Below are 115,343 nucleotides of genomic sequence, written 5' to 3' on the forward strand. Positions count from 1 at the left end.
GGTATCGGCGCAGTGGACGAGCCGGACGTCGTGCCAGGCGTCGTCGGTGATCGCGGGCGGCGCACCGACGGAGGCCTCCTCGTCCCACTGGTCGTCGATCCGCAAGCGGTCGGCGCCGTCGACGAGGAAGATCCCGTTGTGCGGGTAGATCGCGTTGTCCTGCGAGAGGTGCGCGTAGTAGTACTCCGTGTCCGACTGGTGCCCGAACACGAGGATTATGTCGCGGTTGTTGACCGACGGGGGAGCGTCGAGCCGGACCTCCGCCTCGATCTGGACCGTGCCGACCGGGTCGCCCGAGGCGAGCAGTGCGTACTCGAACGGCCGGCGGATGCCGTCGTCCGGGTTGGTTCCCGGCTCGGTCATCGTGATCATGTCGCCGGGGAAGTCCCAGCTCTCCGGGGTCCGCGGCGCCCAGTTCTCCTCGGCCATGAGGTCGGTGCGCTCGGTGTCGAACGAGCACTCCGGCGCTGACGGCGGGTCGACGGGCTGGACCCCGTAGGCCGCATACTGCGCCGCCATCTGCTCGGGCGTCGGCACGGTGTCGAGGATGACGACGTCGTCCATGCGGCCGTCGAAGGCGTTTCGCTCCCGGTCGTTCTGCGGGAAGCTCCCGCCGATCTTGATGCCCGCGGGGTTCGTGTCCGAGGTCGTCCCCTCGCCCCACGTGTTGTCCGCCGTGTACTCGCCCTCGAGCTCCTCGCCGTTCATGTAGAGCCGCATCTCGCCGGCCTCGTAGTCGAAGGTCGCGGCGAGGTGCACCCACTCGTTGCGGGCGAGGATCTCGTCCCACGGCATCGTGGCCGCGTACGTCCACGACCCTTCGCCGTCGACCCGGCGGCCGAGCGCGACTAGCCGTAGCTCGCCGTCGACCTCGATGACCTCGAGCAGGGCACGGACGCCGTGCCCGTCGGAGTCGCCCGAGAGGACGCCGGCGAGACCGATGGCGTTGAACACGTCGTCCGGGTCGGTGGACTCCGAGTTCGGCACCGGGTGGTCGCCCGTCGGCTTGAACCAGCCCATGATCGAGATCTGTCCGGCGTCGGCAAGGGCGCCCAGGGACTCGACGCCCTCGGGGTCGTAGATGCCGGCCTTCCAGTCGTCGTTCGACGCCTCCTCCGGGCTCAGCTGCTGGGTCTGGAGCGCGCGGCCGGCGCCGGGATAGGCCTCGTCGGCGACGCGCATGAGCTCACCGCCGTTGACGAGCTCGATGTCGGTGCCAGAGCGGCCGAGGTCGTCCTCCCACGCCGGGGCGTCGGCCACCGGGTGGTCGAACGTGTAGTGGCTGACGACGTTGCGGGCGAGCTCGGGCAGGACGGTCGTGTCCGGCACCTCGTGCGCGCCGGTCACGCGCCACACCCGGCCGTCGGCCTTCGAGATCAGGTAGAGCTCCCCGGAGGCGTCCGACCCGAAGCGGAGGTCGACCCGCGAGTCCCCGACGAGCTCGGCAAACGTGGTCTCGACGCCCTCGTGGACGACCCGCAGCTCCTCGATCGGCGTGAGGTCCTCGGGGTCGCCGTCGTTGCGCTGCATCGCGGCGGCGTCCGTGGACAGGATCCAGCCGCGGACGAGGTCGGTGAAGAGGTACCGGCCCTGCAGCTCCGGGATCTCACCCCGGTAGACGAACCCGCCGTTGACCGCCACACCGGCGTCGCCGGTCTGGCCCGGGTCGCGGTTGTGGTCGTACGCGGCCACCGGGTAGGTGTAGCCGGCGTCGTCCTCGGGCAGGGGATAGATCTGCCGCTCGTGGGCGAGGAACGGCCCCTCCCGCTCGGACCAGCCGAAGTTGTCGCCCGCCTCGACCTCGTATATCGACTCGACCTGCCACTCGCCGATGTGACCGAGGTAGAGCGCGTGCTCGCCGCCGGTGTCCCAGCTGATGCGGTGGGGATCGCGCATCCCGATGGCGTAGGTCTCACCGAGCGCACCCTCGACGTCGACGAACGGGTTGTCGGCGGGGATGCCGTACTCGCCGTTCGCGCTGTCGTCGCCGAGCGGGTCGATCCGCATGATCGTGCCGTGCGGGGTGGCGAGGTCCTGCGGGTTGCCGTTGTCGACCCCGTTCCCGCCGTCGCCGACGAGGATGTAGAGCATCCCGTAGTCGGCGTCGCCCTCGGTCACCGTGGGGTTGAAGGCGATCTGCTGGACGGTGTGCACGCGCCCGGCGAACGGGACGCGCATGATCTCGCGGCTCGTGCCCGAGAACGTCTCGGCCGCGGGGTCGTCGGCGGTCCACTCGGTGATGACGCTGTGGAACGCCGTGCCCTCGAACTCCGGGAAGTCCGGCTCGTCCTCCGTCAGGGCGGTGCCACCCTCGGTGTGCACGGTGTAGAAGATGCCGTTCTCGGCGAAGTCCGGGTGGAACTCCGCGAAGCCGAATCCCGTGCCGAGGCCGGCGTGGTTGTGGAAGTTGTCGGCGAACTGGTCGCGGACGTTGAGGTAGTCGACGTAGTCGCCGGACTCCCGGTCGACCATGAACAGGCTCTCGTTCATGTCGACGACCATGAGACGCCCTGAGTCGTCGGGCGCCTCGTCGAGGTGGGTGATCCGGTTGTGCCGGACCAGGCGCTCGTCGGTGGGCTCCGGGGTGGGGGAGGACTCGGGGAGCTGCACGAGCTCCTCGACCTCGATCGCGAGGCTCGACAGGGTCGGGTCGGGCAGCGGGTTGAGCAGGGGGTCCCCGACGGGGTCGTCCGCCTGGGCGGCCGGTGCGACGACGAGGGTCGCGCACATCGCGGCTCCGGCGGCGACGGTCACCGCCGTTCGTCGTCGTCGTCGGGCACGGGGTGTCTGTCGCCGGTCGGAGAACTGCCGTATGGACGTCATCGTCACGCTCCTTCATCGGAAAGCGTTTTCCTGGCAATTCACAACGGTAGGACCAGCCCATGGACCTGATCAATCGTCCTCACGGATGAGATTCGGACGGCGGGGGCGCGTCGTGCGCGACCGGATGCCGGCGGGTGCGATGTCCGGGGGAGCCGGTCACGGATGCGGGGGTCGGAACGACGGGGACACGTCGTGCGCGACGCCGACGGGCGGGACATCCGCGGGGGAGTCGCCGGTGTCGGGGCCGGTCCGTACCGTGCCGAGCGGACGCGCGCCGACCGGGTGCGCGCGATGAAGGGGGATCGTCATGGTCGACGTCGTGCTGTTCCATCACGTGCAGGGGCTGACCGAGGGGGTGCGGGCGCTGGCCGAACTGCTGAGTGCCGGCGGAAGGCACTCCGTGGTGACTCCCGACCTGTTCGACGGACGGACGTTCGGCAGCATCGAGGAAGGGTTCGCCGCCTTCACCGAGATCGGCGAGGACGTGGTCCTGCAGCGGGCGGCACGCGCCGTGGACGAGGTGGAGCGCCCCGTGTACGCGGGGATCTCGCTCGGGGTCATGGTGGCTCAGCGACTGCTCCAGCAGCGCGGAGACGCCCGCGGCGCGCTGTTTCTCGAGGGCGCGATGCCGGTCTCCGGCGAGTGGGCCGACGGGCCGTGGCCGGCCGGCGTTCCCGCCCAGATCCACGGCATGGACGACGACGAGTTCTTCGCCCATGAGGGCGACATCGACGCGGCACGGGAGATCGTCGCCGCCGTCGGGCCCGGGCGCGGTGAGCTCTGGACCTATCCGGGCAGTGCCCATCTGTTCACCGACTCGTCGGTGCCGCAGCATGATCCGGGGGCGACGGCGATCGTCGTCGAGCGCGCGGTCGCTTTCCTCGACGGGCTCCAGCAAGCTGCGTAGCGTCGGAGCAGATCCGGTGTCGCGATGGGGCGCGGCCGGTCTCGCACCCGGACGCATTCGGTCGGGACGCGTCGCTCCCCGAGAACGGTCCGGGATCTTTGTCGGTGGGTTATGTTGCGTCTGTCACTGTCCTGATCACGTCCGAAGCCGCACGATCGCGGCCTCGGGCGCCATACGTGCGAGGAGGCACGCATGTCCGACAGCCCCGATGGACGCCCGACAGGCAGCACGCCGGCACCGTCCCGCGACGCGTCCGACAGCGGGGCGGTCCTCGGGCGGCTGATGCGCCCTCTCAACACCCTGGTCGAGCGCTACGTACCCTCGGCCCGCTGTTCGCGATCGTCCTGACGTTCGTCGTCGTCATCCTGGCTCTGATCCTCACGGACGCCGGGCCGAGGACGATCGTCGTCGAGTGGGGGAACGGGCTCTCCGGCCTGCTCGCGTTCATGACGCAGATGGCGCTCATCCTGCTGCTGGGCTACATCCTGGCGAGCACGCGCCCCGTCATGCGCCTTCTCCGCGCCCTGGCACGCGTGCCGAGGAGCCCGATCCAGGCTTATCTGTTCGTCTTCCTGGTGGCGGCGATCGCCTCGCTCATCACCTGGGGCCTCGGTCTGGTCGCCGGCGCGCTGCTCGCCCGCCAGGTCGCCTACGAGTTCCGGAGCCGGGACGTGCCCGTGCACTTCCCGATGCTCGTAGCCGCTGCCTTCTCCGGTTTCGTGGTGTGGCACATGGGGTACTCGGCGTCCGGCCCGCTCCTCGCGGCCACGCCCGACTCGTTCGTGGTCGACCAGCTCGGTGAGCCCCTCCCGATCTCCGAGACGATCTTCAGCTCGTGGAACGTGATCGGAGCGGTGGCGACGATCGCCCTCGTTGCGCTCGGCCTGTTCCTCGTGGCGCCGAGGCGGGGGAGCGCGATCAAGGTGCTCGAGATCGACGCCCGCGAGAAGGACGTGGAGATCGACGACGCGGTCGAGACCCCCGCCGACCGCGCCGACGCCTCCCGTATCCCCACGCTGCTCGTCGGCCTCATGCTCGTGGCGTACCTCGTCCTGCACTTCATCGACGGCGGCAGCCTGACGCTCGACATCGTCAACTGGAGCTTCCTCGCGCTCATCATGTTGCTCGTCCGCAACCCGTTCGAGCTCGTCACGCTGACGAAGCGAGCCGCCGCGAACGTCGGCGAGATCCTGCTCCAGTTCCCCCTCTACGCAGGAATCATGGGGATGATGGCCGGAACGGGGCTCATCGCCGTCTTCTCGGACGCGCTCGTCTCGATCTCCAACGAGTACACCTTCGGGCTGTTCGCCCTCCTCTCCGCCGGACTGGTCAACTTCTTCGTCCCGTCGGGCGGCGGGCAGTTCGCCGTGCAGGCACCCATCATCCTCGAGGCGGCGCGCGACCTCGGCGTCGATCCCTCGATCGCCATCATGGCCGTGGCCTACGGCGACCAGTGGACGAGCATGATCCAGCCGTTCTGGGCGCTCCCGCTGCTGGCGATCGCCGGCCTGAAGATGCGCGACATCCTCGGGTACACGACGAGCACGCTCATCATGTCCGGGATCGTGTTCGCAGCGACCCTGCTCGTGGCCAGCCTGATCTGAGAGGGATGCGGCCGGGGAGCGGCGTCGGCGCTGCCCCTCGTGCGTCAAGGTCGGTCGCTGGTCGTGGATCCGGCGGTCGCACCGGTGGGCGGCGGCACCGCGTCGTCGTCGATCGTGTCCGCGAGGCGCCCGAGCAGGGTTGTCAGCCGGTCGACGTCCGCGGTCGACCAGCCGGCGAGGAGTCGCGCGGCGACGTCCCCGACCTCGTCCTCGTAGTCGTCGAGCAGGACGCGCCCCTCCGCGGTGATGCTCACCGCGACGGCACGTCGGTCCTCCGGGTCCGGCGTGCGTGCGACGAGGTCGCGCCGCGTGAGCCTGCCGATCTGCACCGTCATCGTCGAGCGGTCGACCTCCTGCCAGGCGGCGAGCTCGCTCATCCGCACCGGCCCGGTGTCGGCGATGCGGCGGAGCAGCCAGCCGTCGACGGGGGAGAGGTCGGGTGCGTCCCGGCGTCGCCGGTCGCGATCCATCCAGCGTTGGATGGAGCTGAACGCGCGGTACATCGTGCGGCCCAGCGCGAGGGCCTGGGTGGGGTTGGTCGGGTTCACGGTTGCTCCGGGTCGACATCGACTAGTTTGATTGGTACACTCAAACTATCATGGCAGCAGTCCGGCGAGAAGGGGAGAGCGAATTGACCGACACGACGCCGACAACCAATCCTGCGACCGAGGGGCCCGTGCTCGACCGGGTCGTCATCGGGCACTACGACAGCTACGTCGGCGCCGAGCGGGCGGTCGACCTGCTCGCCGACAAGGATGTCGACGTCGCGACCGTCAGCATCGTCGGGCACGACCTCAAGTCGGTCGAGCTCGTCACCGGCAACATGAGGTTCGGCAAGGCGGCCCTGTACGGACTCGGCGGGGGCGCCTGGCTGGGCCTGCTCGTCGGGCTTCTGCTCGGCATCTTCCTGCCGTCGCCCGTCTGGGCGGAGGTCGTGCTCGGATCGGTCGTCTTCGCCGCCGTGTGGGGGCTGATCTTCGGGCTCGCCGGCTACGGACTCGTCGGCCGTCGCCGCAGCTTCCGGTCGACCAGCGGCACGCGGGCCTCGGTGTACACGGTCGAGGTGCCGGCCGACATCGCCCGGCAGGCGACCCAGGTGCTCGACGCCGGACGATGAGCCGATCACCGGCCGGTCCGTGGCTGCGATCCCGGGTCTGGCCCGAGGTCGCGGCCACGGTCGTGTCCGGGGGTGGCGACGGCTGGCGGGCGGGGATGTCGTGCCACTCCCGCACGAGGCAGTTCCGCCGCTGCGGTGCCGAGGCGTGGGGAGGGGGATGTTGCGTGGGGCGACCGACGGGACGAACGACCGTCCGACGCCCCTCCGGGCTGTCGCGCGAGGGGACCGTCTCGCTCGACAGAATGACATAATGTGCATTATCGGATCGTAAGGAACGGGAGTTGCATCTGATGCGACTACTCCCGTGCGGCGACGTGCTGGGTGTCCGTGCAGGTCAACTCCATATTGCAGGCACCGGTCCTCGGAATGTGGTGGGCCGGCCTTGCGGCGTTCGGGCTCGTGGGCGTAGGTTCCATGCATTAGATGCAGGATTCCACGGGATCTGGGGGCGTCGTGAAGGGTGTTCCGGGCTTCGTCCCACGGGTGCTCCGCGACGGCGAGGTAGCGCTGTTCCGCGCGGAGGACCGCGTGTTCGACGCGATGCTCGAGGGCTGGAAGGCGCAGATGCTGGCCCGCGGGCTGGCCACGCAGACCATCGAGGGCCGCTGCCGCGTGCTGCGCCGGTTCCAGGAGTACTCCGGGATGTACCCGTGGACCTGGCAGCCCGTTGACCTGGACGACTACATGGCCGAGCGCCGCTCCGGCGAGAAGCCAATCAGCCTGACGACGCTACGGTCGGACAGCAACGCGATCGCGATGTTCTGCGCCTACACGACGGCACCGACTTACGGCTGGCGCGAGTTCTGCGAGCAGACCTTCGGCGAGATACCCGCGCAGATCGCCTTCGACTGGAACACCCCCCGTCACACCGCCGATGACGCAGTGCCCACGCAACGGCGCGCATTCAAGCAGGCGGAGCTCCAGATGCTCTTCGACCACATGGACGACCTCGTCGACCGCGAGCATGCCGTCGGCAGCAAGCGTTGGCTGCCGGTGCTGCGCGACTCCGTCGCGTTCAAGGTCTGCTACGCCTACGGGCTTCGTCGCCGCGAGGTCACGATGCTCGACCTGCACGACTTCGGCCCGAACCCGCACGTGCCTGCCTACGGTGAGTACGGCGCGGTGATGATCCGGTGGGCCAAAGGGACCGCTGGATCTGGGCCTCGCCGCCGCACCGTCCTCACGGTTCCCGAGTTCGAGTGGGTCGTCGGCCTCCTGCGGTTCTGGGTCGACGACGGCGTCCGCGACCGGTTCCCCACCGCCGACCGTTCGGCCGCGCTGTGGCCCAGCGAACGAGCCGACCGGATCACGCTGGGCAGCCTTGGGGACTCCTTCGCCGCTGCGCGCGACGCGGTCGGCCTGCCCAAGGAGCTCGGCCTGCATTGCCTACGCCACTCCTACATCACCCACCTGATCGAGGCCGGCTACGACCCGGCGTTCGTGCAGACCCAGGCCGGCCACGCCTACGCCTCGGTCACCAGCATCTACACCTCCGTCGGTGACGACTTCAAGCAGAAGACGATCCAGAAGATGATCGCCCGCCGCATCGCACGCCCGAAGGAGGCCAACCCCGATGGCTGAGCAACGCCGCATCGGCTACAAGTGGAACCTGCGCACCGTCATGGCGCAGCGGAACCTGTGGAAGAGCACCGAGCTCATGCCGCTGCTGAAGTCGCGGGGCATCAACCTCTCCGAGAGCCAGGTCTACCGACTCGTCACCGGCACACCCGAGCGCATCCCGGCACGCACGTTCGCCGCTCTGTGCGACATCCTCGACTGCGAGCCCAACGACCTGTTCGAGCCCTACGTCGAGATGCGCGCAGCGAGCACAGCGGACGCGCCCAAGCGGCCCGAGGACCTCGGCCTGAGACCAGGGGACCCGATCGCGCGGCGCGTGCGGATCATCAGGGACGACGAGAATGGCTAGGCCGCGACCGCCAAGCGATCCAACCCGATGGCCACTCCCCTGCGCCCGCTGCGGTGAGCACCACCAGATCGCGGCCCACTGGCCCGACGGCAGCGTGTGCCGCTACTGCTACCAACAGGCCAAGCGAACCCGTGGCACCTGCTCCTGCGGCCACGACGGCGTCCTGCCCGGCCGCATCGACGGCCAGCCAGCCTGCAGACGATGCACCGGCGTCACGCTCAACATCGACTGCACCACCTGCGGCGCCGAGGACGAGCTCTACCGCGGCACCCAGTGCTGGACGTGCGAACTCGCAGTGCTCGTCGATCAGCTGCTCATCAATCCCACCACGGGCGTGATGGCCGCCGAACTGGGCCCAGTAGCCCGAGCACTGAAATCGATGAAGAGATCCAACAGCGGAGTGACCTGGATCAGACAGCCCCACGTCACCACCTTCCTCAAAGATCTCGCGGCGGCGCCGACGATCACCCACGACCAACTCGACGACCTGCCAGGATCGGACCGCACCCGCACCTACATCCGCGGCCTGCTGGTCGAGCACGACGCCCTGCCCCGACGCGACGAGCTCGCCGTCCGCTACCATCACTGGTCCACCGGCGCCCTCGAGCGTCTCAGCAGCGACGAGCACCACGACATCGTGCGCCTCTATATCCGCTGGCACATCCAGCGACGCATGAACCAGATGGAGACGGTGCCGCGAGGCACGTTCCTGAGATCGAAGCAGACCGTCACCGTGACGATCGACTTCCTCAACTGGCTCCACGACCACGGACTCACGCTCGACCAGCTACGGCAGGAACACCTCGACGCCTGGCTGTCCGACGGACCGAGCACCCGACGGTTCGTTGATCGCTTCATCCCTTGGGCCATCAAGAGCCGGCTCGTCGACTCCGACCTCACCCTCGCCCGCCATCGCCGCGGCACCAGCCCGAAGCTGTCCAAGCCCGAGCAGGATGCCGCCGTCGACCGCGTGGTCCACACCGACGAGCTCACAGTGCGTGACCGGGCCGCCGCGATCTTGGTCCTCGTCTTCGGACAGCACATCGAAGACGTCGTCGAACTGACCTGGGACGACGTCGCCGTGACCAACGACCTCGTCACCATCACGCTCGGAACGACCGAGTTCGCCCTCCCCTCCCCCTTAGACCAGCCCATACGCCAGCTCGCCGCCGCGCCCGGCAACTACCTCACCGCCGCCCACCCCAACAGCACCTGGGTTTTCCGCGGCAACTCCCCCGGCCAGCACATCCACGGATCGAGCCTGCGCAACAGGCTCAAGACAATCTTCAGCACCCGCGCGGCCCGGCTCGGCACCCTCCATGAGCTGACCAAACTCGCACCCGTCCCGATCATCGCCGACGCGCTCGGCTACCACCCGACCACCATCGAGCGCCACGCCATCGGCTCCGCCAGTGTGTATGCCCAGTACGTCGCTGCCAAGCGAGAGCACTCATGAGGATTCGAGCGAGCCAGGAGATGAAGTGTCAGCTATGGCGTCTATCGTCGGACCATGCTTCGTCGACTAGACCTGAACAAGCCTTGGCGGTCGTTGGAGCCTGGATTCTGGCCCGATGAGCTTCCCGCGGGCCGCCGAACGATCGTGTACGGCCACAACGGCAGCGGCAAGTCGACATTCGCTGAGCTTCTCCTGAGTCTGGCCGACTCTGACGACGCTAAGGGCGTGGTCTGGGAGGACGACCAGAAGCGCCGCACCAGTATCAGCGCCGACGGTGTGAATTCGAAGGCGCCTATAGCCGTATTCACGCGGAAGTGGGTCGAGGCAAATCTGTCAGAGTTCCTCGATGGCGCTAGCGCTGCGGCAATCGTGACTCTGGGCAAGGAAGCGATCGACGCCAAGGAGGAGCAAAATCGGCTCGTTGAAGAGCTCGGCAATCTGCAGAATCAGGCGGAGCAAGCGGACGAGCAGCAGAAACTCGCTGACGACAAGCTCAAAGCCTTAGCCCGTGACGTCCAGGACAGGATCGTGTCTGAACTCCAAGAGTTCGACTACAAGCACTTTACAAAGAGCCGCTACTCTGTAACCAAAGTCCAGGATGACTTGCGCAAGTACACGGGAGAAATCCCAGATAGTAACGCACACGCCGAGGCTCTGAAGCGGCTAGGCGAACAGGCCCAGTTACCGGCGCCAGCGATTGTAGCGGCACCCGCGGACGTCGCCGACCAGCTGGTGGCTCTGAACGAGCTGCTCTCCGAGACACCGACCCGAGTCGCGATCAGGGAACTAGAAAGCAACCCGGCAGCTCAGACTTGGGTCGAGGAGGGCCTTGCACTACACGAGGGCCTCGACCACTGCTTCTTCTGTGCCGGGGAGATCAGCAGAGATCGACGTGACCAGCTGGCACTTCATTTCGATGAGAGCTGGCTCCAGATTCGAAGCCGGTCGAAGACCCTACTGGCGGCTGTCGCGATCGAGAATCAGGCGCTCATTGACTGGCAAACCACTCTGCCGGCCCCCACGAACTTGGCGAGCGAACTGCGGTCGGTCTATGAAGAAGCATTTGAGCGAATCAACGCCGCCGTCGACGAGCGCATTAAGACGCTCAAGTCAATTGAAAGAACACTCAACGAAAAAATTGCCGACCCCAGCGCTACACCTGACGCCCCAGAGTGGTCGATGCTTAGCACGACTCCATCCATCTCAGGGCTGGTGCAGGCGATCACACAGCACAACGAACAGGTCCGACGACACGAGCAAATCACCGCTGAGCGTACGCAGACGGTCCTCGACCACCTGGTCGGATCGCAGAGCGAGCCCTTCCGGGGCCTCGAGCAACAGGCGAAGGACCTGGCAACCGCCAGCAGCCGTGCCAAGGCCGCCGTGAAGCTTGCGGAACACCAGCTCGCCGATGTGCGTCGGAAGCAGTTCACCAACAATGAGAAGGCCGACGCTCTCACCCGTGATCTTGCCCGCGTCTACGGCAAGGGCCACCTCAGAGTCGCAGTCACGTCAGACGGCAAGTCATACGCCTGTCGTCGTGGCGACGAACCTGGTAAGCACCTCAGTCACGGCGAGAGGACGACCTTGTCGTTGCTGTACTTCCTGCACAAGCTCGAGGATGAGCAGGTCGCCAACAGTGACAGGTCGCAGAGAATTGTGGTGATTGATGATCCGTCCAGCTCGCTCGACAGGGAGGCCCTCTTCGCGACCCACCAACTGCTCTTCGACACGCTCGATAACTTCGGTCAGTACGTCATACTTACCCACGACTTCAATCTCTTGCAACTGTTCATTAAATCTCACAAGACCGCTTGGTTTAAATCGCGTAGCCGTGTTAATGCTGCCGATGCCGACGAGATCCGATTCCCCAAGGTGTCTTTCCTTGAGATGTACGCAGCATCGGTAACCGGCGCGCGTCAATCCCGTGTCGGTAGTCTCCCTTACGCTCTGCTTAAGAACACGTCAGAGTACGCCTATCTATTCTCAACGCTCATGGCCGGGATCGCGGACTCTGCGAATCATGAACGACTCTTCCTTCTTCCGAATGCTGCTCGTCGATTGCTTGAGATCTTCGCGAGTTACAAGGCGCCCCACAGAACCAACTTCCTTCAACAACTCGAAGTCCTGGTAGAGTCTCAGGAAGATGAGCCCTATCGCGATGTTTATCATTTCTGCAATCGCTTCTCGCACGGCGAGGGAAGCGAGAGCATCGACGTACTCGACGCTCGCGCCGTTCATGGACAGATACGTAGGTGCCTTGAGTTCCTGCGCGCCGTCGACAGCGAGCACTTCGATCGGATGTGTACAGCAACGGGCGTTGCCCCTGAGTCGCTCCCCTGAGGTTCCGACCAGGGCAACCAACCCACGGACAAGATGGCGATACGTAAGCCGCCCAGAGTTCAAGTACCTCGCTTACCTCGCTGGAGCCTTCCGCTGTTGATCCGCTCCGGAGGACCTGCTCGCGAACTCCCGCTCCTACCAGTTAACGGGAGTTGCATTTAATGTGAGTACTTGATGACCTTCCAGCGGGAGCTCAGCGCAAACTTGCCACGGCGAAAACAGCATACCGTTGCAATCTCGGCGAATTATTGGGTGATCGATCGCTATCCTAGAGCGATGGGTGAGCATACAGAGGACGAGCTGGACCAGCTCGAGGCCGAGGAGCCGGAGCTGCCTGAGTGGAGGCAGCTTGAGCTCGCGGCCTCGGCCTCCTTGAACGTCGCCTTGACGATACTGACTCGCCCGCACGTCAGCGAAGCAGTCCTGCGCCGTCTGGCTGAGGCGCGGCCTGACTTCGGCCCGTCGATCGCAACCAAGCGGAACGCACCCGTCGAACTCATCGAGGCCCTGCCGGTCAACACGCTCTACGCAGGCACGCTCGAGCCCTACATGTGGCGCATCGGCGCCGACATCGACCTGTGGCGCACGGTTCGCAGGGTGCAGGACACCAGCCCCATGCTGGGAGGGCCACCCATCGGCGAGTTCACACGCGCCTACCGCATCGCCCACGAGCACGACGCCGACGCGCACCGCCAGGCCACCGCACGCTGGCGTGCCTTGCGCCAGGAAGACCGCGACCGGCAGCAGCTGGTCGACGAGGTACGCGATCCAACGACGACCCTCGGACGCCTGGTCGAGATCGCCCGCGACCAGTCCGTCTTCGTCGCGAGCGCGGTGCTCCAGCTCGAGCCGCCACCGCCCGAGGTGATCAGCGCACTTATCGAGACCCATCCCGACCTCGCCGAGGAGATGGATCGGTTCACGAATCGCAGCGCCGAACCGCCGGACTAATCACAATCTTGCATGCGACCACGTCCGCTCGCGCGATGATGTCGGCCCCGCTGACTGCTACTCCCGGCTCTCGAACTCCCGCTGCTACCAGTTGGGGCTGTGTGGCGAGCGTAGCCTCACGGGGCGTTTGTCGGGTCTGTCGGATCTGACGTGGCGGACGGTCCTGACGGAACGTCTGTGGTCGACGGACGTCGGTCCACGACGACGACCAGCTCGTTGCCCTCGGGGTCGGCGACGTGCCATCCGCTGTCGGTAGCCTCCAGCAGCGTCCCGCCGGCCGCGAGCATCCGGTCGAGTCGCGACCGCGCGGCGCCGGCCGACATGGCGAGCTCGACGTGGATGCGGTTGCGCTGGTCCCGGCGCCGCGTCTCCGAGACATCGATCTGCTGGAAGGCCAGCACGGGACCGAGACGGCGCGGATCGACGATGTCATCGATCCCGTCGCGCGGGTCGGGTTCGTAGCCGAGGGCGACGAGCCAGAACTGCTTGACGGTCGCGATGTCGGCGGCGTCGAGGAAGAGCTGCGTACAGCGCGGAAGCCGTGGGTCTGCGCGTGCTCCACAGCGTCGTGCGACGGTCTGGATCCGTTCGGCGACGAGGGTGAAGTCGAGGTCGAGGCCGTGCGCGTCCGGCTCCCACCGGTCCTTGCCGCTGTCGAGGACGACCAGGCCCTGACGTAGGTCGATGAGCAGCGGGAAGCCGGCGTCGTGGGCGATCTGGGCCGCAGCGACGGCGAGCTCGCGCTGCTGCCCGGACGACGTGCTGCGGTAGCACGCCATCGCGCCGAACACCTGGTGCCAGTCGGACGCCTGAGGGCTGTCGGTCAGCGGTGATCCGGGCACGAGGTCGACCTCGTTGCCGTCCCGGTCCGCGTGCCGGACGCCGAACGGGCCCGTCGGCTCGCCGAGCGCCGCGCGATCGACCTCGAGGGCCGGTCGGACGACGTCGACGTGGACGCGGTTCCGCAGCGGACGGTCGTCGGTCGACCGCCGGATGCGAATGGTCGGGTCGCGTCGCAACGGGTCCAGCAGCACCTCTCCCCCGCCCTGCGCGTAGCCGAGCGCCCGCTGCCAGAACGCTGTCAGGTCTGACGGTCGGTGCGACGCAAGCACGACAGACATCGGCGCCAGGACGTCCGGGCGCGCGGCAAGCCCGGCGTCCCGTGCGGCCGCCGAGACCGTCGACGCCCGGGAGATATCGGGGAGCCGGACGCGCAGTCCGGTCGGCCGGATGTCGACGGCGATCGTCGATGAGATCTCGAGGAGACGGGCGGCGAACGCGGCGCCCTCGACCAGCGACGGCGCGTCGAACCACGTGGCCGGCTCGTCGTCGAGAAGGCACCAGTCCATGTCCTGAGATGACATGCGAGCGACCGTAGCGGATGCTCCTGCCCGGACATGACGAGCGCTCCCCCACCCGGGAGGGGTGAAGGAGCGCTCGGCGTGGTCCGGAGCGAGCTCCGGTCACTGGTGGGGCGGACGTCCGCTCACTCGCGAGGCTGGCTCACGGGTGAGCGGACGCCGCGTCCGGTTCGTCAGCGGCGCACACCGAGGGTGTCGCTGCCGTCGCCGTTCCAGTCGCCGACGAAGACCTCGTCGCCGGAGCGGCCGTAGCGGACCTCCTGGTCGGCCCAGCCACCGGTGAGGGTGTTGGACATCAGGTAGAGGTTGCCGCGACGCGAGGCGAACGTGTCGTTGCCGTCGCCGTCCCAGTCACCGACCAGGACCTGGTCGTTGCCGCGACCGTAGGTGAACTCCGCGTCCGCCCAGCCCGTGGTGAGCGAGTTGGACACGAAGTACCTCGCGCCACGGCGCACGGCGAACGTGTCGGTGCCGTCGCCGTCGTAGTCGCCCACGAGGACCTGGTCGTTCGCACGGCCGTAGTCGAGCTCGGCGTCAGCCCACCCGCCGGTCAGCGAGTTGGTGAGGAAGTAGCTGTTGCCGCGGCGGACGGCGAAGGAGTCCACGCCATCCCCGTCCCAGTCACCGACCAGCACGGTGTCGCTCGCGCGGCCGTAGCTCAGCTCGATGTCCGCGTTGCCCCCATAGAGGCTGTTGGACAGGAAGTAGGCGTTCCCGCGACGAACGGCGAGCGTGTCGCTGCCGTTGCCGTCCCAGTCGCCCACGAGGACCTCGTCGCCCGGACGACCGAAGGAGAACTCGTGGTCGGCCCAGATGTCCCAGCCGTCGTTGAGATAGAACCCACGACCCGCAGTCGGCGGAACCGGCTCCGGCTCGGGCTCCGGCTCGGGCTCGCCGGCCTCCTGGCCGGTGAGGTACTCGAAGCCGGTGGTCACGAAGTCCTCGCCGTCGGCGGCCAGGTCGTACTCGAGCACGTAGTACGCGACCGGGGCGTGCTGCTGCGCGGACGCGATGATGCCCGGCAGGTCCACCTCACCCTCACCGAGGTTGGTGAAGGTCGGACGCTCGTCGCCACCCAGACCGGTGGCGTCCTTGATGTGCAGGAGCTCGATGCGGTCGCCGTACTGCTCGATGAGAGCAGGGACGTCGATCCCCGCGTGAGCGGCCCAGGCCACGTCCAGCTCGAAGGTCACGAGGTCGGGGTCGGTCTCGGCCACGAGGATCTCCCAGGCCGACATCTCCACGCCGTCGTGCTCGTAGACGGTGGTGAACTCGCCGTCGTGGTTGTGCCCGAAGAACTTCCCGACACCCGCGTCCACCGAGCGCTGACCGAGGCGGTTCATCGCCTCCGCGGTGGCGATGGTGTCCTCGTAGCTGTCGATGCCCGGGGCGGCGAAGCCACCCGAGCCGACGTACTCCTGGCCCACGGTGGTCACGTAGTCGAGGGTCTCGTCGAAGGTCTCCTCGTCGGTGTTGTAGTGCGACGACGGCACCCGCAGGCCCAGCTCGTCGGTCATGGCGCGGAACTCCTCGGCGCTGTAGTCACCGAACGTCCCGCCGAAGGGCTCGATGTTCTCGAACCCGATCGATGCAAGGCGGCCGAGGACGGGCTCGAGGCCCGCGTCGCTCACCCACGGGATGAGGGAGAACATCTGGATCGAGACGTCCTCGACCGGGATGAGCTCCGGCTCCGGCTCCACCGGAGGCTCGGGCTCGCCTGCCTCCTGGCCGGTGAGGTACTCGAAGCCGGTGGTCACGAAGCTCTCGCCGTCGGCGGCCCGGTCGTACTCGAGCACGTAGTACGCGACCGGAGCGTGCTCCTGTGCCGATACCAGGATCTCTTGGAGCGGGACCTCGCCCTCGCCAAGGTTGGTGAAGACCGGACGGCCCTCCCCGGCGATGTTGGTGGCGTCCTTGATGTGCAGGAGCTCGATGCGGTCGCCGTGCTCCTCGATGAGCGCCGGGACGTCGACGCCGGCGTGCGCGGCCCAGGCCACGTCCAGCTCGAAGGTGACGAGGTCGGGGTTGGTCTCCTCGACGAGGATCTCCCAGGCGGACATCATCTCGCCCTCGTGCTCGTACTGGGTCGTGAACTCGCCGTCGTGGTTGTGCCCGAAGAACTTCCCGATCCCGGCGTCCACGGACTGCTGGCCGAGGCGGTTCATCGTCTCGGCCGTGGCCAGCGTGTTCTCGTAGCTGTCGATGCCCGGGGCGGCGAAGCCACCCGAGCCGACGTACTCCTGACCCAGGGTCTCGACGAACTCCAGGGTCTCACCGAACGTGTCCTCGGCGTTGTTGTAGTGCGACGAGGGCACCCGCAGGCCGAGCCCGTCGGTCATGGCACGGAACTCCTCGGCCGTGTAGCCGTTGAAGTTCCCGCCGAAGGGCTCGATGTTCTCGAAGCCGATCTCTGCGAGACGGCCGAGCACCGGCTCCAGGCCGACCTCGCTCACCCAGGGTGTCAGGGAGAACATCTGGATCGACACGTCCTCCACGGGGACGTGGATCTGTTCTGCCTGCGCCGGCTCCTCCGCCGGCTCGGCATCGCCCGGTGATGCGGCGGCGACGCCGATCCCCATCGGTAGCACGAGCGCGCCTGCGAGCGCTGCGCCCGCCGCTCTCGGCAGCCAACGGCTGCCTGGTCCTCGTCTGGTCACGATTCCTCCTTGAACTCGCACACCTGGTGCGTCGCGCGTGTCGACGCATGTTCCCGAGGGCGGCGGCCACTCCGCCTCACTGCCCTCGGCTGGTCCGCGGTACACCGTTGATGCCGGCTCCCCCTCGGGTTCGGTTCGCCGGTCCACCGTGGATTCACCCATCCAATCACCGACGGACCCAAAGGCGAAGGGGTTTCGATCAACCAAAAAAGAAGTGGTGAGCCAGATCTCTGTCGACGCCTCACACGCGAGGCATCGGCCATCGACCGTCGCTGCGGTACGCGATCTCCGCCAGACCGGACCGCGCTTGCTCGCCGTCGCTCGGACGGGGTTCGCCCACGGTGCCGGGGCCGTCGTCGTCGTTCTCCGCGATGCGCACGTTGCGGAACGAGACGTCGTCGCCGTCGCCGTGGTTCTGCAGCCCGATGTAGCCCGAGCTGAGGTCACGTGCCGGGTCGGTCGACTCGAACGAGTTGACGAGGACGTCGTTGAGGTAGACCTCGATGATCGGGTCGTCCACGACGATCTCGACCGCGTTCCACTCCCCCGGCGGGTTGAGCGCCTCGTCCCGGGTCTCCTCGTCGGCACCCTGGAACGTGTAGATGGCACCGGTGGTGCGGTCGCGCTCGTCGGTCGCGTCGATCTGGATCTCGTAGCCCTCGTTCACCGCGATCCACGGGTCGTCGGCCGGGTCCGGGAACCCGACGAACACGCCGGAGTTGTCGTCGCCCGCCATCATCCAGTCGAGCCGGAGGCTGTAGGACTCGAACTCCTCGGGGAACCACAGGAGACCCATCCCGCCGGTGGTGAGGGCGGTGCAGTCCTCCTGGAGCTCGACGCTGCCCGGGCCGGCCTGGTTCCAGGCGTCGAGGCTGGCCTGTGTGCCGTCGAACAGGGCCGTGTAGCCCTCCTCGACCTCGCCCGGCTCGCACACCGCGGGAGCCGGGGAGGCCGGCTCGCTCGACTCGTGATCCGGGTCCGTGCATGCGGCGCTGGATGCCAAGAGCACCACCAGAGCTCCGGCACGGGCAGTGTGGCCGGCCCGACGCCCGGGACGGCCGCCCGTCGATCGACCGTTCACGAGTCCCCCTCCGTAGCCGCGTCCATACAATCACCGCGCGGACGGGAGCGACAGGCGTTCCACCCGAACGACAAGGAACGGGTGCGCAGCGTGGTCGGGGCTCGGCCACCGACCGAGCCCCGACACCCGTGGCACGGCCACGACGACGAGGAGCGCTCCCCCACCCGTGACGGGTGGAGGAGCGCTCGATGTGTGCCGGAGTGGGCTCCGGTCACTGGTGAGGTGGGCGTCCGCTCACCCGCGAGTCTGGCTCACGGGTGAGCGGACGTGTCCTCCCTGTCGTCAGCGGCGGATGCCGAGGGTGTCCTCGCCGTCGCCGTTCCAGTCACCGACGAACACCTCGTCACCGGACCGGCCGTAGCGGACCTCGAGGTCCGCCCAACCACCGGTCAGGGTGTTGGACATCAGGTACAGGTTCCCGCGACGCGAGGCGAACGTGTCCGCCCCGTTGCCGTCCCAGTCACCCACGAGCACCTGGTCGTTCCCCCGACCGTAGGTGAACTCCGCGTCCGCCCAGCCACTGGCCAGGCTGTTGGACACGAAGTACCGGGCCCCACGACGCACCGCGAACGTGTCCGTCCCGTCGCCGTCGTAGTCACCGACGAGGACCTGGTCGTTCGCACGGCCGTAGTCCAGCTCGGTCTCCGCATCCCCACCGGTGTGGCGGTTGGTGAGGAAGTAGCTGTTCCCGCGTCGGACGGCGAAGGAGTCCACGCCGTCGCCGTTCCAGTCACCCACGAGCACGGTGTCGCCGGAGCGGCCGAAGGTCAGCTCGATGTCCGCGTTGCCCCCGTAGAGGGAGTTGGACAGGAAGTAGGCGTTCCCGCGACGAACGGCGAGCGTGTCGCTGCCGTTGCCGTCCCAGTCGCCCACGAGGACCTGGTCGCCGGGGCGGCCGAAGCTGAACTCGTGGTCGGCCCAGATGTCCCAGCCGTCGTTGAGGTAGAACCCACGACCCGGCGTCGGCGGGACCGGCTCCGGCTCGGGCTCCGGCGTGGTGCTGTCGTCGAAGGTGTGGCTCCACTCGGTGGTGGCATCCTCGGCCAGCTCGTACCCGTCGGCGGCGCGCGCCGTGACGGTCACGGTGCCCTCGCCGGGGTGCGTGCCCGCCTCGACGACCTCGTCGCCGACCAGATACTCCACGCCCTCGACCTCGGGAACCGTGAAGGTGTCCGCCTCGGTCCCGTCCTCGTCCGTGAACGTCACGTCCTCGGGAGTGACCACAGCCGGCGGCTCGGGGTCGTCCCCGACCACGGTGAAGTGGTCGAAGGTGACCGTGGTCGGCTCGGCCTGCTGCGCACCGAGCGCGTAGATGCCCGGGCCGGCGTCGCCGACCTGGTCGTTGGTCACCGCGCTGGGCAGGTCGGTCCAGTTCTCGCCGTCCGTCGAGTAGGCACCCGTGAAGGTGTCGCCGTCCCGGGTGAGGCGGACGTGGTACTGGTCTGCCAGCGGCAGGTCGGTGAGGTCGTCCTGCGGGTTCTGCACCTCACCGCCGACCTCGCTGCGGAGCTCGACCCGCAGCGGGGTGTCGCTGCCGTTGGTGGCGTAGACGGGGTCGATCTTGACGTAGTTGTCCTCGTCCCCGTAGACGATGATCCCGCCCTGCTGGTAGGCGCTGGCGAGATCCGCGCTGAACGTCGTCTCGACCGTCCACTGGTCACCCGTCACGACCCGCGACCGCAGGATGTTCGGCACCGGCGAGTTGTCGGTCCCGTAGAAGTCCGTGTCGGTCGTGGTGACGTTGTAGCCGCCGTCGGAGACCTGGGCGGTCTCCGGGTCGTAGTCGATGATCTCCCAGCGGCAGGTGTCGACGGCCGTGCCGTCGAACTCGTCGTCGGCCGAGATCTCGGCGTCCGGGTCCTCGCAGACCGGCGGCTCTGGGTCGGGCTCCTCGCCGCCGGAGGCGGTGAAGTGGAGCTGGTCGACGTCGACGCCACCGGTGGAGGTGACGTAGACGGTGCCGGACCCCTCGGGGATCGTCTCGAGAGTCGTGGCGATCTCCTGCCAGCCCTCGCCGGAGACGGCGATCTCGGCGAACGGCTCCGCCTCGACGTCGTCCCAGCGCAGCGAGAGGGTGCCCTCGCCGGACGCCGTCGTCGTGACGGTGTCGATGGCCGCGCCCGTCGCCGCGTGCGTGAACGCGATCGGCGTGAAGGCGATGTGGTCGCCCTCGTCGAGCGAGGTGATGTAGGCACCCGCCCCGGCGGCGGAGTCGTTGACCCGCTCGGTGCCGGACTGGGCGTCGAACCACTCGGCCTGCTGGACCTCGGGCTTGACGATGAGCGTCGCCTCGCCGGTCGTCGACGGGACGTCACCCTGGGGGTTGTCCGTGTAGGTGGCGACGAGGGTGCCGTAGATCTTCTCGCCCTCGCCGTGCTCGACCGCACTCTCGTTGGTCTCGATCGTGAAGTCGCACCCGCGGCCGCTGACCTCGGGGTGGGCGTGCTCGTTGTGGCCCAGACCGAAGGTCCAGTTCACCCGGTTGCAGTCGATGTTCTCGCCGTCCTCGACGTCCGTCACCGTGACGTTCATCGGGATGTCGTCGCCCCAGTCGAAGATCGCGCCGTCCGGCACGCTGAGGTCGAGCTCGGGCTGCGTGTTGCCGACCGTGATGACGGTGTTGGCGAGACCCACCTTGCCCTCGGCGTCGGTCACGCGCAGGGTGACGTGGTACTGGCCGAGCTCCTCGAAGGTGTGCGTGACCTGGGCGCCCTGCGCGTCGGACTCACCGTCGCCGTCGAAGTCCCAGTCGTACGTGAGGTCGGTGCCCTCGGGGTCGCGGGAGCGCGAACCGTCGAAGCTGACCTCGAGCGGCGCCTCGCTGCTCGCGGCGGGCTCGGCGTCGATGTACGCCTGCGGCGTCTTGTTGTCGGGCGCGTAGTCCACGCGGTACAGGCCCGCGTCGGGGTTCTGACGGAAGAAGCCGTCACCGTAGTCGAGGACGTAGAGCGAGCCGTCGGGCCCGAACTCCATGTCCATCACGTTGTCCCAGATGGGCTGGTTGGCGGTCTCGAGGTGAGCGTTCGGCAGGAAGTCCGTGATGCCCGTGACCGAGCCGTTCGAGCCCAGCTCGTCGACCTCGAAGGCGACGACGTAGTCCTGCGAAAACTCCGCCATGAGCGGCATGCCGTCCCAGATCTCCGGGAACGGGGACTGGTCCGCGATCGACTCGTCGTAGCGGTAGACCGGGCCACCCATGGGGGCCTGGCCGCCGCCGCCGAGCGTGACGAGAGCGTCCCACTCCGCGGGCTGGTCGCCCGGGTTGTCGCCGTACCAGATCTGCGGCTCGGTCACCGGCGGGAGCTGGTCGAGGCCGGTGTTCCAGGTGGAGTTGTTGACCGGACCCTCGGCGCAGTTGAAGAACTCGCCGGGGGCCGACGCGTCGAAGTCCCACTCGTTGTAGGCGCCGCCGTCGTTCGGGCCGTGGCAGTAGGGCCAGCCGCCGTTGACCGGCTCGGAGGTCATCTGCCACTCGACGAAGCCCATCGGGCCACGCTCCGCGTTGGACGCACCCGCGTCGGGGCCGTAGTCGGCCCAGATGAGGGTGTCGGTCTCCTGGTCGTAGTCGATCCGGAACGGGTTGCGCAGACCCATCGCGTAGATCTCCTCGCGCACGAGGTCCGGGTCGTACTCGTCGGAGTCGAAGAGGTTGCCCGCGGGGATCTCGTACGTGGTGCCCGGTCCGGGCTCCGCGCCGTCGGCGATCTCCTCGAGCGGGTCGATCCGGAGGATCGCGCCGCGCAGGTCGTTCGTGTTGCCGGCGCCGCGACGCGAGTCGAGGCCCGGGTTCATGCCCGGGGCGTTGTTGTTCGGCGCGTAGCCGTCCGCCCCCGGGGTGCTGGCCGGGGTGTTGTCACCCGTGGAGAGGAAGAGGTTCCCCTCCTCGTCCCAGGCCATGTCGGCGCCCACGTGGCAGCACTGACCGCGCTGGGCCTCGACCCGGATGATCTCCTCCTCGGAGTCCAGGTCGAGCGTGCCGGTCTCCGGGTCGAACTCGAACCGGGACAGCACGTTGTAGCCGAGCCACTCGTCCCAGTCATCGAGGGCGTCGGTGCCCTCGACCTGCTCGGGCGCGCTGCCCTGCGGCGTGGTCTCGGGGTACGGGATGCCCGACGGCGAGACGCCGTCCATCACCCGCGGCGCGTAGACCATGTAGACGAGGTGGTTCTCCTCGAAGTTCGGGTCGAGCGAGATGCCCTGGAGCCCGTCCTCGGAGTTGATGTAGACGTCGAGCTCGGCGATCTGCTGCGTCGATCCCGTGTCCGGGTCCGTCAGCCGCACCACGCCGTCGCGTGCGGTGTGCAGGACCCGCGAGTCCGGCAGGACGGCGAGGTCGATCGGCTCGCCCGTGTCCTTCGAGAGCAGCACGCGCTCGTAGTCGTTCCAGTCGACATCCATCTCCTGGTCCGGCGCCGGCGCCGGCACCGATGGATCGTCGTCCGCCGGTGGATGATCCGGATGAGCGCTGGCCGCACTGAGCGTCAGCGGCGCCACGAGGACGCCGGCGAGCAGGGCGCCCGCTGCTCGGGGCAGCCAACGGCCGCCGGTTGATCGTCTGGTCACGATTTCCCCTCCGATATCGCACACCTGACACGTCGCCTCGGTGCGACGCGCGAACCCGGTGGCGACGGCTGCCTCGCCGTGCGCCGCCCGGGCTCCGCGGCCGACCGGGGACCTGGTCCCCGTCCGGGCGGGGTCGCCCGTCGTCCGCGGATAAGGGCAGTAGACCAGGGCGTGAGGCCGAGCACAAGGGGTTTCGATCAACTAAAAAATAAGTCGGGCGTCGGTGCAGGCAGGACCGGCTACCCCGCCGCGCGGTCGGCACGGGGGCTCGTCAGCCCGGGACGCTACGACTGAGCCCGCCGTACATCAGGTCCTGGAACTTGATGACAGTGGGAGACGCCGCAATCGTGCAGGTTCCGTCTCCGGCCCGGGCGCCCTGGCGGCTCGCCCGCGCGCCTCGGGGCCCGGGTGCCCCGGCGGCTTGCCCGCCCGCCCCGGCGCCTCGCTCACGCGCCGACGTACTCGGCGAGGTGTTCCCCCGTCACGGTCGACCGGCCGGCCACGAGCTCGGCCGGCGTCCCCTCGAAGACGACGCGTCCGCCGTCGTGCCCGGCCCCCGGGCCGAGGTCGATGATCCAGTCGGCGTGCGCCATCACGGCCTGGTGGTGCTCGATGACGATGACCGACCGGCCCGAGTCCACGAGCGCGTCGAGCATGTCGAGCATCTGCTCGACGTCGGCGAGGTGGAGGCCGGTCGTCGGCTCGTCGAGGATGTAGACGTCCCCGGCCTCCCCCATCTGGACCGCGAGCTTGAGGCGCTGCCGCTCGCCGCCCGACAACGTCGACAGCGGCTGCCCGAGCGTGAGGTAGCCGAGTCCGACCTTGACGAGCCGGTCGAGGATCTTCGCCGCGGCCGGCACCTTGGCCTCGCCGGACGAGACGAGCTCGAGGGCGCCCGTGACCGGGAGCTCGAGGACGTCGGCGATCGAGTGCCCGCCGAGGGTGTGCTCGAGGACCTCGGGCCGGTAGCGGCGACCGCCGCACTCCTCGCAGACGGTCGACACGGTGTCCATGAAGCCGAGCTCGGTGAAGATGAGTCCCGCGCCGTTGCAGGCGGGGCACGCGCCCTCCGAGTTGGCGCTGAACAGGGCCGGCTTGACCCCGTTCGCCTTGGCGAACGCCTTCCGCAGCGGCTCGAGCGCCCCGGTGAAGGTGGCCGGGTTCGAGCGGCGTGAGCCCCGGATGGGGCTCTGGTCCACGGCGACGACGCCGTCGCGCCCGGTCAGCGCGCCGTGGATGAGCGAGCTCTTGCCCGAGCCGGCGACCCCGGTCACGGCCACGAGCACGCCGCGCGGCACGTCGACGTCGACCGAGCGCAGGTTGTGCGTGTCCGCGCCGCGGATCTCGAGGACCCCGGTGGGCTCCCGGACGGCGTCATTGAGCCGGGCGCGGTCGTCGAGGTGCCGGCCGGTCAGCGTCCCGGACGACCGGAGCTCCTCCACCGTGCCCTCGAAGACCACCTCTCCCCCGGCGGATCCCGCACGCGGGCCGATGTCGACGACGTGGTCGGCCACGGCGATGGTCTCCGGCTTGTGCTCGACGACGAGGACCGTGTTGCCCTTGTCCCGCAGCCGTCCGAGGAGGTCGTTCATCTGCCGGATGTCGTGCGGGTGCAGCCCGATCGTCGGCTCGTCGAACACGTAGGTGGCGTCGGTGAGCGCTGAGCCCAGGTGGCGGATCATCTTCGTCCGCTGCGCCTCTCCCCCGGACAGCGTCCCGGAGGGACGGTCGAGGGAGAGGTAGCCGAGCCCGATCTCGACGAAGGCCGCGAGCGTCTCCCGCAGCCCCTCGAGCAGAGGCCCGGCGCCGGGCAGGTCGAGGCCGTCGACCCACGCGGCGAGGTCCGAGATCTGCATCGCGCATGCGTCGGCGATCGAGGTGCCGTCGATCGTCGAGGTCCGGGCGCCCTCGGCGAGCCGGGTGCCGCCGCACTCCGGGCAGGTGCCGAAGGTGACGGCCTGGTCGACGAAACGGCGCAGGTGCGGCTGCAGCGAGTCGCGATCCTTCGAGAGGATCGACTTCTCGATCTTCGGGATCAGGCCCTCGTACGTGATGTTCATGCCCTCGGCCTTGATCTTCCGGGACTCGGCGTAGAGCAGGTCGTGCCGCTGCTTCTTCGTCAGGTCCTTGACCGGGACGTCGAGCGGGATGACGGCGCCGAAGAGCTTGGCGTACCACCCGTCGGCCTTGTAGCCGGGCACGAGCACCGCACCGTCGGAGAACGAGAGCTCCTCGTCGACGACCGCGGCGAGGTCGATGTCGGAGACCGATCCCGTGCCCTCGCAGTGCGGGCACATCCCGCCGACGATCGTGAACGTGGCCTTCTGCGCCGTGGTCCGATCACCCTTGTCGACCGTCAGCGCGCCGGACCCCGTGGCCGAGGGCACGTTGAACGAGTACGCCTGCGGCGAGCCGATGTGCGGCGTGGCGAACCGGCTGAAGAGGATCCGCAGCACGGCGTTGACGTCGCTCACGGTGCCGAGCGTGGAGCGGATGTTGGCGGCCAGCCGCTCCTGGCCGACGACGATCGCGGTCGTCAGACCGTCCAGCGCGTCGACCTCGGGGCGGTCGAGGCTCGGCATGAAACCCTGGACGAACGCGGGGTAGGTCTCGTTGATCATCCGCTGGGACTCCGCGGCGATCGTGTCGAAGACGAGCGAGCTCTTGCCCGATCCCGACACCCCGGTGAAGACCGTGAGGCGCCGCTTGGGGATCTCGAGCGAGACGTCCTTGAGGTTGTTGACCCTGGCCCCGCGCACGCGGATGAGGTCGTGCCGGTCGGCAGGGTGCCCGTCGCTCGCGCGACCGGTCGTCCTGCTCGTGCTGCTCGGCGTGCTGGCCATGCCTGTCCTCCGTCGGTCGTTCCAGGTCGGGACGCGGTCCGCCGTCGCGGCGGCGGCTCACGCTACACGCGCGGGCCGACGACGAGGCCACCTCGTCGTCGGCCGCCAGTGCGCGCATCGGGGCCGGCGTGCGGTGCGGGCGTCGCGGTTCGCCCATCGTGCGCGATCGGAGCCGGCTCACCGGGCGCGGGTCGCGGTCAGCCGGCGGCGCCCTGCCCGGCGTCGTCCGCGCTCTCGGGTGCCGGGGCACTCGACGCCGGACCCGACGCGGGCTCGAGCACGGCGTCGTCGGCGTCGGGGTCGATCCCCTCGGAGAACTGCGAGAGGTAGAGGCGCTGGTAGGCGCCTCCGGCCTCGAGCAGCGTGGCGTGGTCGCCCTGCTCGACGATGTCGCCGTGCTCCATCACGAGGATCGTGTCTGCGTCCCTGATCGTCGAGAGTCGGTGGGCGATGACGAACGAGGTCCGGTCGGTGCGGAGCGCCCCCATCGCCTCCTGGACGAGCACCTCGGTTCGCGTGTCGACCGAGGAGGTCGCCTCGTCGAGGATGAGGATCGGCGGGTCGGCGAGGAACGCGCGGGCAATGGTGATGAGCTGCCGCTCGCCGGCCGAGATGTTCGCCCCCTCGTCCTCGACCACCGTGTCGTAGCCGTCCGGGAGCGTGTGGACGAAGCGGTCGACGTAGGTCGCCTGCGCGGCCGCGACCACCTCGTCGTCGGTGGCATCGAGGCGCCCGTACCGGATGTTGTCCCGGATCGTCCCGCCGAACAGGACGGCGTCCTGGAGCACCATCCCGACCTGGCTGCGCAGCACGCTGCGCTCGAGGGTCCGGGTGTCCACGCCGTCGAGGAGGATCCGACCGGCGTCGATCTCGTAGAACCGCATGACGAGGTTGACGAGCGTGGTCTTCCCCGCGCCCGTCGGGCCGACGATCGCGACGGTCCGCCCGGGCTCGGCCGTGAGCGAGAGGTCGGTGATGAGCGGCTGGTCCGCCGTGTAGGAGAACGCGACGCGCTCGAACTCGACGTGCCCGTGCACCGGCTGCACGAGCGCACCGGGCCGGGGCCCGTCGGCGTCGATCCGTCCGGCCGCGGCCTGCTCGGCGAGGTCGGGCTCCTGCTCGTCGGCGTCGAGCAGCTCGAAGATCCGCTCCGCGGACGCGACGCCGGAGATGAGCATGTTCGCCATGCCGGCCATCTCCCCCAGCGGCGCGTTGAACTCCCGCGAGTACTGGATGAACGCCGTGACCTGGCCGAGCGACATCTGGCCGTTCGCGACCCGCAGACCGCCGACGACCGCGATGCCGACGTACCCGAGGTACGTCACCCACTGCATGACGGGCATGATGACGCCGGAGTAGAACTGGGCCTTGAACGAGGCGTCGAACAGCTCGGAGTTGCGCTCGTCGAACCGCTCCCGCATCGACTCCTGCCGGCCGAAGACCGTGACGAGGTCGTGGCCCGTGAAGGACTCCTCGATGTGGCCGTTGACGCGGCCCGTGTGCCGCCACTGGTCGGCGAACAGCTTCTGGGAGCGCGAGCCGACGATCCCGACGACGATCCCCGCGATCGGCAGCGCGGTGAGCGCGATGAGTGCGAGCTGCCACGACAGGACGAACATCATGATCGTGATGCCGATGATCGTCATCAGCGCGTAGAACAGCGAGGCGAACGCCTGCTGCATGGCGGCCTGGACGTTGTCGACGTCGTTGGTGGTGCGGGACAGCAGGTCGCCGCGCTGGTGGGTGTCGAAGTAGCTCAGCGGCAGCCGGTTGACCTTGGCCTCGATGTCCTCGCGGAGTCGGAAGACGACCTTCATGACGATCTCGTTGAGCAGGAAGCCCTGGAGCCAGTCGAACACGGAGGCCACCGCGTACATCCCGAGCACGATGACGAGCAGCCGGCCGAGCGCGGTGAAGTCGACCCCCGTGCCCGCGAGCACGCCGTCGAAGATGACGTCCATCGCGTCGCCGAGGATCGTCGGCGCCCACACCGTGAGGACGGTCGAGACCGCCCCGGTGAGGAGCACGGCGACGACGCCGAGCCGGTGGCCGCCGAGGGTGGCCACCAGCCTGCCGAGCGAGGGCCAGAAGTTCTTCGCCTTGCGGGGCGCGGAGCCCTCGCCCCACTCGCCCGCCCCGACACTGTCCTGGAGCTCGGCGATCTCCGCCTCGGTGAGCTCGTTCTCGGCGCTCATACGAGCTCCTCCGCACTGATCTGCGAGTCGACGATCTCCCGGTAGGTCTCCGAGGTCTCGAGCAGCTCGTCGTGGGTCCCGCGGGCGACGACCCGGCCCTCGTCCATGACGAGGATCTGGTCGGCGTCCGTGATGGTCGAGATGCGCTGGGCGACGATGATCGAGGTCGCGCCGCGGGTGTAGTCCGCGAGGGCCGCGCGCAGGCGGGCGTCGGTTGTCACGTCGAGCGCGGAGAACGAGTCGTCGAAGAGGTAGACCCGCGGCCGCGCGACGAGCGCCCGCGCGATGCACAACCGCTGGCGCTGGCCACCGGAGACGTTCGTGCCGCCCTGCGAGACGGAGGACTCGAGCCCCGTGACCGCGCTCTCCCCCTCACCCGTCGTGCGCTCGCGGACGAACTCCGCGGCCTGGGCGGTCTCGAGGGCCGCCCACAGCTCGTCGTCGGTGGCGTCGGGCTTCCCGAACCGGAGGTTCTCCGCGATCGTGCCGGAGAAGAGGTACGGCTTCTGTGGCACGAGCCCGACCGCGCGGGTGAGCTCCGCCCGCGACATCGACGCCGCGGGGACGCCGTCGACGAGAACCTCGCCCGACGTCGGGTCGTAGAGCCGGGGCACGAGGTGCACGAGCGTGGACTTGCCGGAGCCGGTGGACCCGATGATCGCCGTCGTCGTGCCGGCGCGGGCCGTGAACGAGACGCCGTCGACGACGGGGGCGTCCGCCCCCGGGTAGGCGAACGTGACGTCCCGGAGCTCGACGGTGCCGTCGGGGTCGACCGGGACCGTCGGCTCGGCCGGCTCGACGACCGATCCGGTGGTCTCCAGCACCTCCCCGATCCGGCGGGCGCTGATGACCGCGCGCGGGAACATCATGAACATGAAGGTCCCCATCATCACGGCCATGAGGATCTGGAGCAGGTACTGCATGAACGCCGTGAGGGCCCCGACCTGGACGAGCCCGTCGTCGACCCGGATGCCCCCGAACCACAGGACCGCCGCCGTGGCGAGGTGGAGGACGATCGTGATGAGCGGGCCCATGAGGACGAACAGCCGGCCGATGGACACGGACGTCGCGGTGAGCGTGGCGTTGGCGTCCGTGAAGCGCTGCGTCTCGTGCCGCTCGCGGACGAAGGCGCGGACGACCCGGATGCCCATGATCTGCTCGCGCATGACGCCGTTGACGTCGTCGATGTTGCCCTGCATGCGCTCGAAGAGCGGCATGAGGAGACGGACGAGGATCCCGACGACGATCAGCAGGATCGGCACCGAGACCCACACGAGCCAGGACAGCCCGGGGTCCTCCTGGATGGCCATGACGATCCCGCCGATCGACATGATCGGCACCATCACCATGAAGTTGAGCGCCATGAGGACGACCATCTGGACCTGCTGGACGTCGTTGGTCCCGCGGGTGATGAGCGTCGGGGCGCCGAACCGGCCCATCTCCTCGGCGGAGAAGTGGTCGACGCGGGTGTAGACCGCGCGCCGGACGTCCCGGCCGAGCGCCATCGCCATCCGCGCGCCGAACCAGACGGAGGCCACGGCGGTCACGAGCTGGACGAGCGCGACCCCGAGCATGAGGCCGCCCACCCGCCAGATGTAGTCCGTGTCCCCCGCGGCGATGCCGTGGTCGATGATGTCGGCGTTGAGGCTGGGCAGGTAGAGCGTCGCGAGGGTGGCGACGAGCTGGAGGACGAGCACCGCGGCGACGAGCCCGCCGTACGGGCGACCGTAGGTCCGGACGATCTTCCAGAGCATGGAGGCAGCTTTCGGTCAGGGACGGGCCGGGGCCGGCGGACGGCTCGGGCGGGGGACGACGACGAGGGACGGGCACTCAGGCGGCGAGAGGCGAGCCCGACGACGAACCCCGCCGTGGGTCGGCCCTGTGCGAGGCGGGCTCACGATAGGGCGCCCGCCCATGCGCGGGGCCACCTGAATTCGCGTGGCGTTCGTCGCGCGGCGGCATGTGCTGCAGGCCGGGACGGCAGGCTGGAGGGGCGCGGGACGATCACGCGGCCACGCTAGGGGCGGACGGTGACAGATTCGGTCCGCGACCGGTGAACGCACGACCGGAACAGTGGCGCCGGAAGGACCGCCGGCGCCCGAAGAACCTGTGGCGCCGGAACGACCGGTGGCACCGGACGGTTCGCGGCCCCGGTCGTCCGTGGGACGACCGGGGCCGCGGGGTGACGTGGGGCGGCGACCGGTGTGCCGCCGCATGGGCTCAGGCGCTGCGACGACGCAGCTGGCCGCTGCGCAGGAGCTCGAGCCGCTCGTCGAGCAGCACCTCGAGCTCCTCGACGGAACGACGCTCGAGGAGCATGTCCCAGTGGGTCCGCACCTTGCGGGCAGGCTTGACCGGCTCGGGGCGCTCGGTGTCCCGGCGCAGGGACTCCTTGCCGCAGGTCGGGCAGTCCCAGAGGGCCGGGATCTCGGCCTCCATGGAGAACGGGACGGTGTAGGTGTGGCCGTCGACGCAGTCGTAGGTGACGCGCTGGCGCTCGGCGAAGTCGACACCGTCCTCGGACTCCATCGAGTAGGCGCCGATCTTCATGCCACGCAGTGCTCGGTCCGCCATGGTCTCTCTCCTTACTGTGGGGCCACGGCTGCTGTCCGCCGTGCCGGTGGTCCTCCGCCCCGTCGCGACGCCGGTCGCGGGTTGCGGATCCACCTCCTGCTGATCTCGGAAACACCGGGTGGACGTCCGTTGTTCCCCTGCTGGTCGATCTTCTGTGTGATCCAGGCGACGTCCGGGCCCGTGGGCGTGCGTGCCGGTCAGCGCCGCCGGAGCCGACCCACGAGGCGACGCACCTGCTGCGCGCGGTGCCGGGCGCCCCAGGCGGTGGTCCGCCACAGCGCCTCCCGGACGATCCCCCCGGTCATCTTCGACACGCCCTCCTCGCGCTCGACGAAGACGATCGGCACCTCGACGATGCGCATGCCCGCGCGGTGCACCCGCCACGTCATGTCGACCTGGAAGCAGTATCCGGCGGACTCCACCTCGTCCAGCGGGAGCGCGCGCAGCGTGCTCGCCCGGAAGACGCGGAAGCCCGCGGTGGCGTCCCCGACCGACATCCCGAGCACGAGGCGCACGTAGGTGTTCCCGGTGCGCGAGATCAGCTCGCGGCTGCGGGGCCAGTTCGCGACCTCGCCGCCGGGCACCCAGCGCGAGCCGATGACGAGGTCCGGCGCGTCCGAGGCCTCGGCGCGCTCGAGGAGCGCCGGGAGGTCGACCGCGCGGTGCGACCCGTCGGCATCCATCTCGACGATCAGCTCGTAGCCCCGCTCGAGCGCGTACCCGAAGCCGGCGACGTACGCACGGCCCAGCCCCTCCTTGCCCGGGCGGTGCAGCACCTGGACCTGGACGTCGGCGGCGGCCAGCTCGTCGGCGAGCTGGCCCGTGCCGTCGGGGCTGTTGTCGTCCGCGACGAGCACGTCGACCCAGGGAGCGGCCTCCCGGACCCGGCGCACCGCGCCGGGCAGGGACTCGAGCTCGTTGTAGGTGGGGACGATGACCAGCGTGCGGGGGTGCGCCCGGTCGGATGGGGTCACGTGTGCTCCTGGGTCGGGGGACCTGTCACGGCTCATCGGGATCGCGCGGGGGCCGTGAGGCGGCCCCTGACGATACCGGCTACCCCCAGGCCGGCGGTGGCCAGCACGGCGATCAGCCCTGCGGGACGCGCCACACGGACCGCCGGGGTGATCTCCGTGCGCAGCGGCAGGTCCTCCCCCGTGTACGTCGTCACGTCGAACAGGTCCGTCCGCACGAGCAGCTCACCGTCGGGGGCGACGACGCCGGACACCCCGGTGCGTCCCACCTGGACGGCCGAGCGGCCGAACTCGACCGCGCGGAACCTGGTCATCGCCAGCTGGTGGGCGCTGACGGCGGTGTCGCCGTGGGTGGCGTTGTTCGTCGGCACGAGGATGAGCTCCCCGCCGAGGTCGACCCCCTCGGCGAGGATCGCCTCGTAGCCCACCTCGAAGCAGATGGCGGTCGCGATCGGCACCGTCCGCCCGAGGCGCTCGACGTCGACCTCGACGAGCCCGGGACGGTCGCCGGGCAGCATGTCGGTCGTCACCCGGTCCACCGCCGGGGAGAAGAACCGGAAGAAGCTCCGGTAGGGCATGTACTCGCCGAACGGCACCGGGTGCTGCTTGCTGTACGCCTCGCCCACGGGGCCCTCGCCCGGCTCCCAGACGATCACCTGGTTGTAGCGATTGCGCGACCCGTCGTCGGACTCGATGTACTCCTGCGTCCCGAGGATCACCGGCACGCCCGCGGCATCGGCGGCCCGGTCGACGGAGGCGGCGACGTCGGGATCGGTGCGGGGGTCGACGTCGGCGGAGGACTCCGCCCACAGGACGAGGTCGAGGCGCGGGTGCTCGGCCACGAGCTCCTCGGTGAGGTCGGCGTGGTCGGCCGTCACCTGGCGTGCCTCGTCGCTGTTCGTCAGACCGCCGTTGGGTACGTGCACCTGGACGGCACCGACACTCAGGGTGCCGGACTGCGGGCCGGTCGGCAGCGGGAGGAGGAGGCCGACGAGGAGGGCCACCCCCGCCGTGGCCACGAGACGGGCGCCGCGGAACGGACGGAGCCGTGTGGTCGCGGAGATCCCCTCGGCGAGCAGGACGGCGACGAGGACGACGAGCGCCGAGACGAGCGGCTCCCCGCCGAACCGGGCGAACGCGACGAGGGGGCCGTCGACCTGGCTGTGCGCGAGCACGCCCCACGGCAGGCCCCCGAAGGGCACGTTGGACCGCACGACCTCGACGCCGACCCATGCCAGGGACGCGAGCAGCGCGGCGATCAGTGGCCGCTTCTGCGCGCCGAGGGCTCGGATCGCCCAGGCGCGCAGCGGCCCGTAGAGACCGAGGATGAGGCCCTCGAGGATCGACAGGGCCACCCAGGGCAGCCACTCCCCTCCTCCGACGGCCTCGACCGCCCACGAGAGGTGGCGCAGCATGAAGACGATGCCGAACGCGCTCGCGGCGAGGTAGGCGAAGCCCGGGCGGTGGCCGCGCAGGGCGAGGTGCAGCGCCCCGACGGCGAGGATCGCCATCCACCACCAGGTGCGCGGGGCGAAGGCCAGGTCGGCGGCGAGGCCCGCGACGGCGGCCAGGGCGAGCGCGAGGGGGCGGGGAAGCGTGGCGGGCACCGAGGAAGTCTACGGACGGGGCGGAGCCGGGCGCCGATCCGTGCCGTGGGAACGGGTCCCCGCCGGTGGGCCGCCACCAGATCCGGCGGGCCGTGCATCGCCCGACGGGCCGCCCACGGCGAGCGGGCGCCCCTCGGGGGGAGGCCCGCGCACCCTTCGGACCGTGCCGATCGGGGTCGGCATCGTTTTCTACTGGGCGCGCGGGCCGTGGGACCTACGGCGTCCGGCCTGGGCCGGTCCGCCGGAAGGCGTTGAGAGAACATAGCCCGTACCCGAGGTACCACGTGGACGATCCTCGTCACACGCCTTTTGCGTCGTCGCAGGTCAACGGCCTGACGGCAGGTTGAGGCGTCGCGGAGTCCCCGGCGTGTCGTGCCTCGGCGTGTCCTCCACGGGCTGTGGACAACTCGTGCCGAGAGGCGCCGTCAGACGCTCGACCACGCGACGACGCCGCGTCGCACGAGGCCGACGGCCTCCCACGCGGCGTGGGCGAGCTCCGGCGACGGCGCGGCCGAGGCCACCTGGTCGAGGACGTCGAGGAGCTGCTTGCACTGACGCACGAGGTCGCCGGCACCGATCCCGGCGATGTCGAGGACGTCGACGAGGTACCCGCCCTGGGCCCACTCGAGGACGGCGCGCACGAGCGCGTCGTCGACCGGCTCGGTCGGCGGCAGGCGGTGTCCACGCTCGAGGTCCGCGAGCCGGGCCGCGTGCCGGTGAGTGCGGCGCACGGCCTCGCCGAGCGCGCCGGACGGTCGGCCGGCGCCCGCGGCGGCGAGATCGGCGGTGCGGTTGGACGAGACGACCATCGAGGCGACGGCGGCCAGCTCGGCGGGAGCGAGTCCGTCCCAGTCCCCCGACCGGAGGCACTCGGCGAGCAGCAGGTCCCGCTCGGCGTAGATGCGGGCGAGCCAGCGGCCGTCCTCGGTGACCGATCCGCCGTCGAGGTACCCGAGCTCGCCGAGGACGTCGCACACGCGCACGAGGTCCTGCGCGACCGAACCGGTGCGCTGCTCGATCCGCCCGGTGAGCTCCGCGAGCTCGGACTTCGCCCGGGACCAGCGTCGCGCGACCCGGGCGTGGTTCTCCCGGTCCGAGCACCCGTGGCAGGGGTGGTCGCGCAGGGCGGCTCGCAGCGCCTCGGCCTCGGCGCGCGGCCCCCCGGCGCGGGCGCCCTGCTCGCCGCTGCCTGTGCCACGTCCTGCGTCACCGTGCGCACCACGTCCCGCGCCACCGTGCGCACCACGTCCCGCGCCGTGGCCCGCCCCGGCGGCCGCGTCCTCGTCGTCCACCGGTCGCGGGGCGTCGGCACGCGGCCGGGTGCCCTGGGCGAGCGCGTTCCGCAGCGAGGAGCCGAGGTCGCGGCGCTCGGTCGCGTTGCGCGGGTTGAACCGCCGGGGGATCTGCACCTTCGAGACCACCTCGAGCCCGTGCGGGACCTCGGTGGCGGTGAGCCGTCGGACCCGTCGGTCGTCGCCGAGGACCTGGATGCCGGCCCTGTCCATCGCGGACTCCGCGGCCTCGAGGACCACCGCATGTTCGGTGCGACGCCCCCGGCCGAAGGCGACGACGTCCCCGCGCCGCACCGCGAGGAACGAGGCCTCCGTCTCGCGCCTGCGGGCCGCGGACCGCGCCTTCGACTCCTGCCCCTCGACACCGGCGAGCCGCTCCCGCAGCTCCTGGTAGCCGGCGAAGTCACCGAGGTGGCAGGTCATCTGCTCGGCGAGCTCGGCCACCGAGCGTTCGTGCCGGCGCACCTGCTTGGCGAGGCCGACCGCCGAGCGGTCGGCTTGGAACTGCGCGAACGACTGCTCGAGGACGTGCCGGGCACTCGTGAGGTCGAGCCGTTGGAGCAGGTTGACCGCCATGTTGTACGTGGGCCGGAAGGCCGAGCGCAGCGGGTAGGTCCGGCGCGACGCCAGGCCGGCCACGTGGGCGGGGTCCACGCCGTCGGCGTAGAGCACGACGGCGTGACCCTCGACGTCGATCCCCCTCCGCCCGGCACGCCCGGTCAGCTGGGTGTACTCCCCCGGCGTGAGCGCCGTGTGGGCGGAGCCGTCCCACTTGTCGAGCCGCTCGACCACCACGGAGCGCGCGGGCATGTTGATGCCGAGCGCCAGGGTCTCCGTGGCGTAGACGACCTTGACGAGTCCCGCGGCGAACAGGTCCTCGACGACCTCCTTGAAGACCGGGAGCATGCCCGCGTGGTGGGCGGCAACCCCCTGCTCGAGCGCGTGCGCCCAGCGGTCGTAGCCCAGCACGCCGAGGTCGGCGGGCGGCAGAGCGGCGGTGGCGGCCTCGTGGTGCCGGCGGATCTCGGCGGCCTCCTGCGCCGTCGTCAGTCGGACCCCCGAGCCCACCGTCTGGCGCACGGCGTCCTCGCAGCCCGCGCGGGAGAAGATGAAGACGATCGCCGGCAGCAGCGCCTGTGCCTCGAGCGCCTGCACCACGTCGGCGCGGGCGGGCCGACGGACCGCCCGGGCGTCGTCGCGCCGCCCCTCGTTCCCCCGCTTCCTGCCCCGCGGTCGGCTGCGAGGCTGCGGGCGGCCGTGGTGCCCGCGGGTCGAGCGTGAGACACGCCGGATCGCCTCGAGCAGCTCCGGGCTCAGCGGCGGGTCCGCACCGACGTCGGTGGGATCGACGTCGTGGGAGTAGAGGTCGTGGATGCGCCGGCCCACCATGAGGTGCTGCCACAGCGGGACCGGGCGCCGCTCGGAGACGACGACGGCGGTGTCGCCGCGGACCTCGGTGAGCCAGTGGCCGAACTCCTCCGCGTTGGACACGGTCGCGGAGAGCGACACGATGCGCACCCGCTCGTCGAGGTGGAGGATGACCTCCTCCCACACCGGTCCGCGGAACCGGTCGGCGAGGTAGTGGACCTCGTCCATGACGACGAAGCCGAGGTTCCTCAGCGCCGGCGACCCGGAGTACAGCATGTTCCGCAGGACCTCGGTGGTCATGACGACGACGTCGGCGTCGCCGTCGATCGAGGTGTCGCCCGTCAGCAGGCCGACCCGGCCGGCCCCGTAGCGCTCGCGCAGCTCGGTGAACTTCTGGTTGCTCAGTGCCTTGATCGGCGTGGTGTAGAAGGCCTTCTGCCCGCGCTGCAGCGCGAGGTGGACGGCGAACTCCCCCACCACCGTCTTGCCGGCACCGGTCGGCGCCGCGACGAGCACGCTGCGGTCGGACGCGACGGCACGGCACCCCTCGACCTGGAACGGGTCGAGCGAGAAGGACAGTCCCGCGCGGAACTCGTCGAGCTCGAGCTCGGGGTCGGTGCCGGCCGGGCGCCGGCGGGACGCGGCGTACCGCTCGGCGGGGGTCGTCATGCTCCCAGGCTATGTCGCCGGGGTCACGGGGGCGCAGACGCGCCACGCGCCGGGCACGACCTCGGCGACCAGCGGGACCCGGCCGACCACCTCGCCGTCGGCCATCGCGACCGGGAGCGGACGGCCGTGCTCGGGGGCGTCGTGGATCTCGACCCGCCGCGCTCTCGTCACGTGCACCTGTCGGAGGTCGACGTGGGACCCGTTGGCGAACCGTGGGAAGAGGGTGGCGATCGTCGGGCGGCTCACGGTGTCGATGTGGACGACGTCGAGCAGGCCGTCCGTCGGGTCCGCGTCGGGCGCCACGGCGAGGCCGCCGCCGATGAGCGGCGTCCCGGAGACGGAGACGAGCGTGGCGGGCCCCTCACGGGTCTCGCCGTCGACGTCGACGCGCACGCCGTACGGACTGAACCTGACAGTCTCCGCGGCCGTGGCGCGCACGTACTTCGCGCCACCGCGGGGCCACCGGTACCGGTTCGCGGTGAGGTTGATCTGGGCCGCGAACCCCACGACGAGCGAGGACGCGCACCACCGCACGTCCTCTCCCCCGGGGACGAGCCCGAGGTCGGCGACCGCGCTGTGCCGCCCGCGCGGCGGGCCCGGGCGGCTCACCCGGATCGCGTCGAGCGCGCGCGGCTCGGCGGACGGCTCGCGCGGGTCGAGGGCGGCGTGGATGATGCGCAGCGAGTCGACGTGCTTCCCGACCGGGAGGCCGAGCGCGCGGGCGACGTCGTTGCCCGAGCCGACCGAGACCAGGCCGAGGGGCACGTCCGTCCCGGCCACCGCGTTGAGGCCGAGGTGGGCCATGCCGTCGCCGCCGACCACGACGAGCGTGTCGATCGACCCGTCACGCGCAGCCGCGTGGGCGCGGGCCAGCGCGTGCAGTGCGTCGTGCGAGGTGAGGTCCTCGGTCTCCGCGACGTCGGAGAGGACGGCACGGACCTCCGCGGCGACGCGGGCGCCGTTGCCGGCGCCCGCGGACGGATTGATGACGAGTCCGACGCGCACGGTCATGCAGGGTCCTTCGTCGATGGGGTGGCCACAGCGGCGTCCGGGCCCGCCGACGTCCTCTCCCGGCGCGCACGTGCCCGCTCGAGGAGCGCGCAGATGCCGATCGCACCGAAGTACAGCACGAGGATGGGCAGCGCCATGCCGATCATCGACCAGGCGTCGGGCAGCGGGTTGGCGAAGGCCGCGAACACGAACGCGCCGATGATCGCCCAGCGCCATCCGCGCAGGAACGTGCGCGCGCTGACGAGGCGCGCGGCACCGAGCCCGACCATGACGACAGGGACGAGGAAGGCCACGCCGAACACGACGAGGACGCGTAGGACGAACACGAGGTACGAGCGGGCGTCCACCAGGCTCGTGCCGTCCTCGGGGACGAACGACGTGAGGATCTCGACCACGTGGGGCACGAGGAACCAGGCGAACGCGCCGCCGGCGAGGAACAGGGCGGCGCCGGCGAGCGCGAACGCGGCGGCGCGCACCTTCTCCCCCCGGTGCATCGCGGGCGCGAGGAAGAGCCAGAGCTGCCCGACCCACCACGGTGAGGTGAGGAAGAGGCCGATGACGACGGAGACCTGGACCCGGAGGTCGAACGCGGACCCGAGCGTCGTGAAGTTGAGTCCGGCGAGTGCGCCCTCGGCCCGGGCGACGTTGAGCGGGGCCGTGACGGACTCGAGCACCGGGTCGTAGAGGAACCAGCCGACCGCGGTGCCGACGGCGATCCCGGCCAGGGCGAGCAGAAGTCGGCGGCGGAGCTCACCGAGGTGCTCGCGCAGCGGCATCCGTCCCTCGGGGTCGCGCCTGCGGCGCGCCACCGGCTATCCGACGGAGGTCGGCGGCGACTGCCCGGCGGGGGTGCTCGGCGGCTCCGACGACGAGAGTCCGTCCCCGCCGCCGGACCCCGGGCGATCCGCACCGGGCCCACCCGTTCCGTGCCCGGGCGTCGGGCCGCCCTGGGGCGGGCCGTACTGGCCGCCGTTGTACTGGCCCTGGTTGTACTGGCCGCCGTTGTACTGGGCACCGGTGTACTGACCCTGGTTGTGCTGGCCGCCGTTGTACTGACCCTGGTTGTGCTGACCCGCGTTGTCCTGTCCCCCGCCGTTCTGGCCGGACCCGTTTTGGCCGGACCCGGTCGGCGTGTCGTCGTCCTCGCGCAGCTCGCGGACCTCCTTCTTGAAGACCTTGAGCGACTTGCCGATCGATGCGGCGATGTCGGGCAGGCGGGAGGCGCCGAAGACGAGCAGGATCACCACCACGAGCACGAGGATGTGCATCGGCTGAAGGCCGTTGCGGAACATGAGGTCACCTTCGTCGGGAGGATGGAACATGCCCAGGATAGACGCCGGGGACGGCACCCGCGCCGACCAAGGTCCCGTGAGGCGGGAGCGGGTCGAGGTGCTCGGGCATCGGGGCGCGTCCGCCGTGCACCCGGAGAACACGCCCGCCGCGTTCGAGCGTGCCGTGCTCGACGGCGCGCACGGCGTCGAGCTGGACACCCACCTGTCCGCGGACGGCGTGCCCGTGGTGCGGCACGACCTCGTGCTCGACGTCCCCGGCCGCGGCCCGTGCGCGACGCGGGACCTCACTGCCGCCGAGCTCGCGCGACTCGGCGTCCCCACCCTGCGCGAGTCGCTCGAGGCGATCCGGGAGGCGGGTCGGGCGGCCGGCCAGGTGGCGGGCCCGGATGCCGCTCGGGGCCCGGGGCGGCGGTCAGGGGCCGATGATCCGTGGGTGCTCGTCGAGATCAAGTCGGCCCCGGACGGCTCGGTGGCGTGCGCCGCGCCGCGCGAGGTCGTGGCCGCGGTGGGAGAGGTCCTCGACGACGACGGGCCACCGTGCGTGCTCGAGTCGTTCGACCGCGCCGTGGTCGCCGCCGCCGCCGACCTGCTGCCGCACGTGCCGCGGGCCGTCCTCGCCGACGCGGACTCGACGCGCCCCGGCTCCCCGTTTCTCGGCCCGCCGGGTGGGCGGTGGTCCGTGCCCGACCCGGTGGCCGCGGCGGTCGAGCTCGGGGCCGTCGCCGTCGCGCCCCGGCACACGTGGCTGGGTGCGGATCTCGCCCGGCGCGCCCGCGCGGCCGGTCTGGGGATCTGGGCGTGGACGGTCAACACCAACGACGACGCCGAACGGGCGACCGGTCTCGGCGCGACCGTCCTCATCACCGACGACCCGGCTGCGCTCCTCGACGGCCGCGGCGGGCGGCCGGGCGTTCACGCCGGGGCGACAGGCTCCCCGTCGTCGTAGCGGTCGAGCGCGGCCCGTGCGGCGGCGCGCACCCGCTTCGCCCACGCGGCGGGACCGATCGCGGTGACGTCGTCGCCGAGATCGAGCATCGCGCCGACGAACCACGCCTCGTCGGCGACCCGCAGCCGGACCCGGACCCCGCCGTCGTCGAGGTCCTTCGTGCTGATCGACGGCACCGTCTCCGCGAACGGGCGCGCGATCGACGCCAGCTCGACGACGACCTCGTCCCCGCTGTCCCCGACCTGATCGGTCCGTGCGGGCCACGGGTGCTCCTCGACCGGCACCGGCAGCACCGTGGCCGACACGATGCGGTCCACCCGGAAGGTCCGCGGCGCCCCCGCCCTCAGGCACCAGGCGGAGACGCGCCAGTCGCCGGCGTCGTTGACGATCGACCGGACGTCGACGTCGCGCTCGGTCCGCACGTCACCGGCCGACACGTACTCGAGGTGCAGGCGCCGCCCCTGCTCGAGCGCCGACCGGACGGTCGACAGGGCGGCGACCTCGTCGGCGTCGGGCACCGGCACGTCGATCGAGCGGGCGACGCTCGACGCCTCCCCCGCCGCCTCCTCGAGCTTGGCGACCAGCTGGTCGATGAGCACGGTGGACAGGTCGCCGCTCTCCGCCACCGCGCGCATCGGGCCGAGAGCGACGAGCAGGAGCACCGCCTCGTCCGTCGTCAGCCGCATGGGGCGCGCGAGCCCCTGGTCATTGGCCAGCGAGACGACGCCGGACTCGAACGCGTCGACGGAGAAGTCGATGAGGTCGTCGTGCTGGTAGCCGGGCAGCCCCGTCACCCAGAGCAGCTCGATGTCCTTGATGATCTGCTTCTCGCCGACCCCGAACAGCTCCGCGAGCCCCGCGACGGTCTGGTCGCCGTGCTCGTGGAGCCGCAGCACGATGGCCAGGAGGCGGGCGAGCCGGACCTCGGCGCCGTCGCGCTGGATCTTGGCGGCGGGGGCGGCCTTCGTGCCCGGCGCGTCGAGGGCGCGGGACTCGGCGACCTCGGCAGCGCGGGAGAGCCGACGACGCACGGTGGAGACGAGATCGTCCGGGGCGAGGGCCAGCGCGCCGTCCCCGAGCGCGGCAATCTCCCCCGCGAGGTCGTCGAGGTCCGCGGTGGTCAGCTCCACCGTGTCCCAGCCGTCGGGGACGCGGTCGTGCAGGTCGCGGGTGTACGACGTCGGGCCCTGGTGGTCGTGGTCGTCCGGCGTCGTCCCCGGGTGGTTCTCGTCCGGCGCCCAGCCGGCCTGCGTGCGCAGGGCACCGCCCCGCCCCGGGGCGAGCGCGACGCGCGCCTGCCCGCCACGCCGGCTCGAGGCCATGAGGACGGCGGACAGGTCGAGGTCGGCCGGCGGCTGGACGCGATCCTCGGTCTCGACCGCGCGCACCTTCCCGCGCACCCGGGACAGGTGGAACACGCGGACGGCGCCGCGGTCGTGGTCGTGCCCCACGAGGTACCAGGACCGCCCCCGGGTCGCCAGCCGCCACGGGTCGACCAGGCGGTTGCTCAGCTCGCCCGTGGAGGCGGCGCGGTAGTCGAACCGGACCGCGCGGCCGTGCTCGAGCGCCTCGAGGATGACGGTGAACGCGGGACCCGCGTCGGCGAGGCCGACCCCGGGAGCGGTGCGCAGGGCTGCCGCTTCCGTCGTGGTGTCGTCCTCCGTGGAGGGGCCGGACGAGGTCCTGCCGGAGGCCCCGACGTCGGCGTCCCCGTCCTCGTCGTCGTGCGGGCCGGCCGCCGTTCCCGGCTCGACGGTGCGCCCGCGCAGCTTGGTCAGTCCCCTGCGGGCCGAGGCGCTCGTGGCGGCATCGCGCCACACGCCGGCCGCCGCCGCGAGCACGGCGGCCTCCTGGGCGGTCAGGCTCAGCTCGGTGACGCCCGTGTCGTCGCCGTCGACCCGGTAGACGATGTCCGACTGGTGCACCGGGGAGACGAGCGTGAGCAGCGGGGCCCCGATCGACCGCAGCGAGTCCTTGTCGCGCTCGAACATGCGCTCGAACGCGTCGTCCTTCTGGCCGGCGTACCCGTGGACGAGGCGGCGGACGTCCGACTTCGACAGTCCGCGCGAGGTGGACCTCAGCGCGGCGAGGAGGTTGAGGAGCCGCTCCTCCTTCGTCACCTTCGTCGTCTGCGCGTTCACCCCTGCACGCTACCGGTGGCGGTAGCGTGACGGCGTGATTCTGTGGCGCGCCGGGACGGTGCTGGGCACGCGGCGGGAGTGGGCCGGATCGGTCGAGCTCGACGTCGAGGTCGACGGGCGCGAGCTGCGGGCCCTCGCCCATCCGGCCATGGTCGGCCGGCCCGAGCACGGCGACCGGGTCCTGCTCAACGTCACGGCGCTCGAGAAGGGGCTGGGCACCGGTGGCTACGCGCTGGTCGTCGCGCTGCCGGACCGACTGCCGGCGGATCCACCGCCCGGGCCCGGACACCTCGTCAAGGCCAGGTACACGCCCGGCCAGGTCATGGTCCTCGGCATCGACGAGCAGGAGTCGCCGCACCACGAGGACCTGCGCGAGGCCGACGACCTCGGCGGGTTGCCGGTCGTCGTCGCCGACCTGCACTCCGCGCTGCCCGCGGTGGTGGCCGGGGTGCACGCGCGACGGCCGGGCGCACGGGTGGTCTCGCTCATGACCGACGGTGGCGCCCTGCCGGCCTGGTTCTCCCGCACCACCGCCGGGCTCGCGGAGTCCGGGCGGATCGCCGGCACCGTGACCGTGGGCCAGGCATTCGGCGGCGACGTCGAGGCCGTCACCGTCCACACGGGGCTCCTCGGTGCGCGGATCGTGCTCGAGGCGGACGTCGTGGTCGTCGCCCAGGGGCCGGGCAACCTCGGGACCGGGACGCGGTGGGGTTTCTCGGGAGTCGCGGCCGGCGAGGCGCTCAACGCGGCGGCGACCCTCGGGGGACGCGGGATCGGAGTCCTGCGGATGTCCGGGACGGATCCGCGCGAGCGGCACCGGGGCCTGTCCCACCACTCGGTGACCGCGCTCGGTCGGGTGGCGCTCGCGCCGAGCGACGTCGTGGTGCCGACCGGTCTCGAGTGGCCCGACGGCGACTGCGACGACGTGGTCGAGGAACGCCTCGTGCACGCGCTGGCGGGGCGGCACCGGCGGGTCGACGTCGACGTGCGCGCGGGTCGTCGGGGTGATCAGGATGGCGGACCTGATCTGCTCGCGGCGCTGCGGGAGATCGAGCAGGCGGCCGGCCTCCGGCTCTCGACGATGGGGCGCGACCTCGACGCCGACCCCGTGCCGTTCCTTGCCGCCGCCGCGGCGGGGGTCCATGCGGCGAACCTGCTGCCCGACTGACCGTCCCACTTTCCGTCGAGAGTGCGGTTGGGGCTCGACGAACCGCAATCTCGACGACGACGAACCGCAATCTCGACGAACCGCAATCTCGACGAACCGCAATCTCGACGACGACGAACCGCAATCTCGATGAATCACGGCGGGCGGGTCAGCCGCGGGGGCCGGCCTCGCGGGCGTGGAGCTCGATGAGGGTCGACAGGCGCTGGGCATCGGCAGCCGCCCGGGAGCCGTCGCTGCGCTGGACGGCCATGACTGCCAGGGTCGTCGAGTCGGTGAGGTCGAGGTTCGCCCACGGGCGGTGCTCGCCGTACTCCACCCCGAGGATCTCGGCCCACTCCACCCGCCGACCGGCGAGGAAGTTCCGCACGGTGAGGCCGTCCTCGTCGGGCAGGGCGGCGACCCGTGCCTGACGCTCGAGGATCGCGACGATGACGAGCGCGAGCAGCGCGGTCAGCAGCTGGTCGGTCAGGCCCCAGTGGTCGACACCGGGGATGCGGCCCGTGAACACGATGATCGCCGCGGCGCCGACCACGACCGCCACCTGCAGCACGCGCGCGACGAGCCGCACGAGCCGAGGCCTGATCGGCGCGTGCAGCCGGGCCCGGACCTGCTCGCCCGACGGCGACCTACCGTCGTCGGACGTTGCCCCAGAATCCCCGGAACCTCCGGAGTCGCCGAAACCTCCGCGGCCCCCGGCATCCCCGCCGACGGTCACAGGCGGCTCGCGAGGATCGAGGTGACGAGGATCGCGCGCGCACCGGCGGCGTACAGCTCGTCCATCACGCGGTTGACCGATGCCCGCTCGACCATGACGCGGACGGCGACCCAGCCGTCGTCGCGCAGCGGCGAGATCGTCGGGGACTCCTGGCCGGGCGCGAGGGCGACCGTCGCGTCGAGGTGCTCCTTGGGCACGTCGTAGTCGACGAGCACGAACTGGCGCGCGACGAGCACGCCCTGCACGCGCCGGTCGAGGACCTCGAGCCCCTCGGGCTCCTCGCTCGTGGCCCGGCGGATGAGGACGGCCTCGGACTTGAGGAGGGGCTCGCCGAAGGTCGACAGGCCGGCGGCGGCGAGCGTGGAGCCGGTCTCGACGACGTCCGCCACGACGTCGGCGATCCCGAGGCGCACGGCGGACTCGACCGCGCCGTCGAGGTGGACGGTGCTGGCGTCGACGCCGCGCTGGGCGAGGAACCCGCGGACCACCGTGTCGTAGGACGTGGCGACCCGCAGGCCGCCGAGGTCCTCGATCCGGCGGGGACCGTCCTCGGGGGCGGCGAACCGGAAGGTGGACCGGGCGAACCCGAGCGCGCGGTGCTCGACCGCGTCGGCGCCCGAGTCGACGAGCAGGTCGCGGCCGGTGATCCCGCAGTCCACGGTGCCGGCGCCGACGTACACGGCGACGTCCCGGGGGCGCAGGAAGAACAGTTCGACGTCGTTGTCCGGGTCGGCGACGACGAGCTGGCGGGTGTCCCGTCGTCGGCGGTATCCGGCCTCGGACAGGAGGTCGGACGCGGGCTCGGACAGCGCGCCCTTGTTGGGCACGGCGATACGCAGCATGTGGCGGTCTCTTCCTAGGGGCGGGCGGGTCGCGCTCAGAGGTGGCGGTAGACGTCGTCGAGGGTGAGACCGCGCGCGATCATCATCACCTGGACGTGGTAGAGCAGCTGGCTGATCTCCTCGGCCGCCGCGTCGTCGCTCTCGTGCTCGGCGGCCATCCACACCTCGGCGGCCTCCTCGACGATCTTCTTGCCGATGGCATGGATCCCGGCGTCGAGCTGGGCGACGGTCCCCGATCCCTCGGGGCGCTCCTCGGCCTTGGCGGTCAGCTCCGCGAACAGCTGGTCGAACGTCTTCACGCGGTCAGCCTACGGCGCGGTCCGCGACGAGGACGGGAGTGTCCGGGAGCGCGCGCACCGCGGCCTCGGCGTCGACCTCGCCCTCGAGCAGGCCGGCACCGGACATGAACTCCGCCATCGACCGCCACCTCGCGACGTCGATCTCCCCACGCTGCTCCTCCGCCCCGTACAGCTCGGCGGTCGCGGTCGCGACCGCGAGGGCGCTCTCGCGCGCCTCGGGCTCGGTGAGGTCGGGGACGTGCGTCGCGCTGACGTCGACGGCCGCCTCCGGGTCGGCGACGACGTCGTCCATCGCCCGCAGGACCGCGCGGACGACGGCCGCGACCTCCTCCTCGCGCTCGGAGAGCGCGGCGTCCGTGGCGACGAGCCCGACGCCGACGAGCGGGACGTCGTCGCCGAGCGGGATCTCGGTCACCGGCGTGCCTGCGCGCTCGAGGCTGACCGCGTCGTTGTTGACGTACCCGACGACGGCGTCGACGTGTCCCGCGGTGAGAGCCGAGACCTGGGTGAACCCGATGGTCTCGACCTCGACGGACTCCCCGCCGTCGGGCATCGACGCGAGCGCGGCCTGGAGGCCGAACCACGTCTCGCCGAACTCCCCGGGGACGCCGACGCTGCTGCCGGACAGGTCCTCGAGGCTCGCGAGCCCGGAGTCCTGCGGCGCGAGGATCGCGACCGGGTACTCCTGGTACATCGTGGCGACGGTGGTCAGGCCCGCTCCCTGGGCGACGGCCTGAAGCATCTCGTCGCCGCCCGCGACGACGACGTCCTCCTCCCCCGCCTCGGCGGCCGTGAACAGGCCCTCCGACGCGCCGTGGTGCCGCAGCTCGACCTCGACACCCTCGTCCTCGAAGTACCCGCGTTCCTCGGCGACGTAGAACGGGGCGAACTGGACGTCGGGCACGTAGGTGAGGCCGATCGTCAGGGTGTCGCCGTCGGCGCCGTCCTCTCCCCCGCCACCGGAGTCTCCGCAGGCCGCGAGCAGGGCGGCGGCGAGGAGGGCGGCGTGAGGTGCACGGCGCCCGGACCGACGGTCCCCGGCCGGTACTGAGCGGCGGCGCGCGAACCACGCGTCGGGCCGGCTCTCGGTCGGTGCGGAGCGGCGGGGGGCGGGCCGCGGGGTGGTGGTCATGGTCAGGCTCCTTGCCGGTGGCGGAGGTGGTGCTGGAGGGCGCCGACCGCGGCGAAGAGCGCGGCGGCGAGGACGCAGAGGATCGTGAGGATCGAGAACAGGCCGACGGTGTCGGCGGACGCGCCGCGCGAGGACAGGAGCATCCCCAGACCGCGGCCGCCGGTGACGATCTCGCCGACGATGGCGCCGGTGAGACTGAGGGTGACGCCGTTGCGCACGCCCGTGAGGATCGCCGGGAGCGCGAGCGGCAGGAGGATGCGCGCGAGGAGGACGGGGCCGCCGGCGCCGTCGAGCCGGGCGGCCTCGATGACGTCGGTGTCGATGTGCGTGAGCCCGTAGACGGTGCCGAGCAGCATCGGGAAGAACACCATGAGTGCGCACAGCACGACGACGGGCAGGACCCCGTAGCCGAGCCACAGCGCGAGCAGCGGCGCGACGGCCACGGCGGGCAGCGCCTGGGAGGCTGCGACATAGGGCTCGAGGACGCGCCGCGCGAGCGTGGAGGAGGCGATGGCGATGCCGAGCGGGAGGGCGACCGCCGCGCCGAGGAGCGAGCCCCAGCCGGCGGCGTACAGCGTCGGCCAGAGGTAGCTGCGGGCGGGGCCGGTCAGGTCGTCGAGCACGCGGGAGAGGACGTCGCTCGGGGCGGGGAGGAAGTACGGGTCGACGAGCCCCGCGCGGCAGGCGAGCTCCCAGGCGAGAAGCACGACGACGCCGAACACCACGGGCGCGACGGCGCTGACGGCCCCTGCTCGCGCGGGCGGTCGAGGCCGGCCGCCGACGCCTGCGGCGTCGACGTGCTCGAGGGGCTGTGCCACCCGTTCCTCCTCCCGGCCTGCGTGCGACCGGGGCGAGGGGACGCGGGCGTCCCGAGAGGGTGGACCGGGTGGCCCACCGCGTGCGTCCTCTCATCCGGACTTTGACCGTCGGTCCCGGAGTTCCACCGGATCGGCCCTCGCCGCGCAGCTTCCTGCGTGGCCTCGGGTTCGCGGACTGTTACCGCCGGTTCGGATTTTCACCGACCCCGGAGCACGTGCTCGAGGGACGAGTGTACGACGTCGGGGCCGGGACCCACGAGAGGGTCCCGGCCCCGACGGTCGGCGGGTCGGTCGGCTCAGCCGCCGTCCGCCTGGTTGTCGTTGGCGGCGCGGGTGCGCGCGTCGTTCATGCGCCCCTCGGCATCGTTGGTCATCGAGCCGTACTGTCCACCGGCGCCGTTCTCGGAGTCGTTGAGATAGTCGACGAACTGGTCGCGCTGCTCCGGCGTCATCTGGTCGTAGGGGATGACCGAGCCGTCCTCGTTCCAGAACTGCTCGTCGGGTCCGAGGTCGCGCTCACTTGCGGTCTCCCACTCGGTGAACGACGGCGAGCCCTCGTAGGTGCCGGCTGCGGCGACCGCGGAGTAGAAGCGGTCGTTGACCATCTCGTTCTGTGCCTGCTGCCACTCGGCGGACTGCACGCGCGACGCGTCCTCGTTGCCGGTGTCGAACATGGCCTCGAGCACGGGGTCCTTCGCCCAGTCGATGCCCTTGTCGACCGCACCACCGACGACGGGAATGTCGTCGAACGGGACGAGACCGAGCCCCTCGTTCGCGAGGTCCTGCATGTACTGGTTGTACTGGTCGAGCGCGCCTGCGTTGTCACCGTTCTCGTTCGAGAGCGACTCCATGACGAAGGCGTCGAAGTAGCTGCCGTTGCCGAAGGCGTCCTGGGCGGCGTCCATGTTGCCGTCGCTGAGCGCCTCGTACATGCCGTTGTTCGTGTGGGCGTAGCTCGCGTTGAGGATGCGCTGCAGCGCCGGCGGGTTGTCCGGATCCCCGACGACCGATCCGTCGTCGCCGGGTCGGACGATCTGGTCGGGCCGGTCGTAGCCGAGGTCGCCGAACGTGTGATGGAGGTTGTTGAGGGTGCCGTTGCTGAAGGTGATGTCGTAGGTCCCGCCATCCCCCTGGCCCACCCCGTCGCCCGTGGCCTGCCCGTCGAACGCGGTGTGCAGGTCGTCGATGTAGGTGGCCATCACCGTGCCCATCGCGGGCCGCAGAGCCGACATGCTGAGTCCTGCGCGCGTCTGCGCGGTACTCCCGTCGAGCGGCTCGGAGCCGGCGATCGCGTCGTTGTACCCCACGATCGCCTGCTGGGCGAGCTCGACCGACTCCTCGTCGGTGTTGTCCAGCGAGTAGCTCTCGAGGACGTCGCCCATGGTGGTGCCGAAGTCCGTCATGCCCATGACCATGCCGTTCGACGCGTCGCTCCGGCCGTGCAGGTAGTACTCCATGATCGACTGCGTCTGGCCGTCGCCCGCCGGGATGTCCTCGAGCAGCAGCCCGTAGGTCGCTTCCTCGCTCCTGCCCGCGGCCTGCAGCAGGTTGTGCAACGGGTCTCGACGCGGGTCGGTCGGGTGGAGATCGCCGAGCGGAGACTCACCGAAGTCGTACATCGAGTTACCCATGTGCGAGTAGTTCGACCTGTGCGGGTACGTCTCCGTGAGCCACTGGTCCCACTCGACCATGTCCACGCCGACCGTCTCCATGTAGTCGCGGGCGACGGACGCGTTCGGGTCACCCGCAAGGCCGGCGGCGAGGAGCTGGCTCTGGATGTCGTACCCGTACATCACGGTGCCGTCCATCCCCTCCTCGTACGGCTCGCCGGTCACGGGGTTGTACCCCTCCCGCCCGCTGGTCTGCAGGTCCTCCAGCCACTGATCGCGCCAGGTCTCGGTGTCCTCACGGGTCGACGGGTCCATCCCCGACAGATCGCCCGCTGACGTGGTGTAGGCGCCACCCAGCACGCCGAACAGATCCCGGTACTGCTGCTGGAGCTCGGGATACCCCTCGCCTGTGTCGATGAACTCCATGATCTGCATCGAGGCCTGGTTGAGGCCGTCCGTCCCGAGCCGCTCCATGAGGGCGGTGGCGAAGTAGGGGTCGTCGACGAGGTCGCCGTAGGTGTCGACGAACTCCTGCGCAGCCTCCTGGTCGCCGTTCTCGGCCTGCTCGAGGAGCTCCTCCGCGTCCTCGGCCTGTTCGTCCGCCACGTGATCGCGCCGGCTGCCGTCCGAGATCGTCGTCCCCGCCGTCATCGCCGCGGCGATGTCGGTCGCGCTGCCCTGCTGGGCGGCGGGCACGAACCCGTCGGTCAGCTCCGTCAGCTTCGACGCGGCCGTGCTCATGGACTCGCCGAGGGTGTCGAGGGCCGTGTCGTACCGGTCCTTCATGTCCTCGCGGCGGCTCTCGCGCTGGAGGTCGATCGACTCGATCGCCTCCGCCTTGTCCCGCTGGTTCGCGGGGTCCGTGTAGTACGGGTCGGTGTTGATCTGATCGAGAGAGTTGTTGAACCAGGTGTCGACCTCGTCCCACTCCGTCTGCAGCCCCTCGATCGTCGACTCGCAGGTCTCGAACGCAGCGCCCACGTCCCAGATGTGCGTGCCTGCACCCCCCATGTTCTCGGCCGCGGTCTGCACGTGGCCGGACAGGATCGACAGCTCGGTGTCGATCGCGTCCGAGCTCAGGCCCTCCGGAAACGCGCTGCGCAGACGCTGCGAGGCCGATCCGTCGGAGAGCAGGGTCTGCTGGAGCCGACCCTGGATGCGGGAGACGTTGGTGCCCTGCACCATGAAGGTCGTCGCGGAGCCGTCGGGCAGGGGGAGCTGATCTGCACCGGCCATCGGTGGTCCTCTCGGGTCATGGTCGGGCGGCGCCCGACCGATCGGTGCGGGGCCGTCAGACCTCGAGGAAGTCGAAGCCCGATCCGGCGTCGGTGTCGACCTCCTCGAAGCCCTCGGTCATGCTGACGGTGGACGAGCCACAGGCCTCGGTGGCGGCGGCCAGGGCGAGCAGACCCGTGTCGTGCGTCGAGATGAAGTCGGCCATGGCGGACTTGAGCGCGGAGATGTCCCCCGCGATGCGGTCGGGACCGGTCCCGGCAGCACGGTTGAGCGTCGCCTCCTCCGGCAGCTCGCCGGCGCCGTCGCGCAGGAGCATCCCGTCCACCCAGACGTCGTCACCGACTGCGGCGGTCGAGTACGGGTCGATCTCGATGGACATCATGCGCTCCTTGTCGGCCTGCCAGTTCCGAGCGCTTGCCACCGGCAACGCCTCTGGCGGAGCGTGTCCCGTCAATCTGACCGCCAGGTGAACACCGGTCGAATCGGCGGTGCTGCGGAGCATGCAGGGGGCGGGCAGAACCACCCGGTCGAGGCAGGTGCACCTCGTCACGCGAGTGCTTGTGGCACGGGAACGACGTGCACGACGACGAGGCGCGAGAGGGATCCGGCCCGCTCAGGTGCCCGAGGGGTCCATACCCGTGCGCCGGCGGCCGGCGCACGTCATCCCGCCGAGCGCCGCCGTCAGTGCGCGTGCGCCCCGGCGGCCAGCTCCCGCAGCGCGGCGATCTCGGCGTTGGCGTCCTCCGCGTTGTAGACGGCCGAGCCGGCGACGAACGTGTCGGCACCGGCGTCGGCGGCGCGCTCGATCGTCTTCCGGGAGACGCCGCCGTCGACCTGGAGCCTGATGTCGAGCCCGGCGGCGGACACGGCCTCGCGGGCGCGGCGGATCTTCGGCAGCACGGACTCGATGAACGACTGCCCGCCGAAGCCGGGCTCGACGGTCATCAGCAGGATCATGTCGAACTCGGCGAGGTGGTCGATCAGCGGCTCGAACGGCGTGCCGGGGCGGATGGCGATCGACGCCTTCGCCCCGGCGGCCCGCAGCTCGCGGGCGAGCTTGACCGGCGCCATCGCGGCCTCGGCGTGGAACGTCACCGACGCGCAGCCGGCCTCCGCGTAGCCGACGGCCCAGCGGTCCGGGGCCTCGATCATGAGGTGGGCGTCGATCGGGACCGGGCTCACCCGGACGCAGGCCTCGACGACGGGCAGACCCCAGCTGAGGTTGGGCACGAAGTGGTTGTCCATGACGTCGACGTGCGCGTAGTCGGCGCCCGAGATGCGCTCGAGCTCGCCACGCAGGTCGGAGAGGTCGCTGGTGAGGATCGACGGAGAGATCACGACGGAGGCCATGGACCGAGGCTAGCCGCCGTCCGTGGACGGGGCCGCCGCGGACCGAGGGCGCGTTGCGCAGCACGGTGCTGCGCGGACCGGGCCCGGGGGTCCCTCGGGTCGCCCCTCAGCCCTCGCGCCGCAGGAGCGCGAGGAACATCGCGTCCGTGCCGTGCACGTGGGGCCACAGCTGGACCACCGTGCCCTCCGCCCCCTCGACCGGGCTCCCCGTGACGAGGTCGGCGAGCCCGCCGGCGACCGACCGGGTGATCGCACCCGTGTCGAGGAGCGCGAGCCCGGGCGAGCCGCGCAGCAGACGGGTCACCTGGGCGCGCGTCTCGGTCACGTGGGGCGAGCAGGTCACGTAGGCGAGGACGCCTCCGACGGCGAGTGCGCCGGCCGCGGCCTCGAACAGCTCGTGCTGGAGCTCCGCGAGCTGGGCGAGGTCGTCGGTGCTGCGGCGCCAGCGCGCCTCCGGGCGTCGGCGGAGCGCCCCGAGCCCGGTGCAGGGCGCGTCGAGGAGAATGCGCGTCGCACCGTCCGGTCCCCCGTCCGGCCCGTCGGCAGGCATCAGCTCACCGGCCCGGCGCCCGTCCCCGACCGTCACCCGGACCGACTCCCCCGCCCGCTCGACGGCGCGGCGCACGAGGTCGGCGCGGTGCGGCTGCACCTCGTTGGCCACGAGCAACGCCCCGCGCTCCTGCGCGCGCGCCGCCAGCAGCGCGGCCTTGCCGCCGGGGCCGGCGCACAGGTCGAGCCAGGTTCCGCCGTCGTCGGTCCGTCCGTCCGTGAGGTCGGCGGCAAGCAGGGCGTGGGCGACGAGCTGCGAGCCGGCGTCCTGGACCGCCGCGCGTCCGGTCGCGACGTCGGCGAGCTCGCCCGGGGCGATCCCGACGAGGTCGACGGCGCCGGGCAGCGGGTGCTGCTCGACGTCCGCTCCGAGGTCGCGGGCCTGGCGGCCGAGCTCCCCCACGGACGACCAGCCGGGGCGGGCGACGAGGGTGACGCGGGCGGGGGTGTTGTCGGCGTCGAGCAGGTCGCCGAGCTCACGCGGGTCACGGCCGTCGGCGACAAGGGCCTGGCGGAGCGCGCGGACGACCCACGCGGGGTGGGACTCGACGGCCGCCGCGACGTCGAACCACTCGCCGCCGCTGTCGCGCACCGCGTCGGCCACGTCGTCCAGCCAGTCCTCGACGTCCCGGCCGGCCACCTTGCGCAGCACCGCGTTGACGAGTCCTGTGGGCGCCGGGCCCGCGACCTCGCGGGCGAGGGAGACGGACTCGGCCACGGCGGCGTGGGACGGGACGCGCATGCCGAGCAGCTGGTGCGCGCCGAGCCGGAGCACGTCGCGTACGGGCGGGTCGAGCGAGTCGACGTCGCGGCCCGACGCAAGGGCGAGGATCGCGTCATAGCGTCCCCGCAGGCGCAGGGTGCCGTAGGCGAGCTCGGTGGCGAACGCGGCGTCGCGACCCGTGATGCCCCGCTCGCGCAGGAGGCCCGGGAGCACGAGGTTGGCGTAGGCGTCCTCTGCGTGGACCTGGTGGAGGACCTGGTAGGCGGCCCGACGCGCGGGATCGGTGCGCGGGGCGCGGGTCTGCTTCCCGGATCCACGGCCGGTGCCACCCCGGCGGGGGCCGCGATCGTCGCTCATGCGTCGGGCTTCTCCGCACCGAGGCGGTCGTCGTCGGCGATGCGCGCACCTCGGGCCCAGGCGTCGGCGGCCATCCAGCTCTTCCCCGCGGGCGCCACCTCCGTCAGGCGGACGGCGTAAGTCGCCGTACCGACGAGAACCTCGCGACGTCCGGCGCGCACCTCGCCAGGAGCGAGGTCGGTGGTCCCCTGCACCTGATCGACGGGACGCAGCTTGAGGCGGTCACCGCCGGGCAGGGTGGTCCACGGCCCGGGCGCGGGCGTCGTGGCCCGGATGATGCGGTCGACCTGCTGGGCGGGCTGGTCGAGGTCGACGAAGGCGTCGGAGGTCGTCAGCTTCGGCGCGAGCGAGACGCCGTGCGTGCTCTGCGGGGCCGGGTCGATGAGGCCGGAGACCAGGGTCTCGAGCGACCGGGTGAGGAGCGGCGCGCCGGCCACGGAGAGCCGGTCGAGCAGTGCGCCGGAGGTGTCCGTGGCCTGGATCGTCTCGGTCATCGTGGCCAGGACCGGGCCGGTGTCGAGCCCCTCGTCGAGCAGGAACGTCGTCGCACCGGTGACGTCCTCGCCGGCGAGGAGCGCGCGCTGGACCGGCGCCGCGCCGCGGTAGGCGGGCAGCAGCGAGAAGTGCAGGTTGACCCACCCGTGGGTGGTGGCCGCCAGCGCGGGCGGCGGGATGAGCAGGCCGTAGGCGACGACGGCGGCGACGTCCGCCCCCAGCTCGCGGATCTCCTCGACGGCGGCCTCGTCCCGCAGTGTCCGCGGGGTGAGGACGGGCAGGTCCGCCTCGGCCGCGGCCTCACCGACGGGAGAGGGATGGAGCGTCCGGCCCCGACCTCGCGCGGCGGGCGCACGCGTGAGGACCCCGACCACCTCGTGCTCCGACTGGAGCAGGTGGTGCAGGGCCGGAAGCGCAACGACCGGGGTGCCGGCGAACAGGACTCGCACGCCTTCGATGGTAGATGCCTCGCCGAGGTGCCGCCGACGAAGGCCCTCCACGGCGCACGACGACGACACCCGGACGCGCACGTGCCCGACGAACGGGCGAACGCCCGTCACGGCGCACGACGACGACCACCGCGCTCGCCCACCACCTGGTCCTGGCGGGCCTCCTGGCGCCCGCCCGCCCTACAGCATGTCGGTGGGCGCGACCTGGACCCGGACCGCCCCCGGCTCCTTGCGCGCCGAGCGGGCGGCCGCCGCGGCGGCGAGCAGCGGACCGGGCTCGGTGCCGGCGGGGGCACGGACGACGGCCCGGACCTCCGGCGCGCCCGATCCCAAGGAACCACCCGTGCTCCCGCCCGAACGTCCAGCCGATCGTCCACCCGGTCCCGCTCCCCCGTCGTCCCGCGCTCCCGCGCTCCCGCGAGTGAACGGCTCGACCGGCACGGGCCCCAGCACGTCGATCCCGGTCGCTCGGTCGTCGGCCATGAGGTGGTCGAGGAATGCGCGCACGGGACCGGACTCCCCCGTCACGACGGCGACGTCAGCCGCCGGCGGCAGACCCAGCTCGGCCCGCTCCGCGAGCTCCCGTTCGGCCAGCCCGACCGGGTCCCAGCGGACGAACGCCTGCGCCACCTGCGGCGCCGGTCCGCCGAGCAGCAGCACGCGGCCACCCTCGGGGGCGGCACGGACGAGCGCGGCGGCGCTCACCCACCGGCGCATGGCCTCCTCGGCCGCCGCGAGGCCGGGGCGCGCCGTCGCGACACCGCCGTCGAGGAGGACAGCCGCGACGTACCCACCGTCGGCGGTGGGTTCCGCCCCTGGGGTGGCCACGACGAGTCGGGGCTGGTCGTCGACCGTCCGCGCGACCCCGGTCTCCTGCCCGCCGCCCGACGCCAGCACCGGGACGCCGGGGAAGGCACGCCCCAGCTCGTGGGAGGTCCGACCGGCGCCCACCCGGATCGCCCGTAGCGCGGTCGAACCGCACGTGGGGCAGCGGAAGTCGGCGGCGCTGCGCGCGCACCACCGGCACGACGGAGGCGCGCCCGTCGCCGTCGCCTGCAACGGACCCGAGCAGTGCCGGCAGCGAGCAGGCTCCCGGCACCTCGCGCACGCGAGCGCGGGCACGTAGCCGGCGCGGGCGACCTGGACGAGGACCGGCCCGTCGGCGAGCGAGTCGCGGACGAGTCGCCAGGCCTCGTGCGGGATCCGCGCGTGCGCGGCGGGGCCCTCGGCGGCGAGGGCGAGGTCGCTGGGTGCGATGACCCGTGGGGTGCGCGCGCGCACGAGCGCCCGGTCCGCGGCGAGCGACGCCGCCGTCCCGGTGGCGACGAGGTGCTGGGCGGCCACGGAGCGTCCGACGGCGATGATCGCGAGGGCCGCCCGCTCCCCCGACGCCCGGGGGCGGTCGGCCGTCCCGTCGTCGGGCAGGTGCCGCGCGAGCAGGACGTCGCGGGCGTGCGGGTACGGGGCGCGCGGCTCCTCCAGCCGGTCGTCCCCGTCCTCGACGAGCACGACGAGCCCGAGGTTCGTGACCGGCGCGAACGCGGCGGCCCGCGTGCCGACGACCACGCGTGCCTCCCCCGTCAGGGCACGCAGGAAGGTCCGGTACCGGCGCGCGGTCCCGTCCTCGGCGGACAGGCGCACGACGGCGGGGATCCCCGCGTCCTCGAGCGCCGCGAGGACCTCCTCGACGTGACGCGCGGTCGGCGCGACGACAAGTGCGCCGCGGCCGGAGTCGTGCCCCGCACGCACGGCACGGGCGACGAGGGCCGCGGTGGTGCCCGGCAGCGCCGTGACGACCGCGGCGGGCGAGTGTCCTGCGGCCACATGGGAGAGGAAGGCCGGACCTGCCGCGAGCTCGCCCCAGGGACCGGGATCGGACGGTGCCTCCTCCTCCGACGCGTCGGAGCGGGCAGCGGGAGGATCCACCGCCCAACCGCCCCGCGCCTGGGCGACCGAGTCCTCCGTGCCCGCGTGACGTGGGGGCACGGCGAGGCGCACGACGTCGGCAGTCGTCCCACCGTGCGCGCGTGCGACGGCGCGGCACAGCCGCGCGATCTCCGGGGCGAGCACGGGTGCGGCGCTCACCGCGCGACGGAGCGGCGCGAGGTCGGAGCGGTCGGTCCCCCGCGTGCGCGCCGTGACGTATCCGCCGAGCTCGCGCCCGGCGAACCGCACGCGGACGCGCGATCCGATCGCCACGCGCTCCGCCATGGCCGGCGGCACAACGTAGTCGAAGGGGCGGTCGAGGTGCGCGAGCGGGGTCTCGACAAGTACCGACACGACGTCCGCGTCCGGGTCCCCCGCGGCGCCGGGCGGCGCAAGGTCGACGAGGTCGCCCAGGGAGGGCTGCTCGGCGCGGGGGGTCATCGCCACATCACATCACGCGGGCCGGACACCCGGCGTCGTCGTCGGCCCGCCCTGTGCACGAGGCTGTGTCTCGGACACCTGTGGGACCGGGTGACGACCCCGCGCGCCGGAGGTGCCTGACCCCGTCGCGTCTCGGACCCTGGGAACGCCCGGCCCCCGGCCCGACCGGCCGGCAGACGGTCGAGGCAGCGGTCTCAGACCCCCGCGGCGGACCGCAGGGCGTCGACGCGGTCGAGGCGCTCCCAGGGCAGGTCGAGGCTCGGCCGGCCGAAGTGGCCGTACGCCGCGAGCGGCCGGTAGATCGGCCGCAACAGCTCGAGGTCGCGGATGACGGCGAGCGGACGCAGGTCGAAGACCTCGCGCACGGCCCGCTCGATCGCCTCCTCGGGGACAGCAGCGGTGCCGAAGGTCTCGACGTAGATCGACACCGGGGCCGCCTGCCCGATCGCGTACGCGACCTGGACCTCGCATCGCCGCGCGAGACCGGCAGCCACGACGTTCTTCGCCACCCACCGCATGGCGTACGCGGCGGAGCGGTCGACCTTGCTCGGGTCCTTGCCCGAGAAGGCGCCGCCGCCGTGCCGGGCCATGCCCCCGTACGTGTCGACGATGATCTTGCGTCCGGTGAGCCCCGCGTCCCCCATGGGGCCGCCGAGGACGAACCTGCCGGTCGGGTTGACGAGCACGGCCAGGCCGCCGGCGTCGACACCGGACGCCGCGCCGGTGAGCTCGGCGTCGAGGACCGGGTCGACCACGAGCGAGCGCACGGCGTCGTCGAGCATGCCCTGGGTGACGTCCTCGTCGTGCTGCGTGGAGACGACGATGCCGGTGACCGCCTCGGGGCCGGCGTCCCCGTAGCCGACCGTCACCTGGGTCTTCCCGTCGGGGCGCAGCCACGCGACGGTCCCCTCGCGGCGCACCTGGGCGAGGCGCTCGGCGAGGCGGTGCGAGAGGTGGATCGGCAACGGCATGTAGCTGTCGGTCTCGTCCGTCGCGTACCCGAACATCAGGCCCTGGTCGCCGGCGCCCTGCACGTCGAGCGGGTCGATCTCGCCCGTGTCGTCGCGGGTCTCGAGGGACTTGTCGACGCCGGCCGCGATGTCGGCCGACTGCTCCCCCACGCTCACGGACACGCCGCACGACCGGCCGTCGAACCCGACCTCGGAGGACGTGTACCCGATCGCGCTGATCTCGCGCCGCACGATCGTGGGGATGTCGACGTACCCCTCCGTGCGGATCTCGCCGGCCACGTGGACCTGACCGGTCGTGACGAGACACTCGACGGCGACCCTCGCCTCCGGGTCCTCCCGCAGCAGCTCGTCGAGGATCGCGTCGGAGATGCGGTCGCAGATCTTGTCCGGGTGCCCCTCGGTGACGGACTCGGACGTGAAGGTGCGCAGCTGGGTCACTGCCCAATCGTAGGCGCGGCCAGGCGGTCGACGACGACGTCGAGCAGGGCGTCCGCCATCTGGTCCTTGCTGCCGGCACTGGTGGCCACGACCTCGCCCGCGGCGTCGAGGATCGTCAGCTCCGTGTCGACGTCCCCGAACCCGACGCCTACGCCGACGGCGTTGACGGCCAGCAGGTCGGCGCGCTTCCGGATCGCCTTGGCGCGGCCGTGCTCGAGCACGCTGCCGCTCTCGTCACCCGTCTCCGCCGCGAAACCGACGACGAGCTGGTCCGCCCGGGGACGGTCCGCCGCGAGGCCGGCGAGGATGTCCGGGTTCTCGACCAGCTCGATCGTGCGCCTGCCGCTGCCGTCCTTCTTCGCCTTCGACGTGCCCGCCTCCGCCGGGCGGAAGTCCGCCACGGCGGCGGCCATGACGACGACGTCGGCCTCGGCGGCGGCCGCGGTCACGGCGTCGGCGAGCTCGAGCGCAGAACCCACGGGCACGACGTCGATCGCCAGCTCGTCGGGCAGCAGCGCCGCCTCGACGTTGGCGGCGAGCAGGGTGACCCGGGCGCCACGGTCGGCGGCCGCGCGGGCGATGGCGATCCCCTGGCGTCCCGTCGATCGGTTGCCGATGAACCGCACCGGGTCCAGCGGCTCGTGGGTACCGCCGGCGGAGACGACGACGCGGCGGCCCGCAAGGTCCTGCCGCCTCGGCGGGCAGGCGCCCGACGCCATCGGGCCGGGACCGCCGCCGGCGTCGACGTCGGGCAGCCCGTGGATGGTCGCGCCGGCACCGCTCGTGCCGGAGGGGGTGGCAACGGCGTCGGTCCCGGCCGACGTGAGGTCGGCGCGGGCGATCTCGCGGCCATCGGGCGAGAGGCCGACGAGGGCGAGCGCGGCGGCGACGATGCGCTCGGGCTCGGGCAGGCGGCCGGGACCGGTGTCGGCGCCCGTGAGGCGGCCGGAGTCCGGGTCGAGGACGGCGACGCCGCGGGACCGCAGGGTGGCCACGTTGGCGCAGGTCGCGGGGTGCTGCCACATCTCGGTGTGCATCGCCGGTGCGAGGAGCACGGGGCACGTGGCGGTCAGCAGCGTGGCCGTCAGCAGGTCGTCCGCGAGTCCGGCGGCGGCCCGGGCCATGGTGTTCGCCGTCGTGGGGACGACGAGGACGAGGTCGGCGTGCCGGCCGAGGTCGACGTGGTCGACCGCCGTGGCGCCGTCGAGAACCTCCGCGCGCACGGGCTGGCCGGACAGGGCCTCGAAGGTGGGGGCGCCGACCATCGCGAGGGCGGTGGTCGTGGGCACGACGCGGACGCGGTGCCCGGCCTCGGTGAGCAGGCGCAGGACGAGGGGCGCCTTGTAGGCCGCGATGCCGCCGGTGACGCCGAGGACGACGTTCAGACGGCGGGGGGCGCGGTCGCCCTCACGCTGCTCCCCCGCCGTCACGACCGGGTCAGTCCTCGGTGCGCGTGAGCGTGAGCTGGCCGGCGTTGATCTCGCGCAGCGCGATGGAGAGCGACTTCTCCTCGGGCGCCGACGGCACGAGCGGGCCGACGAACTCCAGCAGGCCGTCCTGCAGCTGCTGGTTGTAGGTGTTGATCTGACGCGCGCGCTTGGCGGCGTAGATGACGAGTGCGTACTTCGAGTCGACGGTCGTCAGGAGCTCGTCGATCGGCGGGTCCGTGATGCCGATGGGCTCGGCGACTGTTCCAGCCATGGGTCCTCCTCGGTGGTGGGCGCACCGCCGCGGCTGGCGGCGGGCGCACGGCCTCCCATGCTACCGCGCGGGCGCCCGGACCAGGCCCATGAGTGACGCGAGCGCCTGTGCGGCCTCGGTCACGTCGGAGTTGACGATGATCTCGTCGAACTCCGCCACGGACGCGAGCTCGACGTCGGCCGTGGCGAGCCGGCGTGCCCGTTCCTCCTCGGTCTCGGTCCCCCGGCCGACGAGCCGGCGCACGAGCTCGGCGCGGTCGGGCGGCGCGAGGAACACGTGGCGCGCCCCCGGCATGGCGGCACGCACCTGTCGATGCCCCTGGAGGTCGAGCTCGAGGAGCACCGGACGCCCCGTGGCGAGCTGGTCGACCACGGCGCGCCGCGGCGTCCCGTACCGGTGGACCCCGTGCACGACCGCCCACTCGAGCATGCCCCCGGAGTCGACGGCCTCGTCGAACTGGGCGGGCGTGAGGAAGTGGTAGTGCACCCCGTCGATCTCGCCGGGACGGATCGGCCGGGTCGTCGCCGAGACCGAGTACCAGAGGTCCGGGTAGAGCCTGCGCAGCTCGTTGACGACCGTGCCCTTCCCGACCGCTGTCGGTCCCGAGAGCACCGTCAGGCGCGCGGTGTCGACGGGCGCCTGCGGCGTCACGGGATCGGTGTCGGCTCCAGGGGTCGTCTCGTCGGGCACCGCCTCATTGTGGCAGCCCACGCCGAGCGCGTCCGCCTACCCGAACCGGTCGACCAGCTTCGAGCGCTGGTGCGGCCCGAGCCCGCGCACGCGGCGCGACTCGGCGATGTTGAACTCGGCCATGATCGCCCGCGCCGTCGACGAACCGACGCCGGGCATCGCCTCGAGCAGCGCGACGACCTTGAGCTTGTTGAGCGCCTCGTCGTCTGCCGCGCGGTCGAGCACGTCGGAGAGCTGCAGGGCGCCGGCCTTGAGCTTGGACTTGACCTCGGCGCGCACGCGACGCGCCTCGGCGGCCTTGGCCAGGGCCGCAGCCCGTTCGTCGGCCGTGAGCGGGGGGACTGTCACAACGACCACCTCGTCAGTTGGTGAGCACGGGTCCGGGGTAGAGGCTGACACTAGCCTCTGGGACGCAGATCACGCCAGATGAACACGCAGGTCCGTGCAGGGAGACAGCGGGCGCCTGGCGGGTGGCGGGGCGGTGAACGTCTCGCGACGACCGCCCGCCTCAGCTCTCGCGCAGCGCGGAGGTCACGAGGCCCGCGGTCTCGCGGGCAGCGCGCGCGACGGCGCCCCGGTCCGGCCCCGCGGCGAGGACCGACCGGGAGACGGCGGCGAGCACCCGGTGGCGCGCCGGGCCGAAGACGGCCCGCAGCTCCTCGGCCCCGGCGCCCTGCGCGCCCACGCCCGGGGCCAGGAGGATCCCGCCCGTGCCGGTGAGGTCGAGCCCGAGGTCGGCGACGGCGGTGCCCGTCGTCGCCCCGACGACCAGGCCTACATGGCCGGGCACGTCGTCGTCGGTCCGCGCCTCGGCGTTGCGGGCCGCGGCCCAACGAGCGACCTCGCCGGCGACCGAGCCGCCCGCACCACTCCCCCGGACGCTCGCGTGCTGAACGGCCGCGCCCTCGGGGTTCGACGTGAGCGCGAGGGCGAAGACTCCCCGTCCGTTGGCGTGCGCGAGGGCCGCGGTCTCCGTGAGCGAGTCCGGGCCCAGGTAGGGAGAGACCGTGATCGCGTCGGCGGGCATGGGCGCGTCGTCGCCGAGGTGGGCTGCCGCGTAGGCGGCCATCGTCGAGCCGATGTCCCCGCGCTTGACGTCGAGGACGGTGAGGAGACCGGCGGACGTCGCCGCCGCGAGCACCTCCTGCAGCGCCGCCCAGCCGGCGGGACCGAAGCGCTCGAAGAACGCCGACTGCGGCTTGAGAGCCGCCACGCGGCCCGCCACCTCGTCGACGACCCGCAGGCCGAGCTCCCGGGCGCCGTCGGCGCTGTCCGGCAGCCCCCACGCCGCCAGCAGGGGCGCGTGCGGGTCGACCCCGACGCACAGCGGGCCGTGCTCGTCCATCGCGCGGGCGAGCCGCGCGCCGAACCCGGGTCGGTCCCCGGCGCCGACGTGGCCCGCCGCCGACGGGTTCGCCGCGCCCGGGGCACCGGCAGATCCCACCGGGCCCGCAGCGCCGCCGGACGGACCGGTCACGCCGTGGCTCCGGCCGTCGTCGGGCCGGATCCCGCCCCGGCGAGCCGGGCGTCCCGGGCGGCGTCGAGCTCCTGGAGCGGGGCCACGTCGAAGGCCCCGGCCCGCTCGGCCTCGATCGCGCGCACGGCGACGCTCAGCTGCGCCGTCGTCGTGATGATCGCGCGGTCCACGGCGGTGGTCGCCGTCCGGATCTCGTACCCGTCGGCGCGGGCGCCCTGACCGCTCGGGGTGTTGATGACCATGTCCACCTCGCCCTCGGTGATGAGGTCGATGATGGTCGGCTCGCCGTTCGGACCGCGCCCGGCGGAGTGCTTGCGCACGGTCGTGGACGGGATGCCGTGCCGGTGGAGGACCGCCGCCGTGCCCTCGGTGGCGAGGAGCTCGAACCCGAGGTCGACGAGGCGGGCGGCCGGCCCGGCGATGTCCCGCTTGTCCCGGTCGGCGACCGAGACGAACACCTTGCCGCCGCTGGGCAGCCCGCCGAACGCCGCGGTCTGGGACTTCGCGAACGCGACCGGCAGGGTCGGGCCGATGCCCATGACCTCGCCCGTCGAGCGCATCTCCGGCCCGAGGATCGAGTCGACGACCTGCCCCTCCCGGGTGGCGAACCGCTTGAAGGGCAGCACGGCCTCCTTGACCGCGATCGCGGAGCCGAGGTCGACCACGGAGGCGTCGACGCCGGGCAGGAGCCCGGAGTCCCTGAGGTCGGCGATCGACTCCCCCGCCATCACGCGGGCCGCGGCGCGCGCGAGCGGCACGCCGGTGGCCTTGGCGACGAACGGGACGGTGCGCGAGGCGCGCGGGTTGGCCTCGATGACGTAGAGGACGTCGGAGACGAGCGCGAACTGGATGTTGATGAGCCCGTGCACGCCGACCCCGGCGGCGATCGCCTCGGTCGACTCCCGGATCCTGCTCAGCTCGCCGGCGGACAGCGAGACCGGGGGCAGGACGCACGAGGAGTCGCCGGAGTGGATGCCGGCCTCCTCGATGTGCTCCATGACGCCCGCGAGGTAGAGCTCGGTGCCGTCGTACAGGGCGTCGACGTCGATCTCCACGGCGTCGTCGAGGAACCGGTCGACGAGCAGCGGGGCGGCCCGACGGGTCGCGTCGCCGGCGTGGACCGTCGCGTCGGCGAGGTAGTCGCCGAGGTCGGCCTCGTCGTAGACGATCTGCATCCCACGCCCGCCGAGGACGTAGCTCGGCCGCACGAGCACCGGGTAGCCGATCTCGGCCGCGACGGCGAGCGTCTCGGCCGGCGAGGTCGCGGTGCCGTGGGCGGGCGAGGGCAGGCCCGCCTCGTCGAGGACGCGGCCGAAGATCTCGCGGTCCTCCGCGGCGTCGATCGCCTCGGGCGAGGTGCCGAGGATCGGGACGCCGGCGTCGGCGAGGCGCTGGGCGAGCGAGAGGGGCGTCTGCCCGCCGAGCTGGACGATGACGCCCTCGACCGGGCCGGCCGCGACCTCGGCCCGGTAGACCTCCATGACGTCCTCGAACGTCAGCGGCTCGAAGTAGAGCCGGTCGGAGATGTCGTAGTCGGTCGAGACCGTCTCGGGGTTGCAGTTGACCATGACGGTGGTGAACCGGTCGGCCAGCTCGAGGGTGGCGTGCACGCACGAGTAGTCGAACTCGATGCCCTGGCCGATCCGGTTGGGGCCCGAGCCGAGGATGATGACGGCCGGCTTCTCGCGCGGGGCCACCTCGGTCTCGGTGTCGTAGGCCGAGTAGTGGTACGGCGTCTCGGAGGCGAACTCGGCGGCGCACGTGTCCACGGTCTTGTAGACCGGGTGCAGGTCGAACGCCCGCCGCACCTCGCGCACGGCGTCCTCGGACAGGCCGCGCAGCTCCCCGATCTGGACGTCGGAGAGCCCGTGCCGCTTGGCGCGCCGCAGGACGTCGGCCGTGAGCGCGTGCGAGTCGGCGACCTCGCGGGCCACCTCCTCCATCAGCACCATCTGGTCGAGGAACCACGGGTCGATCCACGTGGCCTCGAACAGCTCCTCGACGCTCGCGCCACCACGGATGGCCTGCTGGACGTCGACGAGGCGGTGCTCGGTCGGGGTGGCGGTGGAGGCGACGAGCCGGGCGAGCTCCTCACCGGCGGGCGCCTCGCCGCGCCAGTGCAGCTGCTGGCCGGACTGGTCGAGCGAGCGCAGCGCCTTGCCGAGGGCCTCGGTGAAGTTGCGGCCGAGGGCCATGGCCTCGCCCACGGACTTCATCGTCGTCGTCAGCGTGGGGTCGGCGGCGGGGAACTTCTCGAACGCGAACCTCGGGACCTTGACCACGACGTAGTCGAGCGAGGGCTCGAAGCTCGCCGGCGTGGAGCCGGTGATGTCGTTGGGGATCTCCGGAAGCGTGTAGCCGATGGCCAGGCGCGCCGCGATCTTGGCGATCGGGAACCCGGTGGCCTTCGAGGCCAGCGCGGAGGAGCGCGAGACGCGGGGGTTCATCTCGATGACGACGATCCGGCCCGTGCTCGGCTCGACCGCGAACTGGACGTTGCAGCCGCCCGTGTCGACCCCGACCTCGCGCAGCACGGCGATGCCGATGTCCCGCATCCGCTGGTACTCGCGGTCGGTGAGCGTCATCGCGGGCGCCACCGTGATCGAGTCGCCCGTGTGGACGCCGACGGGGTCAACGTTCTCGATCGAGCACACGACGACGACGTTGTCCGCCTTGTCGCGCATGAGCTCGAGCTCGAACTCCTTCCAGCCGAGGATCGACTCCTCGAGGAGCACCTCGGTGGTCGGCGAGAAGTGCAGACCGGCACCCGCGATGCGGTCGAGGTCCTCGCGCGTGTAGGCGAGGCCGGAGCCGAGGCCGCCCATCGTGAAGCTCGGCCGGACCACGAGGGGCAGGCCGAGCTCGTCGGCCGCCGCGTGCACCTCGTCGAGGGAGTGCGCGATGACCGAGCGGGCGGACTCGCCGCCGGCGCGCTCGACGACCTCCTTGAATGCATAGCGGTCCTCGGCCTTGTTGATGGCGTCGACGGACGCGCCGATGAGCTCGATGCCGAGGCGGTCGAGCACCCCGGAGTCGTGCAGCGCGATCGCCGTGTTGAGGGCGGTCTGGCCGCCGAGGGTCGGCAGGATCGCGTCGGGGCGCTCCTTGAGCAGGATGGCCTCGACGACCTCGGGGGTGATCGGCTCGACGTAGGTCGCGTCGGCCACCTCGGGGTCGGTCATGATCGTCGCGGGGTTGGAGTTGACGAGGACGACCCGCAGGCCCTCCTCGCGCAGCACCCGGCACGCCTGGGTGCCGGAGTAGTCGAACTCGGCGGCCTGGCCGATGACGATCGGGCCCGAGCCGATGACGAGGACGGAGCTGAGGTCGGTCCGGCGGGGCATCAGTTCTCCTGCGAGGTGGTCGGGGTCGCGTCCTCGGCGCCGCGGGGGGCGGCCATGAGCGCGAGGAAGCGGTCGAAGAGGTGCTCGCCGTCGTGCGGTCCGGCGGCGGCCTCGGGGTGGTACTGGACGGAGAACGCCGGGACGTCGAGGGCGCGCAGGCCCTCGACCACCTGGTCGTTGAGTCCGACGTGGCTGACCTCGACCCGGCCGTAGCGGCCGTCGTCGAACGGGGCGACCGACTCCCCCTCGACCGGGGCGTCGACGGCGAACCCGTGGTTGTGCGCCGTGATCTCCACGCGGCCGGTCTCCTTGTCGAGGACCGGCTGGTTGACGCCGCGGTGGCCGTAGGCGAGCTTGAACGTGCCGTACCCGAGGGCCCGCCCGAGGAGCTGGTTGCCGAAGCAGATGCCGAAGAACGGCAGCTTCTCATCGAGGATGCCGCGCAGCAGCTCGACCTCGTGCTCGGCGGCCGCCGGGTCGCCGGGGCCGTTGGAGAAGAAGACGCCGTCGGGCGACAGGGCGAGAACCTCCGCGAGCGTGGTGTCGCGGGGGACGACGTGGACGCGGGCGCCGCGCTCGGCGAGCTGGGCGGGCGTGCGCGCCTTGATCCCCAGGTCGACGGCGACCACGGTGGCGACCGGGTCGCCGTCGGGCTCGATCGTGTACCGCTCTCCGGTCGAGACCTCGCCCGCGAGGTCGGAGCCGGACATCGCCGGGGCGTCCCGCACCACCTCGACGAGCACCTCGACGGCCTGCGGGTGCAGGTCGGCGGCGCCCGCGGGCAGGGCCGAGCCGGAGAAGATGCCGGCGCGCATGACGCCCTGGTCGCGCAGGCGGCGGGTGAGCGCGCGGGTGTCGACCTCGCAGATGCCGACGACGCCCTCGGCCGCGAGGCGCTCCTCGAGCCCGCCCGTCGCGCGCCAGCTGGAGGCCCGGCGGGCGGCGTCGCGCAGGACGTAGCCGGCGACCCACACCTGGCCGGACTCGTCGTCCTCGTCGTTGACGCCGGTGTTGCCGATGTGCGGCGCCGTCATCACGACGATCTGGCGGTGGTAGCTCGGGTCGGTGAGCGTCTCCTGGTAGCCGGTCATGCCGGTGGAGAAGACGATCTCGCCCAGGGTGCGTCCCTCGGCGGCGTAGCCGGACCCTCGGTAGGTCGTGCCGTCCTCGAGGACGAGCAGGGCGGGTGTGCGCGCGGCGCTCACTCAGGACTCCTTCTTCGTAGGCAGCGGGGCGAGGTCCTCGACCAGGCGACCGTCGGTGACGGTCGCGCGTCCCGCGTAGAACGTGTGGACGACGGCGCCGGCGAGCTCCCGCCCGGCGAACGGCGAGTTGCGGGACCGCGAGGCGTGCGTGCCCGGGTCGACGGTACGCCGGGCCGCGGGGTCGACGAGCGTGAGGTGCGCGGGGGCACCCACCTCGAGGGGCCGACCCTGGTCCGCCACGCGCCCGATCGCCGCGGGGGCGGTCGACATCACGCGGGCGACCCCGGCCCAGTCGAGCAGGCCGGTCTCGACCATGGTGGTGGTGACGACGGCGAGCGCGGTCTCGAGCCCGGTCATGCCCATGGCCCCGGCGGCCCACTCGGTGTCCTTGTCCTCGGCGGCGTGCGGGGCGTGGTCGGTGGCGACGATGTCGATCGTCCCGTCGGCCAGGCCGGCGCGCACGGCCTCGACGTCGGCCGCCGTCCGCAGGGGCGGGTTGACCTTGTACAGCGGGTCGTAGTCGCGCACGAGGTCGTCGGTGAGCAGGAGGTGGTGCGGCGTCACCTCGGCGGTGACGGCGATCCCGCGGGCCTTCGCCCAGCGGATGATGTCGACCGACCCGGCGGTCGAGAGGTGGCACACGTGCAGCCGCGAGCCGACGTGCTCGGCCAGCAGGACGTCGCGGGCGATGATCGACTCCTCCGCGACGGCCGGCCAGCCGGTCATGCCGAGCTCGGCGGAGACGACGCCCTCGTGCATCTGGGCGCCCTCGGTGAGGCGGGGGTCCTGGGCGTGCTGGGCGATGACGCCGTCGACGGTGCGGACGTACTCGAGCGCGCGGCGCATGAGGACGGGGTCGGACACGCAGCGACCGTCGTCGGAGAAGACGGTGACTCCGGCCGCGGAGCGGTGCATGGCGCCGAGCTCGGCGAGCTGGGCGCCGGCCAGACCGACGGAGACGGCGCCGACGGGGCGGACGTCGACGTAGCCCGCCTCGCGCCCCAGGCGCCACACCTGCTCGACGACGCCCGCGGTGTCGGCCACCGGCATCGTGTTGGCCATCGCATGGACGGCCGTGAACCCGCCGGCCGCGGCGGCCCGCGAACCGGTCGCGACCGTCTCGGTATCCTCCCGGCCGGGCTCGCGCAGGTGGGTGTGCAGGTCGACGAGGCCGGGGAGCGCGACGAGGCCGTCGGCGTCGGTCCGGGTGGCGTCCGCGGGCGCCTGGTCGGCCGCGTCCTCGCCCACGGCGGCGATGACGCCGTCGACGAGCAGCAGGTCGGCGCGGTCGGCGCCGAGGAGTCGGGCGCCGGTGATGAGGTGGCTGGTCATGACGTGGTCCCTTCGGAGCCGGCGAGCAGGAGGTAGAGCACGGCCATGCGCACGGCGACCCCGTTGCGGACCTGCTCGAGGACGACGCTGCGCGAGGAGTCCGCGGCCTCGGCCGAGATCTCCAGGCCACGGTTCATCGGCCCGGGGTGCATGACGATCGCGTGCGGTTGCAGGACGGCGAGCCGGTCGGCGTCGAGCCCGTAGAGGCGGTGGTACTCCAGCGGGGACGGGAAGAATCCCCCGCCGCCGGCGGACATCCGCTCGGCCTGGACGCGGAGCATCATCACCGCGTCGGGACCGGTGGCCAGGGCCGCGTCGAGGTGGTGCTCGACCCGGGCGTGCCAGGCGTGCACCCCGACGGGCAGCAGGGTCGGCGGCGCCACGAGCGTGACGTCCGCGCCGAGCGTGGTGAGCAGGTCGACGTTCGACCGGGCCACCCGCGAGTGCAGGACGTCCCCGACGACGACGACGCGCGCACCGTCCAGGTCGCTGCCCGGCGGCGCGGGGGTGTCCGTCGTCGTGGGCTCCCCGGGGGCCGGGTCCTCGGCGCGCGCGTGGAGGTGGCGCCGCAGGGTGAAGGCGTCGAGCAGGGCCTGGGTGGGGTGCTGGTGCGTGCCGTCGCCGGCGTTGAGGATCGGGACGTCCGTCCACCCGGCGTGGGCGAGGCGGTGCGGGGCGCCGGAGGACGGGTGGCGGACGACGACGCCGTCGGCGCCCATCGCGCGCAGCGTGAGCGCGGTGTCCTTGAGGGACTCCCCCTTCGACACCGAGGAGCCCTTGGCGGAGAAGTTGATGACGTCGGCGCTCAGGCGCTTGGCGGCTGCCTCGAACGAGATGCGGGTGCGCGTGGAGTCCTCGAAGAAGAGGTTGACGACCGTGCGGCCGCGCAGGGTGGGGAGCTTCTTCATCTCCCGCTGCTGCGTGGCGGCCATCTGCTCGGCGGTGTCGAGGACGCGGACGGCCTCGGCCCGGTCGAGGTCGGCGGCGGACAGCAGGTGCCTCATCGGGTGGCCTCCCCCGTGTCGGTGGTGACGGCGGGTGTGGTGCCTGTGCCGGTGCTCGCGCGGCTGCCGAGGTCGGTCCGCGGCTCGGCACCGGGGACGGTGTGTTCCTCGGTCCCGCCGACGATCCACACCGAGTCGGCCTCGCCGGACGTCTCGTCCGGGGACCCCGCCGTGCCGGCGCCACCGACGGTCCGGTCCGTCTCCGCGAGGCTCACCCGCACGCTCTCCTCGCGGGAGGTCGGCAGGTTCTTCCCGACGAAGTCGGCCCGGATCGGCAGCTCGCGGTGGCCGCGGTCGACGAGGACGGCGAGCTGGACCCGGCGCGGGCGGCCGAGGTCGCTGAGCGCGTCGAGCGCGGCGCGGATCGTGCGGCCGGAGTAGAGGACGTCGTCGACGAGGACCACGGTGCGGCCGGTGAGGTCGACCGGGACGTCGGTGCGCTCGAGCCCGCGGACCGGGTGGTCGCGCAGGTCGTCGCGGTACATCGTCGTGTCGAGCGAGCCGTGCGGGACCGGGTCCGTCAGGTCCGCGGCCCGGGCGACGCGGGCGGCGATGCGCTGCGCGAGCGGGACGCCGCGGGTGGGGATACCGAGCAGGACGAGGTCGTCCGTGCCCTGGTTGCGCTCGACGATCTCGTGCGCGATGCGGGTGAGCGAGCGGTCGATGTCGCTCGCGGTGAGGACCTCGCGGCCGGCGGGAGCGCCGGCGGGTCCGGGTACTGCTGGGTCGGGGCACATGGTGCCGTGACCTCCTTCCCTGCCTCGCTGGACAGATCGTTAAAGGATGTCGGTACAGCGATGGTACCCCTCGGCCGGGACGTGCCACCCCGCAGTTCGCCGGTGGACAGCAGTCCTCGCGATCGCCCGGAACTCTCGACCTGAAGGTGTGGTGCGCGCTACGATACGACCGTTGTCGGGTAGTGTCTGACGCCTCCTTCAGGGTGGGAGTTGGTGGCGCCTTCGCAGACTTCTGCATCTCCGATGTGTCCCACCGGGATCGGGTCATCCTGTGACAATTCGAAAGATTCTGGCGACCGTTGCACTTGTCGCCGCAGCGACACTTGTACCGAGCATGGCAACCGCGAGTCCCCTTCCAGAAGATCCGGGCTCTTCACATTCGAGGGTGTAGTTGGGGTCGGAATCCGCCCGTCTCGAGTAGTGATCGGGCGATGTAATTGGTCAGGTTGCGGAAGCCGAGGGCCGAGCCGCGCAGGTGCTCGAGCCTGCCGTTCATGGCCTCGGTGGGGCCGTTGGACGTGCCGGGCCGGTCGAAGTAGGCGAGCACGTCGGCGGCGCGGCGCTTCAGGGTCCTGCCCAGCTTGCGCAGCTCGGTCAGGGCGGCTGGCACGGTGGAGCTGACGGAGGCGATGAGCTGGGCCATGAGCTGGCGACCATGTGCGCGGTCGGGGACGCGGTAGGCGGCGATCATGCGCTGGTAGACGGCCCAGGCGGCCTCGACCGCTACGTGGGTGTCGCCGTCGAACAGGCCCTCCAGGCGCTGGGACTGCTTCTCGGTGAGCAGGTCGGCGCCGGTGTGCAGGGTCCGGCGGGCGGCGTAGAGCGGATCGCCCTTGCGGCCCCGGTGCCCGCAGGTGTCCTGCTGGACACGGCGCCGGCAGTCATCGAGCGCGTCGCCAGCGAGGCGGACCACGTGAAAAGGATCCATGATGGCGACCGCGTCGGGCAGCTCTTCGGCGGCGGCGGTCTTGAACCCGGTGAAGCCGTCCATCGCGACGATCTCGACCCCGTCGCGCCAGTCCTGCGGCCGGCCCGCGAGCCACTGCTTGAAGGCGTGTTTCGAGCGGCCCTCGACCATGTCCAGCAGCCGGGACGGGCCGGTCCCCTCGCGAACAGCGGTGAGGTCGATGATCACGGTCACGAACCTGTCGCCGCGGCGGGTGTGGCGCCAGACATGCTCGTCGACACCGATGGCGCTGACGCCGTCGAACCGGGTCGGATCATCGATGAGGACGCGGCGTCCTTCGGTCAGGACCGCGGCGTTGGCGGTGTTCCACGAGACCCCCAGCCCCTCGGCGACACGAGCGACACTCAAGTGCTGGCACACGATCCCTTCCAGCGCCCACCGCAACCCGCGGCGGGAGAGCCGAGCGCGCGGCTCGGCCGCGGCGGTCGTGTCCTGACGCCACACGTGCCCGCAGCCCGTGCACCGGTACCGACGCACCCTCACCTCCAGCGTCGTGGGACGCCACCCCAAAGGCTCGTGAGCGAGCTCGCGCGTGACGGTGTCCCGCGCGACGCCCTCGCACCCGCACCGCCGGCACCAGCTGTCCGGTTCGACGACCCTGCAGGCCAGGACCGCCCGACCAGGCTCGATGCGCTGGCCGACGACCTCCAAGCCGAGCTCGTCCAGACGAGCGAACGTGGTCAGATCAGGGCGGGCGAAGGTAGCGTCAGGCACGTCGAGGTCTTCCCGGTGGGTGGCGTGAGAACCCCCATCATCGGAAGACCTCGACCCCTATCTGGACGCTGACACGCCGGCACCTCGCTCACCACCGCGCCAGGCCGTCTACACCCTCAATCCGGAAGAGCCAAGATCCGCCGACCGAACTCGCGCCCTATCAGATACCACCACCTCCGCCGGCTGGGCGGTGTGGCGCCTACTACGTCATCCAAACCAGCGGCGCGCAGGCCAGCGTCCGTGAGTGCCGAAATACGGCCGGAACCCAGATCCGTGTCAACGGCACCGTCACGGACACGGACAACGACGGACAGTGCGCCCAGGTTTACGCCTCGTACAATGTCTCAACCGCGACGGATTACGGTCCACGCGCATGCCCAAGTGGAACGCGTGTAGCATTTACGCTGCCGTGGCGAAACGGGTCGAATGCGTACATCTACCTCCGAGAGTTTGACGTCTAGATTGCTCGGAGCACCCTCCTCGGGAATCGTCTGCCGCGGAATATCCAAGGCGTATGGTCCCGACCTCGTTCTCTCCTCCGTCGACCTTGCTGTCGACGGAGGAGAGGTCGTTGCTGTCACAGGCTCCAGTGGATCGGGCAAGACGACGCTACTGCTCACTCTCGCAGGCTTGCTGCTTCCCGATTCCGGCGAGGTCGAGATTTCGGGGCGATCACTATTCATGCTCGACGATGACGCTCGAACGACGCTCCGGCGGCAGCACATCGGGCTGATCTTCCAGTTCGGCCAGCTCGTTGCCGAACTTACGGCTACGGAGAACGTCATGCTTCCGCTGCTCCTCGACGGCGCAACCAAGATCGACGCTCGGAGGCGCGCGAGAAAGCTGTTCGACGAACTTGGCATCGGCGACGTCACCAACCATTATCCGCACCAGCTCTCCGGCGGACAGCAGCAGCGCGTGGCGATCGGCAGGGCGCTGATTACGAACCCTTCCGTGGTACTCGCCGACGAACCCACCGGTTCGCTCGACTCCGGGGCCTCCGAGGCCGTCCTCGACCTCCTGATCTTGTCCGCCTCGACGCGCGGGGCGGCAGTTGTCCTCGTGACGCACGACGCTAGTGTGGCCGCGCGTACGTCTCGGCAGGTACACGTCCGGGACGGTCGGGTCACGTCGACCACCGCCCCATGACCGCCTGGCTTCTCGCGCGGCTGTGGCGCGGCGCCGGCGGCCTGCAATGGTTGTTGGCCGGCGCTCTCGTTTCCACCGTGGCTCTGGCGACCGTCGTCGTGCTGCTGGTAGGCAGCCTGCCTGCGGCGCTCGACCGTCAGGACGAGCGCACCTACTGGACCCGGCCGTCCGACTTCTCGCTGCTGGCCGACCCGGAGCTGAACCAGGACTACGCCTACATCGGCACCGTCAACGATCGGGTCGGGGAACTCGCCGTCACCGTGGTCAACGTAGCTCAGCACGGAGAGGGCATCGAACCTCCGCCGGGGATAGACGCGTTCCCCGAAGCAGGGGAGGTCCTGCTGTCACCAGCTCTGGAACGCGCAGTGGGCGACGCGGCGCTCGCGCGCTACGGCCTGCCCGCGGGAATGGTGGACGAGAGCGCCCTCGCCGGACCTGGGCACATGGTGGCAGTCCGCGGCGTGGCGGTCGAGGATCTCGCTCCGGTCGAGCTCCCGCTGCTCGACCTCGGGGAACCGCGGCCGCAGAATGGCGACCCATCGCTCGCGCTGCTACTCGCACTTGCGGGGGCCGCGATGGTGATCCCACCTCTGCTCCTCGCTCACGTCGCCACCCGCGCCGCCGCGCGAACCCGGGCTCGACGGACCGCGACTCTCGTCGTCGCCGGCGCCCCGCGTTCGCTGCTCAGGCGAGCGGTGCTGTGGGAGTCGTGCATCGGCGCCGTTCTCGGCGTCGCGGCTGGCACTCTCCTGTTTGCCGCGTTGCGCAGAATGCTGGCGCCGATCCTCGTCGAGGATCCCGCGCCGTTTCCGTCGGACCTCGTCCCGCCGGTCGGGATCGTGTTGCTCCTGGTCGTCGCCCTGCCTGTCGGAGTCGCGGTCATCGCAGTTCGCCAGGCGGATCATGCGACTCGCGACCCACTGGGAACCGGGGTGAGCAGCCATGAGGAGCCGGGGATGCATCGCACCGTGATTGCCGGCGCCCTGCTCCTGGCAGCCACTGCCGCTGTCATGCTGACCAACCTCCTCGCGGAGCGGCAGCGCCTTCTCCTCGCGGTCGCGCTGGGAGCGGGCGGTCTGCTCCTGCTCGCTCCGTGGGTGAGCCGGACCGTAGGGCGAGTTCTACGCCGTTCTCGGCGGCCGGCCGCCATGCTCGCGGGCGGAACGATTACGGCCGCTCCCCGCGCAACCGCGCGCGGCGTGACGACAGCGGGCCTCGCGGTCTTCGTCGCCACGATCTTCGTGGTCACCTTTCCTGGCGCGGTAGGTGCCGTCCAGGACGACGCGGTGATCGATCAGGCTGACGACGTCGTCCAGATCACGAGCATGGCGACCAACCAGGCGGAGCTGACACGGCTCGCCGACGACATCGGTGCGCTCGATGGTGTCGGCGACGTGGCGAGCGTCGTGACGGGGACCGCGGCCGGAGAGGGGAGCGCGTCCAGCTCTGTCTTCCCGGTCTGGATAGGGGACTGCGCGCGCATCGTCGCCGCTGCCCACCTGGACCTGACGTCATGTGCCGTCGACGGGGGTGTGTTGCTCAACGCGGCCGCGGCCGCTGTGCTCGGCCCCGCCGGACAGGTCGACGTCTATGACCTCGCCCAGCGGGACGTCGTCACAACGTTGGAGGTGCCGGACGAGAGCACGCCGTCCATGCTCACTGTCCAGACCGACGCTGCTGGAACCCTTGCGACGTCGGCGCGCGCCGTCGACGCACCCAGCGTCCTTGTCGACGAGCGGGAAGCGGGGCTGGATATGACGCACTTCCGACCCACTTTGCTGATCGCCGGGATCGACGACCCGGCCGCCCTCGACCGCGTCCGCACCCTTGTGCTCACGGCAGACCCGAGCGCGCAGGTCGCCACCCGCGAGTCCTCCCAGGAGGGATTCGACGGACAGCTGCGCCGCTACTACAGCATCATGCTGTGGGGCGGCGGCGCCGTGCTCGGGACGTCCGCTGTCGCACTCCTCCTCGCAAACCTGACCACAGCGATCGAGAGTGCACGAACGCTAGCCGTCCTGCACGCCGTCGGGACGCCGCACCGGAGCCTGCGCCGGGTCGTCCTGCTCGTCACCGTAGTCCCACTGCTGCTGTTCTCGTTCGTCGCCGCCGGGCTCGGACTCATGGTGGCGGCGCTTGCCCCAGGAAGCCTGGGCGCAACGGGATGGAGCGCCCTCGTCAGTCTGTGGCCCGTGGCAGTAGGCGTCGCGGGGGCCGCCGCGATTGGCAGCGTGGCTGCCCTGATCGTGCCCAGGGCCACCGCGGTCGATCACCTGCATGGTGCCTGAGAAGTGATCGCCTCACCGACTGGCCGGTACCGTCGCGCCTTCCTTCAGACCCGGTAGAGGTCCTTGTTCCTGGACACCTCGCCGAGGACGCCGCTGACGAACCGCGGGGAGTCGTCGGTGGAGAGCTGTCCGGCCAGGTGGGCGGCCTGCTCGATGGCGACCCCGTCCTCGACGTCGTCGAGGAAGACGACCTCGAACACGCCGAGCCGCAGCAGGCCCCGGTCGACGGCGGGCATCCGCCGCAGGGACCAGCCGTGGGACGTGGCCGTGAGGATCTCGTCGATGACCGTGAGGTGGTCGGCCACCCCCTCGACGAGCTCGACCGCGTAGGCGGGCAGCCCGTCCTGGGCGATAGTCCGGCCCGTGCGCTCGGCGAGGACGGCCAATAGGCGGTCACCCGTGGTCACCAGGCCCTTGGCGTCGGCCTCGAACAGGACGTCGAGCGCGCGGTGGCGGGCCTTGGTCCGGGCGGTCGCGTGGAAGGTGCGGCGGGCACCGCGGGCACCCGCACGTTCCGCGGACGGGACGTCCGCGCTCACGCGCACCGCGCCGGCCGGCACCTCGTCCTCCGTCGCGACCTCGATCGGGGTCGGTTCGTCGCCTGTCGACGTCGGCTCGGAGTCGGCCGCTGCGACGACCTGGTCGACGGCGGGGCGCACAGGCGCATGCGTGTCGCTGTCGGGCCCGGCCGGTGCCGGGTGGTCGACGTCGTGCCCGTCCGTGCCGGGCTCGCCCGGCGCGGGACTCTCTCCGCCCATTCAGGCGCGTCCGAGGTAGTCGCCGGAGCGGGTGTCGACCTTGACCTTGACGCCCTGCTCGAGGAAGAGCGGGACCTGGATCTGGTAGCCGGTCTCGAGGGTGGCGGGCTTGGTGCCGGCCGAGGAGCGGTCGCCCTGCAGGCCCGGCTCGGTCTCGGTGACCTCGAGCACGACGGACGTGGGCAGCTCGACGAAGAGCACCTGGTCCTCGTGCGTGGCGACGACGACGTCGGTGTTCTCGAGCATGAAGTTCGAGGCGTCGCCGACGACCTCGGGACGGACCGGGATCTGCTCGTAGTTCTCGGAGTCCATGAAGATGAAGTCGGTGCCGTCGTTGTACAGGTACTGCATGTCGCGGCGGTCGACCGTGGCGGTCTCGACCTTGACGCCGGCGTTGAAGGTCTTGTCCACGCCCTTGCCGGACAGGACGTTCTTCAGCTTGGTGCGCACGAACGCGGGCCCCTTGCCCGGCTTGACGTGCTGGAACTCGACGACCGACCAGAGCTGGTTGTCGATCTTCAGCACCATGCCGTTCTTGAGGTCGTTCGTCGAAGCCATGTGTAAGCCGTCCTGTCGGGTGGGAGTCGTTCGGTCGGGCCGGAGGGAGCGGCGGAGCACGGCCGCGCGGTCCCGGCACGGGGCACGGGTGCCCCTCGTCGGCGGTTCAGGATATCGCGGCGAGCACGGCCCGGCCGAGGAGACCCCATGACGCCGCCCACAGGTAGGAGGCGAGCGTGCCGATGATGAACCGTTCGGCGGTCAGGCCGGCGGCGACGACCCGGGGCGGGACGCGGCGCTCGTCGTCGGGCTGGAGAACGATCGCGGTGTCGTCGTCGCGGGAACCGGCCCCGTGGTCGGCGCGCAGCTCGGGATACCGGCCCAGTCCCTTGAGGGCGAGGACGACCGCGACGACCTCGGGGAACCCGGTGACCAGCCCGCCGGCGATCGCGGCCCGTTCGAGGTAGCCGATCCACTGCCCGCCCCGGTCGAGGCCCACCGGATGGGTGATGAGCTCGGGCGCGTCGTCCCCGCTCGCGCCGGCCACGGTGAACCGGCGCAGCAGCCGGGCGACGACGGGGCTGCCGGTGACGGCGGCGAGAAGAGCGGCGACGACGACGAAGAGCGAGGTGAGCAGCCCGAGCAGCCAGTCGTTCACGAGATCTCCTCCGCGGCGGCGACCATCGCGGCGACGTGCGGGAGCGCGGCGAGCTCCTCGCGCACGCCGGCGACGCGGACCCGGTCGTGGACCGCCTGGTAGGTGATGCCGAGCTCCTCGGCGACGGCCCGCTGGGTCACCCCGGTGACGAGGCGGTCGGAGACCTCCCAGCCGGCGTCGGAGCGGGTGCGGCGCAGGGCCCCGACGAGATGGAGGACGGCCGTGGCGGACTCGGCGGCGTCCTCGTCCGCTCCCCGCACGACGATCGGGTAGCTCGACGCCTTGCTCCGCGCCGTCTCGACCGCGTCCCGCGCGAGGACGAAGGCGGTGCCCGACGACGCGCTCGCGCTCGCGGCCAGCGGCGTGTCGACGGGGCCCGCGCCGATGCCGACCGCCCAGTCGAGCCGGGCCAGGCGCAGGGCGACGTCGACCGCGGCCGGCGCGCTGGTGAGGACGCCCTGGATCTCGTCCCCGACCGTCCGCTCGAACGGGAGCGCGACCACCCGGCCGGCGCGCTCGTGCCACGGGGCGAGCTCGGCGAGGATCTCGTCCACGAGGACGCCGCGCTGGGTCGACCGGTTCTGGTCGGCGGTGACGACAAACATGCCATCAAGGCTATGTTCTTGATTGCTGCCGATCAAGGCGATGAGTCCGGTATGTCGGGCGGGTGGTCCGACCCGGGGCCCGCGCGTTCGTGGCCCACCGAGTCGCGTTCCGGGGACCGGCCGGCCCGATCGCGGGTCGCTCCGGCGAGCTCCCGGCGGCCCCTCATCGGTCCCCGGGCGCCGCCGGCTCGATCCGGGTCGGGCTCGTCGTCGCGCACACGTCGTGCCTCCCGGTTCGCCGCGACGCGTGCCCGAAGGTCGTCGATGCGGCGGTCGGTGACGTTCTGGGCGAGCGTGGAGCGGCTCGCGGCGTATCGGTGCCCGGTCGGCGTCGTGACGGTCAGGCCGGTCGCCGTCGACTCGTGGGTCCAGCCGGGGTTCTCCTTGGCGAGGTTGCACCGCTGGCACAGCCCCGAGGCGTTGGCGAGGCTCGTCGCGCCGCCGGCGGCCCACGGCGTGGCGTGGTCGACCTGCCGGAGGTCTGCGCCGCAGAACGGGTTGCGGCAGATGTCGTCGCGCAGGCTGACGATGTGGCGCAGGGAGGCGGGGAACGTGCGGGCGCGCGAGTCGAGGCCCTCGATCTGTCCGGTCCCGGGCCGGAGCCACAGCCGGCGGAGCGACACGTCCGACGCCTGCTCCTCGGAGAGGTACCCGCGGGCGACCGCCGCGGGGACGGGGCCGTGCCCGGGGAGCCAGGCGGAGTCCGGCCCGCCGAGGAGCGTCTCGTCGGTCATCACGAGGGTGAGCGCGACGTCCCGGGGCTCGTCGACGGCCCGGCCGGTCACGCGCTCGACGAGGAGGTCCGCGGCGATCTGGGCCTTGGTCCGCGAGGCGGCGGCGCCCGTCGCGACGGCGGTGCCGGAGTCGCGCTCGAGGGCCGCCTTGACGCTCACGGCGTCCGCCACCGTCAGCAGGGCGCTGAGGTAGGCCATGCCGTTCGGCGCCGGGCGGACGCTCACGCGCCGCTCGCTCCTCGCGCGCTCCATCCGCAGGACTGCGCTCTCCTGGTCGAGCTCCTGGGCCAGCTTGCGCGCCCGGTTGCCGGCCTGTCGGTCGCCCATCGTGGGGAGGTCGGGCGCGAGCACCTCGTCGACGACGCGGCGGTCGTCGGGCGCGAGGAACGCGATCTCCTTGGCCACCAGGGTCGCGCGCCACTCGGAGACCTCACCCGCCTCCATGAGCTCGAGCGTGCGCGGCATCTCCGAGGTGAGGCACCGCGCGAGGCGCAGGTGCACGCCGCCGGCGAACGGCGACTCGCGGCGGGCGAGCGCGATCTCGTCGGCCACTCCCCTGCCCTGCCGCTCGACGGGAATGCCGCGCCGCGCCTCGTCGTCCCGACGCATGTCGTCCAGCGCCACTGACGCACGCGCCTGCGCAGCCTCGGCCGTGCGCTTGAGCGACTCGGCGGCCGAGATGATCGCGATCGCCTCCGCCTGGTCGGCGACCTCGATCCGCGCGAGCGACCTCGCGAAGGCGAGGATCTCCTCGGGGCCGGGGCTGGCGCCATGGTGGTCGACCGCCCCCGTGTCCGTCCCGGCTGCGCGCTCGGCCGGTCCCGTCCCGCTTGCGTCGTCGTCCGTGCCCGACCCCAGCGTCCAGTCCGTCGTCATGTCGCTCACCTCCCCCGTCGCGTCGCTGCCGAACGACCCTCGGGGGTGGGCACGCGTCCTCGCGCACCCCGCCGGTCTGGTCGATCTGGTGACTACGCTACGGGCCACCACCGACAACGAAACCGCAGGATTGCAACGGTTGTGGACAGTCGTGCAGCAGGCCGACCTGTGGGGACGGCGTCGCCAACAGGGTGTGTTCTAGCGTCGTCGACGGCGACAAGGGCGTTGCCGACGGGACAGCACGTCGAACGACGACGAACGACGCACGCGTGACGTCGAGCGAAGTCCGACGCGCCCTGGCTGTCAGTCGCCGCGGACCACCTCGAGGACGGCGGCGAGCACCTGCTCCTCGTTCATCGTCGTCGTGTCGATCGTGACGGTGGCGACCGCGGCGAGGGCCGCGTCCCGCTCGGCCGCCATGGTCGTCCACATCGCCCGCGGGTTCGGCAGCGCGACCGAGCCGAGGCCGGACAGGCCGAGCCGGCGCATCGCGGTGCCGGGGGTGATCCGCAGGTGGACGACGACGGCGCCGCTCCCCCGCAGGTCGGCCAGCCGTTCGGTGGCCGCGTCGATCGCGCCGGACCCGAGGGCGACGACGGCGGGCTCCTCCAGCGGGTCGCCGCCCAGCGCCTCGGCCGCCACGGCGGACTCCGCGGCACGGAACTCGGACTCGCCGAGATCGACGACGAGCTCGTGCACCGGCGCGCCGAGGCGATCTGCGACGAGGTCGTCGGTGTCGCGCAGAGGCAGGCCGAGCGCCCCGGCGACAGCCCGGGCGGAGGTCGAGACGCCTGCGCCGGGGACGCCGAGCAGGACGATCGTGCGTGCTTCCGGCGTGTCGCCGGTGCCCGAGTCAGGGCCTGCACCGACGCGTGCTCCCGCGCCGGGATCCGGTCCCGAGGCGCCGGGCACGTCCTGGCCGGAGCCGGCGTCGAGGGAGTGGTCGTCGCCCGTCACGCGCTCACCGTGGCCCACGCGGCCTCGAGCACGTCGTCGTCGGGGCCGTCGAGGATGACCGGCTCCCCCTCGGCGCGCAGGGCGACGAACCGCAGCCGGTCGCCGCGCACCTTCTTGTCGTTGCCCATCGCCGCGCGGACGCCGCCCCAGTCGAGCCCGCTCACGGTCACCGGCAGGCCGAGGGAGGTGAGCACGGCCCGGTGACCGTCGGCGAGGCCGCTCTCGGCCAACCCGCTGCGCTCGGCGAGCTCGGCGGCGACGACCGAGCCGACCGCGACCGCGTCGCCGTGCCGCCACGAGTACCCGGACGCCCGCTCGATCCCGTGCCCGGTCGTGTGGCCGTAGTTGAGGACCTCGCGCAGCCCCGCCTCGCGCAGGTCCTCCCCCACGACGTGCGCCTTGACGGCGACTGCCCGCTCGACGAGCTCGCGCAGCACGGCCGAGCCGGGGTCGAGCGCCTCCTCGGGGTGGGAACGCACGAGCGAGAGGATGTGCCGATCGCTCACGAACCCGATCTTCACCACCTCGGCGAGCCCGGCCGCGAGGTCGGCGGCCGGCAGCGTGGCGAGCAGGTCGAGGTCGCAGACCACGGCGAGCGGTGCGTGGAAGGACCCGACGAGGTTCTTGCCCGCCGGCGTGTTGATGCCCGTCTTGCCGCCGACCGCCGCGTCGACCATGCCGAGCAGCGTGGTGGGCACGTGGACGACGCCGACGCCGCGCAGCCACGTGGCCGCGACGAACCCGCCGACGTCGGTGGTGGCGCCGCCGCCCAGGGTGACGACGACGTCCTGACGGCCGAACCCGTGCTCGCCGAGGACGGTGTGGCACCGGCCGACGACCTCCCAGGTCTTCGCGGCCTCGGCGTCCGGGAGGAGGAACGTGTGCGCCTCGCGCCCGCCGAAGCGGAGGGCGGCGGCGATGCGGCCGGCGCGGTCCGCCATGACCTCGGGGTGGACGAGGAGGACGCGACGGGCGGTCTCCGGGATCGCGCGGGCGACCTCGCCGGACAGGTCGTGCCCGATCGTCACCGGGTAGGGGCGGGCACCCGGCACGGTGAGGACGGTGGGGGCGGCCGCGAGTGCCGCGACCTCGGCGGCGACGTCGCTCAGATCGCGCCCGTCGGTGTCGACCGTCCAGGTGGCGACCTCGGCGTAGAGCGGCGCCCGTTCCTCCGCCAGCGCGGCGAGGCGCCCCACCGGGTCCTCGGCCAGCAGGGGCCGGCTCGAGGCGGAGCCCACCCGGGCGTGCGCCTGCTCCGGCGAGACGGCGAGGTGGACGACCCTGCGGTCGGCGAGGTCGGCCCGCGTGGCCGGGTCGAGGACCGCGCCGCCTCCGAGCGTGAGGATCCCGGTGCCGTCGGCGAGCTGTGCGGCGATGACGTCGCGCTCGAGCTCGCGGAACGACCCCTCGCCGGCGGCGGCGAACACGTCGCTCACGCTGCGGCCGGCGCGCTTCTCGACCAGGTCGTCGCTGTCCGAGACCGTGGTGCCGAGGAGCCGGGCGAGGTGCCGCCCGACGGCGGACTTCCCGGCACCGGGCAGGCCGACGAGGACGAGGTCGGGTCCGCGGCCGGGCACGGGCGCCCCGGCGATCGGGTGGACGGCCGGCCCGCCGGGGGTGTCCCCGGCCGGAGGCCCGTCGTCGTGCACGTCGTTGCCCGTCAACGCTGGTGCTCCGGGATCGCCTCGAGGTAGGCGGCGAGGTTGCGGGCGGCCTCCTCGACCGAGTCGCCGCCGGTCTTCTCCAGCAGCGCCTGGGCGAGGACGAGCGCGACCATCGCCTCGGCGACGACGGCGCCCGGCGCCACGTGGCACGTGTCGGAGCGCTGGTGGAGGGCGGTGGCCTCCTCGCCGGTGGCGACGTCGACGGTCGCGAGCGCGCGCGGGACCGTGGAGATCGGCTTGAGGGCGGCGCGCACGCGCAGGACCTCGCCGTTGCTCATGCCGCCCTCGGTGCCGCCGGCGCGGTTCGTCTCGCGCACGATGTGGCCGTCGTCGTCGCGGGTGATCTCGTCGTGCGCCTGCGAGCCTCGGCGGCGGGCGGTCTCGAACCCGTCGCCGACCTCGACGCCCTTGACGGCCTGGATGCCCATGATCGCGCCCGCGAGCCGGGAGTCGAGCCGGGCGTCCCCCGAGACGAACGAGCCGAGCCCGGGCGGCAGGCCGTAGGCGAGGACCTCGACGACGCCGCCCACGGTGTCGCCGTCCTTCTTCGTCGCGTCGACCTCGGCGACCATCTCCTCGTCCACCCCGGGGACGATGCACCGGAGCGGGGAGGCGTCGAGGGCTGCGACGTCGTCGGGCGTGGGCAGGGGTGCGCCGTCGGGGACACGGACCGGTCCGACGGCGAGCGTGTGCGAGACGAGGCGCACGCCCGCGACCTGCTCGAGGACGGCGGCCGCCACGGTGCCGAGGGCGACCCGGGCGGCGGTCTCGCGGGCGGAGGCGCGCTCGAGGACGGGCCGGGCGTCGTCGAGGTGGTACTTGCGCATGCCGGTGAGATCGGCGTGCCCGGGGCGGGGCCGCGTGAGGGGCCGGTTACGGGCGACCTCACGCTCGTCCCCGGTGCCGGCGTCGACGAGCAGCTCGCTCGGGTCGACGGGGTCGGCGGACATCACCGTCTCCCACTTGGGCCACTCGGCGTTCCCGATCGTCAGGGCGACCGGGCCGCCCATCGTCACGCCGTGCCGGACGCCGCCCAGCAGGGTGACGACGTCGGTCTCGAACTTCATGCGAGCCCCGCGGCCGTAGCCCAGGCGGCGGCGCGCGAGGGCGGCGACGATCTCGTCGGTGGTGATCGACAGTCCGGCGGGCACGCCCTGCAGCACGGCGACGAGCGCCTGGCCGTGGGACTCCCCGGCAGTGGTCCAGCTCAGCATGCACCGATCATCCCATCCGTCCCGCCCGCTCCCCCGCGCCCCTCGTCCCGTGAGACTCTTGGACCCCCGCCACCGCCGCCGAGAGGGAGCCATGACCAGGCACCACGTGAGAGTCCACCCGTCCGCGGACGACCTCCCCCGGGAGCGGCAGCTCGCCTGGGCGATCGCCGAGCTCGCCGCCGAGCGGGTGGCCCCCGACGCCGAGGTGACCGACATGGTGGTCAACCGCGTCATCGACAACCACGCGGTGGCCGCCGCCTCGCTCACGCGGGCGCCCGTCGTCGCCGCACGCGCGCAGGCGCTCGACCGCCCGCGCACCCCGGGATCGACGGTGGCCGGACTCCCGTCCGAGACCCGTGTGGCGCCCGAGTGGGCGGCGTGGGCAAACGGCGTGGCCGTGCGCGAGCTCGACTTCCACGACACCTACCTCGCCGCGGAGTACTCGCACCCCGGCGACACGATCGCGCCGATCCTCGCCGTCGCCCAGCACCTGGGCGAGGCGCGTGGACTCACGGGCGCCGACCTCGTCGCCGCGATCGCCACCGCCTACGAGGTCCAGGTCAGCCTCGTCACCTCGATCTCGCTGCACGCGCACAAGATCGACCACGTCGCTCACCTCGCGCCCGCCGTGGCCGCCGGGATCGGCACTCTCCTGCGCCTGGACCCGACGACGATCTTCCAGGCCGTCGGCCAGGCCCTGCACACGACGACGGCGACCCGCCAGTCCCGCAAGGGCCAGATCTCGACGTGGAAGGCGTACGCGCCCGCGTTCGCCGGCAAGGCCGCGATCGAGGCCGTCGACCGTGCGGTGCGCGGCCAGACCTCGCCCGAGCCGATCTACGAGGGCGAGGACGGGGTCATCGCGTGGCTGCTGGACGGGCCGGGGGCGGGGTACGACGTCGACCTGCCCGCGCCCGGTGAGCAGCGCCGCGGCATCCTGCGGACCTACACGAAGGAGCACTCGGCCGAGTACCAGGCGCAGGCGCTCATCGACCTCGCGCGGCGGATGGGCGAGGCGCACCCGGAGCTGCGTGACCCCGTCCGGGTGGCCGGGATCGTGCTCGAGACGAGCCACCACACCCACCACGTCATCGGCTCGGGCGCGAACGACCCGCAGAAGTACTCCCCCGAGGCCACGCGCGAGACGCTCGACCACTCGATCCCCTACATCCTCGCCGTGGCGCTCCAGGACGGTGCCTGGCACCACGAGCGCTCCTACGCGCCCGAGCGCGCCCGGCGCGCCGACACGGTCGAGCTGTGGCAGAAGATCACGACGGTCGAGGACCCCGCGTGGACCGAGCGGTACCACTCGAGCGACCCGGCGGTGAAGGCGTTCGGCGGCCGCCTCGTCGCCACGCTCGACGACGGGACCGTCGTCGCGGACGAGCTCGCGCTCGCCGACGCCCACCCCGACGGCGCACGGCCGTTCGCTCGGGACCAGTACGTCGGCAAGTTCGAGACGCTCGCGACCGACGTCCTCGGCGCGGACGAGGTGGCCCGCTTCCTCGACGTCGCCCGCCGCCTGACCGACCTCGGTCCCGACGAGCTCGGCCAGGTCACCGTCACCGCCCCCGCCGCCACGATCGACGCGGCCGGCCGACCCGAGGGGATCCTCTAGTGCTGCACGCGCCCGCCTCCGCCTCCGACAAGCGCCGGGCCCTCCGTGCCCGGCTCGCCGCCGGGGAGCAGCTCGTCCTGCCCGGGGCGTTCAACCCCCTCTCGGCCCGGCTCATCGAGGACAAGGGCTTCGACGGCGTCTATATCTCCGGCGCCGTGCTGTCCGCCGACCTCGGTCTGCCGGACATCGGGCTCACCACGCTCACCGAGGTGGCCCAGCGCGCCGGCCAGATCGCGCGGGTGACGAACCTGCCGGCGATCGTCGACGCCGACACCGGGTTCGGCGAGCCGATGAACGTGGCCCGCACGATCCAGGTCCTCGAGGACGCCGGGCTCGCCGGCGCGCACATCGAGGACCAGGTCAACCCCAAGCGGTGCGGGCACCTCGACGGCAAGCAGGTCGTCGACGAGGCCACCGCGCTCAAGCGGGTGCGCGCCGCTGCCGAGGGGCGCCGTGACCCCGACTTCCTCGTCATGGCGCGCACGGACATCGCCGCCGTCGAGGGGCCGGGGGCGGCCGCCGAGCGCGCGAGGGCCCTCGTCGACGCCGGGGCAGATGCGATCTTCCCGGAGGCGCTGCGCAGCCTCGAGGAGTTCGCCGCCGTGCGCGCGGCGGTCGACGTCCCCGTGCTCGCCAACATGACCGAGTTCGGCAAGTCCGAGCTGTTCACGCACGCCCAGCTCGCCGACGCCGGCATCACGATCGTCATCCACCCCGTCTCGCTCCTGCGGTCCGCGATGGGCGCCGCCGAGCGGCACCTCGACCACCTGCGCGAGCACGGCACGCTGACCGGAGTGGTCCCCGAGATGCAGACCCGGGCGAGGCTCTACGAGCTCCTCGACTACGCCGGGTACAACGCGTTCGACTCCGACATCTTCACGTACGAGCCCTGATCCACCCTCGTCACCGACGAGCCTCGATCCATCCCTCGACCGGCAGGAGCACCCCATGACGCAGCAGCACGGCACCGCCGAGCCCGAGATCCGCAAGGGCCTGGTCGGCGTGGTCGCCGACACCACGGCGATCTCGAAGGTCAACCCCGAGACGAACTCGCTGCTCTACCGGGGCTACCCGGTCCAGGAGCTCGCCGCGAGCTGCTCGTTCGAGGAGGTCGCCTACCTCCTGTGGCAGGGCGAGCTCCCGACGGCCGCCGAGACGGACGCCTTCGTCGGCACCGAGCGCAGCCACCGCAGGCTCGACCCGGCGCTGCGCGCCGTCGTCGACGCCCTGCCGACGAGCGCGCACCCGATGGACGTCGTCCGCACCGCCGTCTCGGTGCTCGGCGCGCAGGACCCGCTCTCGGAGGACTCCTCCCCCGCCGCCGAGCTGGAGAAGTCCGTCCGTCTGCTCGCCCAGCTGCCCGTCGTCGTCGCCTACGACCAGCGGCGCCGGTGGGGCAAGGACGCGGTCGAGCCCCGCGACGACCTCGACCACTCCGCCAACTTCCTGTGGATGACGTTCGGCGAGGAGGCCGACCCCGTCGTCGTCGACGCCTTCCGTCGCTCGATGGTCCTCTACGCCGAGCACTCGTTCAACGCCTCGACCTTCACCGCGAGGGTGGTCACCTCGACCCTGGCCGACCTGCACTCCGCCGTGACCGCGGCGATCGGCGCACTCAAGGGGCCGCTGCACGGGGGCGCGAACGAGGCCGTCATGCACGTGTTCGAGGAGATCGGGTCGGCCGAGAACGCCGCCGGCTGGCTCGAGGGCGCGCTCGCCGAGAAGCGGAAGATCATGGGCTTCGGCCACCGCGTGTACAAGAGCGGCGACTCCCGGGTCCCGACGATGAAGGCCGCCCTCGACACCCTGGTCGAGCACTACGTCCGGCCCGACCTGCTCGCGCTGTACGACGCGCTCGAGGAGGCCATGACGGGGACGAAGAACATCCTCCCCAACCTCGACTACCCCTCCGGCCCGGCCTACCACCTCATGGGCTTCGACACGGAGATGTTCACGCCCCTGTTCGTCGCCGCCCGGGTGACGGGCTGGACAGCCCACGTGATGGAGCAGCGGGCGAGCAACGCACTCATCCGGCCGCTGTCCGCGTACGCCGGTCCGGACGAGCGGCACCTCCGGTAGGGCCCCGGGGCCCCGGGGCCCCGGGGCCCCGGCCCATCAGATCGGGTCAGGTCGGGTCGGGGGCGAGGTCGAGTCCGTCCCGCCCAGGGCCCGGCAGTCGGTCGCGCTGACCATCGGCGACCGGACGTGCATGACGACGACGCAGCGACGAACGATCGTGCGTGTCACCAGGTCTGCTGGTGCTTCCAACACGGAACGTGGTGAGATCGGGGCGGAGCCCGCGCCGGGACTGCGGCTCCCGTCGTCGGCCGAGGCCGGTCGCGACGCCGATCAGCGCCGATTCGAGGTTCCCATGCCCCCGTCAGCACCGCTCGTCATCGCGGTCGACTCGTCGACCACGTCCAGCAAGGCGATCATCGTCGACCCCGACGGCAAGGTCCTTGCCCTCGGCAAGCGCGAGATCCAGCTGCGCAGCCCGCGCTCGGGCTTCGCCGAGCACGACCCCAACGCCTGGTGGAACTCCACCAACGACGCCGTCGCCGCCGCGGTCTCGCAGCTGAAGAACGCGGACAAGGAGCGCATCGTCGCCATGGGCGTCACGCACCAGCGCGAGACGTTCGCCCCCTTCAGCGAGGACGGCACGCCGCAGCGCGACGGCATCCTGTGGATGGACATCCGGGCCTCGGACCAGATCCTGCGCCACGGCACCAAGGACATCTGGGAGCTGTCCGGCAAGCCGCCGGACGTCACCCCCGCGATCTACAAGATGGCCTGGGTCAAGGAGAACGAGCCCGGCGTCCTCGAGAACGCCGACCGCGTCGTCAACGTCCACGCCTTCCTCGTCAAGAAGCTCATCGGCGAGTGGAAGGACTCGGTCGCCTGCGCCGACTCGCTCGGCCTGTTCGACATCGCCAGGCAGAGCTACGACGCCTCGCTCCTGGAGATCGCCGGCGTCCGCGAGGACCAGATGGTCGAGCTCCACAAGCCCGGCGAGGTGCTCGGGAACATCCAGGAGTCGGTGCTCGACGGCTGGGGCCTGTCCCAGGACGTCCAGCTCGTGGCGGGCCTCGGCGACGGGCAGGGCGCCGGCATCGGCGCGGCCTCCGTCGACGAGCAGACGCTGTACATGAACCTCGGCACGGCCGTCGTCGCGGGCGTGCTGTCCGAGGAGTACGCGTTCGGGCCCATCTACCGCACCCTGGCCGGCGGCGTCGCCGACACCTACGTGCTCGAGATCCTCCAGTCCTCGGGCGCCTTCCTGCCGACCTGGTACCGCACGGCCTTCTGGAACCCCGAGCTGCGCGGCCGCCCCGACCCCGAGCTCGAGCGCATGGCCGCCGAGCGCGCGCCCGGCTCCGGCGGCCTCATCACGATGCCGTACTGGAACGCCGTCCAGAGCCCGCACTGGGACCCGATCGCCCGCGGCGGCGTCGTCGGCTGGCGCGGCTCCCACGGCCGCGGCTCGATGTACCGCTCCATCCTCGAGGCCATCGGCCTCGAGATGGCCCGCTCGGTCGCCGGGCTCGAGAAGGCCACCGGCACCGAGATCACGACCGTGCGCGCGATGGGCGGCGGCGTCCGCTCGCCCCTGTGGCGGCAGATCATGGCCGACACGAGCGGCAAGCCGATCACCGCCTGCCTCGAGGACGAGATCTCCGCCCTCGGCGCCGGCGTGCTCGCCATGGCCTCCACCGGCGTGCACGGCGACACCTCCGTGCGCACCGCGGCCCAGGCGATGGCCCGGTTCGGCGACGTCACCGAGCCGAACGAGGAGAACCACGAGATCTACGCCGAGCTCGGCGCGATCCAGGGTGAGCTCTACGAGGCGCTCAAGCCGACGACGGACAAGCTCCAGGCGTTCGCCACGAAGTACCCGGACGCCGAGGTGACCGACATCGAGTAGGACCCCGCCGGCCGGGGACGGACCGCCACGGTCCGTCCCCGGCCGACCCCGCTCGTCGGGCACCGCGCCAACCGCCCGCACGGCGCCCCACGACCCTCGGCGCACCGACCGACGACCTCCGACACGACTCGCGCCACGCCGACCCACGCCACCAGCCCAGCACCCGCGCCCCGACTCCCGCCGGGGCCGACCACCGAGGAAGGACCAGCCCATGCGCGCCTACATGTTCCACGGACCCGGCGACCTGAGGCTCGAGGAGATCGAGCCCGAGCGTCCCGGTCCCGGCGAGATCGCCGTCGAGATCAAGGCGGCCGCCACGTGCGGCACCGACCTCAAGTCCTACCGCCGCGGGCACCCGACCCTCTTCCCCACGCTCCCGGCCCGGTTCGGCCACGAGTTCGCGGGCGTCGTCACCGAGGTGGGCGACGGCGTGAGCGACTTCGAGGTCGGCCAGCGGGTCGTCGCGGCGAACACCGCCCCCTGCGGCAGCTGCTGGGCCTGCACGATCGGCCGCGAGTCGCTGTGCGAGAACCTCCAGTACCTCAACGGCGCGTTCGCCGAGCAGATCGTCGTGCCGAGGGCGATCGTCGAGCGCAACACCTACGTCATCCCCGACTCGCTCGCGTTCGAGGCCGCCGCCCCGCTCGAGCCCCTCTCGACGGTCGTCCACGGCATGCACGAGTCCGGCATCGCGCTCGGCGACACGGTCGTCATCAACGGCGCCGGGCCGATCGGCCAGATGTTCCTCACGCTCGCCCAGCTGCGCGGTGCGACCGTCGTCGTCGCCGACCGCTCGGCCGGACGCCTCGAGCAGGCGCGCGCCGCCGGGGCCGCGCACGTCGTCGACCTCACCGGGCTCGAGACGCCCGAGGAGTGCGCGGCCGCCGTGCGCCCCTTCACCCCGGGCGGGCGCGGCGCCGACGTCGCCATCGAGGCCGTCGGCCTGCCGAACGTGTGGGAGCAGACCGTGCTCGGGCTCCGGCCCGGCGGCACCGCCGTCCTGTTCGGCGGGACCCCGAAGAACGCGCCGTTCTCGGTCAACAGCTCGGACATGCACTACAAGGAGTACACGCTCAAGGGCGTCTACCACCACCAGCCGCGGTTCGTGCAGATCGCGGTCGACCTCCTGGCGACGGGCCGGTTCGACGGCATGAGCCTGTGCACCGAGGTCCGCCCGCTCGAGGCGCTCGTGGACTCCCTCGAGGACATGGCCGCCGGGCGCGGGTCGAAGTACATCCTCCAGCCCTGAGCGCGCCCGCTCCCCCACCGAGAGACCCGATCACGCACGACGACAGAGAGGACGAGCACGGAATGCTGCTCGAGAAGGAGCGCGCCGAGGTGGTGCGCGTGTGCCAGGAGATGCAACGCCAGGGACTCGTGGTCGGCACGGCCGGCAACGTCTCGGTCCGGGTCGGCGACCAGGTGGCGATCTCGCCGTCCGGCATGGCCTACGAGGACGTCGAGCCCGGTGACGTCGGCATCCACGACCTCACGGGTGCGCCGATCGACGCGCGCTGGGCTCCGTCGAGCGAGCTCCCCCTCCACCTCGCCGTGTACGCGGCCACGGACGCCGGGGCGATCACGCACAACCACGCGCCGGCGTCGACCGCGCTGAGCGTCGTGGTCGACGAGGTGCCGGCCACGCACTACTACTCGTCGATGTTCGGCGGTCCGCTGCGCGTGGCGCCGTACGCGACCTTCGGGTCCGACGCGCTCGCGGAGAACGTGGCGGCGGCCCTCGAGGGCCGGTCCGGGGCGCTCATGGCCAACCACGGCGCGCTGACGATCGGACCGAACCTGGCGAAGGCGTTCAGCCTGCTGCCGTACCTCGAGTACGTGTGCGAGGTCCAGCTGCGTGCGATGGCCGCCGCCGGTGCCGACTCGCCCCGCATCAAGGTGCTCAGCCGCGAGCTCCTCGACGAGGCCGGGTCCGGCCTGTCCGGGTACGGGCAGACGAAGGACTGACGCAGGATCACCGCCCGACGACGAACGACGTTCCGTGACCGCGCGGGACGTCGTTCGTCGTCGGGGCCGTGCGACCGAGGCCGACCCGAGCGTCAGGCCGGTGCGAGCGTGAGGGCACCCGCCAGATCGAGCCACGTGGCCACGGCCGCGCCGACGAGGAGCGCCGGACCGAGGGGCACGTGGGAGCGGAGCGTCGCCCGTCGCGCCACGACCGCGACGATCGAGACGAGGCCCCCGACGACGATCCCCAGCACGGGACCGACCGTGGCCGCCGGGACCGAGAGGAACCCGAGCCACGCGCCGGTGAGCAGGAGCAGCTTGACGTCGCCGAGCCCCACCCCGCCGGGCGTGACGAGCGCGACCGCGTAGAGGACGCCCGCCGGCACGAGGGCGCCGGCGGCGGCGCGCAGCAGGGCGCCGGGCTCGCCGGCGAGGAGGGCGGCCGCCACGAGGAGCGGGAGCGCGACGGCCCCGCCACCGATGAGGAGCTTGTCCGGCAGCCGGTGCGTGCGGTGGTCGGTGACGGCGAGGAGGACCCCCACGCCTGCGAGCCACCCGCCGGCGAGGGCCCACCCGGCGCGTGCGATGCCCGCTGACACGGTCCCGGCGTCGTCGTGCCCCGTGCCCGAGCTGCCTTCCGGACCGCCGCCGAACGGGCCCGTCCCGGGACCCGCGGTGAGCAGGGCGGAGACGACGGCGAGGGCGACGATCGCCGCGACGACGACGGACACCGGCCCGACGGCGCCGAACGCGGTGGCGCGCGGGCGCGGACGGGGGTGCGGGGTCGTCGTGTCGTCGGTACGTCCCGCGTCGCCCGCGGTGCGTCCTGCCTCGTCCATCCCGCCCCCTGTCACCTCTGTCGACCCTGTCGTGCCGGTTCGCCGACGGCCGGACGACGGGAGCCGCACCCGGTCGTCCCGACCGACATCGTCCCCCGGCCACGGTGACCGAGGTCGACCCCAGGCGGGGTGCGCCGGGGCCTGGTTGTCAGACCGCGGGCGGCAGGACCGGCGGGGAGTCCGGGATCGCGACCCCCGTCGCACGCACCGCCAGCTGGTCGAGCAACGCCGACCGCATGACGGCGACGTCCGGCTGTCGCCCGGTCCACAGTCTGACCTGGTCGACGGCCTGGTGCAGGAGCATTCCCCAGCCCTCGGCGACGCGGCCGCCGGCGGCGGCCCAGGCGGCGGCGAGCGGGGTGGGCGTCGGGTCGTAGACGACGTCGAGGAGGACGGCGTCGGGACGAAGGTCGGGGACGAGCTCGGCGACCGGGTCGGCGACCCCTCGGGGCAGCGTCGACACGACGACGGCGGCGCCCGCGAGCGCGCGTCGGACCCCGTCCTCGTCGGTGAGCCGGACGTGCTGGGCCGCGAGCCCGGCACGGTGCGCCACCGGCAGCGCCGAGCCCGGGCCGCCGACGTTGCGGGCGAGCAGGGTGAGCTCGCGGGCCCCGATGCTGCCCAGGGCGGCCACCGCCGAGGACGCCGTGGCGCGGGCGCCGAGGATGACGACCGGGCCGTCCACCCGGGTGACCCCGGCGTCGGCCAGCGCCCCGGTGATCCCCGCGACGTCGGTGTTCGCGCCGACGATCAGGCCACCGGGCTGGACCACGAGGGTGTTGACGACGCCGAGGAGGCTCGCGACCGAGTCCTTGACGTCGACCGCCGCGGCGGCCGCGAGCTTGAGCGGCATCGTCACCGAGAGCCCGGCCCAGGTCTCGTCGAGCCCGCCCATGACCGCGGGCAGCTGGTCGACCGTGACGTCCTGGACCCCGTAGGCCCAGTCGGTCAGCCCGAGGCTCCGGTACGCGGCCCGGTGGAGCGTGGGCGAGAGCGAGTGCGCCACCGGGGACCCGACGACCGCGGCCCGGTGCCGCACGCCGGCCGCGTGCACGTCCTGGCCGACGAGGACCTCCCCCGCGGTCACGACGACGGGTTCTCTGCCTGCCACTCGCGCAGCAGCTGGACGTTCTCGTTCTGCTCCTCGAGCGTCTCGGCGAACAGGGTCTCCCCCGTGTCGAGGTTGATCGTGACGAAGTAGAGCCAGTCGCCCGGGGCAGGGTTGAGGACGGCGTCGATCGCCGTCTCGCCCGGCGAGCCGATCGGGGTCGGCGGCAGACCCGGGTGGACGTAGGTGTTGTACCGGTTGTCCGGGTTCTCCGTCTCGTCCCTCGTGGGGATGCCGCCCGAGCGGCCGAGCCCGTAGAGCACGGTGGAGTCCATCCCGAGCATCCCGTGGGTCTCGGTCGTGTCGTCGAGCCGGTTCTGGATGACCGTGGCCACCTGCGGCATGTACTCGTCGATGTTGACCTCGCGCTCGACGATCGACGCCCGCGTGAGCACGGACTGCCACTCGTCCTCCGGTACGCCGAGCTCCTCGAGCCGGGCGACCTGGTAGGAGACCATCTCGGCGAGGACGTCCTCCGCGGTCGCGTCCGGCTCGAACGCGTAGGTCGCGGGGCCGAACCAGCCCTCGACCTCGCCCTCGGCGACCTCGGGCAGGCCGATCGCGGCCGGGTCCTCGAGAGCGGACGCGACCTCCTCGACCTCGACCTCGAGGTTGGCGGCGATGCGCTCCATCACCTGGGTGCGCGTGAACCCCTCGGGGATCGTCATGGTGATCTCGTTGCGGCTGGCCGGGTCGAGCAGCGCGGCCACGGCGTCCTCCGCGCGCATCTCCTCCATCAGCGTGTAGGTGCCGGGCTGGATGCCGGCCGCCGTCGGGTCGTTCGCGTAGGCGTCGGTGAACGCCCGCTCGGATGCCACGACGCCGGCCTCGACGAGCGTGCTGGCGATCTCGGATCCGGAGGCGCCGATCGGGATCGTCACGTCGGTCTCGCCGCTCCCGGGCCCCGGGTAGTCCTCGGCGCTGGTGTCGGGGCGGAAGCCGAGCGTCTCGCGCACCTGGGGAAGGGCGAACCACGCGACGGCGGCGAGCAGGCCCAGCGTGAGGACGACGACGATCCCGGTCCGGGTGCGGCGGTTCCGGCGTCGCCGCCGGGCCTCCTCCTGGGCGCGGACCGCGCGCCGCGAGGTGCGGGGCTCCTCGGGCTCCGGGGCGTCGGCCACCTCGTCGAACAGGTCGCTCATGCGGGGGTCTCCTTGGGCGCTCGGGGGGTGACCGGGCGCCCGGGGGGACGACCGGTCGCGCGCTCGACGTCGAGTGCGGACTCGAGGATGAGCACCGCCGCGACCTGGTCGACGACCTCGCGGTGGCGCCGCCCGGGGCGGCCGCTCGCGTGCATCGCGCGGTGCGCCGAGGTGCTGGTCAGGCGCTCGTCGACGAGGCGGACCGCCACGCCGTCGGTCGCGGCGCCGGTCGATGACGTGGTAGCGGTCGGCGTTCCGTCCGCGGTACCGGTTCCGGTTGCGGTTGCGGTTCCGGTTCCGGTTCCGGTTCCGGTTCCGGCCACGATGATCCCGGCGAGCGTGGCGGCGTAGTCGGTCGCCGCGCGCGCCGAGGCACGGACCTTGCCGTCGAGGCTGCGCGGCAGGCCGACGACGACCTCGATGGCGCCGGTCTCGGCCACGAGGCGCGCGATCTCGCGCTGGTCGGCGCCGCCGGCGTCCCGGGCGAGCGTCGCCACGGGGCTGGCGAGCACGCCGTCGGGGTCGCACCGGGAGACGCCGACGCGGACGGTGCCCACGTCGACGCCGATCCGGACGCCGCGGCGCAGGGTCATGCGCCCGCCACGGCCGTGCGGACCGCCGCGAGCGCGGCCGGGACCGCCGAGGCGTCCGTCCCGCCGCCCTGTGCGACGTCGTCCTTGCCTCCGCCACCGCCGCCGAGCTCGCCGGACGCGGTCCGGACGAGCTGCCCGGCACGGGCGCCGGCCTCGCGCGCGGCCGCGTTGGTGGCGACGACGACGAGGGGCCGGTCGTTCGCGGTGCCGACGAGCGCGACGACGAGCGGGCGCGACTCGCCGGCCCGGCCGCGGACGTCGAGGGCGAGCGTGCGCAGGTCGTCGGCGCCGGAGACGGCACCGAGGTCCGCGGAGACGAGGGTGACGCCCCCGAGATCCTCGCCCGCGTCGAGCAGGTCGCCGCCCCGGCGCAGGAGCTCGGCCTGCTGCAGGCTCGCCAGCTGCTTCTCGGCGCCCTTGAGCTTCGTCATGAGCGAGCCGATGCGGTCGACGAGCTCGTCCGGGCGGGACCCGACGAGCTGGCCGAGCTGGGAGACGATCGCCTTCTCGCGTGCCTGGTTCTGGTAGGCGCCGGCGCCGACGAGTGCGTCGACGCGACGCACGCCCGAGCCGATCGACGACTCCCCCAGCACGGTGACGAGGCCGAGGTTGCCGGTGCGATCCACGTGGGTGCCGGCGCACAGCTCCTTCGACCAGTCGCCGCCGATCGAGACCACGCGGACGCGGTCCCCGTACTTCTCGCCGAACAGGGCGATCGCTCCCGCGGCGCGGGCGTCGTCGAGGCTCATCGTCTCGTCGGTGACGTCGAGGTCCTCGGTGAGGCGCTCGTTGACGCGGCCCTCGATGTCCCCGAGGACACCGGCGTCGACCGCCGCACCGTGGCGGAAGTCGAACCGCACGCGTGAGGGCGAGTTCTCGGACCCGGCCTGGGTCGCCTGCTCACCGAGGTGCTCGTGCAGCGACTTGTGGATCATGTGGGTCGCCGTGTGGGCGCGGGCGATGTGGCGGCGCCGCTCGGTGTCGATCGCCGCGTGCACGCCCTCGTCGAGGGTCACGGTGCCCTCGGTGAGCGTGCCGCGGTGGACGGACAGGCCCTTGACGGGCTGCTGGACGTCAGCGACGTCGATCACCCCGCCGCCGACGAGGCGGATCTCGCCCTGGTCGGCGAGCTGGCCGCCCTGCTCCGCCCAGAAGGGGGTGCGGTCGAGGACGAGCTCGACGTCGGCGGGGGCGTTCGCCGTCGGGGCCGGGATCCCGTCGACGAGCAGGCCGACGACCCGGCCCTCCGCCTCGGCGTCGTGGTACCCGAGGAAGTCCACCGGACCGCCGAGGCGGCTGAGGATCTCGTTGTAGACGCTCGTGTCGACGTGGCCCGACTTCTTCGCCATCGCGTCGGCGCGCGCGCGCTGGCGCTGCTCGCCCATGAGCGTGCGGAAGCCCTCCTCGTCGACGGACACGCCCTGCTCGGCGGCCATCTCGAGGGTGAGGTCGATGGGGAACCCGTACGTGTCGTGCAGCGCGAAGGCGTCGGCCCCGGACAGGCGGGCGGCGGTCGGGCCGCCCTGCTCCTTGGCCTTCGTCACCGCGGTGTCGAGGATCGTCGTCCCCGCGGTCAGGGTGCGCAGGAACGCGTCCTCCTCGCCGTAGGCGATGTCGGAGATCCGCGCGAAGTCCGTCCCCAGCTCGGGGTACGTCTCCGCCATCGCGTCGCGGGAGACGGGGAGGAGCTCGGGCAGCACGGCCTCCTCGACGCCCAGCAGGCGCACCGAGCGCACGGCACGGCGGATGAGGCGGCGCAGGACGTAGCCGCGGCCGTCGTTGCCCGGGCGGACGCCGTCGCCGATGAGCATGAGGGAGGAGCGGACGTGGTCGGCGACGAGACGCAGCCGCACGTCGTCCTCGGCGTCGGCGCCGTAGCGTCGTCCCGTCAGCTCCTCGGTGCGAGCGATGACCGGGTGGACCTGGTCGGTCTCGTAGATGTTGTCCTTGCCCTGGAGCAGGTAGGCCATGCGCTCGAGGCCGGCGCCGGTGTCGATCGACTTGCTCTCGAGCTCGCCGAGCAGCGGGTAGTCCTTGCCCTGGCCGGGCCCCCGGAGGAACTGGTCGAAGACGAGGTTCCAGATCTCGAGGTAGCGGTCGCCGCCGGGGTCGACCGTGCCGCCCTCGGCCTCGGGCCCGAACTCCGGGCCCCTGTCGTAGTGCCACTCGCCGCACGGGCCCGCGGGGCCGGGCTGGCCCGTGTCCCAGAAGTTCTCCTCGCGCGGAAGACGCACGATGTGGGCGGGGTCGAGGCCGATCTCGCGGACGAGGTGGTCGTAGGACTCGGAGTCCTCGTCCCACAGCGTGATCCACATGCGGTCGCCGTCGAGGCCGAGGCCGCGCTCGGCGTCGGTGATGAACTCCCACGACAGGTCGATCGCGCCCTGCTTGAAGTAGTCGCCGAAGCTGAAGTTGCCGCACATCTGGAAGAACGTGCCGTGCCGCGTGGTGCGGCCGACGTTCTCGATGTCGTTGGTGCGGATGCACTTCTGCACCGAGGCCATGCGCGGGTGGGGTGCCTTCTCCGTGCCGATGATGTACGGGATGAAGGGCACCATCCCGGCGATCGTGAACAGCAGCGAGGGGTCGGGCGACACGAGCGACGCCGACGGGACGACCTCGTGGCCGTGCCGGGCGAAGTGCTCGTTCCACCGGCGGTGGATCTCGGCGGTACGCATCTGGCCTCCGGAGTGGGGGGTGTGGGTCCGTCGGGGGCGATGGGGCCCGGACGGACTCGGGGCAGGGTATCGCGACGAGACGCGAACGTTACCTATCGGCGTTCCGGCTGATCCTGCGGCCGGCTGAGACACCGGCGCCCCGGTCACGAGGGTGACCGGGGCGCACGGTGGGGGTGGATCAGCGCGAGTAGTACTCGACGACGAGCTGCACGTCGCAGGTCACGGGGACCTCGGGACGGGCCGGGCGCCGCGTGAGCTCGGCGCGCAGCTTCTCGAGCTGGACGTCGAGGTACGGCGGGAGCTCCGGGAGGACGTCGCGGTGCCCGCCGGCGGCGGCGACCTGGAACGGCGTCGTCGTCTGCGAGCGCGGCTTGACCTGGATGACCGAGCCGGGCTGCACGCGGAACGAGGGGCGGTCGACGATCTTGCCGTCGACGAGGATGTGGCGGTGGACGACCGCCTGGCGGGCCTGCGCGGTGGTGCGGGCGAAGCCCGAGCGCAGCACGAGGGCGTCGAGACGCATCTCGAGCAGCTCGACGAGCGACTCACCGGTCATGCCCGGCTCGCGGCGCGCCTCCTCGAAGACGCGGGCCATCTGGGCCTCGCGGATACCGTACTGGGCGCGCAGGCGCTGCTTCTCCTTCAGACGGACGGAGTAGTCCGAGTCCTGGCGGCGACGGGCGCGGCCGTGCTCACCGGGGCCGTAGGGGCGCTTGTCGAAGTACTTCTGCGCCTTGGGGGTCAGGGCGATGCCGAGTGCGCGGGAGAGGCGCACCTGACGGCGGGTACGGCTGGGGGCCATGCGTGTTCCTTACTCGTGTCACGACCGATCGGCGCTGCGCCGTCGGCGTGGGGTCGACTCTGGCCGGCTGCGAGCCGGCGGTGGCCAGGACCCCGGGAGCGCCTGCGCCGAAGGGGCGCAGGACAACCAGGGCAGGATATCAGCGGTCCCCGCGCTGGATCGAGCGCACGGCAGCCAGGCGGGCTGTGATCTCCCGCTCGTGGCCGTGGGTCGTCGGCCGGTAGTAGGTGGTGCCCGCCAGATCGTCGGGCAGGTAGTCCTGCCGGAGCACGCCGCGCGGGTCGTCGTGCGGGTACCGGTAGCCGGCGCCGTGACCGAGCGCCTCGGCCCCGGCGTAGTGGGCGTCGCGCAGGTGCTGCGGCACCTGGCCGGAGCGGCCCTTGCGCACGTCGGCCAGCGCCTCGTCGATGCCGACGATCGCGGCGTTGGACTTCGGCGCCGAGGCGATGTGGATGACCGCCTGCGCGAGCGGGATCCGCGCCTCGGGCATCCCGATGAGCTGGACGGCCTGCGCCGCCGCCACGGCCGTGGGCAGCGCGGTCGGGTCCGCCATCCCGACGTCCTCGGAGGCGTGCACGATGAGGCGACGCGCGATGAACCGGGCGTCCTCCCCCGCCGCGATCATCCGGGCGAGGTAGTGCAGCGCGGCGTCGACGTCGGACCCGCGCATCGACTTGATGAACGCGGAGATGACGTCGTAGTGCTGGTCGCCGTCGCGGTCGTAGACCACGGCCGCCACGTCGACGGCGGCCTCGACGTGGGCGGTGGTGATCTGCTCGTCCCCCGCGTCCTCCGCGGCGGCGGCCGCGGCCTCGAGGACCGTGAGGGCCTTGCGGGCGTCCGGCCCGGCGAGTCGCACGAGCACGGCTGCCGCGTCGTCGTCGAGGGTGAGGGAGCCGTCGAGCCCGCGCTCGTCGGCGAGGGCTCGACGCACGACCTCGGCGACGTCGTCGGGCCCCAGCGGGTGCAGGGTGAGCAGGAGGGAGCGCGACAGGAGCGGGGCCTGGACGGAGAAGCTCGGGTTCTCCGTGGTGGCGGCGACGAGCGTGATCCACCGGTTCTCCACCGCCGGGAGCAGTGCGTCCTGCTGGGTGGAGGTGAAGCGGTGCACCTCGTCGACGAACAGGACGGTCTCGCGGCCCGAGGTCACGAGGTCGCGGCGGGCGGACTCGACGACGGCGCGCACGTCCTTGACGCCGGCCGTGACGGCGGACAGCTCGACGAACCGTCGGCCGGACGCGCGGGCGACGAGGTAGGCGATCGTCGTCTTCCCGGTGCCGGGCGGGCCCCAGAGCACGACCGACGCCGGGGACGTGCGTCGCGCGCCGGCGGCGTCGGCGGGCTCGAGCAGGCGGCGCAGGGGCTGCCCGGGGGCCAGGAGGTGCTCCTGCCCGAGGACCTCGTCCGCGCTCGCGGGTCGCATCCGCACGGCGAGCGGGGCGCCGGCCGACGCGGCGGGCGTGCCGTCGTCGGAGGTCGAGGCGGAGGTGAACAGGTCCACCGCCCCAGCCTACGGAGCCGCCCCGACACCCGGTGCTCGTCGAGATTGCGGTTGGTGGGCGCCCGCACCCTCCCAACCGCAATCTCGACAACGACGAACCGCAATCTCGACGAACAAGCGGACGCGACGGCTCAGCCGCACTCTCGGCCAGTGAATTGCGGCGGACGGTCGGGCTGCGCGGTGGGACCATGTCCCACGTGTTCCGCGCACTCGGCCGACTGGTCACCTCGTTCCCCCGCACCGTCGTCGCCGTGTGGGCGGTCGTCGTCCTCGTCACCGGCGCCTGGGCGCTGACGGGGCTCGGCGGCCAGGGGCTGTTCGACCGGATGGCCGCGGGCGACGAGCCGATCATCGAGGGCTCGGAGTCGACGATCGCGAGCCGGGCCCTCGACGAGTCCTCCACGGCCGCCGACTCCGTGACGATGGTGGTCACCGGCATCGACGTGGCCGACCCGGAGGTCCAGGCCGCCGTCGTGGAGACCCTCGGCCCGCTCACCTCCGAGCTCGGCGAGATCGACGGCGTCGCGCAGGCCGTCTCCCCCGCCGCGTTCCCCGGCGGCGTCACCGACGAGCAGGCCGCGCCGTTCGTCTCCGCCGCCGGCGACGGGGTCGCGGTCTCCGCCACGATCGACGCCGCCGCGGACCTCGAGGCGACTCACTCCGAGGTCGTCGAGGCGATGGAGGCCACCGACCTCGCTCCCCTCGGAGACGACGCCGAGGCCCACCTCACCTCCGGCGAGCTCGTCGTCGACGCGATCAACGCCCAGATCCAGACCGACCTCGTCAAGGGCGAGGCCATCGGGCTGCCGATCGCGCTGCTCATCATGGTCCTCGTCTTCGGCGGCTTCCTCGCCGCGGCGCTGCCCGTCATCGGCGCGCTGGCCTCGATCGTCACCGGCATGGGCGTCCTGCTCGCGCTCACGTGGACGATGGACATCCAGTCGTTCGTCCTCAACGTCGTCACCGTCCTCGGCCTCGGCCTCTCGATCGACTACGGACTCCTCGTCGTCTCCCGGTTCCGCGAGGAGGTCGCACGGATCACGCACGACGACGAACAGCCCGGCGCCGCCCATGTCGAGACGCCCGACACCCGCGGCACGCACGACGACGACACCCGCCCCGGCTCCCCCCTGGTCCGCCGCGACCCGCGACTGCTCGCCGCGGTGAGGACCACCGTCGAGACCGCCGGCCGCACCGTGTTCTTCTCGGCGGTCACCGTGGCGATCTCCGTGGCCGGCCTGCTCCTCATGCGGCCGGACATCCTCACGACGATCTCGGCGGGCGCCGTCGCCGTCGTGCTCCTCGCCGTCGTCGCTGCAGTCACGCTCGTCCCGGCGATCCTCGTGCTCGTCGGTCACGTCCTTGCCCGCGGCTCCGCGCTCGCCCGCGTCCCTGGCCTGCGGGTCCTCGTCCGGGCCTTCGGCGACACGGGCTCCGACGACGGCGCCTTCGCCCGCCTCGCCCGGTTCGTCCACCGCCACCCGTGGGCGATCCTCGTCGGCGTCGTCGCGCTGCTCGCGGCCGCTGTCGTCCCGCTCGGCAGCATGACGCTGCGCGCGTCGACGATCGAGATGGTTCCCGCGGACACGAGCACCGGGCAGGCCGTGCGCACGGTCGCCGAGGACTACCCCGCGCTCGGGTTCGCCGACGTCTACACGATCGCCGACGCCTCCCCCGAGGAGCTCGGCGACTGGAGCGACCAGGTCGGCGCGATCGACGGTGTCGAGGCCGTCGGAACCCCGAGCCCGCTCGAGGACGGTCGCTCGCTCGTCACCACGCAGCTGACCACCGACGACCCCGGGGACGCCACCGGCGTGGCCGTCACCGAGGAGATCCGTGCCCTCGACCCCGGCTTCGAGACGTTCACCGGTGGTACCGCCGGCGCCCAGATCGACTTCACCGACGCCCTGATCGACGGGCTCCCGCTGACGGCGGGCGTCGTCGTCGTGGCCGTGTTCGTCCTGCTCTTCCTCATGACCGGGTCGCTCCTCATCCCGCTCAAGGCGCTGCTCATCAACCTGCTGTCGATCGCGGCGTCGCTCGGGCTGACGAGCTGGCTGTTCACCAGCGAGACCGGGTCGAGCCTCATCGGCCTGGGCGAGCCGCACGCGGGGCTGGAGACCTACGTGGTGGCGATCATCGTCGCGTTCGGGTTCGGCCTCGCGATGGACTACGAGGTCTTCCTTCTTGCGCGGATCAAGGAGTACTGGGACTCGACCGGGGACAACGACCTCGCCGTCGAGCGGGGGCTGCAGCGCTCGGGCCGGATCATCACCTCGGCGGCGGCGATCATCATCGCCGTGTTCCTCGGCTTCGCCCTCGGGGAGATCGACGCGATCCAGCAGGTCGGCCTCGGGCTCGCGCTCACGGTCCTCATCGACGCGACCCTCGTGCGCATGCTGCTCGTGCCCGCCACGATGACGCTGCTGGGCCGCTGGAACTGGTGGGCGCCCGCGCCGCTGCGCCGCCTGTACTCCCGCTTCTCGATCGAGCACTGAGGTGCGGCTCCTCGTCGACCTCACCCCGCTGCGCGAGTCGGTCCCCTACCGGCACCTGTGGATCGGCCAGCTCGCGTCCGCCGTCGGCGCCCAGCTCGCCACGACCGCGATCGCGCTCCAGCTCTACGCGCAGACCGGGTCCTCGATGTCGGTCGGGCTCGTCGGGCTGTTCGCGCTCGTGCCCATCGTCGTCGTCGGCCTGTACGGGGGAGCCGTCGTCGACGTGTTCGACCGCCGGAAGGTCGCGCTCGCCGGTGGCGTGCTCCTGTGGGTCACCGGCGCGCTCAACGTCACGCAGGCGGCGCTCGGCAACACGCACCCGTGGGTGCTCTACGCGCTCGTCGCGCTGCACTCGACCGGGTTCGCGATCGTCTCCCCCGCGCGCTCGTCCATCTACCCGCGCCTCCTGCCGCCCGAGCAGCTGCCCGCGGCCAACGCGCTCAACGCGATCGTCATGTCCGGGTCGATGTTCGTCGGCCCCCTGCTCGCCGGGTTCATGGTCGAGCACGTCGGGTACACGGCGACCTACCTCGGGGACGCCCTGCTGTACACGGTGGCGATGTGGGGGATGTGGACGCTGCCGCCCGTGCCGCCGCAGGGGTCGGTCGCCGGGGTCCGCGCCCGGATGCCGGGGCTGCGGTCCGTCGCCGACGGCGTGCGGTTCCTCGCCACGGCCCCCAACATCCGGATGACGTTCCTCACCGACTTCTGCGCCATGGTGCTCGCCAACCCGCGGGCGCTCCTGCCGGCGGTCGCCATCGTCTGGCTCGGCGGCACCGAGGGGACCACCGGCGTCCTCTCGGCCGCGATCGCCGCGGGGGCGCTGCTCGCCCTCACCTTCTCCGGGCCCGTGGGACGCGTGCGCCGCCAGGGTGTGGGGACGGTGGCGGCGGTCGGCGCGTACGGCGTCGCGGTCGGGCTCGCCGGGGTCGCCGTGCTGGTCGGCGGGCAGCTCGGCACCACGTGGGCCCTCGTGCTCGTGTGCGCGGCGCTCGCGCTGTCCGGCTCGGCGGACTCGATGGCGATGGTCTTCCGCACGACGATCCTCCAGGTGGCCACCCCCGACCACCTGCGCGGGCGGCTCCAGGGGATCTTCATCGTGGTCGTGGCCGGCGGGCCCAGGCTCGGCGAGTTCCTCCTCGGCTCGCTCGCCACGGTGACCGGCGAGGGCTGGGCGCTCGTCGGCGCGGGGGTGGCGTGCGTCGTGGCGCTCACCGTGCTCGTGTCGGTCCAGCGCCGTTTCCTCGACTACGACGCCGCGGACCCGCGGCCCTGACGACGGTGCCTGCCGCGTCGAGCAGGACCTGCGGAGGCCGTCAGCGCAGGAACAGCTTCCGCAGCCGCACGGTGGTCAGCCACAGCCCCGCGGCCACCATCGCCACGTAGTACCCGAGGTGCCCGAGCGTGGCCAGGTCGACGTGCCCGACGCTCAGGTGCCGCATGAGCTCGACCCCGTGCCAGAGCGGGAGCGCCTGGACGAACCACTGCACGGCCTCGGGGTAGACGTCGATCGGGTAGAGCGTGGCCGAGAGCAGGAACATCGGCAGCATGACGAACCCGATGACGTCCATCTGCTGGAAGCTCGTCATGAAGCTCGTGATCCCCATGCCGACGGCGGCGAAGCCGAACGCCACGAGGACGGCCGCCGGGACCATGAGCAGGGCCCACCAGCTGGTGACCAGGCCCATCATCGCCATGACGCCGAGGAAGCCGCTCGCGTAGAGGAACCCGCGGAACAGGGCCATGAGGATCTCGCCGAGGGCCACGTCGAGCGGGCCGAGGCTCGTCTGCAGCATCGCCTGGTAGAGCTTGGCGAAGCGGAGCTTGAAGAAGACGTTGAAGGTCGAGTCGTAGATCGCGCCGTTCATCGCCGAGGTCGCGAGCAGCGCCGGCGCGATGTAGGCGGCGTACTCGACCGTCCGCCCGCCGGGGCCGCTCACCTCCCCGACGAGCCCGCCCATGCCGATGCCCATGGCCAGCAGGTAGAGCACCGGCTCGAAGAACCCCGAGACGACGATGATCCAGTTCTGCGCAAGGACCACCTTGAAGCCGCGCTCGAGGACCGCACCCACGTTGCCGGCCCACAGGGACCGCACCACCGACCGCGCGCTCACGAGCTCAGCCGCCTCGTGTAGGACCGCCGCGACCAGAGCAGCCCGGCCACGGTGCACGCGAGGAGGAACACCACGTGCACGACGACGAGCCACGGCGCGACGTCCGCCCCGTAGGAGGCCACGCGGGCGAGCTGGCTCCCGTGCCACACCGGGGAGATCCAGCCGATCCACTGGAGGTAGACCGGCATGACCGTGAGCGGGAAGAACGTCCCCGCGAAGAGGAACATCGGCATGACGACGAACCGCTGGATCGCGGAGAACTGGAAGCCCTCGTCCTCGAGCGTCGAGGCGTAGGCCTGGACGGGGGCACCGAACGCGGCCGCCGCGAGCACACCGATAGGGACGGTGAGCACCGAGGCGGGGGACGTGGTCGCGCCGAACGCGAGCATGATGAGCCAGAAGACGACGCACTGGGCGGCGAAGCGCAGCATGACCCCGAGGAAGTGGCCGTGCGCGATCTGACCGGGGCTCAGCGCGGTGGCCGCGGGCGCGTAGTAGAGCCGCTGCCACTTGAACCCGCCCATCACCGGGTAGGTCATCTCGCCGGTGACCGACATGACGACCGTGGAGACGAGGATCGCGGGCGCGACGAAGGTGAGGTAGTCGACCCCGTCGACGGTGCCGGCCCCCTGGCTGACGAGCATGCCGAGCCCGATGCCCATGGCGACCATGTAGAGCAGCGGCTGCCCCACGGCGTACATCAACGCCGAGATCGCGTAGGAGCGGAAGCCGCGGAACCAGGCCTCGACCTCGTACCACCAGCCCCACCGCCGGGCCCTCGCCGCCATCGCGAGGTGCCGCTCGGTCGCTCCCGCGGAGGTGGGGGCAGCGGAGGTGTCGAAGGTGGGGCTGCTCTCCCGCTCAGTCAACGAGGCTCCTGCCGGTGAGCCGGAGGAAGACGTCCTCCAGCGACGAGCGGCGCACGAGCGACGTGAGCGGGGTGAGGCCGCGGCGGGCGACCTCCTCGAGCAGGGACTCGCCGTCGTCCGCGTAGAGCAGCACGCGATCCGGGAGGACCTCGGTGCGGTCGGCGACGTCGGCGAGGGTGTCGACCACGGCGGCGTTGCGGTCGGCGCCGAACCGCAGCTCGACGACCTCGCGGGTGGAGTAGCGCCGGATGAGGTCGCGCGGCGAGCCCTCGGCCATGATCCGACCGTGGTCGACGACGACGAGCCGGTCGCACAGCTGCTCGGCCTCGTCCATGAAGTGGGTCGTCACCACGAGGGTCGTCCCGCCCTCCTTGAGCCGGAAGAGGCGGTCCCACAGGATGTGCCGCGCCTGCGGGTCGAGGCCGGTGGTGGGCTCGTCGAGCAGGAGGATCCGCGGGTCGTTGACGAGGCCCCGCGCGATGGTCAGGCGCCGCTTCATGCCGCCGGACAGGGACTGGACCTTGGCGGTCGCCTTGTCGGTGAGCTGGGCGAACTCGAGCAGCTCGTCGGCCCTGGCCGTCAGCTCGCGGCGGGACATGCCGAAGTACCGGCCGTACATGACGAGGTTCTCCTTGACGCGGAGCTCCTCGTCGAGGTTGTCCTGCTGCGGGATCACGCCGAGGTGCGCGCGGACCTCGGGGCCCTGCGCCGCGGGGTCCATGCCGAGCACGCTCAGCTCGCCGCCCGTGCGGTCGAGGGTGCCGCCGATCATGCGCATCGTCGTCGATTTGCCGGCGCCGTTGGGGCCGAGGAGTCCGAAGCTCTCCCCCGGCGCCACCTCGAGGTCGATGTCGTCGACGGCGACGAAGTCCCCGTACGTCTTGCGCAGCCTCGAGGCGTGGATGGCGGGTGGCACGCGGAGGATCGTAGGCCAGGCCGGCGCCGCCTGCCTCGGGATTTCGGGGCGGGCGGCACGGCCGACCGGTGGCCGGTTACGGGCTCACTCGAAACGGCCGACGCCGCCCGGCGGCGACCCGGCTCACTCGTCCATGCTCACTCGAACCGGCTGACGTCCCCCGCGCCGACCCGCGCGACCCGCACGTCACCCTCGCTGAGGTCGAGGACGGTGGTCGGCTCGGTCGAGGTGACGTCGGAGTCGACGATCGCGTCGAGCGCGTGGCCGATCTCCTCGGCGACGACCCACCCCTCGGACATCGGCTCCTCGGCCTCCGGCAGGATGAGGGTGGAGGACAGGATCGGCTCACCCAGCTCGCGGACCAGGGCGAGCGCGACCGGGTGCTCGGGGATGCGCACGCCGACGGTCAGCTTCTTCGGGTGCACCATCATCCGCGGCACCTCCTTGGTGGCGGTGAGGATGAACGTGTACGGCCCGGGCGTGAGCGACTTGATGAGCCGGAAGTCGGAGTTGTCGACGATGACGACCGACCCGAGCTGCGCGAAGTCGTGGCACACGAGGGTGAAGTGATGCTTCTTGTCGAGGCGCCGGATCTGGGTGATCCGCTCGATCGCCTCCTTGTTGCCGGGCGTCGCGCCGAGCGCGTACCCGGAGTCCGTGGGGTAGGCGACCAGGCCGCCCTGGCGCAGGACGTCGACGATCTGCGCGATCTTGCGGGGCTCCGGGTCCTTCGGGTGGATGTCGAGGTGGCGTACCATCGCCCCATCGTGCCACCGGAGCCCCGGCGGCGTCGCCTGTCGTCGACCGACCCAGCGTCGGCACCACAGGCCTGGAATGTGGGACTCCCTACACTTCAGCCGTGGGCATCCTCGACTTCGTCGCCGACTACTGGTGGCTGGTGTTCCCGCTGGGCGGGGTCGTCGGCGGCGCGGTCGGGGGCATCGCCAGCGGTGTCAGCACGTGGGACAAGCGCAGGCGTAAGCACAAGATCGAGCTCGCGCGGATCAAGTACGGTGCGCGAGCCGCCGAGGTGGAGCGGGACGACGTCTCCCGGCGCACGCTCGATCGCACGCGCTCGCGGCACGACGCGGTGGACCGGCGCTGGCTCGACTACGAGCTCGACATCGCCAAGCTCATCGACCACCCGCTGATGACCGACATGCGCGAACCGCTGACCGTCGACTTCCACCAGGCCCGGCGGGACGCCGACGCGCTGCGACCCGACGAGGACGGCGGTCCGACCGACCCGGAGCTGCACGAGGAGTACCGGCAGGCGGTGCGCCGGTACGAGACCGCGTTCGACGTCGCCGAGCAGGAGGCACGGCGCCGGCAGACCTCGGACTTCTCCGTGACCGAGCAGCAGGCGCTGCTGCGAGCCAAGAAGTTCCTCGCGTTGGCCGAGGACGGGTCGGCCACGTACGCCGAGCGGCAGACGGCCTACCGGCGGGCCACCCGGGAGCTCGGTGGGCTCGTCGTGCTGCCGACGGCGGCCACCGATGCCGTCGAGCACCGCATCGCCGGCGCGATCGACGCACCGGCCGACGGGGCACGTCGCGACACGTGACGACGTCGTCGATCGCGGTCAGTCGGCCGGGCGCGCGTGGATGTTCTCCACGCGCTGGACGTGCGCGAAGCCGAGCGACTCGTACAGGCGCCGCGGCCCGTCGACGTCGGCCCACGTGCCGAGCTGGACGACGCGGGCCCCGGCGGCGAGCTCCCGGCGCGTGATGGCGCACGTCAGGGCCGAGCCGACGCCGCGTCCCCGGTCGGCCGGACGGGTGCCGAGCCCGGAGAGGACGGCGACCTCTCCCCCGCCCTGCACGGGTGCGCGGCTCGAGGCCATGACGGCGAGCCACCGGTCCCCGTCGCGGTACCCGGTCCAGTCGTGGTCCTCGACGTGCTGCAGCGCCCACGTGTCCGGGTAGGCCTCGGCGAGGACGTCGCGGACGACGGCCCCCGCGTCGTCCGACGGGAGGAGCTCGGCGTGCTCCTCCCCGGGCCTCCGGGCCGGCGCCTCGTCGATGGCGAGGAGGTCCCACGCCCGGCCCGTCGTCATGGCGAGCCACGGGGCGGCGGCCGCCGTGGCGCCCGGGTCGGTCGCCGCCCGACGCCGCAGCGCGGCCAGGGTCCCGTCCGGCGCCTGGGCGGAGACGAGGTCGGCGACGGGGTGGGCGAGCAGGAGGTCGACGATCTCCTCGACGTCGCCCGCCGCGAGCATGCGCCGTCCGGTCCCGTTCGGGTCCGGCCCGACGCCGACGCCGGCCGCCGCGCTCTCCGCGACGGTCCGGGCGCCGATCCGCGCCGCCTGGGCGCGGTAGAACAGGTCGCCGTCGAGGAACCCTCCGGTCGCGGTCGTCACGCCCCGGGGGCCGCGGGCGCGGTCGCCGAGCCGGCCGAGCCGGTTGCCGCGCCCGTCGGCGCGCCGGCGTCGCCGGACCCGTCCGCGGCGGCAGCGCCCTCCGCCTCGTCGTCCTCGGGCTCGGCGTCGACGCCGGCCTCGGCGCGCTGGTCGTCGGTGATGGGCGCGGGCGCGCCGGTCAGCGGGTCGTACCCGCCGCCGGTCTTGGGGAAGGCGATGACCTCGCGGATCGAGTCCACGCCGTGCAGGAGCGCGACGATCCGGTCCCAGCCGAACGCGATGCCGCCGTGCGGGGGCGCCCCGAACTGGAAGGCGTCGAGCAGGAAGCCGAACTTCTCCTGCGCCTCCTCCTCGCCGATGCCCATGACGTCGAACACGCGGCTCTGGACATCGCGGCGGTGGATACGGATCGAGCCGCCGCCGATCTCGTTGCCGTTGCACACGATGTCGTACGCGTAGGCCAGCGCCTCGCCCGGGTCCTCCTCGAAGCGGTCGATCCACTCGGGCGTCGGCGAGGTGAAGGCGTGGTGGACGGCTGTCCACTTGCCCCCGCCCACGGCGACGTCGCCCTCGTCGACGGCCTCGGCGACCGGCTTGAACAGCGGAGCGTCGACGACCCAGACGAACGCCCAGGCGTCCTCGTCGATGAGACCGACCCGGCGCGCGATCTCCCCGCGGGCCGCCCCGAGCAGGGCGCGCGACGGGGTGGCCTCGCCCGCGGCGAAGAACACGCAGTCGCCGGGCTCGGCGCCGACGGCCGCGGCGAGGCCGGCCCGCTCGTCGTCGGAGATGTTCTTGGCGACCGGCCCGCCCAGGGTGCCGTCCTCCGCGATCGTCACGTAGGCGAGGCCGCGGGCGCCGCGCTGCTTGGCCCAGTCCTGCCAGGCGTCGAACGTGCGGCGCGGCTGGCTCGCGCCGCCGGGCATGACGACGGCGCCGACGTAGGGCGACTGGAACACGCGGAAGGGCGTGCCCGCGAAGAAGTCGGTGAGCTCGGTGATCTCGACCCCGAAGCGGAGGTCCGGCTTGTCCGACCCGAACCGCCGCATGGCCTCGGCGTAGGTCATCCGGGCGATGGGGCGCGGGATCTGGACGTCGATGAGCGCCCACAGCTCGGCGAGGATCTCCTCGGCCACGGCGATGACGTCGTCCTGGTCGACGAAGCTCATCTCGACGTCGAGCTGGGTGAACTCGGGCTGCCGGTCGGCGCGGAAGTCCTCGTCGCGGTAGCAGCGGGCGATCTGGTAGTAGCGCTCCATGCCGCCGACCATGAGCAGCTGCTTGAACAGCTGGGGCGACTGCGGCAGGGCGTACCACGATCCCGGGGCGAGGCGCGCGGGGACGATGAAGTCGCGGGCGCCCTCCGGGGTGGACCGGGTGAGCGTGGGGGTCTCGACCTCGACGAAGTCCTGGGCGTCGAGCACGCGGCGCGCGGCCTGGTTGACCTTGGCGCGCAGGCGCATGCCGGCGGCCGGGCCGGAGCGGCGCAGGTCGAGGTACCGGTGGCGCAGGCGCGCCTCCTCGCCGACCGCACCCGAGTCGCCGGCGTGGTCGGAGACCTGGAACGGCAGCGGGGCGGAGGTGTTGAGGACCGTGAGGTCGGTGGCGATGACCTCGATCTCGCCGGTCGCGAGGTCGGGGTTCGCGTTGCCCTCGGGACGGATCGAGACCTCGCCGGTGACCTGGACGACGAACTCGCTGCGCAGCTCGTGGGCCACGTCCTCGTCGCGGACGACGACCTGGGCGATGCCCGACGAGTCCCGCAGGTCGAGGAACGCGACGCCGCCGTGGTCGCGCCGGCGGTCGACCCAGCCGGCGAGCGTGACTTCGGTGCCGGCGTCGGCGGCGGTGAGCGATCCTGCGGGGCGCGTGCGGAGCACGGGTGGTCCTTCCGTCGGGGTGCACCCCGCGAGACGGGCGGGGGCGTCCTTCCGATGGTACGACTCACGCGCGGCCCGCTTGTCCCCCGCCTGCGGGCGGGCGACGATGCGCGTGTGGCAGCAGCGGCGGGCGAGGACCTCGCGGAACGGACGGACGCGCGGACGATCCGGCTCCTCCTCGTCGTCTCCATCGCGCTCATCACGTTCGTCGCGTTCGAGGCCCTCGCGGTGGCCACCGCGATGCCGTCGGTCTCCCGCGACCTCGACGGCGGGCAGCTCTACGCGCTCGCGTACGGCATCACGCTCGCCACGCAGGTCGCCACGACCACCGCGGCCGGGCGCTGGTGCGACGCCGGCGGGACCCGCACCGCGCTCGTGACCGGCATCGTCACGTTCATCGCCGGCCTCACCCTCGCGGGCCTCGCACCCGACATGTGGCTGCTCGTCCTCGGCCGCGCCGTCCAGGGGATCGGCGGGGCGCTCGTCATCGTGCCGCTCTACGTGCTCGTCGGCACCGTGGTCCCCGCGCGGCGCCGGCCCGGGTTCTTCGCCGCATTCTCCGCGGCCTGGGTCGTGCCGTCGCTGGTGGGACCCCTGCTGGCCGGCTTCCTCGCGGACCAGCTGTCCTGGCGGTGGGTGTTCCTCGGGATCGCGGGGGTCGCCCTGCCGTCCCTCGTCCTCGTGATCGCCGTCCTCGCCCGGCTCGCGCGGGACGAGGCGGCGGCGAGGGAGGACGACACGCGTCCCCGGGGCGCCCGGGCGGACGTCTCGACGACGCCACGACCCGACGCCCCGACGCCGGACGCGCCGCTGCCTGACGGCACCACCCCGGCGGACGCACCGGTCCCTGGCCCTGCCCCCTCCGCGCCCGCGCCGCCGCAGTCCGGCGCAGCGCCGGCCGACGACGGCGGTCGCGCGTCGAGCGGCGTGCTCGCGATCGCCGTGGGGGTCGGCGCCGGCGTCGGAGCCGCGCTCCTCCAGTCCGCGGGCTCGGCGCCCGGCGAGGGCGTCGGGCTCACCGTGACGGACTGGGTGCTCCTCGCGCTCGGCGTCGTCGTGCTGGTCGTCAGCCTTCCGCGGGTGCTGCCGGCGGGTGCGCTGAGCCTGCGGCCGCGGGTCCCCGCGCTCATCTCGGGGCGCGCGCTGCTCAACGGCGCGTACGTCGCGACCCAGGTCTACCTCGTCCTCCTCCTGCAGGAGCAGCACGGGTGGGGCGCGATGTCGGCCGGGAGCGTGCTGACCGTCGGGTCGCTCTCGTGGGGCGCCGCCTCGGTCGTGGCCGCGCGCGTGCGGACCGAGGCGACGAGGGCGCGGCTGCCGTGGATCGGCGCCTCGATGCTGGCCGTCGGGATCGCGCTCGCGCTGCCGACGTCGTGGCCGGCCGTGCCTGCTTGGCTGACGATCGTCGCGTGGGTGGTCGCCGGCGGCGGGATCGGGCTCGCGATGTCCTCCTCGTCCGTCCTCGCGCTCGGATGGGCACCGCGGTCGCGCCAGGGCGAGGTGAGCGCCCACCTCCAGATCGCCGACGCCCTCGGTCCAGCGGTCCTCGTGGCCCTCACGGGCGTGGCGGTCGCGGTCGCCCCGCCCGGCGCGTCCGGAGAGCTCCCCTACGTCGCCGCGCTCGGGATCGGACTCGTGCTCGCGGTGGGGTCGGCGTCCGCCTACTTCCGGTCCCAGGGCGATCGCGCGACCCTCGGGACCGAACGGGACTGACGGGGCCGAGCGGCGCCGATCCGGTCCGCCGGTGCGGTCCGCCGGTCCGGCTGCGATCGAACCGATCCGCCCGTCCGTGCGCGGCCGATCCGGCGCGACCGTGCACCGCCTGTGCCGGTTCTCACCGGCACCGCGCCGGACGCGCCGGGCCCCGCGGCGGTAGCCTGACGAGTCGAGCGCGCCATCCATGGCCGTGCACGCCCCCTCGCAGTCCGACGCACAAGGCGCGGACCTTTCCCGGGCACTGTGCGGCATGCGCCCCGTCCTGGGCGCCCCGCTCGCCGCACCCCGAGGAGAACCATGTCCGATCACGTCGACAACCCCACGAACGACCGCGACGACGACGCCGCGTCGCAGCCGGCCCCCGCCGAGCGGGACGAGCCCACCGGTGCGGCCATCGACGCCCCGGCCGAGCAGGCGGAGACGTCTGCGGACGAGCAGGCCGAGTCCTCGACGGCCGAGCAGGCCGCGTCCCCGACGGCCGGCGAGAAGCGCCCCGCCGAGCGGGACGAGAAGCCCGCGACCTTCGCGACGCTGGGCCTGCCGACGGACCTGCTCCGCGCCGTCGAGGACCTCGGCTTCGTCGCCCCCACCGACGTCCAGGCCCGCACGATCCCCGTCCTCATGGGCGGGCGGGACGTCGTCGGCGTCGCCCAGACCGGCACCGGCAAGACCGCCGCGTTCGGCCTGCCGCTGCTCGCCGCCGTCGACCCGTCGCTGCGCAAGGTTCAGGCGATCGTCCTGGCCCCCACCCGCGAGCTGGCCGTACAGGTCGCGGACGCGATCGCCGACTTCGCGCACCGCATGCCCGGGCTCCAGGTGCTGCCGATCTACGGCGGCTCCTCCTACACGCCGCAGCTGCGCGGGCTCAAGGACGGCGCGCAGGTCGTCGTCGGGACCCCCGGTCGCGTCATCGACCACATCGAGCGCGGTTCGCTCGACCTCACGCACGTCACGTTCCTCGTGCTCGACGAGGCCGACGAGATGCTGCGCATGGGCTTTGCCGAGGAGGTCGAGTCGATCGCGTCGCACGTCCCGACCGACCGGCGCACCGCCCTGTTCTCGGCCACCATGCCGTCCCAGATCCGCCGCGTGGCCGCCACGCACATGACCGACCCGGCGCACGTGTCGGTCACCCCGCCGGCGAGCACGGTGGCGAACATCGAGCAGACCTACGCCGTCGTCCCGTTCCGGCACAAGACCGGGGCGCTCGCCCGGATCCTCGCGGTGTCCGACGCCGACGCGGCCATCGTGTTCGTCCGCACCAAGGCCCAGGTCGAGGAGGTCGCGGTCGAGCTCCAGGGCCGCGGCGTCCAGGCGGCCGCCCTGTCCGGCGACGTCCCGCAGAAGGAGCGCGAGCGCATCGTCGAGCGGCTCCGGGAGGGCACGCTCGACGTCCTCGTCGCCACCGACGTCGCCGCCCGCGGGCTCGACGTCGAGCGGGTGGGCCTCGTCGTCAACTACGACGTCCCGCGCGAGACCGACTCCTACGTCCACCGCATCGGCCGCACCGGCCGCGCGGGCCGCACGGGCCGGGCGCTGACGTTCCTCACGCCCCGCGAGCGGGGCCGGCTCGGCCAGATCGAGCGCGCGACGAACGCGACGCTCACCGAGGCCGTCATCCCCACGCCGGCCGACGTCTCCCGGCACAAGGCGCAGAAGATCCTGCTCCAGGCGTCCGAGCGGCACGACGCCGGTCGCCTCGAGATGTACCGCGAGCTCCTCACCGAGGCCATGGGCGTCTCCGCCCCCGCCGACCCGGCCGAGGTCGCGGCCACGCTGCTCGCCCTCGCCGTCGGCGACTCAGGCCCCCGGCCGCGGTCCGAGCAGGAGCCCGACCAGCTGGCCCTGCCCGCCCGCAAGGAGCGCGACCGCTCCTGGAAGGACGACCGTCCCGGGTCGTCCGGGCGTGACGACCGCCGCGGCCGCACCCGGCGCGAGGAGCAGGTCGACGAGCAGGGGGAGTTCCTCAGCGCCCGGTTCGAGGACGGGCGCGAGCCCAAGGGCCGCGTCGCCCGCCGCCCCCGAGGTGGCGGTGACGGGACGACCTACCGGGTCGACGTCGGCCACCGCGACGGGGTCCGCCCGGCCGCGATCGTCGGCGCGCTGACCGGCGAGTCCTCGCTGCGCGGTGGGGACATCGGCAAGATCGACATCTTCCCCAGCTTCAGCCTCGTCGAGGTGAGCGCCGACCTCGACTCCCGCTCGCGCGAGAAGCTCGCGCGCGCCGTCATCGGTGGCCGCCGGCTCAACCTCCGCGAGGACTCCGGTCCCAAGGGCGGGCACAAGCCCGCGGGTCGCGGCGGGGACCGCCCCCGTGGCGGCCGGGACGACCGTCGCTCGAGCTCGCCGTCGCGCCCCAGCCGGCCGCGGTACTGAGCCGCACTCTCGACCACTCGATCACGCTCAGCTCATGGTTCTGAGCCGCACGCTCGACACATGGTCGGGTGGTCGATCGCGATGAGCGTCAGCGCAGGGCGCGGACCGACGTCGCGAACTGCTCGTAGCGCGCGAGGTGCGCGTCCAGCGGTGCCGTGACGTCGGCGCGCACCCGCTCCGCCACGACGAAACCGAGCCGCTTCCGGACCGCCGCCGCCCGCCGCCGGGCACCGAGCCGCGCGCACCACGAGCCGACGAGCCAGGTCAGCAGGCCGGCGACCACTCCCCCGAGGAGCAGCAGCGTCGGCACGGGCCAGCCGCGCCACTCGGGGGTGTCCGGTGCCGGCACCTGCAGGTAACCCATGACCGCGAGCGCGCCGAGCCACACGCCGCCGACGATCGCCGCGCCGATGAGCACCCACTGGAGGAACCCGAGCACCCGCCACCAGGCCGGGCGCCGGCCCTGGCCGAGGTCGACAGCGCCGATCTCGGGGTCGACCTGCTCGAGCAGGCCGGGCACGCGCCCCTCGACGTCGGCCCCGACGTCCGCCCGCCACGAGTCGGGCAGACCCGCGGTGCGGGCGTCGACGTGCCGACGCACGGAGGTCGTCAACGCAGCGACCTGCGCGGGGCCCGCGGGAGGCAGCGAGGTCGCCCGCCCCTCACCCCCGCGCTCGCCGAGGTGGAGGCGACGCAACGGGTCCGGCCGCAGGCGGGCGACCCAGCGCACGGGCGGCCAGCCGACCTGCCGTGCCGCCCCGCGCCGGTAGGCGGCGGACGCGGCGCGCGTGACGACCGGGACGCCGGCGGCGTCTGCCGCGGCCGTGACGACGTGCCGCTCGTCGGCGTCCTTCGCCCGCGCACCGCCGGCGGAGTCCAGCTCCGCCGCGACGGCGAGCTCGTCGGCGACGGTCGAGATGTCGGCGCGCAGCCGGGCGTGCGCGGCCACGTGGGACGCGGCCTGGTCCGCGACGGCCCCGGCGAGCTCGGCCACACCCTCGCCCGTGCGCGCCGAGGTGAGGAGCACCGGGACGCCGCCGAGGCCGTCCTCTGCCAGCAGGCGCCGCAGGTCGCCGACGACCGCCTCGCGGGCGGCCGGCGCGAGCGTGTCGGCGTGGTTGAGGACCACGAGGGTGACGTCGGCGTGCCGGGCCATGGGCGCGAGGAAGTCGCGGTGGACCACGGCGTCGGCGTACTTCTGCGGGTCGAGGACCCAGACGAGGACGTCGACCCGCTCGGCGAGCTGGGTGGCCAGCGCCCGGTGCTCGGCGGCGGTGGAGTCGATGTCCGGCAGGTCGAGGACGACGAGGCCCGTCGTCCGCTCGTCGGCGGCGCTTGCCGGTGTGCGCTCGGGGACGTCGAGCCAGTCGAGCAGCGCGGAGGTCGCCGCGGGGCCGTCGGGCCCGGGGCGGAAGGTCACCGCGTGGGGGCGCTGCGTCGTCGGGCGCGTGGGGGCGACCCGCGACACCGGCGCGCCGGCGAGGGCGTTGACGAGCGAGGACTTGCCCGACCCGGTGGCGCCGAGCAGGGCGGCGACCGTCGTGCCCGGGGCCAGCGAGCCGCGCTCGCCGGCCCGCGCGAGGACGGCCCGCGCCCGGTCGAGCACGTCGGCGGGCAGGTGCCCGTCCGCCGCCTCGACGGCCGTGGTCAGCTGGTCGAGATCTCCCGCGAGGTCGACGGCGGGGGTGTTCTTCCGGCGGCGCCCCCTCATCGGCCGTGCTCCACGCCGCGCGCGGCGGACACCGCGCGTGCCGCCGCGTCGACCCGGTCCGCGAGGGCGGCGTCGACCTCGAGCGCGTCGAGCTGGTCGGTGAAGTGCCGGGCGCCCTCGGCGAGCAGCGTGCGGACCCGGCCGGCCAGGTCCGCGCGGGCGCGCTCGGCCATGCGGCGCACCTCGTCGTCGCCGAAGACGGCCTCGAGGATCTTCTGGGCCACCACCACGGTCCCGCCGCCCACGGCGACCTCGGCGCCCGTCGGGATGAACGCCGTCGAGGCGAAGACGGCCACCATGAGCGCCGCACCGAGGACGTTGACGCCGAACGAGAGGGCCCGGGCGGTCTGCCGGCGGTCGGCGCCCTCCTCGCGCACGAGGTCGAGGAGCGAGGCCTGCCAGGCGCGCACCTCCTCGGCGGCCCGGGCGCGGACGGTCTCGTCGTCGGGGCGCCGGTCGACGGCCGCGCGCACGAGCTCCCGGGCGACCGGCTCGCGGAGCCAGTACCGCTCGGTCTCGACCGAGGCGCGGCGGACCTCCTCGGCGAGAACCGCCATCATCCCGGTCTCGATGGCCTCGGTGACCGGCTCGGCCGGTGCGCCCTTCCCGCTGAGCGCCGAGACGATGCGGTCCCGGATGCGTCCCACCCGGGACTCGACGGCGCGCATGAGCTCCCCGGTCCCGACGAGCTCCTGCCAGCGGGCGAGCACCTCGCCGCGGAGCATCGAGCCGTCGCCGGCGGCCTCGACCGCCCGCTCCTCGGCGGCGGAGTAGGCGGCGTGGACGTCCTCGCGCAGCCGATCGACGACGACGGACTGCTCGCGGGCACCCTCGGCGACGGCGGCCGTGCGGCGCACGATGTCGTCGACCGCCCCGCCCAGGGTGGCGCGGGCGACGGCGGCGCGGGAGGCGGCGTCCGTCGCGATGCCGCCGAGCCAGGCGCGC

At 72.4% G+C, this 115,343-nt stretch carries 84 protein-coding genes, 2 pseudogenes and 1 riboswitch (2 of these 87 cut by a window edge); of the genes and pseudogenes, 23 read left to right on the plus strand and 63 right to left on the minus strand.

Annotated elements, in window-relative coordinates:
* Positions 1–2,823 carry the 5' portion of a PQQ-dependent sugar dehydrogenase gene (locus AC24FB_RS15030; RefSeq protein ID WP_425713444.1) on the minus strand. The gene continues 864 nt to the left of window position 1, outside the view, so the window shows 2,823 of its 3,687 coding nt (coding positions 1–2,823); its start codon is at positions 2,821–2,823; its stop codon lies beyond the left edge, outside the window.
* A gap of 307 nt (positions 2,824–3,130) precedes the next feature.
* On the opposite strand from AC24FB_RS15030, the gene AC24FB_RS15035 reads away from it, so the two are divergent.
* Both AC24FB_RS15035 and AC24FB_RS15040 read left to right on the plus strand, forming a co-directional pair.
* A complete protein-coding gene (locus AC24FB_RS15035; protein WP_425713445.1) occupies positions 3,131–3,730 on the plus strand; it encodes a dienelactone hydrolase family protein in 600 nt (199 codons plus the stop codon).
* 282 nt (positions 3,731–4,012) lie between these two features.
* Positions 4,013–5,334, plus strand: a pseudogene (locus tag AC24FB_RS15040) (short-chain fatty acid transporter).
* Positions 5,335–5,378: 44 nt separating this feature from the next.
* Here AC24FB_RS15040 and AC24FB_RS15045 read toward each other — a convergent pair.
* A complete protein-coding gene (locus tag AC24FB_RS15045; protein ID WP_425713446.1) occupies positions 5,379–5,882 on the minus strand; it encodes a MarR family winged helix-turn-helix transcriptional regulator in 504 nt (167 codons plus the stop codon).
* A gap of 83 nt (positions 5,883–5,965) precedes the next feature.
* Between AC24FB_RS15045 and AC24FB_RS15050 the strand changes: the two genes are divergently transcribed.
* The 6 genes from AC24FB_RS15050 (at position 5,966) to AC24FB_RS15075 (ending at position 13,128) form a co-directional block, all read left to right on the plus strand.
* The gene (locus AC24FB_RS15050; RefSeq protein WP_425713447.1) at positions 5,966–6,451 is read left to right on the plus strand and encodes a general stress protein; all 486 of its coding nucleotides are present in this window, start codon (positions 5,966–5,968) and stop codon (positions 6,449–6,451) included.
* Positions 6,452–6,874: 423 nt separating this feature from the next.
* Positions 6,875–8,032 (plus strand): tyrosine-type recombinase/integrase, encoded by a 1,158-nt coding sequence (locus AC24FB_RS15055; RefSeq protein ID WP_487560387.1) that lies wholly within the window; start codon positions 6,875–6,877, stop codon positions 8,030–8,032.
* Positions 8,025–8,378 carry a helix-turn-helix domain-containing protein gene (locus AC24FB_RS15060; RefSeq protein WP_425713449.1) on the plus strand — a complete coding sequence of 118 codons (354 nt, stop codon included), beginning with the start codon at positions 8,025–8,027 and terminating at the stop codon, positions 8,376–8,378. The genes AC24FB_RS15055 and AC24FB_RS15060 overlap by 8 nt, the downstream gene beginning before the upstream one ends.
* Entirely contained in the window at positions 8,371–9,834 is a 1,464-nt protein-coding gene (locus AC24FB_RS15065) for a Fis family transcriptional regulator (RefSeq protein ID WP_487560390.1), read from the plus strand. The genes AC24FB_RS15060 and AC24FB_RS15065 overlap by 8 nt, the downstream gene beginning before the upstream one ends.
* A gap of 54 nt (positions 9,835–9,888) precedes the next feature.
* Positions 9,889–12,177: an AAA family ATPase gene (locus AC24FB_RS15070; protein ID WP_425713451.1), complete on the plus strand. Its 2,289-nt coding sequence runs from the start codon at positions 9,889–9,891 to the stop codon at positions 12,175–12,177.
* A gap of 276 nt (positions 12,178–12,453) precedes the next feature.
* Positions 12,454–13,128, plus strand: a complete 675-nt coding sequence (locus AC24FB_RS15075) for a hypothetical protein (RefSeq protein WP_425713452.1) — start codon at positions 12,454–12,456, stop codon at positions 13,126–13,128.
* Between the two features lie 116 nt (positions 13,129–13,244).
* On the opposite strand, the gene AC24FB_RS15080 is transcribed toward AC24FB_RS15075, so the two are convergent.
* The 14 genes from AC24FB_RS15080 to tatA all read right to left on the minus strand — a co-directional run bounded on the left by AC24FB_RS15080 (position 13,245) and on the right by tatA (position 38,612).
* The gene (locus AC24FB_RS15080; protein WP_425713453.1) at positions 13,245–14,492 is read right to left on the minus strand and encodes a VOC family protein; all 1,248 of its coding nucleotides are present in this window, start codon (positions 14,490–14,492) and stop codon (positions 13,245–13,247) included.
* 170 nt (positions 14,493–14,662) lie between these two features.
* On the minus strand, positions 14,663–17,146 hold the full coding sequence (locus AC24FB_RS15085) for a sugar phosphate isomerase/epimerase family protein (RefSeq protein WP_425713454.1): 2,484 nt from the start codon (positions 17,144–17,146) through the stop codon (positions 14,663–14,665).
* A gap of 241 nt (positions 17,147–17,387) precedes the next feature.
* Positions 17,388–18,149 carry a 3-keto-disaccharide hydrolase gene (locus AC24FB_RS15090; protein WP_425713455.1) on the minus strand — a complete coding sequence of 254 codons (762 nt, stop codon included), beginning with the start codon at positions 18,147–18,149 and terminating at the stop codon, positions 17,388–17,390.
* Positions 18,150–18,509: 360 nt separating this feature from the next.
* Positions 18,510–22,790 carry a PQQ-dependent sugar dehydrogenase gene (locus AC24FB_RS15095; RefSeq protein WP_425713456.1) on the minus strand — a complete coding sequence of 1,427 codons (4,281 nt, stop codon included), beginning with the start codon at positions 22,788–22,790 and terminating at the stop codon, positions 18,510–18,512.
* 446 nt (positions 22,791–23,236) lie between these two features.
* Positions 23,237–25,633 carry an ATP-binding cassette domain-containing protein gene (locus tag AC24FB_RS15100; protein ID WP_425713457.1) on the minus strand — a complete coding sequence of 799 codons (2,397 nt, stop codon included), beginning with the start codon at positions 25,631–25,633 and terminating at the stop codon, positions 23,237–23,239.
* A gap of 197 nt (positions 25,634–25,830) precedes the next feature.
* A complete protein-coding gene (locus tag AC24FB_RS15105) occupies positions 25,831–27,828 on the minus strand; it encodes an ABC transporter ATP-binding protein (protein WP_425713458.1) in 1,998 nt (665 codons plus the stop codon).
* Entirely contained in the window at positions 27,825–29,582 is a 1,758-nt protein-coding gene (locus AC24FB_RS15110) for an ABC transporter ATP-binding protein (RefSeq protein WP_425713459.1), read from the minus strand. The genes AC24FB_RS15105 and AC24FB_RS15110 overlap by 4 nt, the downstream gene beginning before the upstream one ends.
* Positions 29,583–30,048: 466 nt before the next feature.
* Complete coding sequence (locus AC24FB_RS15115) at positions 30,049–30,402, minus strand: RNA polymerase-binding protein RbpA (protein WP_425713460.1); 354 nt, start codon at positions 30,400–30,402, stop codon at positions 30,049–30,051.
* Between the two features lie 197 nt (positions 30,403–30,599).
* Entirely contained in the window at positions 30,600–31,376 is a 777-nt protein-coding gene (locus tag AC24FB_RS15120) for a polyprenol monophosphomannose synthase (RefSeq protein WP_425713461.1), read from the minus strand.
* Between the two features lie 32 nt (positions 31,377–31,408).
* Entirely contained in the window at positions 31,409–32,980 is a 1,572-nt protein-coding gene (gene lnt, locus AC24FB_RS15125; protein ID WP_425713462.1) for an apolipoprotein N-acyltransferase, read from the minus strand.
* Positions 32,981–33,405: 425 nt separating this feature from the next.
* A complete protein-coding gene (locus AC24FB_RS15130; protein WP_425713463.1) occupies positions 33,406–36,309 on the minus strand; it encodes a DEAD/DEAH box helicase in 2,904 nt (967 codons plus the stop codon).
* 9 nt (positions 36,310–36,318) lie between these two features.
* Positions 36,319–37,320 carry a diacylglycerol/lipid kinase family protein gene (locus AC24FB_RS15135; RefSeq protein WP_425713464.1) on the minus strand — a complete coding sequence of 334 codons (1,002 nt, stop codon included), beginning with the start codon at positions 37,318–37,320 and terminating at the stop codon, positions 36,319–36,321.
* On the minus strand, positions 37,317–38,129 hold the full coding sequence (gene tatC, locus AC24FB_RS15140) for a twin-arginine translocase subunit TatC (protein ID WP_425713465.1): 813 nt from the start codon (positions 38,127–38,129) through the stop codon (positions 37,317–37,319). Before tatC ends, AC24FB_RS15135 begins: the two co-directional genes overlap by 4 nt.
* Positions 38,130–38,132: 3 nt before the next feature.
* Positions 38,133–38,612, minus strand: a complete 480-nt coding sequence (tatA, locus tag AC24FB_RS15145) for a twin-arginine translocase TatA/TatE family subunit (RefSeq protein WP_425713466.1) — start codon at positions 38,610–38,612, stop codon at positions 38,133–38,135.
* 28 nt (positions 38,613–38,640) lie between these two features.
* On the opposite strand from tatA, the gene AC24FB_RS15150 reads away from it, so the two are divergent.
* Positions 38,641–39,558 (plus strand): glycerophosphodiester phosphodiesterase, encoded by a 918-nt coding sequence (locus tag AC24FB_RS15150; protein ID WP_425713467.1) that lies wholly within the window; start codon positions 38,641–38,643, stop codon positions 39,556–39,558.
* On the opposite strand, the gene AC24FB_RS15155 is transcribed toward AC24FB_RS15150, so the two are convergent.
* Positions 39,525–41,699, minus strand: a complete 2,175-nt coding sequence (locus AC24FB_RS15155) for a helix-turn-helix transcriptional regulator (protein WP_425713468.1) — start codon at positions 41,697–41,699, stop codon at positions 39,525–39,527. The genes AC24FB_RS15150 and AC24FB_RS15155 overlap by 34 nt on opposite strands.
* A gap of 34 nt (positions 41,700–41,733) precedes the next feature.
* Between AC24FB_RS15155 and AC24FB_RS15160 the strand changes: the two genes are divergently transcribed.
* The gene (locus tag AC24FB_RS15160) at positions 41,734–42,867 is read left to right on the plus strand and encodes a DUF3866 family protein (protein ID WP_425713469.1); all 1,134 of its coding nucleotides are present in this window, start codon (positions 41,734–41,736) and stop codon (positions 42,865–42,867) included.
* A 148-nt stretch (positions 42,868–43,015) separates the two neighbouring features.
* Here AC24FB_RS15160 and AC24FB_RS15165 read toward each other — a convergent pair whose 3' ends face one another.
* The 23 genes and pseudogenes from AC24FB_RS15165 to AC24FB_RS15275 form a co-directional block, all read right to left on the minus strand.
* Complete coding sequence (locus AC24FB_RS15165; protein ID WP_425713470.1) at positions 43,016–43,435, minus strand: PH domain-containing protein; 420 nt, start codon at positions 43,433–43,435, stop codon at positions 43,016–43,018.
* 143 nt (positions 43,436–43,578) lie between these two features.
* Positions 43,579–44,424, minus strand: a complete 846-nt coding sequence (gene hisG / locus AC24FB_RS15170) for an ATP phosphoribosyltransferase (protein WP_425713471.1) — start codon at positions 44,422–44,424, stop codon at positions 43,579–43,581.
* 35 nt (positions 44,425–44,459) lie between these two features.
* The gene (locus AC24FB_RS15175; protein ID WP_425713472.1) at positions 44,460–44,723 is read right to left on the minus strand and encodes a phosphoribosyl-ATP diphosphatase; all 264 of its coding nucleotides are present in this window, start codon (positions 44,721–44,723) and stop codon (positions 44,460–44,462) included.
* 4 nt (positions 44,724–44,727) lie between these two features.
* Positions 44,728–45,855, minus strand: a complete 1,128-nt coding sequence (locus AC24FB_RS15180) for an ABC transporter substrate-binding protein (RefSeq protein WP_425713473.1) — start codon at positions 45,853–45,855, stop codon at positions 44,728–44,730.
* Between the two features lie 2 nt (positions 45,856–45,857).
* Positions 45,858–46,673 carry an ABC transporter permease gene (locus tag AC24FB_RS15185; RefSeq protein ID WP_425713474.1) on the minus strand — a complete coding sequence of 272 codons (816 nt, stop codon included), beginning with the start codon at positions 46,671–46,673 and terminating at the stop codon, positions 45,858–45,860.
* A gap of 77 nt (positions 46,674–46,750) precedes the next feature.
* Positions 46,751–46,891: riboswitch (FMN riboswitch) on the minus strand.
* Between the two features lie 78 nt (positions 46,892–46,969).
* Positions 46,970–49,519, minus strand: a complete 2,550-nt coding sequence (locus AC24FB_RS15190) for a hypothetical protein (protein ID WP_425713475.1) — start codon at positions 49,517–49,519, stop codon at positions 46,970–46,972.
* Positions 49,520–49,574: 55 nt separating this feature from the next.
* Positions 49,575–49,901 carry a hypothetical protein gene (locus AC24FB_RS15195; protein WP_463653571.1) on the minus strand — a complete coding sequence of 109 codons (327 nt, stop codon included), beginning with the start codon at positions 49,899–49,901 and terminating at the stop codon, positions 49,575–49,577.
* A gap of 299 nt (positions 49,902–50,200) precedes the next feature.
* Complete coding sequence (gene rpe, locus AC24FB_RS15200) at positions 50,201–50,869, minus strand: ribulose-phosphate 3-epimerase (RefSeq protein ID WP_425713477.1); 669 nt, start codon at positions 50,867–50,869, stop codon at positions 50,201–50,203.
* 106 nt (positions 50,870–50,975) lie between these two features.
* Entirely contained in the window at positions 50,976–52,499 is a 1,524-nt protein-coding gene (locus AC24FB_RS15205; RefSeq protein ID WP_425713478.1) for an RsmB/NOP family class I SAM-dependent RNA methyltransferase, read from the minus strand.
* Positions 52,496–53,443 carry a methionyl-tRNA formyltransferase gene (fmt, locus tag AC24FB_RS15210; protein ID WP_425713479.1) on the minus strand — a complete coding sequence of 316 codons (948 nt, stop codon included), beginning with the start codon at positions 53,441–53,443 and terminating at the stop codon, positions 52,496–52,498. Before fmt ends, AC24FB_RS15205 begins: the two co-directional genes overlap by 4 nt.
* Before the next feature lie 180 nt (positions 53,444–53,623).
* Entirely contained in the window at positions 53,624–55,810 is a 2,187-nt protein-coding gene (locus AC24FB_RS15215) for a primosomal protein N' family DNA-binding protein (RefSeq protein ID WP_425713480.1), read from the minus strand.
* A gap of 194 nt (positions 55,811–56,004) precedes the next feature.
* A complete protein-coding gene (metK, locus tag AC24FB_RS15220) occupies positions 56,005–57,210 on the minus strand; it encodes a methionine adenosyltransferase (RefSeq protein WP_463653661.1) in 1,206 nt (401 codons plus the stop codon).
* A gap of 5 nt (positions 57,211–57,215) precedes the next feature.
* Positions 57,216–58,649 (minus strand): bifunctional phosphopantothenoylcysteine decarboxylase/phosphopantothenate synthase, encoded by a 1,434-nt coding sequence (locus tag AC24FB_RS15225; protein WP_487560406.1) that lies wholly within the window; start codon positions 58,647–58,649, stop codon positions 57,216–57,218.
* Positions 58,650–58,656: 7 nt separating this feature from the next.
* Positions 58,657–58,920, minus strand: a complete 264-nt coding sequence (rpoZ, locus tag AC24FB_RS15230) for a DNA-directed RNA polymerase subunit omega (protein WP_425709471.1) — start codon at positions 58,918–58,920, stop codon at positions 58,657–58,659.
* Between the two features lie 60 nt (positions 58,921–58,980).
* On the minus strand, positions 58,981–59,610 hold the full coding sequence (gene gmk / locus AC24FB_RS15235) for a guanylate kinase (RefSeq protein WP_425713482.1): 630 nt from the start codon (positions 59,608–59,610) through the stop codon (positions 58,981–58,983).
* Between the two features lie 36 nt (positions 59,611–59,646).
* Positions 59,647–59,958 (minus strand): integration host factor, actinobacterial type, encoded by a 312-nt coding sequence (gene mihF, locus AC24FB_RS15240; protein WP_425713483.1) that lies wholly within the window; start codon positions 59,956–59,958, stop codon positions 59,647–59,649.
* A 160-nt stretch (positions 59,959–60,118) separates the two neighbouring features.
* A complete protein-coding gene (gene pyrF / locus AC24FB_RS15245; protein ID WP_425713484.1) occupies positions 60,119–61,087 on the minus strand; it encodes an orotidine-5'-phosphate decarboxylase in 969 nt (322 codons plus the stop codon).
* The gene (carB, locus tag AC24FB_RS15250; RefSeq protein ID WP_425713485.1) at positions 61,084–64,431 is read right to left on the minus strand and encodes a carbamoyl-phosphate synthase large subunit; all 3,348 of its coding nucleotides are present in this window, start codon (positions 64,429–64,431) and stop codon (positions 61,084–61,086) included. Before carB ends, pyrF begins: the two co-directional genes overlap by 4 nt.
* Positions 64,431–65,636 carry a glutamine-hydrolyzing carbamoyl-phosphate synthase small subunit gene (carA, locus tag AC24FB_RS15255; RefSeq protein ID WP_425713486.1) on the minus strand — a complete coding sequence of 402 codons (1,206 nt, stop codon included), beginning with the start codon at positions 65,634–65,636 and terminating at the stop codon, positions 64,431–64,433. The genes carB and carA overlap by 1 nt, the downstream gene beginning before the upstream one ends.
* Positions 65,637–66,968: a dihydroorotase gene (locus AC24FB_RS15260; RefSeq protein ID WP_425713487.1), complete on the minus strand. Its 1,332-nt coding sequence runs from the start codon at positions 66,966–66,968 to the stop codon at positions 65,637–65,639.
* Positions 66,965–67,972 carry an aspartate carbamoyltransferase catalytic subunit gene (locus tag AC24FB_RS15265; RefSeq protein ID WP_425713488.1) on the minus strand — a complete coding sequence of 336 codons (1,008 nt, stop codon included), beginning with the start codon at positions 67,970–67,972 and terminating at the stop codon, positions 66,965–66,967. Before AC24FB_RS15265 ends, AC24FB_RS15260 begins: the two co-directional genes overlap by 4 nt.
* A gap of 194 nt (positions 67,973–68,166) precedes the next feature.
* Positions 68,167–68,709: pseudogene (gene pyrR, locus AC24FB_RS15270) on the minus strand (bifunctional pyr operon transcriptional regulator/uracil phosphoribosyltransferase PyrR); the annotation flags it as partial.
* A 373-nt stretch (positions 68,710–69,082) separates the two neighbouring features.
* Complete coding sequence (locus AC24FB_RS15275; RefSeq protein WP_425713489.1) at positions 69,083–70,390, minus strand: ISL3 family transposase; 1,308 nt, start codon at positions 70,388–70,390, stop codon at positions 69,083–69,085.
* Positions 70,391–70,816: 426 nt separating this feature from the next.
* Between AC24FB_RS15275 and AC24FB_RS15280 the strand changes: the two genes are divergently transcribed.
* Together AC24FB_RS15280 and AC24FB_RS15285 are read left to right on the plus strand one after the other, a co-directional pair.
* Entirely contained in the window at positions 70,817–71,539 is a 723-nt protein-coding gene (locus tag AC24FB_RS15280; RefSeq protein ID WP_425714051.1) for an ABC transporter ATP-binding protein, read from the plus strand.
* Entirely contained in the window at positions 71,536–73,827 is a 2,292-nt protein-coding gene (locus tag AC24FB_RS15285; RefSeq protein ID WP_425714052.1) for an FtsX-like permease family protein, read from the plus strand. Before AC24FB_RS15280 ends, AC24FB_RS15285 begins: the two co-directional genes overlap by 4 nt.
* A 44-nt stretch (positions 73,828–73,871) precedes the next feature.
* Here the strand turns inward: AC24FB_RS15285 and nusB are convergent, their stop codons facing one another.
* The 8 genes from nusB to aroC all read right to left on the minus strand — a co-directional run bounded on the left by nusB (position 73,872) and on the right by aroC (position 81,791).
* Positions 73,872–74,585 carry a transcription antitermination factor NusB gene (nusB, locus tag AC24FB_RS15290; RefSeq protein WP_425714053.1) on the minus strand — a complete coding sequence of 238 codons (714 nt, stop codon included), beginning with the start codon at positions 74,583–74,585 and terminating at the stop codon, positions 73,872–73,874.
* Complete coding sequence (gene efp, locus AC24FB_RS15295) at positions 74,586–75,143, minus strand: elongation factor P (protein WP_425714054.1); 558 nt, start codon at positions 75,141–75,143, stop codon at positions 74,586–74,588.
* Between the two features lie 106 nt (positions 75,144–75,249).
* Positions 75,250–75,741 carry a hypothetical protein gene (locus AC24FB_RS15300; RefSeq protein ID WP_425714055.1) on the minus strand — a complete coding sequence of 164 codons (492 nt, stop codon included), beginning with the start codon at positions 75,739–75,741 and terminating at the stop codon, positions 75,250–75,252.
* Positions 75,738–76,346, minus strand: coding sequence for a hypothetical protein (locus AC24FB_RS15305; RefSeq protein WP_425714056.1), 609 nt, complete (start codon positions 76,344–76,346; stop codon positions 75,738–75,740). Before AC24FB_RS15305 ends, AC24FB_RS15300 begins: the two co-directional genes overlap by 4 nt.
* Positions 76,347–76,378: 32 nt before the next feature.
* Complete coding sequence (locus AC24FB_RS15310) at positions 76,379–77,956, minus strand: HNH endonuclease (RefSeq protein WP_425714057.1); 1,578 nt, start codon at positions 77,954–77,956, stop codon at positions 76,379–76,381.
* Positions 77,957–78,259: 303 nt separating this feature from the next.
* Positions 78,260–78,913, minus strand: a complete 654-nt coding sequence (locus tag AC24FB_RS15315; protein ID WP_425714058.1) for a shikimate kinase — start codon at positions 78,911–78,913, stop codon at positions 78,260–78,262.
* Entirely contained in the window at positions 78,910–80,577 is a 1,668-nt protein-coding gene (aroB, locus tag AC24FB_RS15320; protein WP_425714059.1) for a 3-dehydroquinate synthase, read from the minus strand. Before aroB ends, AC24FB_RS15315 begins: the two co-directional genes overlap by 4 nt.
* Positions 80,574–81,791, minus strand: coding sequence for a chorismate synthase (aroC, locus tag AC24FB_RS15325; protein ID WP_425714060.1), 1,218 nt, complete (start codon positions 81,789–81,791; stop codon positions 80,574–80,576). Before aroC ends, aroB begins: the two co-directional genes overlap by 4 nt.
* Before the next feature lie 91 nt (positions 81,792–81,882).
* Between aroC and AC24FB_RS15330 the strand changes: the two genes are divergently transcribed.
* From AC24FB_RS15330 to AC24FB_RS15355, 6 genes are all read left to right on the plus strand, one after another.
* Complete coding sequence (locus AC24FB_RS15330; protein ID WP_425714061.1) at positions 81,883–83,409, plus strand: MmgE/PrpD family protein; 1,527 nt, start codon at positions 81,883–81,885, stop codon at positions 83,407–83,409.
* Entirely contained in the window at positions 83,409–84,302 is an 894-nt protein-coding gene (gene prpB / locus AC24FB_RS15335) for a methylisocitrate lyase (RefSeq protein WP_425714062.1), read from the plus strand. The genes AC24FB_RS15330 and prpB overlap by 1 nt, the downstream gene beginning before the upstream one ends.
* A gap of 55 nt (positions 84,303–84,357) precedes the next feature.
* A complete protein-coding gene (locus tag AC24FB_RS15340; protein ID WP_425714063.1) occupies positions 84,358–85,488 on the plus strand; it encodes a bifunctional 2-methylcitrate synthase/citrate synthase in 1,131 nt (376 codons plus the stop codon).
* A gap of 292 nt (positions 85,489–85,780) precedes the next feature.
* Positions 85,781–87,331 carry a xylulokinase gene (locus AC24FB_RS15345; protein ID WP_425714064.1) on the plus strand — a complete coding sequence of 517 codons (1,551 nt, stop codon included), beginning with the start codon at positions 85,781–85,783 and terminating at the stop codon, positions 87,329–87,331.
* A 211-nt stretch (positions 87,332–87,542) separates the two neighbouring features.
* A complete protein-coding gene (locus AC24FB_RS15350) occupies positions 87,543–88,580 on the plus strand; it encodes a zinc-dependent alcohol dehydrogenase (protein WP_425714065.1) in 1,038 nt (345 codons plus the stop codon).
* A 62-nt stretch (positions 88,581–88,642) separates the two neighbouring features.
* Positions 88,643–89,296 (plus strand): class II aldolase/adducin family protein, encoded by a 654-nt coding sequence (locus tag AC24FB_RS15355; RefSeq protein ID WP_425714066.1) that lies wholly within the window; start codon positions 88,643–88,645, stop codon positions 89,294–89,296.
* 92 nt (positions 89,297–89,388) lie between these two features.
* On the opposite strand, the gene AC24FB_RS15360 is transcribed toward AC24FB_RS15355, so the two are convergent.
* The 7 genes from AC24FB_RS15360 to AC24FB_RS15390 form a co-directional block, all read right to left on the minus strand.
* Positions 89,389–90,135 (minus strand): prepilin peptidase, encoded by a 747-nt coding sequence (locus tag AC24FB_RS15360; protein WP_425714067.1) that lies wholly within the window; start codon positions 90,133–90,135, stop codon positions 89,389–89,391.
* Between the two features lie 148 nt (positions 90,136–90,283).
* A complete protein-coding gene (locus tag AC24FB_RS15365; RefSeq protein ID WP_425714068.1) occupies positions 90,284–91,222 on the minus strand; it encodes a shikimate dehydrogenase in 939 nt (312 codons plus the stop codon).
* The gene (gene mltG, locus AC24FB_RS15370) at positions 91,219–92,385 is read right to left on the minus strand and encodes an endolytic transglycosylase MltG (protein ID WP_425714069.1); all 1,167 of its coding nucleotides are present in this window, start codon (positions 92,383–92,385) and stop codon (positions 91,219–91,221) included. The genes AC24FB_RS15365 and mltG overlap by 4 nt, the downstream gene beginning before the upstream one ends.
* The gene (gene ruvX / locus AC24FB_RS15375) at positions 92,382–92,978 is read right to left on the minus strand and encodes a Holliday junction resolvase RuvX (protein ID WP_425714070.1); all 597 of its coding nucleotides are present in this window, start codon (positions 92,976–92,978) and stop codon (positions 92,382–92,384) included. Before ruvX ends, mltG begins: the two co-directional genes overlap by 4 nt.
* Complete coding sequence (gene alaS / locus AC24FB_RS15380) at positions 92,975–95,656, minus strand: alanine--tRNA ligase (protein WP_425714071.1); 2,682 nt, start codon at positions 95,654–95,656, stop codon at positions 92,975–92,977. Before alaS ends, ruvX begins: the two co-directional genes overlap by 4 nt.
* Before the next feature lie 178 nt (positions 95,657–95,834).
* Entirely contained in the window at positions 95,835–96,458 is a 624-nt protein-coding gene (gene rpsD / locus AC24FB_RS15385; RefSeq protein WP_425714072.1) for a 30S ribosomal protein S4, read from the minus strand.
* Between the two features lie 139 nt (positions 96,459–96,597).
* Entirely contained in the window at positions 96,598–97,959 is a 1,362-nt protein-coding gene (locus AC24FB_RS15390; RefSeq protein ID WP_425714073.1) for a replication-associated recombination protein A, read from the minus strand.
* 188 nt (positions 97,960–98,147) lie between these two features.
* Between AC24FB_RS15390 and AC24FB_RS15395 the strand changes: the two genes are divergently transcribed.
* On the plus strand, positions 98,148–100,457 hold the full coding sequence (locus tag AC24FB_RS15395; protein ID WP_425714074.1) for an MMPL family transporter: 2,310 nt from the start codon (positions 98,148–98,150) through the stop codon (positions 100,455–100,457).
* 1 nt (position 100,458) lies between these two features.
* A complete protein-coding gene (locus AC24FB_RS15400; RefSeq protein ID WP_425714075.1) occupies positions 100,459–101,733 on the plus strand; it encodes an MFS transporter in 1,275 nt (424 codons plus the stop codon).
* Between the two features lie 40 nt (positions 101,734–101,773).
* On the opposite strand, the gene AC24FB_RS15405 is transcribed toward AC24FB_RS15400, so the two are convergent.
* From AC24FB_RS15405 to AC24FB_RS15420, 4 genes are all read right to left on the minus strand, one after another.
* Positions 101,774–102,571, minus strand: a complete 798-nt coding sequence (locus AC24FB_RS15405; RefSeq protein ID WP_425714076.1) for an ABC transporter permease — start codon at positions 102,569–102,571, stop codon at positions 101,774–101,776.
* Entirely contained in the window at positions 102,568–103,440 is an 873-nt protein-coding gene (locus AC24FB_RS15410; RefSeq protein ID WP_425714077.1) for an ABC transporter permease, read from the minus strand. The genes AC24FB_RS15405 and AC24FB_RS15410 overlap by 4 nt, the downstream gene beginning before the upstream one ends.
* Positions 103,433–104,356 (minus strand): ABC transporter ATP-binding protein, encoded by a 924-nt coding sequence (locus AC24FB_RS15415; RefSeq protein WP_425714078.1) that lies wholly within the window; start codon positions 104,354–104,356, stop codon positions 103,433–103,435. The genes AC24FB_RS15410 and AC24FB_RS15415 overlap by 8 nt, the downstream gene beginning before the upstream one ends.
* A 137-nt stretch (positions 104,357–104,493) precedes the next feature.
* Positions 104,494–105,114: an L-threonylcarbamoyladenylate synthase gene (locus AC24FB_RS15420; RefSeq protein WP_425714079.1), complete on the minus strand. Its 621-nt coding sequence runs from the start codon at positions 105,112–105,114 to the stop codon at positions 104,494–104,496.
* A 101-nt stretch (positions 105,115–105,215) separates the two neighbouring features.
* Here AC24FB_RS15420 and AC24FB_RS15425 point away from each other — a divergent pair, with 101 nt between their 5' ends.
* Positions 105,216–105,920 (plus strand): hypothetical protein, encoded by a 705-nt coding sequence (locus AC24FB_RS15425; RefSeq protein WP_425714080.1) that lies wholly within the window; start codon positions 105,216–105,218, stop codon positions 105,918–105,920.
* 18 nt (positions 105,921–105,938) lie between these two features.
* Here the strand turns inward: AC24FB_RS15425 and AC24FB_RS15430 are convergent, their stop codons facing one another.
* Positions 105,939–106,715, minus strand: coding sequence for a GNAT family N-acetyltransferase (locus tag AC24FB_RS15430; protein WP_425714081.1), 777 nt, complete (start codon positions 106,713–106,715; stop codon positions 105,939–105,941).
* Positions 106,712–108,595, minus strand: a complete 1,884-nt coding sequence (gene aspS / locus AC24FB_RS15435; protein ID WP_425714082.1) for an aspartate--tRNA ligase — start codon at positions 108,593–108,595, stop codon at positions 106,712–106,714. Before aspS ends, AC24FB_RS15430 begins: the two co-directional genes overlap by 4 nt.
* A 114-nt stretch (positions 108,596–108,709) precedes the next feature.
* Between aspS and AC24FB_RS15440 the strand changes: the two genes are divergently transcribed.
* A complete protein-coding gene (locus AC24FB_RS15440; RefSeq protein ID WP_425714083.1) occupies positions 108,710–110,308 on the plus strand; it encodes an MFS transporter in 1,599 nt (532 codons plus the stop codon).
* A gap of 300 nt (positions 110,309–110,608) precedes the next feature.
* Entirely contained in the window at positions 110,609–112,687 is a 2,079-nt protein-coding gene (locus tag AC24FB_RS15445; protein WP_425714084.1) for a DEAD/DEAH box helicase, read from the plus strand.
* Positions 112,688–112,775: 88 nt separating this feature from the next.
* Here AC24FB_RS15445 and AC24FB_RS15450 read toward each other — a convergent pair whose 3' ends face one another.
* Together AC24FB_RS15450 and AC24FB_RS15455 are read right to left on the minus strand one after the other, a co-directional pair.
* A complete protein-coding gene (locus AC24FB_RS15450; RefSeq protein WP_425714085.1) occupies positions 112,776–114,398 on the minus strand; it encodes a GTPase in 1,623 nt (540 codons plus the stop codon).
* Positions 114,395–115,343, minus strand: the 3' portion of a protein-coding gene (locus tag AC24FB_RS15455) for a dynamin family protein (protein ID WP_425714086.1). The gene runs 809 nt beyond the window's last position; the window shows 949 of its 1,758 coding nt (coding positions 810–1,758); its start codon lies beyond the right edge, outside the window; the stop codon is at positions 114,395–114,397. Before AC24FB_RS15455 ends, AC24FB_RS15450 begins: the two co-directional genes overlap by 4 nt.

Source organism: Georgenia sp. Z1344 (assembly GCF_057652375.1).

Excerpts from the sequence above, each read along its gene's own strand:
- AC24FB_RS15035 (WP_425713445.1), top strand. The coding sequence starts at position 3,131 with ATGGTCGACGTCGTGCTGTTCCATCACGTGCAGGGGCTGACCGAGGGG.
- AC24FB_RS15055 (WP_487560387.1), top strand. The coding sequence starts at position 6,875 with ATGCAGGATTCCACGGGATCTGGGGGCGTCGTGAAGGGTGTTCCGGGC.
- AC24FB_RS15060 (WP_425713449.1), top strand. The coding sequence starts at position 8,025 with ATGGCTGAGCAACGCCGCATCGGCTACAAGTGGAACCTGCGCACCGTC.
- AC24FB_RS15065 (WP_487560390.1), top strand. The coding sequence starts at position 8,371 with ATGGCTAGGCCGCGACCGCCAAGCGATCCAACCCGATGGCCACTCCCC.
- AC24FB_RS15070 (WP_425713451.1), top strand. The coding sequence starts at position 9,889 with ATGCTTCGTCGACTAGACCTGAACAAGCCTTGGCGGTCGTTGGAGCCT.
- AC24FB_RS15075 (WP_425713452.1), top strand. The coding sequence starts at position 12,454 with ATGGGTGAGCATACAGAGGACGAGCTGGACCAGCTCGAGGCCGAGGAG.
- AC24FB_RS15080 (WP_425713453.1), bottom strand. The coding sequence starts at position 14,492 with ATGTCATCTCAGGACATGGACTGGTGCCTTCTCGACGACGAGCCGGCC.
- AC24FB_RS15100 (WP_425713457.1), bottom strand. The coding sequence starts at position 25,633 with ATGGCCAGCACGCCGAGCAGCACGAGCAGGACGACCGGTCGCGCGAGC.
- AC24FB_RS15105 (WP_425713458.1), bottom strand. The coding sequence starts at position 27,828 with ATGAGCGCCGAGAACGAGCTCACCGAGGCGGAGATCGCCGAGCTCCAG.
- AC24FB_RS15110 (WP_425713459.1), bottom strand. The coding sequence starts at position 29,582 with ATGCTCTGGAAGATCGTCCGGACCTACGGTCGCCCGTACGGCGGGCTC.
- AC24FB_RS15115 (WP_425713460.1), bottom strand. The coding sequence starts at position 30,402 with ATGGCGGACCGAGCACTGCGTGGCATGAAGATCGGCGCCTACTCGATG.
- AC24FB_RS15130 (WP_425713463.1), bottom strand. The coding sequence starts at position 36,309 with ATGACGACCCCCGCCGAGCGGTACGCCGCGTCCCGCCGGCGCCCGGCC.
- AC24FB_RS15135 (WP_425713464.1), bottom strand. The coding sequence starts at position 37,320 with ATGACCGTGCGCGTCGGACTCGTCATCAATCCGTCCGCGGGCGCCGGC.
- tatA (WP_425713466.1), bottom strand. The coding sequence starts at position 38,612 with ATGTTCCGCAACGGCCTTCAGCCGATGCACATCCTCGTGCTCGTGGTG.
- AC24FB_RS15150 (WP_425713467.1), top strand. The coding sequence starts at position 38,641 with ATGCCCAGGATAGACGCCGGGGACGGCACCCGCGCCGACCAAGGTCCC.
- hisG (WP_425713471.1), bottom strand. The coding sequence starts at position 44,424 with ATGCTGCGTATCGCCGTGCCCAACAAGGGCGCGCTGTCCGAGCCCGCG.
- AC24FB_RS15180 (WP_425713473.1), bottom strand. The coding sequence starts at position 45,855 with ATGACCACCACCCCGCGGCCCGCCCCCCGCCGCTCCGCACCGACCGAG.
- AC24FB_RS15190 (WP_425713475.1), bottom strand. The coding sequence starts at position 49,519 with ATGGCCGGTGCAGATCAGCTCCCCCTGCCCGACGGCTCCGCGACGACC.
- AC24FB_RS15195 (WP_463653571.1), bottom strand. The coding sequence starts at position 49,901 with ATGATGTCCATCGAGATCGACCCGTACTCGACCGCCGCAGTCGGTGAC.
- rpe (WP_425713477.1), bottom strand. The coding sequence starts at position 50,869 with ATGGCCTCCGTCGTGATCTCTCCGTCGATCCTCACCAGCGACCTCTCC.
- AC24FB_RS15205 (WP_425713478.1), bottom strand. The coding sequence starts at position 52,499 with ATGAGCGACGATCGCGGCCCCCGCCGGGGTGGCACCGGCCGTGGATCC.
- AC24FB_RS15215 (WP_425713480.1), bottom strand. The coding sequence starts at position 55,810 with ATGACCCCCCGCGCCGAGCAGCCCTCCCTGGGCGACCTCGTCGACCTT.
- rpoZ (WP_425709471.1), bottom strand. The coding sequence starts at position 58,920 with ATGGCTGGAACAGTCGCCGAGCCCATCGGCATCACGGACCCGCCGATC.
- carB (WP_425713485.1), bottom strand. The coding sequence starts at position 64,431 with ATGCCCCGCCGGACCGACCTCAGCTCCGTCCTCGTCATCGGCTCGGGC.
- AC24FB_RS15260 (WP_425713487.1), bottom strand. The coding sequence starts at position 66,968 with ATGACCAGCCACCTCATCACCGGCGCCCGACTCCTCGGCGCCGACCGC.
- AC24FB_RS15265 (WP_425713488.1), bottom strand. The coding sequence starts at position 67,972 with ATGAGGCACCTGCTGTCCGCCGCCGACCTCGACCGGGCCGAGGCCGTC.
- AC24FB_RS15280 (WP_425714051.1), top strand. The coding sequence starts at position 70,817 with ATGCGTACATCTACCTCCGAGAGTTTGACGTCTAGATTGCTCGGAGCA.
- AC24FB_RS15285 (WP_425714052.1), top strand. The coding sequence starts at position 71,536 with ATGACCGCCTGGCTTCTCGCGCGGCTGTGGCGCGGCGCCGGCGGCCTG.
- nusB (WP_425714053.1), bottom strand. The coding sequence starts at position 74,585 with ATGGGCGGAGAGAGTCCCGCGCCGGGCGAGCCCGGCACGGACGGGCAC.
- efp (WP_425714054.1), bottom strand. The coding sequence starts at position 75,143 with ATGGCTTCGACGAACGACCTCAAGAACGGCATGGTGCTGAAGATCGAC.
- AC24FB_RS15305 (WP_425714056.1), bottom strand. The coding sequence starts at position 76,346 with ATGTTTGTCGTCACCGCCGACCAGAACCGGTCGACCCAGCGCGGCGTC.
- AC24FB_RS15310 (WP_425714057.1), bottom strand. The coding sequence starts at position 77,956 with ATGACGACGGACTGGACGCTGGGGTCGGGCACGGACGACGACGCAAGC.
- aroC (WP_425714060.1), bottom strand. The coding sequence starts at position 81,791 with ATGCTGAGCTGGACCACTGCCGGGGAGTCCCACGGCCAGGCGCTCGTC.
- AC24FB_RS15330 (WP_425714061.1), top strand. The coding sequence starts at position 81,883 with ATGACCAGGCACCACGTGAGAGTCCACCCGTCCGCGGACGACCTCCCC.
- AC24FB_RS15340 (WP_425714063.1), top strand. The coding sequence starts at position 84,358 with ATGACGCAGCAGCACGGCACCGCCGAGCCCGAGATCCGCAAGGGCCTG.
- AC24FB_RS15345 (WP_425714064.1), top strand. The coding sequence starts at position 85,781 with ATGCCCCCGTCAGCACCGCTCGTCATCGCGGTCGACTCGTCGACCACG.
- AC24FB_RS15350 (WP_425714065.1), top strand. The coding sequence starts at position 87,543 with ATGCGCGCCTACATGTTCCACGGACCCGGCGACCTGAGGCTCGAGGAG.
- AC24FB_RS15355 (WP_425714066.1), top strand. The coding sequence starts at position 88,643 with ATGCTGCTCGAGAAGGAGCGCGCCGAGGTGGTGCGCGTGTGCCAGGAG.
- AC24FB_RS15360 (WP_425714067.1), bottom strand. The coding sequence starts at position 90,135 with ATGGACGAGGCAGGACGCACCGCGGGCGACGCGGGACGTACCGACGAC.
- mltG (WP_425714069.1), bottom strand. The coding sequence starts at position 92,385 with ATGAGCGACCTGTTCGACGAGGTGGCCGACGCCCCGGAGCCCGAGGAG.
- ruvX (WP_425714070.1), bottom strand. The coding sequence starts at position 92,978 with ATGACCCTGCGCCGCGGCGTCCGGATCGGCGTCGACGTGGGCACCGTC.
- alaS (WP_425714071.1), bottom strand. The coding sequence starts at position 95,656 with ATGCGTACCGCCGAGATCCACCGCCGGTGGAACGAGCACTTCGCCCGG.
- rpsD (WP_425714072.1), bottom strand. The coding sequence starts at position 96,458 with ATGGCCCCCAGCCGTACCCGCCGTCAGGTGCGCCTCTCCCGCGCACTC.
- AC24FB_RS15395 (WP_425714074.1), top strand. The coding sequence starts at position 98,148 with ATGTCCCACGTGTTCCGCGCACTCGGCCGACTGGTCACCTCGTTCCCC.
- AC24FB_RS15420 (WP_425714079.1), bottom strand. The coding sequence starts at position 105,114 with ATGGTACGCCACCTCGACATCCACCCGAAGGACCCGGAGCCCCGCAAG.
- AC24FB_RS15445 (WP_425714084.1), top strand. The coding sequence starts at position 110,609 with ATGTCCGATCACGTCGACAACCCCACGAACGACCGCGACGACGACGCC.
- AC24FB_RS15450 (WP_425714085.1), bottom strand. The coding sequence starts at position 114,398 with ATGAGGGGGCGCCGCCGGAAGAACACCCCCGCCGTCGACCTCGCGGGA.